83 protein-coding genes and 2 riboswitches are annotated in these 115,343 nt (G+C 39.1%); of the genes, 36 read left to right on the top strand and 47 right to left on the bottom strand.

The window, feature by feature from the left end; translation table 11 throughout:
• Positions 1-32 precede the first annotated feature (32 nt).
• Positions 33-1,706: a hypothetical protein gene (locus tag WAE64_RS17090; protein WP_340238656.1), complete on the top strand. Its 1,674-nt coding sequence runs from the start codon at positions 33-35 to the stop codon at positions 1,704-1,706.
• Between the two features lie 10 nt (positions 1,707-1,716).
• On the opposite strand, the gene WAE64_RS17085 is transcribed toward WAE64_RS17090, so the two are convergent.
• Both WAE64_RS17085 and WAE64_RS17080 read right to left on the bottom strand, forming a co-directional pair.
• Complete coding sequence (locus tag WAE64_RS17085; RefSeq protein WP_340238654.1) at positions 1,717-2,166, bottom strand: hypothetical protein; 450 nt, start codon at positions 2,164-2,166, stop codon at positions 1,717-1,719.
• Positions 2,167-2,170: 4 nt separating this feature from the next.
• The gene (locus WAE64_RS17080) at positions 2,171-2,530 is read right to left on the bottom strand and encodes a hypothetical protein (protein WP_340238652.1); all 360 of its coding nucleotides are present in this window, start codon (positions 2,528-2,530) and stop codon (positions 2,171-2,173) included.
• 128 nt (positions 2,531-2,658) lie between these two features.
• Here WAE64_RS17080 and WAE64_RS17075 point away from each other — a divergent pair, with 128 nt between their 5' ends.
• Positions 2,659-3,123: a DUF3299 domain-containing protein gene (locus tag WAE64_RS17075; RefSeq protein WP_340238650.1), complete on the top strand. Its 465-nt coding sequence runs from the start codon at positions 2,659-2,661 to the stop codon at positions 3,121-3,123.
• 65 nt (positions 3,124-3,188) lie between these two features.
• Here the strand turns inward: WAE64_RS17075 and WAE64_RS17070 are convergent, their stop codons facing one another.
• The 3 genes from WAE64_RS17070 to WAE64_RS17060 form a co-directional block, all read right to left on the bottom strand.
• Entirely contained in the window at positions 3,189-4,436 is a 1,248-nt protein-coding gene (locus WAE64_RS17070) for a DEAD/DEAH box helicase (RefSeq protein ID WP_340238649.1), read from the bottom strand.
• A 130-nt stretch (positions 4,437-4,566) separates the two neighbouring features.
• Complete coding sequence (locus WAE64_RS17065; RefSeq protein ID WP_340238647.1) at positions 4,567-5,628, bottom strand: DUF5074 domain-containing protein; 1,062 nt, start codon at positions 5,626-5,628, stop codon at positions 4,567-4,569.
• 4 nt (positions 5,629-5,632) lie between these two features.
• Positions 5,633-7,489 (bottom strand): TonB-dependent receptor plug domain-containing protein, encoded by a 1,857-nt coding sequence (locus WAE64_RS17060; protein ID WP_340238646.1) that lies wholly within the window; start codon positions 7,487-7,489, stop codon positions 5,633-5,635.
• A 137-nt stretch (positions 7,490-7,626) separates the two neighbouring features.
• Positions 7,627-7,824: riboswitch (cobalamin riboswitch) on the bottom strand.
• A gap of 144 nt (positions 7,825-7,968) precedes the next feature.
• Here WAE64_RS17060 and WAE64_RS17055 point away from each other — a divergent pair.
• Genes WAE64_RS17055 through WAE64_RS17040 form a run of 4 tightly spaced genes read left to right on the top strand, consistent with a single transcriptional unit; the run spans position 7,969 to position 11,255 of the window.
• A complete protein-coding gene (locus WAE64_RS17055; RefSeq protein ID WP_340238645.1) occupies positions 7,969-8,508 on the top strand; it encodes a 5' nucleotidase, NT5C type in 540 nt (179 codons plus the stop codon).
• 25 nt (positions 8,509-8,533) lie between these two features.
• Complete coding sequence (locus tag WAE64_RS17050) at positions 8,534-9,679, top strand: M28 family metallopeptidase (RefSeq protein ID WP_340238644.1); 1,146 nt, start codon at positions 8,534-8,536, stop codon at positions 9,677-9,679.
• Between the two features lie 11 nt (positions 9,680-9,690).
• On the top strand, positions 9,691-10,344 hold the full coding sequence (locus tag WAE64_RS17045) for a lysoplasmalogenase (protein WP_340238642.1): 654 nt from the start codon (positions 9,691-9,693) through the stop codon (positions 10,342-10,344).
• A gap of 59 nt (positions 10,345-10,403) precedes the next feature.
• Complete coding sequence (locus WAE64_RS17040; protein WP_340238640.1) at positions 10,404-11,255, top strand: DUF4846 domain-containing protein; 852 nt, start codon at positions 10,404-10,406, stop codon at positions 11,253-11,255.
• Positions 11,256-11,261: 6 nt separating this feature from the next.
• Here WAE64_RS17040 and WAE64_RS17035 read toward each other — a convergent pair whose 3' ends face one another.
• Positions 11,262-11,711 carry a DUF2721 domain-containing protein gene (locus WAE64_RS17035; protein WP_340238639.1) on the bottom strand — a complete coding sequence of 150 codons (450 nt, stop codon included), beginning with the start codon at positions 11,709-11,711 and terminating at the stop codon, positions 11,262-11,264.
• Between the two features lie 67 nt (positions 11,712-11,778).
• On the bottom strand, positions 11,779-12,216 hold the full coding sequence (locus WAE64_RS17030; RefSeq protein WP_340238637.1) for a CBS domain-containing protein: 438 nt from the start codon (positions 12,214-12,216) through the stop codon (positions 11,779-11,781).
• Between the two features lie 179 nt (positions 12,217-12,395).
• Between WAE64_RS17030 and rplU the strand changes: the two genes are divergently transcribed.
• The 3 genes from rplU (at position 12,396) to WAE64_RS17015 (ending at position 13,916) form a co-directional block, all read left to right on the top strand.
• Positions 12,396-12,707: a 50S ribosomal protein L21 gene (rplU, locus tag WAE64_RS17025; protein ID WP_340238635.1), complete on the top strand. Its 312-nt coding sequence runs from the start codon at positions 12,396-12,398 to the stop codon at positions 12,705-12,707.
• A 66-nt stretch (positions 12,708-12,773) separates the two neighbouring features.
• Complete coding sequence (gene rpmA, locus WAE64_RS17020; protein WP_340238633.1) at positions 12,774-13,031, top strand: 50S ribosomal protein L27; 258 nt, start codon at positions 12,774-12,776, stop codon at positions 13,029-13,031.
• A 288-nt stretch (positions 13,032-13,319) separates the two neighbouring features.
• A complete protein-coding gene (locus WAE64_RS17015) occupies positions 13,320-13,916 on the top strand; it encodes a NifU family protein (RefSeq protein ID WP_340238631.1) in 597 nt (198 codons plus the stop codon).
• A gap of 77 nt (positions 13,917-13,993) precedes the next feature.
• Here the strand turns inward: WAE64_RS17015 and WAE64_RS17010 are convergent, their stop codons facing one another.
• From WAE64_RS17010 to WAE64_RS17000, 3 genes are all read right to left on the bottom strand, one after another.
• Complete coding sequence (locus WAE64_RS17010) at positions 13,994-16,660, bottom strand: MGH1-like glycoside hydrolase domain-containing protein (RefSeq protein ID WP_340238629.1); 2,667 nt, start codon at positions 16,658-16,660, stop codon at positions 13,994-13,996.
• A 54-nt stretch (positions 16,661-16,714) separates the two neighbouring features.
• Complete coding sequence (locus WAE64_RS17005; RefSeq protein ID WP_340238627.1) at positions 16,715-17,521, bottom strand: SDR family oxidoreductase; 807 nt, start codon at positions 17,519-17,521, stop codon at positions 16,715-16,717.
• Between the two features lie 194 nt (positions 17,522-17,715).
• The gene (locus WAE64_RS17000; protein ID WP_340238625.1) at positions 17,716-18,639 is read right to left on the bottom strand and encodes a Ppx/GppA phosphatase family protein; all 924 of its coding nucleotides are present in this window, start codon (positions 18,637-18,639) and stop codon (positions 17,716-17,718) included.
• Positions 18,640-18,801: 162 nt separating this feature from the next.
• On the opposite strand from WAE64_RS17000, the gene rpsU reads away from it, so the two are divergent.
• The 3 genes from rpsU (at position 18,802) to WAE64_RS16985 (ending at position 20,977) form a co-directional block, all read left to right on the top strand.
• Positions 18,802-18,996, top strand: coding sequence for a 30S ribosomal protein S21 (gene rpsU / locus WAE64_RS16995; RefSeq protein WP_130023557.1), 195 nt, complete (start codon positions 18,802-18,804; stop codon positions 18,994-18,996).
• 109 nt (positions 18,997-19,105) lie between these two features.
• Complete coding sequence (locus tag WAE64_RS16990) at positions 19,106-19,999, top strand: tyrosine-type recombinase/integrase (RefSeq protein ID WP_340238624.1); 894 nt, start codon at positions 19,106-19,108, stop codon at positions 19,997-19,999.
• 57 nt (positions 20,000-20,056) lie between these two features.
• Positions 20,057-20,977 (top strand): bile acid:sodium symporter family protein, encoded by a 921-nt coding sequence (locus tag WAE64_RS16985; RefSeq protein ID WP_340238623.1) that lies wholly within the window; start codon positions 20,057-20,059, stop codon positions 20,975-20,977.
• 63 nt (positions 20,978-21,040) lie between these two features.
• On the opposite strand, the gene rfbB is transcribed toward WAE64_RS16985, so the two are convergent.
• The gene (gene rfbB, locus WAE64_RS16980; protein ID WP_340238621.1) at positions 21,041-22,105 is read right to left on the bottom strand and encodes a dTDP-glucose 4,6-dehydratase; all 1,065 of its coding nucleotides are present in this window, start codon (positions 22,103-22,105) and stop codon (positions 21,041-21,043) included.
• Positions 22,106-22,182: 77 nt separating this feature from the next.
• Positions 22,183-23,202, bottom strand: coding sequence for a UDP-glucose 4-epimerase GalE (gene galE / locus WAE64_RS16975; RefSeq protein ID WP_340238618.1), 1,020 nt, complete (start codon positions 23,200-23,202; stop codon positions 22,183-22,185).
• A 185-nt stretch (positions 23,203-23,387) separates the two neighbouring features.
• Between galE and WAE64_RS16970 the strand changes: the two genes are divergently transcribed.
• On the top strand, positions 23,388-24,224 hold the full coding sequence (locus WAE64_RS16970) for a transglutaminase-like domain-containing protein (RefSeq protein ID WP_340238616.1): 837 nt from the start codon (positions 23,388-23,390) through the stop codon (positions 24,222-24,224).
• A 6-nt stretch (positions 24,225-24,230) separates the two neighbouring features.
• On the opposite strand, the gene WAE64_RS16965 is transcribed toward WAE64_RS16970, so the two are convergent.
• Positions 24,231-24,863, bottom strand: coding sequence for a 4'-phosphopantetheinyl transferase family protein (locus tag WAE64_RS16965; RefSeq protein WP_340238614.1), 633 nt, complete (start codon positions 24,861-24,863; stop codon positions 24,231-24,233).
• A gap of 151 nt (positions 24,864-25,014) precedes the next feature.
• Here WAE64_RS16965 and WAE64_RS16960 point away from each other — a divergent pair, with 151 nt between their 5' ends.
• The 3 genes from WAE64_RS16960 (at position 25,015) to WAE64_RS16950 (ending at position 30,373) form a co-directional block, all read left to right on the top strand.
• Entirely contained in the window at positions 25,015-25,485 is a 471-nt protein-coding gene (locus tag WAE64_RS16960; protein WP_340238613.1) for an SRPBCC domain-containing protein, read from the top strand.
• Positions 25,486-25,885: 400 nt separating this feature from the next.
• Positions 25,886-28,963 carry a SusC/RagA family TonB-linked outer membrane protein gene (locus tag WAE64_RS16955; RefSeq protein ID WP_340238612.1) on the top strand — a complete coding sequence of 1,026 codons (3,078 nt, stop codon included), beginning with the start codon at positions 25,886-25,888 and terminating at the stop codon, positions 28,961-28,963.
• A 66-nt stretch (positions 28,964-29,029) separates the two neighbouring features.
• Positions 29,030-30,373: a RagB/SusD family nutrient uptake outer membrane protein gene (locus tag WAE64_RS16950; RefSeq protein ID WP_340238611.1), complete on the top strand. Its 1,344-nt coding sequence runs from the start codon at positions 29,030-29,032 to the stop codon at positions 30,371-30,373.
• 71 nt (positions 30,374-30,444) lie between these two features.
• On the opposite strand, the gene WAE64_RS16945 is transcribed toward WAE64_RS16950, so the two are convergent.
• Positions 30,445-31,296 carry an SMP-30/gluconolactonase/LRE family protein gene (locus tag WAE64_RS16945; RefSeq protein ID WP_340238610.1) on the bottom strand — a complete coding sequence of 284 codons (852 nt, stop codon included), beginning with the start codon at positions 31,294-31,296 and terminating at the stop codon, positions 30,445-30,447.
• A gap of 327 nt (positions 31,297-31,623) precedes the next feature.
• Between WAE64_RS16945 and WAE64_RS16940 the strand changes: the two genes are divergently transcribed.
• A complete protein-coding gene (locus tag WAE64_RS16940) occupies positions 31,624-32,163 on the top strand; it encodes a YciE/YciF ferroxidase family protein (RefSeq protein WP_340238608.1) in 540 nt (179 codons plus the stop codon).
• Between the two features lie 75 nt (positions 32,164-32,238).
• Here the strand turns inward: WAE64_RS16940 and WAE64_RS16935 are convergent, their stop codons facing one another.
• The 3 genes from WAE64_RS16935 to WAE64_RS16925 are packed head-to-tail and all read right to left on the bottom strand — an operon-like array spanning position 32,239 to position 36,611.
• Complete coding sequence (locus WAE64_RS16935) at positions 32,239-34,383, bottom strand: catalase (protein ID WP_340238606.1); 2,145 nt, start codon at positions 34,381-34,383, stop codon at positions 32,239-32,241.
• Positions 34,384-34,422: 39 nt separating this feature from the next.
• Entirely contained in the window at positions 34,423-35,610 is a 1,188-nt protein-coding gene (locus WAE64_RS16930) for a DUF748 domain-containing protein (protein WP_340238604.1), read from the bottom strand.
• A 29-nt stretch (positions 35,611-35,639) separates the two neighbouring features.
• The gene (locus WAE64_RS16925; protein WP_340238602.1) at positions 35,640-36,611 is read right to left on the bottom strand and encodes a YihY/virulence factor BrkB family protein; all 972 of its coding nucleotides are present in this window, start codon (positions 36,609-36,611) and stop codon (positions 35,640-35,642) included.
• 384 nt (positions 36,612-36,995) lie between these two features.
• Between WAE64_RS16925 and WAE64_RS16920 the strand changes: the two genes are divergently transcribed.
• From WAE64_RS16920 to WAE64_RS16905, 4 genes are all read left to right on the top strand, one after another.
• A complete protein-coding gene (locus WAE64_RS16920; protein ID WP_340238600.1) occupies positions 36,996-38,504 on the top strand; it encodes an alpha-amylase in 1,509 nt (502 codons plus the stop codon).
• A 39-nt stretch (positions 38,505-38,543) separates the two neighbouring features.
• Positions 38,544-39,389: an SDR family oxidoreductase gene (locus WAE64_RS16915; RefSeq protein WP_340238598.1), complete on the top strand. Its 846-nt coding sequence runs from the start codon at positions 38,544-38,546 to the stop codon at positions 39,387-39,389.
• Positions 39,390-39,420: 31 nt separating this feature from the next.
• Positions 39,421-40,920, top strand: coding sequence for an MFS transporter (locus WAE64_RS16910; RefSeq protein ID WP_340238596.1), 1,500 nt, complete (start codon positions 39,421-39,423; stop codon positions 40,918-40,920).
• A gap of 75 nt (positions 40,921-40,995) precedes the next feature.
• A complete protein-coding gene (locus tag WAE64_RS16905) occupies positions 40,996-41,511 on the top strand; it encodes a DUF421 domain-containing protein (protein ID WP_340238594.1) in 516 nt (171 codons plus the stop codon).
• A gap of 3 nt (positions 41,512-41,514) precedes the next feature.
• Here WAE64_RS16905 and WAE64_RS16900 read toward each other — a convergent pair whose 3' ends face one another.
• Positions 41,515-42,012: a CinA family protein gene (locus WAE64_RS16900; RefSeq protein WP_340238592.1), complete on the bottom strand. Its 498-nt coding sequence runs from the start codon at positions 42,010-42,012 to the stop codon at positions 41,515-41,517.
• A 336-nt stretch (positions 42,013-42,348) separates the two neighbouring features.
• Between WAE64_RS16900 and mog the strand changes: the two genes are divergently transcribed.
• Positions 42,349-42,873 carry a molybdopterin adenylyltransferase gene (gene mog / locus WAE64_RS16895; protein ID WP_340238591.1) on the top strand — a complete coding sequence of 175 codons (525 nt, stop codon included), beginning with the start codon at positions 42,349-42,351 and terminating at the stop codon, positions 42,871-42,873.
• Between the two features lie 57 nt (positions 42,874-42,930).
• Here mog and WAE64_RS16890 read toward each other — a convergent pair whose 3' ends face one another.
• Entirely contained in the window at positions 42,931-43,473 is a 543-nt protein-coding gene (locus tag WAE64_RS16890; protein WP_340238590.1) for a hypothetical protein, read from the bottom strand.
• Between the two features lie 123 nt (positions 43,474-43,596).
• On the opposite strand from WAE64_RS16890, the gene WAE64_RS16885 reads away from it, so the two are divergent.
• Positions 43,597-44,796: a carboxypeptidase-like regulatory domain-containing protein gene (locus WAE64_RS16885; protein WP_340238588.1), complete on the top strand. Its 1,200-nt coding sequence runs from the start codon at positions 43,597-43,599 to the stop codon at positions 44,794-44,796.
• Between the two features lie 58 nt (positions 44,797-44,854).
• Here the strand turns inward: WAE64_RS16885 and ychF are convergent, their stop codons facing one another.
• Entirely contained in the window at positions 44,855-45,958 is a 1,104-nt protein-coding gene (gene ychF, locus WAE64_RS16880; RefSeq protein WP_340238587.1) for a redox-regulated ATPase YchF, read from the bottom strand.
• 145 nt (positions 45,959-46,103) lie between these two features.
• Here ychF and WAE64_RS16875 point away from each other — a divergent pair, with 145 nt between their 5' ends.
• Positions 46,104-46,643, top strand: coding sequence for a hypothetical protein (locus WAE64_RS16875; RefSeq protein WP_340238585.1), 540 nt, complete (start codon positions 46,104-46,106; stop codon positions 46,641-46,643).
• A gap of 159 nt (positions 46,644-46,802) precedes the next feature.
• Here WAE64_RS16875 and WAE64_RS16870 read toward each other — a convergent pair whose 3' ends face one another.
• Entirely contained in the window at positions 46,803-47,153 is a 351-nt protein-coding gene (locus WAE64_RS16870) for a DUF3276 family protein (protein ID WP_340238583.1), read from the bottom strand.
• A 230-nt stretch (positions 47,154-47,383) separates the two neighbouring features.
• On the opposite strand from WAE64_RS16870, the gene WAE64_RS16865 reads away from it, so the two are divergent.
• The 3 genes from WAE64_RS16865 to WAE64_RS16855 are packed head-to-tail and all read left to right on the top strand — an operon-like array spanning position 47,384 to position 50,884.
• Positions 47,384-48,031, top strand: coding sequence for a septal ring lytic transglycosylase RlpA family protein (locus WAE64_RS16865; RefSeq protein WP_340238582.1), 648 nt, complete (start codon positions 47,384-47,386; stop codon positions 48,029-48,031).
• 10 nt (positions 48,032-48,041) lie between these two features.
• Positions 48,042-48,944 carry a DUF58 domain-containing protein gene (locus WAE64_RS16860; protein ID WP_340238580.1) on the top strand — a complete coding sequence of 301 codons (903 nt, stop codon included), beginning with the start codon at positions 48,042-48,044 and terminating at the stop codon, positions 48,942-48,944.
• Positions 48,945-48,976: 32 nt separating this feature from the next.
• Positions 48,977-50,884, top strand: a complete 1,908-nt coding sequence (locus tag WAE64_RS16855; protein WP_340238578.1) for a hypothetical protein — start codon at positions 48,977-48,979, stop codon at positions 50,882-50,884.
• Between the two features lie 162 nt (positions 50,885-51,046).
• Here WAE64_RS16855 and WAE64_RS16850 read toward each other — a convergent pair whose 3' ends face one another.
• The 11 genes from WAE64_RS16850 to WAE64_RS16800 all read right to left on the bottom strand — a co-directional run bounded on the left by WAE64_RS16850 (position 51,047) and on the right by WAE64_RS16800 (position 72,934).
• Complete coding sequence (locus tag WAE64_RS16850) at positions 51,047-53,047, bottom strand: T9SS type A sorting domain-containing protein (protein WP_340238576.1); 2,001 nt, start codon at positions 53,045-53,047, stop codon at positions 51,047-51,049.
• Between the two features lie 167 nt (positions 53,048-53,214).
• Positions 53,215-56,637 (bottom strand): Ig-like domain-containing protein, encoded by a 3,423-nt coding sequence (locus WAE64_RS16845; protein WP_340238575.1) that lies wholly within the window; start codon positions 56,635-56,637, stop codon positions 53,215-53,217.
• Positions 56,638-56,782: 145 nt separating this feature from the next.
• Entirely contained in the window at positions 56,783-64,885 is an 8,103-nt protein-coding gene (locus tag WAE64_RS16840; protein ID WP_340238574.1) for an Ig-like domain-containing protein, read from the bottom strand.
• 256 nt (positions 64,886-65,141) lie between these two features.
• Complete coding sequence (porQ, locus tag WAE64_RS16835) at positions 65,142-66,251, bottom strand: type IX secretion system protein PorQ (RefSeq protein WP_340238573.1); 1,110 nt, start codon at positions 66,249-66,251, stop codon at positions 65,142-65,144.
• Positions 66,154-66,861, bottom strand: coding sequence for a hypothetical protein (locus tag WAE64_RS16830; protein WP_340238572.1), 708 nt, complete (start codon positions 66,859-66,861; stop codon positions 66,154-66,156). The genes porQ and WAE64_RS16830 overlap by 98 nt, the downstream gene beginning before the upstream one ends.
• Positions 66,858-67,607 carry an LVIVD repeat-containing protein gene (locus tag WAE64_RS16825; protein WP_340238570.1) on the bottom strand — a complete coding sequence of 250 codons (750 nt, stop codon included), beginning with the start codon at positions 67,605-67,607 and terminating at the stop codon, positions 66,858-66,860. The genes WAE64_RS16830 and WAE64_RS16825 overlap by 4 nt, the downstream gene beginning before the upstream one ends.
• 12 nt (positions 67,608-67,619) lie before the next feature.
• On the bottom strand, positions 67,620-68,138 hold the full coding sequence (locus WAE64_RS16820) for an LVIVD repeat-containing protein (RefSeq protein WP_340238568.1): 519 nt from the start codon (positions 68,136-68,138) through the stop codon (positions 67,620-67,622).
• A gap of 77 nt (positions 68,139-68,215) precedes the next feature.
• A complete protein-coding gene (locus WAE64_RS16815; RefSeq protein ID WP_340238566.1) occupies positions 68,216-69,748 on the bottom strand; it encodes a bifunctional metallophosphatase/5'-nucleotidase in 1,533 nt (510 codons plus the stop codon).
• A gap of 118 nt (positions 69,749-69,866) precedes the next feature.
• Positions 69,867-71,192 (bottom strand): ABC1 kinase family protein, encoded by a 1,326-nt coding sequence (locus WAE64_RS16810; protein WP_340238564.1) that lies wholly within the window; start codon positions 71,190-71,192, stop codon positions 69,867-69,869.
• A gap of 31 nt (positions 71,193-71,223) precedes the next feature.
• Positions 71,224-71,868, bottom strand: coding sequence for a TetR/AcrR family transcriptional regulator (locus tag WAE64_RS16805; RefSeq protein WP_340238562.1), 645 nt, complete (start codon positions 71,866-71,868; stop codon positions 71,224-71,226).
• Between the two features lie 31 nt (positions 71,869-71,899).
• A complete protein-coding gene (locus WAE64_RS16800; RefSeq protein WP_340238560.1) occupies positions 71,900-72,934 on the bottom strand; it encodes an oxygenase MpaB family protein in 1,035 nt (344 codons plus the stop codon).
• A gap of 211 nt (positions 72,935-73,145) precedes the next feature.
• Here WAE64_RS16800 and WAE64_RS16795 point away from each other — a divergent pair, with 211 nt between their 5' ends.
• From WAE64_RS16795 to WAE64_RS16780, 4 genes are all read left to right on the top strand, one after another.
• The gene (locus WAE64_RS16795; RefSeq protein WP_340238558.1) at positions 73,146-73,886 is read left to right on the top strand and encodes a hypothetical protein; all 741 of its coding nucleotides are present in this window, start codon (positions 73,146-73,148) and stop codon (positions 73,884-73,886) included.
• 149 nt (positions 73,887-74,035) lie between these two features.
• On the top strand, positions 74,036-75,685 hold the full coding sequence (locus tag WAE64_RS16790) for a CTP synthase (RefSeq protein ID WP_340238557.1): 1,650 nt from the start codon (positions 74,036-74,038) through the stop codon (positions 75,683-75,685).
• Between the two features lie 133 nt (positions 75,686-75,818).
• On the top strand, positions 75,819-77,702 hold the full coding sequence (gene yidC, locus WAE64_RS16785; RefSeq protein ID WP_340238555.1) for a membrane protein insertase YidC: 1,884 nt from the start codon (positions 75,819-75,821) through the stop codon (positions 77,700-77,702).
• 64 nt (positions 77,703-77,766) lie between these two features.
• A complete protein-coding gene (locus tag WAE64_RS16780) occupies positions 77,767-79,446 on the top strand; it encodes a hypothetical protein (protein ID WP_340238553.1) in 1,680 nt (559 codons plus the stop codon).
• Between the two features lie 185 nt (positions 79,447-79,631).
• On the opposite strand, the gene metK is transcribed toward WAE64_RS16780, so the two are convergent.
• Positions 79,632-80,927 (bottom strand): methionine adenosyltransferase, encoded by a 1,296-nt coding sequence (gene metK / locus WAE64_RS16775; RefSeq protein ID WP_340238551.1) that lies wholly within the window; start codon positions 80,925-80,927, stop codon positions 79,632-79,634.
• A 62-nt stretch (positions 80,928-80,989) separates the two neighbouring features.
• Positions 80,990-81,105: riboswitch (SAM-I-IV-variant riboswitch) on the bottom strand.
• Positions 81,106-81,367: 262 nt separating this feature from the next.
• On the bottom strand, positions 81,368-81,898 hold the full coding sequence (locus tag WAE64_RS16770) for a C40 family peptidase (protein ID WP_340238549.1): 531 nt from the start codon (positions 81,896-81,898) through the stop codon (positions 81,368-81,370).
• Positions 81,899-82,250: 352 nt separating this feature from the next.
• Here WAE64_RS16770 and WAE64_RS16765 point away from each other — a divergent pair, with 352 nt between their 5' ends.
• Together WAE64_RS16765 and WAE64_RS16760 are read left to right on the top strand one after the other, a co-directional pair.
• Positions 82,251-85,067, top strand: coding sequence for an outer membrane beta-barrel protein (locus WAE64_RS16765; protein WP_340238547.1), 2,817 nt, complete (start codon positions 82,251-82,253; stop codon positions 85,065-85,067).
• A 32-nt stretch (positions 85,068-85,099) separates the two neighbouring features.
• Positions 85,100-85,858, top strand: coding sequence for a GLPGLI family protein (locus WAE64_RS16760; RefSeq protein WP_340238545.1), 759 nt, complete (start codon positions 85,100-85,102; stop codon positions 85,856-85,858).
• Between the two features lie 73 nt (positions 85,859-85,931).
• Here the strand turns inward: WAE64_RS16760 and WAE64_RS16755 are convergent, their stop codons facing one another.
• From WAE64_RS16755 to WAE64_RS16735, 5 genes are all read right to left on the bottom strand, one after another.
• The gene (locus tag WAE64_RS16755; protein WP_340238543.1) at positions 85,932-86,903 is read right to left on the bottom strand and encodes an AAA family ATPase; all 972 of its coding nucleotides are present in this window, start codon (positions 86,901-86,903) and stop codon (positions 85,932-85,934) included.
• 35 nt (positions 86,904-86,938) lie between these two features.
• Positions 86,939-88,273, bottom strand: a complete 1,335-nt coding sequence (locus tag WAE64_RS16750; protein ID WP_340238542.1) for a peptidylprolyl isomerase — start codon at positions 88,271-88,273, stop codon at positions 86,939-86,941.
• Positions 88,274-88,317: 44 nt separating this feature from the next.
• Positions 88,318-90,702 (bottom strand): peptidylprolyl isomerase, encoded by a 2,385-nt coding sequence (locus WAE64_RS16745; RefSeq protein ID WP_340238541.1) that lies wholly within the window; start codon positions 90,700-90,702, stop codon positions 88,318-88,320.
• A 188-nt stretch (positions 90,703-90,890) separates the two neighbouring features.
• Positions 90,891-91,235 (bottom strand): avidin-fold protein, encoded by a 345-nt coding sequence (locus tag WAE64_RS16740; protein WP_340238540.1) that lies wholly within the window; start codon positions 91,233-91,235, stop codon positions 90,891-90,893.
• Between the two features lie 10 nt (positions 91,236-91,245).
• Entirely contained in the window at positions 91,246-92,292 is a 1,047-nt protein-coding gene (locus tag WAE64_RS16735; RefSeq protein ID WP_340238538.1) for an agmatine deiminase family protein, read from the bottom strand.
• Positions 92,293-92,563: 271 nt separating this feature from the next.
• On the opposite strand from WAE64_RS16735, the gene WAE64_RS16730 reads away from it, so the two are divergent.
• Positions 92,564-93,142 (top strand): RNA polymerase sigma factor, encoded by a 579-nt coding sequence (locus WAE64_RS16730; RefSeq protein ID WP_340238536.1) that lies wholly within the window; start codon positions 92,564-92,566, stop codon positions 93,140-93,142.
• Between the two features lie 78 nt (positions 93,143-93,220).
• The gene (locus tag WAE64_RS16725; RefSeq protein ID WP_340238534.1) at positions 93,221-94,054 is read left to right on the top strand and encodes an anti-sigma factor; all 834 of its coding nucleotides are present in this window, start codon (positions 93,221-93,223) and stop codon (positions 94,052-94,054) included.
• Positions 94,055-94,122: 68 nt separating this feature from the next.
• Here WAE64_RS16725 and WAE64_RS16720 read toward each other — a convergent pair whose 3' ends face one another.
• From WAE64_RS16720 to WAE64_RS16700, 5 genes are read right to left on the bottom strand one after another with little or no spacing between them, the layout of a single operon-like run.
• Positions 94,123-94,893 carry a hypothetical protein gene (locus WAE64_RS16720; protein WP_340238532.1) on the bottom strand — a complete coding sequence of 257 codons (771 nt, stop codon included), beginning with the start codon at positions 94,891-94,893 and terminating at the stop codon, positions 94,123-94,125.
• A 29-nt stretch (positions 94,894-94,922) separates the two neighbouring features.
• Positions 94,923-95,636 (bottom strand): FkbM family methyltransferase, encoded by a 714-nt coding sequence (locus WAE64_RS16715; protein WP_340238530.1) that lies wholly within the window; start codon positions 95,634-95,636, stop codon positions 94,923-94,925.
• 6 nt (positions 95,637-95,642) lie between these two features.
• The gene (locus WAE64_RS16710) at positions 95,643-96,215 is read right to left on the bottom strand and encodes a DUF4082 domain-containing protein (protein WP_340238528.1); all 573 of its coding nucleotides are present in this window, start codon (positions 96,213-96,215) and stop codon (positions 95,643-95,645) included.
• A gap of 19 nt (positions 96,216-96,234) precedes the next feature.
• Positions 96,235-97,224, bottom strand: coding sequence for a glycosyltransferase family 2 protein (locus WAE64_RS16705; RefSeq protein ID WP_340238527.1), 990 nt, complete (start codon positions 97,222-97,224; stop codon positions 96,235-96,237).
• 48 nt (positions 97,225-97,272) lie between these two features.
• Entirely contained in the window at positions 97,273-99,750 is a 2,478-nt protein-coding gene (locus WAE64_RS16700) for a YfhO family protein (protein WP_340238526.1), read from the bottom strand.
• Positions 99,751-99,891: 141 nt separating this feature from the next.
• On the opposite strand from WAE64_RS16700, the gene WAE64_RS16695 reads away from it, so the two are divergent.
• Positions 99,892-100,197: a DUF4286 family protein gene (locus tag WAE64_RS16695; protein ID WP_340238525.1), complete on the top strand. Its 306-nt coding sequence runs from the start codon at positions 99,892-99,894 to the stop codon at positions 100,195-100,197.
• 4 nt (positions 100,198-100,201) lie between these two features.
• On the opposite strand, the gene WAE64_RS16690 is transcribed toward WAE64_RS16695, so the two are convergent.
• The 3 genes from WAE64_RS16690 to WAE64_RS16680 all read right to left on the bottom strand — a co-directional run bounded on the left by WAE64_RS16690 (position 100,202) and on the right by WAE64_RS16680 (position 115,207).
• Positions 100,202-101,116 (bottom strand): RluA family pseudouridine synthase, encoded by a 915-nt coding sequence (locus tag WAE64_RS16690; protein WP_340238523.1) that lies wholly within the window; start codon positions 101,114-101,116, stop codon positions 100,202-100,204.
• 103 nt (positions 101,117-101,219) lie between these two features.
• The gene (locus tag WAE64_RS24790; RefSeq protein ID WP_422706512.1) at positions 101,220-101,792 is read right to left on the bottom strand and encodes an OmpA family protein; all 573 of its coding nucleotides are present in this window, start codon (positions 101,790-101,792) and stop codon (positions 101,220-101,222) included.
• A gap of 2,318 nt (positions 101,793-104,110) precedes the next feature.
• Positions 104,111-115,207 (bottom strand): T9SS type B sorting domain-containing protein, encoded by an 11,097-nt coding sequence (locus WAE64_RS16680; protein ID WP_340238519.1) that lies wholly within the window; start codon positions 115,205-115,207, stop codon positions 104,111-104,113.
• Positions 115,208-115,343 lie beyond the last annotated feature (136 nt).

Here is a 115,343-nt window from a genome sequence, read left to right as displayed (position 1 = left end):
TAGCTTATTCGGCAAACAGTTATATAATATCGATGACATTTTTAATACAAATACTATCTATTTTTCAATCAAACTGGCTACTTTATGCGTGTTTGGGTGTAGTACTCATAATACAACTATGGCTATTGCTAAAAGACAAATCTCTTACCCGAAAACGCCTTTGGATACGCACAGGCTTAAATATTTTTGTATGGATACTGCTTATTCTGTTTGCTTTTCAGCCCGAATGGAAATATACCAGTGATACCAATAAGATATTATTGACCGATAATAATGTACCGAAAACCTATATACAAAAACTACAAGATAGCCTTCATATCAGCGAATCATTCAGCAATGCTGATTTCAACCGATTAATTACTAAAAACCCGCATTTGATTGATAAACTTGGTAATATTTATCTCTTAGGGCAAAATTTTAGTGCTAAAACTATCAGCCAATTGAGCCAGAAAAATTTAGTTTGGCTACCTTATTTTGGCAATAATCAACTACAGAATTTACAATGGAAAAGCATTGTGCGCCAAGGAGAAATGCAAGAAGTGAGTGGTAAAATAAGCGTTGATGAACCCCAGACACTTAACTTAAAATATGCTAACAAAACCCTTGATAGCCTGCAATTGCAAAAAGGCTTAAACGCCTTTCGTCTTAGTTTTCCGGCTTTTTCTGTCGGCCGTACCGAGGCAGTGCTTACATTGGCAAACGAACCTTTGCATGATATACATTTCTATAGCCGTGCACCACAAAGCTTTAATGTACTGTTTATACTAGAAAACCCTGATTTTGAGAGTAAAAACCTCTCAGAATGGCTTGGAAAAAATGGCCATAAGGTCGAAATCATCACTACCATTGCCAAAGATGCACAAAGCAAAATTTCTATCAATAAAAGTACCCAGGCAAAAGGCTTTATTGCCGATATAGTAATAAGTGACCCTAGCAATGCCAACCATGCTTTAGTAAAAAAGGCTGTGGCAGACGGTAAAAGTGTATTGTTTATCAATAGTGCTGCGCCTGAGCAAGACATTAAGAATATTAATCAGGCATTAGGAACAAACTGGCGTGTGAAAAAGACTTCAAATGAGCAATCGGTGTCTGTCAGTGACAACCTCACTGCTTTACCTTATAGTTTTGAAGAAAATATTAATCAGAAATCGCTTGGCTCTTACCCAATCGCAATTCAGAAAAAAGTCGGGAAGGTAGGTTTAAGCCTACTCAACGAAACCTTTCCACTCAAACTTAGTGGCGATAGTCTGGGCTATTCCCGTATCTGGGCTAATGTGTTTCAGCAATTAAACCCACCATCGCAAGACAACGTCATTGTACAAGCACCTGTTTTTGCAAATACCCAAACTCCGATTGTATTGAATAATCTTTCTACGGTTGCCAATACACTTACAATAGCCAACGATACTACACAGCTTTTGCAATCGGCGGTTAACCCGCTTTCTTTTTCGGCCAGCTATATTTTCAGAAAAACAGGCTGGCAATCTTTTCAGGATTCTCTCTCTATTTTTATAGAAGAAAAAAATAGCACCCTTCAACAAAGCGAAACAATACAAGAAACACTAAGGGCACATCAGCGTTTCGAGGCCGTCAGTACCCTTAGCACCGCCCAAACAATAAGCGCTACCCTACCTGATTGGCTATGGTTTGCACTCATCATATTGGGTTTAATAGCTCTTTGGTTAGAGCCCAAACTCAATTTTTAAAATCTGCTAGCTATTTCAAAGCCTCTTGTATTTGCGCTAACAAGTTATTTAGCCGAGCTTCAATACTTTCAATATTGGCTTTAATTTCTTTCTGCACTTCCAGCATTTTATCGGCAGGTAATTCGGGCGCAGGTGTATGGTCATGATTATGGTGTTCGTGCCCTTCTTCGTGGGTATGCTCAAAACCGGGCACTGCAAAGAAATTTTTCTCCCAGTCCTCAAAATCGGCATTTAGTTTACTTAAATCATTTACCAACGAATCAGCCTTTGCTGTTTTTCTTACTGCTAATAAATTCTTTAAACTATCAATCTTCTCAATTTCAGGTTCTATTTTCTCTTGTATGGCTTCTGCTTCCAAATGTACCTGATTAGCTTCTACCAACACCGGATTATCTTTTGGTGTTTTCGACGAACAAGCCATTACAGCAATCCCGGCGGCTAGCATTCGTATTTTCTTCATGATTTTAACGGGTTTTATGTTTAAAAAAGCGTTCCATTTGAGCCTGCTTCAATTGAGTTTCTTCTGATTTAAACCAGTGAACAGGTGGGTAAAAGAATAGGGCTATAGATACTACTGAAATAACCCAGAATACCGCACGTTGCTTTCTGATACCTTTCTTTAGCCCAATAGCAGGCTTATACAATTGGTAAAAAGTGAGTCCAAAAACTATGAGTTGAACCACAAAAAGCACAGGTGTATAGGCTTGTATAGCCATAAAAACACCTAAACCACCGCCTATGCTAATCAATAAAGGCAACCCACAACAGAGCAAATGAATGAGAGAAGACGTAAAGACTTGAAATCCTAACAATACTTTGGTCATAATACAATCAATTAAGTACGAAGCAGATTTTACAGCGCTACAAAGTTTATAGATTTTTTACGCAACTATGATGCAAAAATAAAATTCAATAATTAAATTTGCAACATTGTTGCATAAATATATTTATCATGAAGCCATCAATCTATATCCGTTCGTTTAGTATCAGCCTTATAATTCTTTGCAGTTGCCTAAGTTTCTCGTGGCAAGTAACGCCTCATAAAATCGTCTGGAACGATTTAAAAGATGTGAAGTTTAAGAAACGATTCAATAAACAAGTGAGTATGTATGTGCTTTATCCTGAGTTTGGCGATAAGGTAAAAGCTTTAGAAAGCAAAGAGGTAGAAATAAGAGGCTACATGATTCCGGTTGACCCGGCAGAGAACGTTTTTGTTTTATCGGCGTACCCTATGGCCGCTTGCTTTTTTTGTGGCGGCTCAGGGCCGGAGTCGATTATTCAGCTTAAAATGAAGAAACCTCGCAGATTTGCGACCGACGAAGTATGGACAGTAAAAGGCACTTTGAAACTAAATGCCGATAATATTGAAGAACTAAACTATATTTTGCAGGATACTGAGCCTGTAAGAAAACACTGATTAACAGAAACTAAAACAAGCACAGCCATACAGGCTTTGTATGGCTATGCTTAAGGTCTCTTTATTTAACCTTCGGAAGGTTTACGGGCAGGCCGAAAATTCCTACGCTTCGATTTATTTTTGTTATTCGAAGGTTTCTTAAACCTTGTTTTTGGGCTACTCACTTTATATTCAGGTGCTGGGCCTAGTCCGAGGCTTTCGGTAATATTTTGTTTTTCTACCTCTTTCTCCAATAGTCTCTCTATATTAGCAATGCGGTATTGATCTTTTTCATTAATAAAAGTTATGGCAGTACCTGTGGTTTCAGCCCTCGCTGTGCGTCCGATTCGATGAATATAATCTTCGGCGTCGCGTGGTACATCAAAATTAATTACGTGGCTCAGGTTATTTATATCAATACCTCTCGAAAGTACATCGGTAGCTACCAGAATCTTGTATTGCTTGTTTTTAAAATCACGTAATACATTCTCTCGCTCTTGCTGTGTACTGTCTGATGATATTCCTCTGGCATCCCACTTCAATTTTGTCAGTGCTCTTATGATTTTATCAATCATCATTTTCTGTGACGAAAATATAATCACCGACTCCACATTCGTATCTTTTAGCAGATGTGCCAGCAACGGAACTTTTTGCATGTCGTTGGCCAGATAAAACTGTTGGTCTATTCCCTCAGCAGGTTTAGAAGTTGCCAGCTTTACCTCCTCAGGATTACGAAGAATTTTATTAGCAAAATCTCTTATTTTTTTAGGCATTGTAGCCGAAAACATCAAGTTTTGGCGTTTGGCGGGCAAATGCTTCAATATAAAAAGAATATCATCGGCAAAACCCATGTCAAGCATTTTATCGGCTTCGTCAAGCACAAGGCATTTAATTTGGTCAAACTTCACTTCTCCCGATTTCATGTGTGCCATCAAGCGCCCCGGTGTAGCGATGATTATATCGGCTCCCTGAACCAGTGCTTTACGCTGTTGATCCCAATCTTCCCCTTTACCCCCACCATAGATAGCAATGCTTGTAGCATCAACAAAATAGCTGAATCCCTCAATTTGTTCATCAATCTGCTTGGCAAGCTCACGTGTAGGCACAAGCACCAAGGCAGATGTATGGTTGCTTTTAGTACGAATTACCTGATCGAGTAATGGAATAAGATAAGCAGCTGTTTTGCCTGTGCCGGTTTGTGCAGAGGCGATAAGGTCTTTGCCTGCAAGAATAATAGGAATGGTTAATTCTTGTACAGGAGACGTCTGGATAAAATTCATGGCATCTACGCCGGCCAATAGGTTTTCGTGTAGATTAAGTTCGTTAAATTGCAAGTTTAGCTAAGATTACAGTTTGATAAAATGTAAATATAGCGTTTAGAAACGAAAAATGTATAGAATAGCCTATATTTCAGCTATTCTATACATTTTTATTTGCTTTAGCAACTCGCTAAGAAGTATATTTTTACTTAAATAAAAACTTACTAGGCGCAAGTTCAACTTTTACCGAATCTATTAATTCGCCTGTTGGTTTATATCTGAAAGCATAACCTGCCTGGTTATATGATGGCGAAATACCAGCATAAATTACATTTGCTTTAGGATCGAATCCTAAACCAGTAACTGTACGTTTAATTATAGGTGTTGTTGTTGAAATGGTAGCATCACTTATATTGAAGCTATATACTTCACCACCTGTTGCCCAATGTGCATAATCAAAATAAATAGTTGTTTTGTTAGCATTTAGTACTAGTTTGCCTGGCGTTTTCTCAGTGGCAGTTTCAGTGCTTATTGTGGCTTCTACGGCTTTAGTAGTAGGATTAATACGCAAGAAATCTTTACCTGTTGTACACCAGATTTTGTTATTAGCATCAAGAACAAGGTTTGAAGCCGGGCCTTTTATATTAATCTTACTTGTTACCTCATCTTTAGTTATATCAATTACTGAAATTTCTTTTTTATCAACGTATGGATTATTCCCTACAAAAGCCTCGTTGCCTACCACTACAATGCCCTCGGCTCCGTTTTGTAAAGTAATTTTCTTCGTTACCTTATTAATTAATAAATCAATTACTAATATATATCCAGGATTATAAGTGTAGTCGGGATTAAGAATATCCCAGCACACAACATAAGCCTTATTAGCTGCAACTTTAATGGCATTACGTGGATTTTCTACTTCTTTAATACTTGCTATAGATTTAAACGTACGGGCATTTACAATCTCAATTGCATCTTGTCCGTCAGTAGAGTTATCTACCAGAATAATCCCTTTATCATCTACCTCTGCATAACCATTAATTATTCCGATAAGTGGACGAGAATTTTCTTTTTGAAATACGTCTGTTATAGCTGTTTTAGAATCTGGCTGTATAAAAGAAATAGAGCCATTATTTTGCAAGAAATTCCCTTCGTTAACCACAAAAACTCCTGAATCATAAGGTTGTGCGGGTTCTGTTTCTTTGGTTTCGCAAGAGAAAAGCGCTACTGAAACAAAACTAAGTAGTACTAATTTTTTGTAATTCATTTTATTATTTATTTATGTTTAAAACTAAGTTGATTGCGTAGTTTCGGCCCGGCATAGCATTGCGCTTGGAGCTCAGGTATAGTTCATCGAAAATATTATTGACCTGAAAAAACACTTTCCCTTCAAGGTGTTTCCAACGTAAGCCGTTTTCAATTATCAGATTGAAAATCTGCTGCCCGTCAAACCATTTGGAGTTATCAAAAGCGGTGTATCGTCTGCTATTGGCTTGCCATTGGAGCGTAGCACGGAATGGCATTCCGTGTTCTTTCAATAGCCCGTTTTTGCCAAATGATAGCGTTTGGAAGAAAAGATTAGCCGTAAAATTATGCTTGGGTATGTAAATCAATTGTTTGCCTATTACATCAACCGAATAAATGTCGTAAGCCTTTTGCTGTGATGAATGAGTAAATGAATAATTTGCCATTAAACCTGACGAAATTTGCTTATGCTGATAAGCTACTTTCTGCGAAAACTCAATGCCTTTGGCCAATACTTGTTGCAGATTCTGCACCTTGTAGTTTACCTCAGGATTCCAGTAAACCCAGTTATTGATCAGGTTATGATAGGCATTTAAAGAAGAACTCAAACTGAAATCATTTTTGGTATGATTCCAGTTTATACCTAGTTCTTTGTTGAAGCCATCTTCTGGTTTTAGATTAGGGTCGCCTAATTCAGACCAGTAACGCTCGTTCATTGTGGGGATTCGGTAGCTTCGGGAAATGTTACCTGTTAATCTGACAGATTTAGCGACTTGGTATTCAAGTCCTAATGCTGGTGCCAGCGGAGGGTCGAAGCTCTTAACAAATGCCTGACGGGCGTTGAGTGTGGCCAGTAATCTTGCCGAAAACTGATACCTCAGCCAAGCGAAAACATCAAGCCTGTTTTCTGTAATTTTGCTTCCACCATAACCATCTACGTGGGCTATTACGTGTGCAGCCTCTGTACCGATGTGCGCCGTAAGTTTAGAAAACTGCCATTCATGCTCGGCCCGTATCAGAAAACGGTCGATAGCTGTACGGCTGGGTTTATCAAAATTACCTCTACCAAAATTGGTTATATCTTGCACATACCCTCCTCTAAGTGTCAGTTTTTTTATCTGATAGGTATTCAATACCCTGATTGATTGCGTCTGCAAAACTTCTCTTGTGTGAATTGACTGAGGCGCAATCACGGCGTTATTGTCTGATAACCACACATTGAGCGAAATCTGGTTTTGTTTTTTTGTGAGATAAAATAAATCCTGAATAAAGCCTTTCGAGTCGGTAGTTGAGCGCTCAACAGGATAATAATTCCGCTCGGTATATGGATAATTGTTATTGAGAACGCCTTTATAAAAAACAGTTTTAGAAGAAAAACGCTTACCCGACAAACGAGCGCTGAGTTGTGTTTGCCAGTTATCAAAACTTGCTATTCGTTGCCCAAAACTCAACTCTGCTTTTTTCTCCCATGTGGGTTTCGAATCAAGTAGAATACTCCCCCCTATTGCATCAGAACCTACCACGCACGAAGAAGAACCATATTGAATAGCCAACAAATCGAAACCTGCTGTTGGTAGTGTCGAGAAATCGCTCTGCCCTGTACTTGGTGAGTTTATATTAATCCCATTCCAGAGCACTGCCGTATGGTTGCTAGATGTACCACGAAGCCCAATGCTTGTCAACTGCCCGTTACCATAAGGGCGAAAATTAACCGGTGCCTGAAAAGACAAGAAGTCGGCGAGTGTCTGAAACTTTGCTTGTTGTAGAGTAACCGAATCAATAGACTGAATTTTCAGCCCTGCCATGAATCGTGCCGGAGCAAAAGTTTTTACCGTAACTTCGTCGAGCGCTCTGCTTGAATCGGTCTGGGCAAAAACATGCATTGACGACAGTAAAAACCACGCCAAAACCAAAGGGTATCCCTTTGACAACAAGCATCTAACTGAAATGCTCAAATAATATAAACCTAAATGATGAATGATAAACTGCCGCTCATTTGTCTTCATCCGCCGTAAAGTACAAATAAGAATAGCCTTAGGCAGGTCTCCTGACTTGTTTCAACATTTCAGGCCTTCCCGTATAACAGTGACCATGCAGACGAAATGTATTGATGAAACTTACAGTTGCGGGGACAGTTCCCGATTTAAACGGGATTCCCTTTTAAGCCTTGAAATAATTATCGGAAATCATATAAGGCACCTATGAACTGCTGCAAAGGTAAGGAACGATTTTAAAATAATAGCAATTTCATCAAAAAATAGTAGTTTACGGGCTTTCGATAGTAATTATGAAAACAGATTAATTAGTTCTAAAATCTTGCGAAATCTATGTTTATATTCGCACAAACAAAACCCAGATACTTATGACCAAGAAAAGAATTGCCATTGATATGGACGACGTAATGGCCGCTACCGGAAAAAAAATCCTGAAAACTTATAACCATATTATTGGTACTGCTTTCACCGAGCAACATTTTGAAAATAAAACCTACTTTGAGATTTTCGACGAAAAAAATTACCACAAGATAAGAGAAGAGATATTTAAGCCAGGTTTCTTCCGAGATGTAGAAGTAATGGCCGATGCAGTAGAAGTAGTACAGAAATTACACGAAAACTACGAGGTATTTATCGTTTCAGCAGCTACAGAATTCCCGAACTCATTGAAAGATAAAATGGATTGGCTGGAAGAGCACTTCCCGTTTATTTCGTGGAAAAATATTGTACTTTGCGGAGATAAAAGCATTGTAGCAGCCGACTACATGATTGACGACCACGAGAAAAACCTGAAAACTTTTAAAGGTAAAACCTTGATGTTCAGTGCTATTCATAACCAGAAAGTAAACGGCTATCAACGCTTCCGCTCTTGGAAAGAGATTGAGGCGTTTTTTGAAAATGAAGTCTGAGAAATTAAAACCTGCAACAACACCAATGACCCCAAAACAAATTGTAGAAAAACTGGCATCTTTTCCGAACAGAGGTGTAGCAACGCCTAACGAAATACCCGTGCTTGAGTATCTGAGCAGTTTGTTTCCAGCGCAAGAGGTAATACAAGAGTCGTTCAAAACCCCAAAAACTTATATTGCTATTGTCTGGTGGCTCATTGGTGGCTTGGTGGTAGGTTTATTAGCCCTCAACTTCTACCCTATTTTCGGGCTTTTTATTACGCTTATTTTCGTAACATTGGCCATGTTGTATTTCAACTGGTACGCTTCACCTGTTGCCAGCTTTCCGCCCTTAGTTACTTCTCATAATCTTGTTATCAAGCAGAAAAAGGCAGAAAAACCTAAGCCTAAAAAGCTTATCTTGATGGCCCACTGGGACACAGCCCCTATTTCGGTGCTTTACATGCCTCAAATGGTAGGTAATTTCAGACAATCACTAAAAATCAGTTTAATGTTGATGGTCGTTGCCCAATTTGTGGCTATCTCGCAGTTTTTAGTGCCCAACAATTTCATTATGCTTGTAGGTAACATTCTAGCCTTTTACTTTTTGTTGCAAGCTATAATAGGTACAATAGATTATTTCCGTTTAGGCTATTCGAATGGTGCTTCTGACAATGCCACCGGAGTAGCAGCAGCTATTGAAACTGCACACAAATTATGGGGTAAAAATCTGCCTAATCTTGAAATTGAACTTGTGCTGACAGGTGCCGAAGAAGTAGGCATGATTGGCTCAAGAGCTTACATGAAAAAACACTACACCGAGTTTAATAAAGAAACTTATCTGCTTAACTTTGATACACTAGGTAAAGGGAATCTGAAAATTATTACACAAACAGGCAGTTGGTCGAATATTGTTTACGATAACCACCTGATACAAGTGGCCAAACAAGCTGTTACGGAATTACCAACTTTAAAAAATGTAACCACAGGTGCCTGGCATACAGCCGATTTCGACTCGGTTTGGTTTCAGCGGGCGGGCGTTCCGGCGGTAACTTTGGCGGCACTTGATGCTCACGGACGTATGCCAAATATTCATAGGCCAACCGACATTCTATCGAACGTAGATTTTTTACCTATGGAAAAGGCTATTATATTAGCAGAGAAAATCGGAGAAAATCTGAATCACACTTAACCTTCCTCTCTATGAACCGTAACCAGACTATCATTTTTTTCACACTCTCCTGTATAAATATCATTTCAGGGCTTATCAATATTGAGTGGCTGGGCTATATCTCAAAACCGCTGTTGATGATTACCCTCGCATTTTTTTACTTTCATCATACCCGCTCTACATTCAATAACAGAGACAAGATTGTGATACTCGGCTTATTGTTTTCTTGTTTTGGCGATACTTTCCTGATGTTTCAGAAGCAAGACCATATATTTTTCTTATTAGGCTTGGGTTCGTTTTTATTGGCACAAGTTTGTTATATCGTTTTATTTCAACAAGAGGGCAAATCATTACATTTCCGTTGGTTGCCATTTATCTCTTACTCCTGTTTGTTGCTATTTTTTCTGCTCAATAAAATTCCGGCCGACTTTAAAATTCCAATCATTATCTACGCAATTGTTATTACGCTAATGGGCATTAGAGCCAGCGAAAGACAGGTAAATGAGAAAAGCAAATCTTACGAATTAGTGCTGATTGGTGCTGTTTTGTTTATTATTTCCGATTCTCTTATTGCGCTTAGCAAATTTGTAGTAAATATTCCCCTTTCTGGCCTCTGGATTATGAGTACTTATGTAGTAGCACAATACCTCATTATTCATGGATTATTAATTAGTCGCCGTACTTAAAATACATAACTAAGTTTTTCGTTTTAGAAGAAATGTTCTAATTTTAAACTTCTTGTTCAATGAAAAACTTAGCTAAAATTGGCTACATAGGCTTATTCTTATCAGCCTTTATCTGTTGCATACCACCTGCAAACACACTTATTGATGAAACCGATAAGTCTTTGATTAATGTCGCTGGAGAAAACATTTATTCAAGATTTAATACGCCTATTGGCTTTGAAAGAAGCCCTGTTCAACAAAACTCCTTTGCTGAATACTTGCGGAATCTCCCACTTAAAGCAGCAGGTACAAAGGTGCGGTATTATGATGGCAGCCTCAAACATAAAGAGGTATATGATGCCGTAGTAGACCTAGATATTGATAATAAGAACCTGCAACAATGTGCCGATGCCATTATACGTTTGCGAGCCGAACATTTTTATGCGCAAAATGCCTACAATAAAATTTCGTTTTCACTTACCAATGGCTTTCGTACAGATTATTCGGAATGGATGAAAGGAAACAGAGTTGTAGTAAAAGGCAACACAACTTATTGGCAAAAATCAGCGAATGCCTCTAACACTTACAAAGACTTCCGTAATTATCTGAACTTTGTTTTTGCTTATGCCGGTACGCTCTCGCTCGATAAATCATTATTCAATAAACCAATAAAAGACTTATCGATTGGTGATGTCTTTATTATTGGCGGCTCGCCGGGCCATGCCGTAATTGTAGTTGATGTAGCACAAAACCCAAAAGGTGAAAAAGTATTTCTGCTAGCGCAAAGTTATATGCCCGCACAAGAAATTCAGATTCTGAAAAATCCTAACAACAGGCAGCTAAGCCCGTGGTACTCAGCCAATATTACTGATGAACTAATAACACCTGAATGGACATTTAAAGCGAATCATTTGAAGGGTTGGGAGAGGTGATTTGTATTAAGCTTTTGTATGCGATTCCCCTTTCTTCCGCTTCCTATGCGAAGCAGGCGAAATCAACTCTGCCATATCACTTAATTCAAGTTTCAGGGCATTCATTGAGAGGGTTATTTCACGAACCGATAGTGTGAGGGCTATAATCTGTAATAGCAATGCACCACCAAAAAACCATTTAGCAGCTAATTCCCGCTCCACAAAAATCAGTAACATACATACGGCACTAAGCAACAGGCTCGAGATGGCAATAATCTGAATATTACGTACGATTCTGATGCGGCGTTGTAAGCCTATAATTTGGGCAACGATATTCTCTTTTTCTTCTTCGGTTTTGTATTTCACGTGCAAATCACGTATCAGACTCGCCAAAGCCAGAAAACGGTTAGTAAAAGCAATCATCAGTAATGAAACTGTAGAGAAAAGAAGTGCCGGAGTACTAATAGTAAGTTCCATTATATATGATTAAGCGAGGCTTGCGGCCTCGCTAGTATCTGTTAATATCGTTGTCGTAAAACTATTCTTATGCGTAATTACCCGAAATATAACCTTGTAATGACGCAATCTGTGATTTTTGTTCATTAATAATTGTAGATACCACATCGTTGATAGAAATAATACCTACCAGTTCTTTGCCGTCCATTACGGGTAAGTGTCTGATATGTTTATCTGACATAATTTGCATGGCATCTTCCAATTTGTGTTCCAGGTCTATCGTAATCACCTTAGCTGTCATTACATCTTTTACCAATGTGGCATCAGAGTGCAAGCCTTTCAGCACAATTTTACGTGCATAATCACGCTCAGAGAAGATTCCCGAAAGGTTTCCATCATCTATCACTAAAACTGCTCCGATATTTTTATCTGCCATTTCTACAAGGGCATTGTATACGGTTGTATCCGATGAAACCGAGAAAAGAGCATTGATTTTCTTTTTTTGCAATATCTGACGAATTTTCATAGGTATATTAATTAAAGGTGATAAAACAATTACAATTTTATAAAAAAAATCAAACAATGCAATAGTTTGAAAAACAAAATTAAATTATTAAATTTGCACCCCTAATTAGTAGATATGCTTTGCAAAAACTGCTGATTAGCAATAAAAAATATATTCATTTTAAATTTACCATTTAAAAAATGTACGCAATCGTAGAAATCGCAGGTCAGCAATTTAAAGTTGAAAAGGGTCGTACGCTCTATACTCACAGATTAGAAGGCGAAGCGAACGCTGAACTTGTATTCGACAAGGTTCTTCTTGTTGATAACGGCGGAGTTATTTCAGTAGGTGCTCCAACCGTTGAAGGTGCTTCAGTAAAAGCAACTATTATCGAACACCTTAAAGGCGAAAAAGTAATCGTTTTCAAGAAAAAACGCCGTAAAGGATACGTTAAGAAAAACGGTCACCGTCAGTATTTGACTAAAATCCAAATCGACGAAATCGCTGCGTAAAACATTTGGTTGATTAATCAACCGCAAAAAAATTATTGAAACTCAAAATTTAAAGAGAATAAGGTCATGGCACACAAAAAAGGTGTAGGTTCGTCGAAAAACGGTCGCGAATCAGAAAGTAAACGTTTAGGCGTTAAATTGTTTGGCGGCCAAACGGCTATCGCCGGAAACATTATCGTTCGTCAACGTGGTACCAGACACAATCCAGGTATCAATGTAGGTGTTGGTAGAGACCATACACTTTTCGCATTAACTGACGGTATCGTAGAATTTAAAAAAGGACGTGACGGAAAATCTTTCGTTAACGTTGTTGCAGAAGCTTAAACCTCTGACAAGACTTTTTAGAACCTGCCCCTATGGGCAGGTTTTTTTGTGCCCTATCAAACTAATTTTTGAGGAATAGTGTTCTGAAAACAATAAAGTTGTTTAGAATTGTTTCTTTCTTTTAAAAATACGTTGTTTTGGCTGCGCCTTCATCAAATAATTTCAACAATAGCTCTGCTATTCTTTCATTATTTGATTTGTCTCGCTCAAAACACCAAATTTTTAAATTGAAATTAAAATTCCAAACAACTTCAAACACACTATTCATTTAATATATATTCGATTGTCATGCTTAAACGCCAAGTAATGATTTACACCGAGCTAAGTCCCAATCCAAATTCAATGAAATTTGTATTGAACTTTGAGTTGGCTCCAGAAGGCTTATCGTTCGATTACCCAACAATTGCATCTACTGCCGAAGAAGGCAAAGCTTCGCCTTTGGCTTCCGATTTATATCAATTTCCGTTTGTGAGAAGAATTTTCATCGCAGCCAACTTCATTACCATGACCAAAGATGAAGATACTGAATGGGAAGATGTAGTATATGATGTAAAACAATTTTTGAAGATATATTTCGACCAGGAAAATCCTGTTTTTGCACAAAAAACAATTGATAAAAATACCTTGATTATTGATGCCAACGACTCAGCAGTTGTTGCCAAAATCAAATCAACGCTTGACCAATATGTACGCCCTGCGGTGGAGTCGGATGGAGGCGCTATTAACTTTGCTTCGTTTGACGAAATAACCGGCCAGGTAAAGGTTTATCTGCAAGGTTCATGCAGTGGTTGCCCGTCATCAACAGTTACGCTTCGTGATGGTATTCAACGTTTGTTAACAACCATGGTGCCAGAGGTTAAAGAAGTTGTTGCTGAAGGTGTATAATACGCTTATAATTGCATAAAATACAGAGAGCAGGGTTATTGCCCTGCTCTTGTTATATAGAGTAAATACGTTTTATATTACGTTTCTTTCTCCCAAACTGCCTGATTAATTAACTCTGCTATTACAGCTGTCCAGCCTGTTTGGTGCGATGCCCCTACCCCACGTGCCGAGTCTCCATCAAAATATTCGTAAAATAATAATAAATCTTTGTTGCCTGGCCTCTTATAGAACTCCTGATAAGCACCATGCACAGGTCGCTCACCAGCTTCATTCCTTTCAAAAATACTTACCAGTCTGTTAGCTAAAGCCCCCGAGACCTCATTCAGATTCATCAATTTACCCGAACCTGTCGGAAATTCCACCTTGAAATCATCACCATAAAACTGATGATATTTCTTCAATGCTTTTATTATGAGATAATTAATCGGCATCCAGACGGGTCCTCGCCAATTAGAATTTCCGCCAAACATACCCGAATCAGAATCTCCCGATACATAGTTTATTGTATGATCAATACCTTGTACATTAACAGAATATGGATTTTGCTTATAATATCTCGACAAAGCCCTAATACCTCCTGCTGATAGAAACTCGTCTTCATTGAGCATTACCTGCAACAGTTTTGTGAGCATAGCTCGGTTTACTAAGGTAAGCAAGATGTTGCCATCGTCGGCCATTTGCTCACTTGGCAAAAACTTATTGGCTTTTATTCTATAATCTCTTATGTATCTTATACGCTTTTTAAAATCGGGCAGATTGGAAATTTTCTTCTGGTCGATAATCGAAACGGCAAATAAAACACTAAGCCCTACAATTGAGCGCACTTGCATAGGTGTAATTTTGCCCCCTTGTGTATAAAGTAAATCATAAAAGAAATTATCGTCTACATCCCACAGCCCTTCGTTAAGTGACTCAGCAATTAGCACAAAATGCTCATAGAATTTTGTGGCAGTATCTTCAAAACTAGGGTCGTGCTGTGCAATTTCTAAGGCAATATCCATCATATTGAGGGCATACATGGCCATCCAGGCCGTGGCATCTACCTGCTCTAAATGCGAGTTAAGCGGTAGGTTATCACGGTCTATCACTGCAATATTGTCTAAACCCAGAAAACCTCCGGTAAAGATATTATTGCCATTTTCGTCTTCACGATTAGCCCACCAAGTAAAATTGATAAGTAGTTTCTGAAATATCCGTTTCAGAAAGTTTACATCTCCCCGGCCACGAAGTGTGCACTCAATGTGGTAAATAGACAAGGCCGACCAAGCATGCACAGGAGGATTGACATCAGAAAAATTCCACTCATAGGCCGGTATTTGTCCATTTGGGCTCATATACCATTCTCTGGTAATCAGAATCAGTTGATTTTTGGCAAAGGTGGGGTCGAGCATTGCCATAGGTATGCAATGAAAGGCCAAGTCCCAAGCGGCATACCAAGGATACTCCCATTTATCAGGCATCGAAATCACATCCTGATTTTTCAGATGTATCCACTCGGCATTTCTGCCTACAAAACGCTCATTAGGCGGAGAAATCTGATTGGGGTCACCCTCGAGCCAACGCTCAATATCGTAGTTGTAATATTGCTTACTCCACAAAAGCCCGGCAAAGGCTTGTCGCTGGATATTTGTTAAATCAACTAATTTGGCATTAGTTGATTGGTCGAGTTCTGTTGTTGCGTTGTGTGCGTTTTGCGGCACAAATTGCTGATAGAACTCTTGAGCTTCTTGGCGTCTATCTGAAAATATCTGGCTAAAGCTATGATTAAAAGGGTCAACATTTTCGGTACTTGTTAAGCGGAGAACTATCTTTTCAGAAGAATGGCTCTCAATATTTAATTCGTAAACGGGTGCAAATTTTGTTCCTTGCTTATTACTTTTTAATAACTCATAAAGCTCGGTATTATTCTGGCAGATAGCCTCGTGAAAAGCATCTTTTACAAAAGGGCTACTATTAGCAGCTCCGAATACCCGCTCTAAGTTTGTTTCATTTTCAGTAAACAGCGTATTTTTGGCCGGTTGAAAATATAAAAAATAATCGCCCAGGGTTTCGTGGCTTGCCCGTACACAAGCATCAGTATGGGTTTGTATAATTGGCTTTGTCTGCAAATCTCCGTAAGCCCACCTGTTCCGAAACCATAACGTTGGCAGAACCCAGAATTTTGCGTTTTCGTTCCCTCTATTAACTACCTCTATCTGAATACAAATATCGTCCGAATTGTTTTTGGCATATTCTACAAAAACATCAAAATACTTATTGTTGTCAAAAACACCAGTATCTAGTAGTTCATATTCTGGTTGTTTACGGCCTCTATTCCTATTTTCTTCGATTAGTTTTTCATACGGAAAAGCCTCTTGCGGATACTGATAAAGATACTTCATGTAATAATGCGTCGGCACATTATCCAGATAATAGTAGAGTTCCTTAACATCTTCACCATGATTCCCCTCGCCATTGGTTAAGCCAAAAAGACGTTCTTTCAGAATACTGTCTTTACCATTCCAGAGTGCCAATGCAAAACACAGGTTTTGTCTTGAATCAGATATACCACCAAGGCCATCCTCTCCCCAACGATACACACGTGAGCGAGCATGGTCGTGCGGGAAATAATTCCATGCATCGCCATTTATACTATAATCTTCCCTTACGGTTGCCCATTGTCTTTCAGACAGATAAGGCCCCCATTTTTCTAAGGGAACTTCTTTTTGTGCATTTATGTCTAATCTTTCCTGCTCCGAAGTCATACCATCACTAGCTTAGTTTTTTTGGATTTAGATGAATTATTGATTATTTACTCATCAACCACCATCAACAAAACTTTCTAACACAGCCATTCCGCCATCAATCAAGATACTTGCACCTGTAATATAGTCTGAATCGTCTGAAGCCAGAAAAACAGCTAGTTTGCCTACATCGCTGGGTTGCCCTATTCTATTATAAGGTATCAAACTCATAAGGCTGTTCAGTGCCTGTGGTGTTTCCCAAGCGGCTTTGTTAATGGGAGTCTGAATAGCACCCGGACATATATTATTGACACGTATTTGTCTATCGCCATACTCTTGTGCCAAGCTCTGCATAAACATCTTGATAGCCCCTTTAGAAGCAGCATAGTTGATATGCCCTGCCCACGGAATTTGCTCATGAACCGAACTCATGCAAATGATTTTTCCGGTAGCCAATGAGCGTTCGGGCACAGGGCCACGGCGCAGAAACTCTCTGATGGCTTCTCGGGCACATAAAAACTGGCCTGTAAGGTTAATATCTATTACCGTTTGCCATTGTTCGAGCGTCATTTCATCAAATTTTGCATCTTTTTGTAAACCAGCATTATTTACCAGAATATCAATTGTGCCAAACTCTTCAATCGCTTGTTTAAACATGGCCTGCACCGCCTCTTCTTTACTCACATTGGCTTGTATAGCAATGGCTTTACTGCCAAAAGCCTTTATTTTTTCGACTACCTCGTTGGCAGTATCGGCATTAGAATTATAATTTACTATTACGTTAGCACCGGCTTCGCCTAATGCCAGAGCTATTCCCTCGCCAATACCCGAACTTGCGCCCGTAACAAGCGCAGTTTGCCCTGCTAGTTTTTTTTCTGCCATAATGGATTCTATTAAAATTAAGAAAATTGTGAACTTCAGATAAGCCCCAAAAGTGGCTTATTATCTTAACCAAAATGCGTGGCATCTTGTTGAGACAAATTACGAGTAGAAAAATGAAAAGCTTATTGAAGAGGTATTAAAGCTTGGTTAAAATAAATAAAGCGCAAAATTGAGTTTGCGCTTTATAAAAAGTTTCACAGCTTATTATCTGCCATAATCTTAGCCAGAATCCCTTCTTTCAGTGAATAATTTGATACACGGATGTGCTTGATTTCAAAAGCTTGTATAATGTATTTAATCAGGCAAACGGCTACCACTATCATATCAACCCTTAGCTCTATCATGCCGGGAATTGCCATTCGCTCTTCGTGGTTTTTAAAGATTAGTTCGTCATAAGCATGATAAAACTCGGGGAGTGAGTATTCAAACCCAACTTCTGTAGCTGGCGGCAGCATACCTTTTTCTTTCATAAAAAACATATCTATGAGCGTATCAAACGAGCCCGATGAGCCAACCAGGGTTTCGGGTGCATATTGGTGGCAGGCGTTAGCTAATGGCAATAGTTGTTCACGGAAGAAATCATCCATTTGCTGCACCGAACGCATCGAAATAGGGTCGCTTTTCATAAATTTGTCCATCAAGCGTTGGCCTCCTATCTCAAAACTTTGTTTCCAGAAAATCTTATCCTGATTACAGATGATAAACTCTACACTCCCGCCACCGATATCCATTATCATCGATGTTTCGTTAATCTGAACCGCCTCTCTTACACCATAATAAATCAGTTCAGCCTCTTTATCGCCCGAAATCTCCTTTATAGTTATTCCTGTTTCCTCTGCTACCCTTTCAATAAATTCGTCTTTGTTACCTGCATTCCTGATGGCACTCGTGCCAATGGCAAAAATATGTTTATCACTTACTTGCTGGGTATCTATTATACTTTTGAAGTGTTTCAATACGGCTAAGGCCCTTTGAATACCCTCTTCTGAAATAATGCCCTGGCTTATGCCGCCTTTGCCAATTTTAGCCGGAATCGACTCTTTATAAAGTGTATGTTTTTTATCAACTATTAATAAATGAAAAGTATTGGTACCTAAATCAATAACGGCGGTTTTCATGAAGAAGCGTTTAAAATGACTAACGAATGATGCAAAGCTACATTATTTCAGAAAATACCGAAGGTTATAGGCAATTTAATTTCCTGAAAAACAAATAATTGTTTGAAAAAAACAATTATTCTTTCTAATTTTGCAACCCCAAACAAAAGGAGGTGTATTTATATGTTAGTAGTAAATGTAAAAGAAAACGAGTCTATTGATAAAGCGTTGAAACGTTTTAAAAAGAAATTTGAAAAAACGGGTGTATTGCGCCAATTGCGTAAACGTCAGGCTTTTGAAAAACCTTCTGTAGCTCGTCGTAACGAAATCATTCATGCTCGTTACGTTGGTCAATTAAGAAGCAACGAAGATATCTAGTCAAAATCAATTAACACAGCACGATAAATTTCGTACAGTTAATTGTTTCCTGATATATTTTAAACCATATTAGCAGTTTCATTTGCCACGCAAATTGTTTACTGTTAGTATGGTTTCTTATTTTTTACAGCATATCCAATTCGAAAAACGGCTTAGCCATCATACGATTACTGCTTATGAGAGCGACATGAAGCAGTTTTCGCTCTATCTCCAATTTCAGTATGAGTTAAAAATGCCCGAAAAGGCCGACTCACAGATGATAAGGTCGTGGATTGCAAGTATGGCTGAGGAAAAAATGGACAACCGGAGCATTAACCGTAAAATTGCTACGCTCCGCAGCTACTATAATTTTTTGCTGCGCCATAAGGCTATTGAGGCCGACCCTATGCTCAAAATCAAGGCGCTTAAAACTGATAAAAGTCTGCCCAGGTTTGTAGAAGAAAAACCCATGCAAACCATGCTCGATGATGTGGAGTTCTCAAACGATTTTGTGGGCTTGCGTGATAAACTGGTGCTAGAATTACTCTATGGCACAGGTATGCGCCTCGCCGAATTGATTGGCTTGAAAATAGGCGATATTAACCTATATAATAATACCCTGACAGTGCTAGGTAAAAGAAACAAGCATCGGGTAATTCCTATTAATAAAAGTCTTGTTGAGGCCATTAATACTTATTTGAAATACCGTGAAGAAGTAGTGCTTGAAAATGAAGAGAACAGAGATAACCACTACCTGATATTGACTGACAATGGCACACAGGCTTACCCCATGTTTATACAACGCCTTGTAAAAAGGTACTTATCTTTAGTTACCTCACTCGAGCAACGAAGCCCCCATATATTAAGACATACCTTTGCCACACACCTACTAAACCGAGGCGCCGACCTTAACGCTATTAAAGATTTATTAGGCCATTCAAGCCTTGCCGCCACGCAGGTTTATACCCATAATACCATTGAAAAATTAAAGAAGGTTTATCAGAAAGCCCACCCTAAGGCTTGATTTTCTTAAACCCTGCCACGCACACCTATAACATTCAACCTAAAACTATATTTATTAATGAAAAACTATGCCTATACGCTCTGCCTGATAGCGGCGGTATCTATTGCTTATTTTTTTCCTCAATACTTTATCGAAATCAATGGTTTTCAACTCAAAGAATTAATCATTCCGCTTTTACAGATTATTATGTTTGGCATGGGCACTACCATGACGTTTGAAGATTTTATAGGAGTAGTTAAAATGCCAAAGGCTGTTATCATTGGCCTGGTATGCCAGTTTACCATTATGCCATTTCTGGGTTTTGCACTGGCTAATACATTCTCGTTTCCACCCGAAATTGCCGCAGGTATTATTCTGGTAGGTTGCTCGCCAAGTGGGTTAGCTTCTAATGTTATTTCTTATATTTCTAAGGCAAATGTAGCTCTTTCTATCACAATTACTTCGCTGGCTACTATTCTTGCCCCATTCCTGACTCCATTTCTGATGAAAATTTTAGGTGGTCAGTTTATTGCGATAGATTTCTGGGCCATGACGCTTGATATTGTTAAAATGATTATAGTACCAATTGCTATAGGCTTTGTTGTTAACAAAGTACTGAAAGAACGTAATACGTGGCTGCAAAAAATATTACCCCTTATCTCAATGGGCGGCATTACTGTTATTTTGGTTGTTATTACAGCAGCAGGCCAAAAATCGTTACAAACTGTTGGTTTAGCCTTGGTTTTTGCTACCATAATACACAATATAGGTGGATTCATACTCGGATATTGGAGTGCACGCCTATTCAAATTATCTGAGCAAGATTGCCGCACTGTTGCCATTGAAGTAGGCCTGCAAAATGCAGGTTTAGCGTCAGGATTAGCCAAAGCTATGGGTAAGCTAGCTACAGTTGGAATCGCCCCGGCTTTATTTGGCCCAGTTATGAACATCAATGGGTCGTTATTAGCCAGTTTTTGGAGTAAAAAATCAGTAGACTAAACTACTATTAAAAGAGCTGCACAAGTAAACTCGTGCAGCTCTTAAAAATATATTCACAGAATACTATCTGTTAGTGTACATACCATCGTAATATTTCAGGTAATCGCCGCTGGTTACGTTTTGAAGCCAGGTGGTATTTGCCAGATACCATTCTACTGTATTGGTTAAACCCTCTTCAAACTGAAGTGAAGGTTCCCAGCCTAGTTCATTCATTAATTTAGTGGCATCAATAGCATATCTTAAATCATGCCCGGCACGGTCTTGCACATAGGTAATCAGTTTAACTGATGTTCCTTCAGGACGCTCCAGTTTCTCATCCATGATTTTGCACAATAAATGCACTAAATCAATGTTTTTCCACTCATTAAAGCCTCCGATATTATAAGTTTCGCCGTTTACACCATTGTGGTAAATCACATCAATGGCACGGGCGTGGTCTTTTACATAAAGCCAGTCTCTCACGTTTTCACCTTTACCATATACCGGCAGAGGATAATTGTGAATGATGTTGTTAATCATTAAAGGTATCAGCTTCTCAGGGAAATGGTTCGGGCCATAGTTGTTTGAGCAGTTAGATACCACAACAGGCAATTTATAAGTGTTATGATAGGCTCTCACGAAATGGTCAGACGAAGCCTTTGATGCCGAATAAGGTGAGCGAGGGTCGTAGCTTGTAGTTTCAAGGAAGAACTCTTTAGGGTCGTGTAGTTCTCCATAAACTTCATCAGTTGATACATGGTAGAAACGCTTGCCTTCGTAATTGCTTTCTTTCCAAGCTTCACGGGCAGCATTCAACAAGTTTACTGTACCAATCACGTTGGTCATTACGAATGCCATCGGGTCAGTAATTGATCTGTCAACGTGTGACTCTGCCGCTAAGTGAATTACACCATCAAAATTATATTTTGTAAACAATGCTTTTATGAAGTCAGCATCTACTATATCTCCTTTTTCAAAGATATAGTTTGGGAAGTCTTCTATGTCTTTTAAGTTTTCAAGATTGCCGGCGTATGTAAGTTTATCCAGGTTAACTATCTGATAATCTGGATATTTATTAACAAACAAACGAACTACATGTGAACCTATAAAACCTGCTCCACCAGTTATTAAAATGTGTTTTGACTGCATTGGATATTCTTCGATTTTTAAATTTATATATTTTTCTTTCATAAAATATGTGTCTCATAAAACCAAGACCTTATATTCTATTTTTTATTTTCAGCAATTTTCTGTTCCCATCTCCAGGCATCAGCTACACTATCTTCCAGAGTCTTTTCGGTTTTCCAACCCATTATTGTTGCCGATTTCTCTACACTACCATATATTTTCTCAACGTCGCCCGCGCGGCGTGGGCCTATTTCATAATTCAGCTTCAAGTCATTTACTTTCTCAAATGCTTCAATGATTTCGAGCACGGTGTTTCCTCTGCCTGTACCCACATTAAACACATCATAATACTTATCTTGCTGATTAGCAAGCAATTTTAGTGCCGAAACGTGAGCTTTTGCCAAGTCAACCACATGAATAAAGTCTCTTACATTAGTACCATCGGGCGTGTTATAATCATTACCAAAAACCGTCAGCTTCTGTCTGATTCCAATAGCTGTTTGGGTAATAAAAGGCACCAGGTTACTAGGTACACCTCTTGGTAACTCACCAATATGCGCCGACGGATGCGCACCTATCGGGTTAAAATAACGTAGTGCAATAATTTTAAGCGGATTCCCTGCCGTAATGGTATCGCGCAGAATATCTTCACATATAGTTTTGGTATTGCCATAAGGCGAGGCCGCCGGTTTACGTGGCGTATCTTCTGTAACGGGAATCTCGTCTGGCTGCCCATAAACAGTACACGAAGACGAAAAAACAAGGTTTTTAATACCCAGTTTCAGCATTACTTCTAGTACTTTCAGAGTCGAACCGATATTATTTTCATAATATTTCAAAGGTTTCTCAACCGACTCCCCTACTGCCTTATACGCAGCAAAATGTATGATTCCTTCTATATTTTCGTCTTTACAGATTTGTTCTAATGCTTCTGCATCATTACAATCTTTTTCGTAACATTTGATAGTTCTCTGCAAAATTTTCTGCAATCCATCTAGCACACTCTTTTCAGAGTTATCAAAGTTATCTATAATTACGGGTTCGTAACCTGCATTCACTAATTCTACTACTGTATGTGAGCCAATAAAGCCAGCCCCGCCTGTAACTAAAATTTTCATATGCTAGAATATACTTAAAATGTTTTTGAAAAAGTTTTTTACCAAAACCGTTTGTTTTTTTAACAAAAGTATGAATTTAGAGGTGTAATTAGAAAAAATTGAGCTTTGAAGTTTTAATTTGTCAGCAAACACATATTTAATTCACTGACAATCAACAACTTAATAATACAGAAAGAGGGATAGCTATGAAAGAGTCCGAAATAAAAGCATTAGTTACACTGCTCGATGACGATGACATTGAGGTGGTACAACACGTAGAAAAGCAACTGCGAACCATAGGTGGGTCGGTTATTCCGTTATTAGAAGACCATTGGCAAGAAAACGGGTTAAACCCGATATTGCAAAAAAAGATAGAAGACCTTATCCATGATTTACAATACAATTTGTTAATTACTCGCCTTGTAGAATGGAAAAATAATGGACATCAGGATTTGCTAGAGGGTATGTGGCTGGTAACAACTTATCAGTACCCGGATTTGAGTCTGGAAAAACTTCGACAAAGTATCAATGACATTTACTTTGATGTATGGTTGGAGTTCAGAGACGATTTACACCCGCACGACCAGGTAAGAATCTTGAATCAGGTATTTTTTGAAAAATATAAGTTTGTATCAAACACCAAGAATTTTCACTCCCCTGCCAACTCAATGCTTAATCAGGTTTTTGAGCAAAGAAAAGGTAACCCCATTTCGCTTTGTGTAATTTATATGCTCATTGCCAAGCGCCTTGGTATGCCTGTGAGCGGTGTGAATTTGCCGAGCTTGTTTGTGCTAACATATAAAAATCCGCAAATACAGTTTTATATCAATGTATTTAACCGTGGGTTGATTTTTTCGAAGGCTGATATAAGCAATTATATCAAACAAATGCATTTGTTACCACAAGATAGTTTTTACCAGCCCTGTACAAATCTTGACATTATCAGCAGGGTATTTCGTAACCTGATAGTATCGTTCGAGAAAGTATCTGACCTAGAACGTGTGCAAGAAGTTGAAAAAATCTTAAAGATTCTTACTGAATAGAATCCTCTAGCAAACCGAAACAAGGTAATATTTATCTATCTTTTCAACAATCATGGCATATTGCTCGTCAATATCGTTGATTTTGAGACGTCCGTTAATAACCTGTTGGTCTTTCTGAAATGGAGTAATCAACAGGTTATCAATAAAAATAACTTTTCGTTTACCATATAATTTATACAAAGCTTCTTTGGCCGACCAATAGATACAAAGTTTATCTAAATCACTATCGGCATCAGTTCTCTCTGTTTCTGACAAAAATTTTCGTGCAATTCGTAAAAGTTTTTCACTAGGTTGTTCCATATCTATACCCAAAGACTGGCTTTCGTGCATTACTACCGCTATGTATCCGGCAGTATGCGTGAGCGAAAACTGCCATTCAGAACCAACTAAGTAGGGTTTACCGTTTTCGTCTTTTCTTATACCCAGATATTTAATACCCAATTTGTTTGCAAGATGCCTGATTGTAAGCCTGCTACAAAAAAACTCTATTTGTTTTTGTGGGTGGCTGATACCGGCTAATTCAGCATCTGTCAGAATTTCAGACGGTAAAAGTGCCTGTAATTCATCATGCGACTCTGTGATTTGCCACACAGCTAAATGAGAATTATTCTTATATTGTTTTTCTATAATAACGGGCATAGCTTATTAAACAACTCTTTTGTATTTGTACTCTATTCATAAGATTTCGGCCGTAAATAAAAGATAATATACTGTAACCTGAAATCTGATTCAGATATTTTTTTATATTTGTTTGAATGACGAATCACCTATTGTTTTATTAATCCTGCCTATGAACACTACGCAAGAAGCCCTTGCTGAAACAGCTCCCGAAATTGTTTCTACCCGTGTTTTCAATGTTTCAAGAGAATTACTGTTTCGAGCCTATACCGACCCTGAGATTCTGCAAAAATGGTGGGGACCAAAAGGCTTTACCAATACTTTTCATGAGTTTAATTTACAAGCAGAAGGAGAGTGGAATTTTACGATGCATGGCCCTGACGGTGTAGATTATAAAAACAAAATTGTTTTTATAGAGATAGTACCTCATGAAAAGATTATATTCCACCATGTAAGTGGGCCAAAATACCGAGGCTGTATAACATTTACTAATACTTCTGAAACAGCACACACACACTTAACATATAGCATGACTCTCCAATTACCAAAGGTTTATAGCAAACTTAAAGATTTAATAATTGTAGCAAATGAAGAAAACTTTGACCGTTTAGAAGAAGTTTTCAGAAAAATTAAGAAAAAATAAAAAAATGTGGTTTAAAATAGCAGCATATTATTTTATTTTTTCGTCTTTTGTCTGAATGCTTTGCTTTTTTGTATCTATTTTTTTGGCATACATCTAAAATTTATGGATATTTGAAAACAGCATTTCATAAAAAACTAAACTATAATACTTTATTCTTATGATTATTGAATTTAATCTGAATAGACTTAACTAGGCTATTATTCTAAAAATTTATCTACCATTTTTTAAGAGTTTCAACAATTCTGATTATTTATTTTTTTTGAATTATTACAAGTTTCTCTTGCATATATAGCATTTTCTTAATATTTGTCGATTAATCCGGCTTCTATATGTGTGGTAATTATTTATTTTTAATTTATTTTTATTTTCTTTAATTAATCCTATAACAAACTAAACGCGAATGAACAAACTTTTACGAGTTTCATTAGGTTGTCTATTCCTCTTTATTTCTTTTTGGGGAAATGCACAAGATGTTGACGTAACAGGGAAAGTTACCTCAACTGAAGACGGTAGCCCGCTACCGGGTGTTTCAATTACAGTAAAAGGCACATCAAAAGGTACAACTACAAATGTAGACGGAACCTATAAAATCAGTGTTCCGGCTAATGGTATTCTTCAAGCCAGCTTTATTGGTTTTACTACTTTAGAACAAGCCGTAAATAACCGTAGTATAGTAGACTTTTCACTTGTATCGGCCACTCAAACCCTAAACGAAGTGGTTGTAACAGGTTATGGTTCACAAATCAAACGTGATTTAACGGGTAACATCGTTAAAATCAAAGGTTCTGATGTGGCCGATATGCCTGTTACTACTTTTGAGCAGAGTATCCAAGGTAAAGCAGCCGGTGTGCAAATTAACCAAGGTACTGGTAAATTGGCACAAGGTATTCAGATACGTGTGCGTGGTCAGTCGTCAGTTTCTGCTTCTAACGAGCCTCTTTATGTAATAGATGGTATACCAATGACACAAGGAGACCTTTCTATTTCAGGAGGTAAAACAAACCCATTAGTAGATATTAACCCACAAGACATTGAATCTATTGAGATTTTGAAAGATGCTTCGGCAGGGTCTATCTATGGTGCACGTGCTGCCAATGGTGTAGTGTTAATCACAACCAAGAAAGGGAAAACCGGTAAAACTAATGTTACTTTTGGTATGCAATATGGTAAAAGCAAGCCAAGTAATATCTTACAGTTTTTGAATACTAAGCAATATATGGACTTCTACCGTCAGGCGGCAGCTAACTCTGACGCCCTTGATGGTTATGACCCAAGCGATCCTGATTCGTATACTTCATATATGGAGAGCTTCTTCGCAACACAAAGTTTAGGAACTCTAGGTACTGCACAACAAGCCGATACTAAGTGGTCTGACTTGGCTTACCAAGATGCACCATCTCAACAATACGATTTAAGTGTAAGCGGTGGGTCAGAAAAAACTACCATCTTTGTATCAGGCCAGTTCTTAGACCAACAAGGTATTCTGGCAGGTAATGCTTTCAATCGTATGTCGGGTCGTTTGAACCTTACCCACAAAGTTACTGATAAATTAACAGTAGGGATGAATATGGGCCTTACTCGCTCGTTTAACCAACGTGTGTCGGGCGACCGTCAGTTCGACAACCCGCAACAGTTGGTGGCTCTTCCTCCGATGACACCTTCAACTGACCCTGAAACAGGATTACCTGTAGGTATGCCTCCGGGAGACATTTCGATTCCTGTTTATTACAATGCCTTAATCAACATTGGTAATGCTTACTATAATACTACTGTTCACCGTAATATTGGTAATGTATTTGGCGAATACAAGTTCTTTAAAGGTCTTAGATTCCGCTCTGAACTAGCCGTAGATTTATTAAATCAACAAGAAGAGCAATATTATAACAGCAAAACACAACGCAACTTTGGCGCACCTCAAGGCTACGGTTACAACCGTTTTGTGAGAGTAGAAAACTACAACACCAACAACTATTTTGTATACGATAATACAATTGGTGTACACTCGTTTGATGCTACTGTGGGTATGTCGTTTCAGAACTCAATTTCGAAGTCAGTTGCTGCTGAAGCAAGAGATTTTCCTTCCGATTCTTACCGTATGCTAGCCAGTGCAGCTACTAAAACAGATGCAACCTCGGCAGAGTCTCGTTACAACTTCCTTTCTTATTTTGCTCGTGTAAACTATAAGTTCAACGAAAAATATCTAGTAGGTTTAAGTGCACGTACTGATGCTTCGTCTCGTTTTGGTAGAGACAACCGTTATGGTTTCTTCCCTGCGGTATCAGCTGGCTGGATTCTTTCAGAAGAAAACTTCCTTAAAAACATTGAGGCTATCAGTTTCTTGAAACTTCGTGCAAGCTGGGGTTTAACAGGTAATGCTGAGATTCCGAATGCTGCACACTTAGGATTGTTCTCTGGCGATGCAAGATACGGCGGGCTTCCTGGTCAGCGTCCTTCGCAGTTAGCTAACCCTAATTTACAATGGGAAACTACCAAACAAGTTGACGTTGGTCTTGACTTCGGGTTGTTAAAAAACAGAATCAACGGAGAGATTGACTATTACGAAAAAAATACAACTGGTTTATTATTGAACGTAAACGTACCAGGTACTTCAGGTTTTGCAACACAATTCAGAAATGCAGGTTCATTGACCAACAAAGGATTTGAATTTGTATTAAATACCGATAACCTTGTAGGCCAGTTTAAATGGAAAACCAGCTTAAATGCTTCTACAAACACCAACAAAATTACTAACCTGCAAGGACAAGTAATTGAAGGAGGTTTGAATAACATGAGCCGTGCCGTTGAAGGCCAACCACTAGGTGTATTCTATACAGTAGAATATGCAGGTGTTGACCCAGCAAATGGAGATGCATTGTTCTACAAAAATACACCAAACCCTGATGGCTCGTTGAGCAGAGAAACAACGAATGTTTACTCGCAGGCACAACGTGTAGTAGTAGGTAGCCCGCTTCCTAAATGGATTGGTGGTGTTACTAATACTTTCAGCTATAAAGGAATTGAATTGAGCGTATTCTTTAACGGTGTATTCGGTAACAAACTTAACTTCTATGGTGTAGGCCGTTTCTCTTCTGCTAATGGTCGTTATGAAGATAATCAGACAGTAAATCAATTAGCTGCCTGGACTCCTGAAAACCCTAATACTAATGTACCACAAGCACGTTTATTCTTTAATAATGGTGCTCAACCATCAAGCCGTTTTATTGAAGATGGTTCATTTGTACGCTTACGTAATGTAACGCTTGCTTATAACCTTCCGAAATCGGTTATCAGCAAGGTGAAATTAAGCAATGTAAGATTGTATGTAACTGGTCAAAACTTATTGACATTTACTAAATATTCTGGATGGGATCCTGAAGTAAATGCCGATGATATTGTATCAAATATTGCAATAGGTTATGATTTTTATACTACACCACAAGCAAGAGTTATTATGGGTGGTTTAAATATCAGTTTCTAATTTCTTTTTCGATAAAGAACAGAAAGCAGTATTATTTGATTTAATTATTTAAAGTAATCAGACAAAATGAATAAAAATATAAAACATTGGTTATTTATTGGTGCAACCGTGGCCTTTATGACAAGCTGCGACAACCAGCTAGATGTAAAACCAACGGCATCTATCGATGAATCAGAAGCGCTTGCAAACTCGCAAGCTGTAGAAGTAACTCTGGTTGGTGCTTACGATGCCCTTAGTAGCTCTAACCTTTACGGAGGAGCGATTCAGTATTCGGGCGATTTATTAGGCGATGACGCTGAGGTAAGATTTGCCGGAACCTTTACGACACTAGATGAATTATGGCGTAAAACTTTTACTACCACTAATGCCCAAACGCAGGCAACTTGGTTACAAGCTTATACCACTATAAACATTGCGAACAACGTATTATCAGCACTTGATAAAGTTGATGCCTCTAGAAAAAATACATTAGAAGGCGAAGCACGCTTTATTCGTGGTTTGGTTTATTTTGATTTGGTAAGATTATGGGCTAAAACATGGGGAGATGGCGACCCTAATACAAATCTGGGTGTACCTTTGGTTATTACGCCAACACGTGGCATTACTGATGCTGATTATCTTCCGAGAGCAACTGTAGCAGCTATTTATGCACAAGTAATTGAAGACCTTACTAAAGCAGAATCGCTTTTAGGTAACCCGTCAGACACAGGTTTTGCTTCAAAAACTGCAGCACAAGCTATTTTGGCTAGAGTGTACTTACAACAAGGTAAATATACTGAGGCTCGTGACGCTGCCAATAGAGTAATTACCGGTAACCAATTCTCTTTGACAGAAAGTTTTGCATCAGCATTCTCTGATGCGACAAATGATAGTGAGATAATTTTCAAAATTATTGTAAATGAGCAAGATGGTGCAAACAATATGAACCTGTATTATGCTCCTGCAACATATCAAGGTCGTGGTGATATTCGTGTACAAAACAAACACCTTAACTTGTATAGCAGTTCTGATTCTCGTGGAACGTTCTTTGTAAGAGCATCTGGTAACGTTTACACTTCTAAATACTTAGATCAGTTTGGCGATGTACCTGTGGTTCGTTTAGCTGAAATGTATCTAGTTCGTGCCGAAGCTAACCTTCGTTTAGGAACAAGTATAGGAGCTACGCCGCTGGCCGATGTTAACCGCATAAGAAACAGAGCTGGAGCAGCAGAACTGACTACCGTAACAGTAGACAACGTAATGGCAGAACGCAAATTAGAGTTGGCTTTTGAAGGAGAGCAAATTCATGATGCCAAACGCCTTAAAAGAAACGTAGGTACTTTGCCTTTCAGCGATAATAAATTGGTTATTCCGATTCCACAACGTGAGATTGACACAAACAAATCTCTTGTTCAGAACCCAGGATATTAATTTACAAATGCTTTAAAACAGAAATGGGGTATTGCCGTCGGCAGTACCCCATTTCGTTTATCAGAATACTATCATTTTACTCCTTTTACTTTCATAGGCAAAATAAATACTGATTCGGATGCCGTAATAAAAAGCATATCAAGGTTTTTGCCACCAAAACAAACATTGGCTGTCCATTTAGCAGGAATATCAATCTGCTCAATCTTTTTTCCCTCAGGATTATATACAATCACCCCTTTACCTGATAGATACACGTTCCCTTGGTTATCGATTGTCATACCATCAGAAAGGTCTTCGGCAAATTTCTTCTTATTGCTCAACGAGCCATCTGCATTAATATCATACCTTACAATAGCCTTATTACCCATATCAGATACATACAAATACTTATTGTCAGGTGTACCAATCAAGCCATTGGGTTTCTTGATTTCAGGGTCTACCAAAATTGCTTCCTTTTTTCCTTTTGGCAAATAATAGAGTTTTTCTCCTTTCATTTCAGGGTCGGGGCTTTTTCTTTCCCAATAATCTCTCTGATAATATGGGTCGGTAAAATACATTCCTCCTTTTTTGTCAATCCATAAATCGTTAGGCCCATTAAACTGGTGTCCATTATAATTTTTCAACAAAACTTTTACTTTCTTATCAGGGCTGATAGACCATAGCTCGTTATGCTCGTCGGCACAGGTAATCAGGTTACCTTTTTTATCAAAATACATTCCGTTCGAGCGTCCGGCTTTATCCAAAAAAACAGATAATTGTCCATCGGTATCGTACTTCCATATTTTGTTATTGGGTTGGTCTGTAAAAAATACATTCCCATTTTTATCAACGGCTGGCCCTTCTGTAAAAGAAAACTGGTTTGAGATAAGTTGTGGTTTTGCACCATCGGCTATAATACCCGATTGTTGGCTTCGTACTGTCATAGTTATGCTCATTAGTGTTATGAGTATAACTCCCACTCGTTTTGTATTGTTTTTCATTATCATGATTTAGAATATTTGAATAGATACCGTAAAAATATAAATAAGTACTTAGAGTAAAAGAGATATGCTTAAATTTTAAGTATTAGATTAATCTCTGTTTTACCGTGGGTTTTGTTGCCAGAGTGCAGAAATAATCCTACAACTCATCAACAGTAAGCTATAATATCGAGGAAAAAATAGCTGATTCTACCCCTTTATGCGTATGGTATAGTTTTTTAGCCTTTATTTAAAACCTTTCTCTTTTTATAATTTTAATTAAAACAGACCATGAAAAACAACAGCAAAAATTTTGGTTCGAGCGATACCGAACAAGAAGGCAATGAATTAAGAAAATTATTTTTAGACGGAATAAGAGACCTCTATTGGGCTGAAACAAGATTAACAAAGTCGCTGCCGACTATGGCACAAGCTGCTACTTCAAGAGGGCTGACGAAAGCTTTTGAAACTCACCTGAGCGAAACAGAAGAACACGTAGTTCGCTTAGAAAGAGTTTTCAAATTGCTTGACGAAACAGCTCAGGGCAAAAAGTGCCAAGCTATGATAGGCTTAGTAGAAGAGGCCGATGAAATAATTAAATCAACTAAAGATGGCTCTCTTGTAAGAGATTGTGGGCTAATTCTTGCCGCACAAAAAGTTGAGCACTACGAAATAGCCTCATACGGAACGCTAAGAACACTAGCTGAAATACTTGGCTACGAAGAAGTGGCTGATATTTTGCAAACAACATTGAATGAAGAAGAAGAGGCCGATAGTAAGCTGACCCAATTGGCACAGTCTCATATAAATGTAGCTGCGGCGCAAGAATAAAATGAGCAATAATAGTTCAGTCATCATAAAAAGAGCCTTGCTAAAAAACAAGGCTCTTTTTATGCATATTAAACACTATTTTAAATGCTTATCCCTCTTCTCTCTTTCCCAAAAACGATGTTGTGCAATTGCACTCACAAATTCTGCAGCAGATTTATCGACCAATATACCTAATAGTGGGTGAGTTTCTTTAACCAATTCTTTATTGATTCTACTAGAAGCCTTAAATAACTCTACCCCTTCGGCTTGTGCAGCAATGGGCTTACAATGTTTAAAGGCCTCATCAACAAACTCTACTGCGTTGGGTTCGTCCAGAAGTGCCTCTACACTCTTGCTACCTCCAGCCACAAACACAGCATCAAAAAGCACCGATGCGGCTGTCAGAAAACTCTGGTCTACTTTCATTTCGTTACCTGCTTCGCTTTTAACCGTTCCAAGTTTTGGTGCAACAATAATAAGCATAGCACCCTCTTTCTCTAATTCCTTTTTAACTTTATTGAGCGTTTTATCATCAAAACCATCGGCTACCAATGCAGCTATCTGCCTTGTTTTAATGGTATCTTTACTTGTGTGATTCATGCTTAAGGCGTCTGACTTCTTTACAGCTGATTTGGCTTGAATCGGCTGATAATCATCAGGATTTGCGTCGGCAGCAAAAGAATGGTTCATGGGTTGCTCTGGTGTTTCAGGCACTATAAGCCCTAAAGCATCAGCTACATTCTGAGCCAGATTTTTATTAACCTGCGCCAACAAACCTACCATGCGTTGTCTTATTGCCTCGGTCTCAACCTTTCCTAGTTCAAATCTTAAAGCATCTGTTAAATGTTGCTTCTCCGCTTCCGTTTGGCTTTCATAAAATAACGTAGCCTGACTAAAGTGGTCGAAAAAACTTTTGCTACGTGCTCGTACCTTTTTGCTATCTAGTCTTTCGGTATGGCTTACAAAGCCTCCTTCCATAGCTTTCGCCTGAAAAGGGCAACCGCCACCTAAGCTATTAGGTTGGTAGCTTACACTTCCTTTGTTAATTGTCTGGCGCATATAGCCATCTCGTTGATTATTATGAACAGGTGCAACTGAACGGTTTATCGGAATCTCATGAAAATTAGGCCCGCCTAAACGTATTAACTGCGTATCGGTATAAGAAAATAAGCGGCCTTGTAGTAGAGGATCGTTGGTAAAATCTATACCCGACACTATATGACCAGGGTGAAAAGCTACCTGCTCGGTTTCGGCAAAGAAATTGTCAGGGTTTCGGTTCAATACCATTTTACCAATTCTTTTTACCGGCACCAACTCTTCAGGAATAAGCTTAGTGGGGTCTAGTAAGTCGAATTCAAACTTAAATTCGTCGTCTTCAGGCACAATCTGCACACCTAGCTCCCATTCAGGAAAAGCCCCTTTTTCTATCGCTTCCCATAAATCTCTTCGGTGAAAATCAGGGTCTTTGCCCGAGATTTTCTGTGCCTCGTCCCAGCAAACAGAATGAACCCCTAACAGTGGTTTCCAGTGGAATTTCACAAAATGAGATTTCCCTTCGGCATTAATAAAACGGAAGGTATGCACGCCAAAACCCTCCATCATCCGATAGCTTCTCGGAATCGCCCTGTCGCTCATTGTCCACATAATCATGTGCATACTTTCAGGCATAAGAGAGATAAAATCCCAGAAAGTATCATGTGCCGAGGCAGCTTGTGGAATCTCGTTGTGAGGTTCTGGTTTTACAGCATGAATCAAATCAGGAAACTTAATAGCATCTTGTATAAAAAAGACCGGCATATTGTTACCTACAAGATCATATACACCTTGTTCGGTATAAAACTTTACGGAAAAGCCTCTCACATCTCTTGCCAAATCGGTAGAACCACGTGAGCCCGCAACCGTTGAGAATCTGACAAAAACAGGTGTTATTAAACTTGGGTCTTGCAGAAAATGCGCCTTCGTATATTTCTCCATCGATTCATAAACCTGAAAGTACCCATGCGCAGCGGCTCCTCTGGCATGAACAATCCGCTCTGGTATTCGTTCATGGTCAAAATGCGTAATTTTTTCTCTCAGAATAAAGTCTTCTAATAATGTACCGCCACGTTCTCCTGTTTTCAATGAATTCTGGTCATCATTGATCGGCAGACCATGATTGGTAGTGAGCCGTTGGCCATCGGCATTTTCGGCATTAAAACTCAAATCTTCAGTTTTTTGGTTTACCAAGTCTGTTTGTTTCATTGCTATTAGTATTAAATTGTTGGAAATAACTGCCAGATTTTACTTTTTCTTATCTTTTTTCCCTCCGAATACTTTTTCTAAGAAAGTTTCTTTTTCGGGTTCTGCCTGTACATTTCCTATATTGATTGTGTTATCGACCGATGGTTTTAAGGCATTCACAAAAGCATTACGTAATACATAACTGATGGCAGTCCACAAACTAGAATCAGGGTTTTCAAACTTACCCTTAATGGGCAATTTAGTAGCCAATTGGTCTTTACGCTGATTTGTAAAAATTTCTGCTACTGTTCCTATCAATGCTTCCCAAAGTATTTGGCCTACATTTCCTTCTTCTTTCTTAAACTCTACCACATCCAGGTCTTTGATTAATGGTTTTACATAGCCATTAAAAGCACCATCTTTTGCTGCAAATTCGGTGTACAAACCAAAGTTGCCTTTGTTTACATCAAAATTGCCATAAGCCCTGAAAAAATCGTTGAGTAAAACCATGTTCACATTCGTAACTCTGGCATTCATATCAAAAGTAGGTTGTTTTTCAAGTGGATTCAGGTTAACGTTCAGCTCAAATTTGCCTTCATAAACATCTCCTGTGGCACGTAGTTTGCCGGGCAACAATTTCGTACTGTCATTCACATTAGTAAGATTTTCGGCCACAGCATATATGCTATTCATTGATACATCAACCTGCGGAGTAACATTTTTATCAATGTAATGAATCTGTCCATTATTAATTTCAAAGTGGTTTACCTGCAAAGGCATAAGGTCTCTTATTAAATCCCTGAAATCAGAAGTATCAGCTTTAATATTCTCTCCTGTATGTTTACCTTTCACAAAATTCAGCACAGGTTTTTCAACATATATTTCTCCTACTACTGCCCCTTTAAAAATAGCTTTCCATTGAACCGACAAATCTATTTCAGGGCTTTTAAAAAACGGGATTGTATCACGTTGCTTACTGTCGGTGTTTATCTTTTCTATTTTTATATCATTAATTATGTAAGCCCCTCGTATCAAGGCAATATCAATGTCTTCTACGTGCCCATGATATTGTTCCATTTCTGACAATGTCTTGTTCACATATTTCAGCACAATGTATGGTAGTGCTAAGCGCAGGGCAATTAAAAGCACTACAACACTGCCGAGTATTATAAATAGTTTCCGTCTTTTGGGCGACTTACCCAAAACACTATTCTCTTTATCTGATATTATAGTTGTGTTCTTTTTCATACCTCTGCAAAATTTTATATTGCTCTTTATCAAGCCTTTTCAGCTTTTTCTCGTTTTTTTATGGTTTTATCAACCAATAATTCCTGCTCCTCCGATAATTCGACAAGAATGGCATCTTTGCTTGGCACTATACCTTTGCCATAGTGTGTGGCAAATTGCTTGGTAAACTCAGCACCAAAAAACACTATCATACATGAATATGATACCCATAGCATCACCAGAATAATTGAACCTGCTGCACCATAGGTAGAGCCCGGCTCTGCCTTTCCGAAGTAGATACCAAGAGCAAATTTACCTAGTATAAAAAGCAAGGTAGTAACCATAGCCCCTACCCATACATCTTTCAGTTTGATGCGGGCATCGGGCAATATTTTGTACATCAGGGCAAATAATACACTAATAATCACAAACGAGATAAGGAAATTAATAAACTGAAATAAAAACAACATGAAGTCGGGCAAGTGGGCCTGTATCCAACCACTAAAAGCAGCCAGAGCGGTAGTAAGCACCAAAGAAATCAGTAACAAGAAACCAATAGATACAATAAGCCCGAAAGAAAACAAGCGGTCTTTTACAAGCTTCAGCCATTTCTCTTTTCCTTTCAGCTCTGGTTTTACTTTTACTTCCCATATCTGATTCAGCGAGGTTTGTAACTGTAGAAACACCCCCATTGCACCAAAAATAAGAGACACAATACCGATAATAGTTGCTATTATTGATTTTTTCTGTTCGCCTGCTTTTGCAATAATTTCTTCTATCTGTTTGGCAGTATCAGCACCTAAAGCAGAACTAATCTGGTTAGATATTTCGCCTTGAACGGCTTCTTTACCAAAAGCTAAACCAGCTAAAGCAATAATAATAACTAATAAAGAAGGTATAGAGAAAATTGCATAATAGGCAATAATTGCACTTTGGCGGAATGGGTCGGCGGCGTTCCAAGCTTCAAACGATTTCTTGGTAATGAGCCACAGGTTTTTTGGACTTAGTTTTGACTTACTCATAATAGTAAACTTAAAAACGGTTCAACATAAATTTATCAGCATGCTACTACTATACGTATTCTATTGCTAAAATCTTAGTCCATAGCCCTTTTGTGGAATTCCTTGCGCATATTTATAGATAAGTGCTATCTCAAACGTAAAAAACTCTACAGGGCTAAAAAAATAATTTCACCCAGTAAAAACGTGCCTATCAACATAGTTTTTTAACCCATTTTCAACTAAAACAGGGCTTTTTAATAAAAATCATCATTAAGCTTCTCTAGTGTTCTTAATGCTTCGCATAGTTTTTTGGCACTATATAATAGTCCACCGCTCATTTTAGCTTCTTTGGCTGTTAACAGCCTTTAGAGTTAATTATTTATTTCAAACAAAAAGCAATAATCTATGCTAAAAAATGAGAAATCAATTAAAGCATCGAATGAGGTAATGATTCAGTTTTTCGAATGGTACTATCCTGCTGATGGTAGTCTTTGGAAAGAAGTAAGCCAAGAGGCTAAACAACTAAAAAAATCAGGCATTACGGCCGTTTGGCTTCCCCCGGCTTATAAGGGTTGTAGCGGCAAAAACTCACAAGGATATGATGTATATGACCTCTACGATTTAGGAGAATTTGACCAGAAAGGCACTATAAGAACCAAGTATGGCACAAAAGAAGAATATATTGCCGCAATTAATGCACTTCATCAACAAGAAATCCATGTCTATGTCGACATCGTTCTGAACCATAAAGGTGGTGCCGATGATACAGAAAAAGTAATGGTAAGAAAGGTAGACCCCGAAAACCGCAACGAGTTCATCAGCGCTCCTTTTGAAATTGAAGCCAACACAAAGTTTAATTTCCCGAACCGGAAAAATAAATACTCAGATTTTGTGTGGGACTACAATTGCTTTACAGGAGTTGATTGTGCCAAAGGTATTCAGGAAAAGTGTATTTATAGTATTATTAATGACTATGGCGATGGTTGGGAAGAGGTAGTAGGAGAAGAAAAAGGAAACTACGATTACCTGATGTTTTCGGATATAGAATTCAGAAATCCGGCCGTGCGTGAAGAATTAAAACAATGGGGAAAATGGTACCATGAAACCACAGGTTTTGATGGTGTAAGGCTTGATGCACTCAAACATATATCGCCTGATTTTTTTAATGAATGGCTAGATTATATGCGTGCCAATGTTAAGCCTGGCTTGGTAGCTATTGGCGAATATTGGTCTAATACCGACTTACATCTGCTTGAAGCGTACGTTGAAGCCACACAAGGCCGTGTACAGTTATTTGACGTGCCGCTGCATTATAATCTACATAGCGCGTCTAATGCAGGGAAAGACTATGACCTGAGAACTATTTTTGATAATTCGCTTGTAAGCATACACCCTGATTTGGCGGTTACGTTTGTGGATAACCATGATACGCAGCCTTTTCAGAGTTTAGAATCGGTGGTAGATACCTGGTTTAAGCCCCTGGCCTATGCCTTGATTTTGCTCCGCCAAAATGGCTTCCCATGTGTTTTTTATTGTGACTTATACGGCACTTGTTATACCGAAAAAAAACACGATGGAACAGACAATCACGTAACACTTCCTAAAATATCGGCGCTTGAAAAGCTTTTGCTAGCTCGTCAGCAATATGCATGGGGTACTCAGCACGACTATTTCGACGAGCCTAATTGTATAGGCTGGGTACGAGAAGGCGACAATGAACATAGCGGTTGTGCCGTGCTAGTATCAAATGGTGAAGATGCTGAAAAAGCTATGAATGTAGGCCCTCAGTATGCAGGTAAATGCTTTATAGATTATTTAGACGAGACACATACAGAAATCTGGATAGACAAAGAAGGTATTGGTAGTTTTCATGTAAATGCCAGTTCTGTAGCTATTTGGGTACTTAAAGATTGATTGACTAAAATAAGTGTAACTATTAAAATTCCATACAACATGAAATCTTCAAAAAAACAAATTGATAGTGCCGAGTCGGCAGAAAGCAGCATGGAACAAAAACCTGTTTTTGAAAGAGCTTATGACCGGCAAGAGAAAAAACTTGAAGGCAAAGTAGCGATTGTTACAGGCGGCGACAGCGGCATAGGCAGAGCTATATGCGTGGCTTTTGCCCGTGAAGGTGCCAATGTAGCTATTGTTTACCGAAAGGAAAGCTCAGATGCTAAAGAAACCAAAAAACTTGTAGAAGAAAAAGGTGCTAAGGGTCTTATTGTAAGTGCCGACATAAGTATTGAAAACAACTGCCGTAAATTAGTAGATAAAGTAATTAAAGCATGGGGCAGACTTGATATACTTGTAAATAATGCAGCAGTGCAGTATCCGCAGACAGAGATAGAGAACATCAAAGAAAAACAACTCATTCAGACCTTCAGAACCAATATATTCTCTCAGTTTTTTCTGGTTCAGGCAGCATTGCCACACCTGAAAGAAGGCAGTTCTATTATCAATACAACCTCTGTAACGGCCTATAGAGGGAATCCCTACTTGTTAGATTATTCAGCTACTAAAGGTGCTATTGTGTCTTTTACCCGTTCGTTATCAGGCATACTAAACGGAAGAAAAATAAGAGTTAATGCCGTAGCACCCGGGCCTATCTGGACACCTCTGATTACAACCACATTTCCTGATGAATCGTTGGATACTTTCGGAAAAGATACGCCTATGCAACGTGCAGGACAACCCGCAGAAGTTGCTCCGGCTTATGTTTTTCTGGCCTCTGAAGATGCCAGTTATATAACCGGGCAAGTGATTCACGTAAATGGCGGTGAAATTGTAAACGGATAGCCTGAATTGCTGTTAATAAATTAATACCCACATGATTAGTTTGCAACCAAAGGAAATATTAAGCGAAGAGGATATAAACTGTGGCATGCGTCTAGGCATAAAAGAGGGCATGGCTACCGAGACTATGACGGTGCTAACCAGTGGGGCATTTCTTACTGCCCTGAGTTTACTACTGGGAGCATCAAACTTGCAAATCGGCTTAATAGCGGCATTACCTGCGTTTTCTAATATTTCTCAGTTATTGACAATCTGGCTAGTGAAACGCTATAATAATCGGCGAGCCATTAGTGTGCTGTTTTCTATACTTGCTCGTATTCCGATAGTGGTTATTGGCATAATAGCCATGTTTTTTCCGAGAAGCATCTCAATGCAGTTCATTATTATGTTTCTCTTTTTCAACTTTTTCTTTGCCTCTATGGCAGGGCTAAGCTGGAATGCCTGGATGAAAGACCTAATACCCGAAAAAGTAATGGGTACGTATTTTTCAAGAAGAAGCAGTTATTTGCAAACACTTAATGTTTGTATGAGTTTAATTACAGCATTTGGTATTGATTACATAAAAGATCAATATCCAAAACTTGAATTGGATGCTTACGGCGGAATGTTTATAATAGGTGGGCTGATGGGTATATTAGGTGTATTTCTATTATCCAGAATTCCAGAGCCTAAGTCTTTTTTGGGTAACGATAGCATATTAAAACTATTTGTTTTGCCATTAAAAGACAATAACTTTTTACGCTTGCTTATTTTTAATTCGTTCTGGGTATTTTCGTTGAGTATTGCTACGCCGTTTTTCACGGTATTTCTGATGCGGCACATGAATTTTTCGATTTCTTATATTATTACGCTCACCATCATCAGCCAGTTGTGTAGCATAGCTACTATACGTAGCTGGGGTATTTTTGCCGACCGATATAGTAATAAAACCATACTTTCTATTTGTGCGCCTATTTATATCATTTGTATAGGTGCATGGTCTTTTGTGGGTATATATACACAGTTTTATTCAAACTTTGCCTTGTTGGTTGTTATTTATGCCTTAATGGGTGCTGCTACGGCAGGCATCAATCTTTCGCTGACAAATATTGGTTTAAAACTTGCACCCAGAAAAGAAGCTATTGCTTATCTATCGGTAAAAAATACAATTACGGCTATTTTCTCTTTTATTGGCCCGTTGATTGGAGGTTTTTTAGCCGACTACTTTACAAGCCGACATCTGAACATACGTATAGAATGGATAGGCCCTGGAATAGATAAAGTATTCAGGCTTTTATCGCTTCATCAATGGAATTTCCTTTTTATAATAGGTGCTGTGCTAGCTCTGATTTCGCTTGAGTTTTTAGTAAGAGTGAAAGAAGTAGGCGAAGTTGAGAAAAATCTTGTGGTGAAAATCATGCGAAGCAGTATAAGAAACAACCTGAAAGATTATTTTGTACTTGGCAGTATGCTTAACTGGCACAATCATCTGTTGGCTGTTATACGCAAAAAAAAGCCGGAGATTGCACAAGAAGAACTCCCCAAACAGGTCTAAACCTTTCGGGGAGTTTGATTTTAAGCTGGCACAGAAATAGTGTGTATCGCACTACATTTAACACCAATTAAAGCAATGGAAACGTTAAAGGAAATATTCAGCTATGAAACCGAACTGACTGCATTAGAAATGGCCAGCAGAGCTGCGGCAGTTTTTATCATAGCTTTTGCCTTAATCAGAATAGCCGGACGGCGTTCTTTTGGTCTCCGTACGCCTATCGACAACATTATTGTTATCTTACTGGGGGCTATCCTGAGCCGTGCAGTAGTAGGTTCGTCGCCTTTTATTCCTACAATATTCGCCAGCCTTGTTTTATGTATTTTACATAGAGTTTTCGGGTGGCTTTTTACACGTTATAATGACTTTGGAAGAATAGTAGAGGGTGAAAAAATAGTCTTATACGAGAAGGGTAAATTTTTAGAAAGTAACATGAGAAGAGGGCTGGTACGTAAAGAAGATATTATGCTCGGCCTCAGAAAAGCTACATTCTCTGACAGCATAGAAGAAATAGACAAAATATATCTTGAACATGATGGAGAAATAAGCATTATTAAGCGAGTTGCCATAAAAGATACCAACCCCAGAAGTTGACCATCATTTATGAATATTAAGTATACAATCGCTTAAATCGGCAAGTACCTTGTTGGTATAAAACAGTTGAATCTTAATAGAATCGTCTTTCTGTGCTGATATTTTTCTGGCTAAAATTATTTTGTTCTTATGTGCTATAGCATAATAGGCATATAGTTCATTATCAGATTCGGGTACGGGTGCAGCATAGCCTGTAATACCGATACCCCAGTTACTATGAAACAGGTCGCATACATGTAAGGCCATATCTTGGGCTATTTTCTCCGAAACACAATTACATTTTAAAGCATGAATGGGTTCGATACGGAGATGGCGGTATTTTTGGCCAAGATTATAAGCTGTGATACCTCCCTGATAAAACTGAGATGCTTCTTCAGCCATAGAAAAAGCCGCTTGAATAAAACCGGAAGTTACACTTTCGGCTACAGCAATAGTTTCCTGATTTACTAGTAAAAATTTTCTAATAATTTCGAGAGCCTTTTTATCAAACAAGTTTTTCATGGATTTGTTGTAGCTTAAGTATTCTACTTTAGAGCATGTTTAAAAATTATTGTTCGACCTACGAAGGCATCTTTTTCAGCTATACTTCGTTGCGTTTTTTCGACGTAGCTGCTGGCTACGTCTGCAAAACACGCCTCGTCTAGCTAAAAAATCTGTCCTTCTTGGTCAGAAAAACAAAATTTAAACATGCTCTTACTATGAATATATAGCAAGAATAAAAAATAATAGACCATCAAAAACTGAGGAACTAATTACACAAACTTTTTCAAGCTGTTTTACCAACTAATAACTTATCTTTAAGCCATTTTTTATGGTATTTGTTTTAAACCTCTTCTTATGATAAAAATAGGTGTAATCAACGTTTCAGACCGGGCTAGTGCAGGTATTTATGAAGATATTCCCGGCAAAGCCGTAGTAGAAACTTTAAAAGAATATCTAGTTTCTGAATTTGAGACCGTATATCGGGTAATACCTGACGAACAGGAGCTTATCTCTCAGACTTTAATTGAGATGGCAGATGTACACAATTGCTGCCTGATAGTTACTACAGGCGGTACAGGCCCGGCTTTGAGAGATGTAACACCAGAAGCAACAGAAGCTGTATGCCAGAAAATGATGCCCGGTTTTGGCGAATTAATGCGTATGGAAAGCCTGAAATATGTCCCAACCGCTATACTTTCACGGCAAACGGCAGGTATTCGTAATCATAGCTTAATTATCAATCTGCCGGGTAAACCAAAGGCCATCAGGCAATGCCTCGATGCCGTTTTTCCGGCCGTACCCTATTGCATAGACTTAATCGAAGGCCCATATCTGGTTTGTAACCAAGATGTAATGAAGGAGTTCAGACCTAAAAGCTAAATAAGAAGCCTCAACCCTTAGCAGAGTTGAGGCTTCTTAAATATCTCTATCGCAATATTATATCTTGCCGTCGGCTTTCAAATACGTTTTGTTACCATTAGAGTTAATGTAGTACTGCCCGCCACGAGGCCCTTCATAAATAGTACGGCCTTTTTCGTCTTTACCGATTTGTTTATCTGTTCCAGCTACTTTTTTACGAGTGCTACCATCAGCTTCTTTTCCATCATCTTTTACCGAAGGTTTCGGCGCAGGCTTAACTGTATTGTCTTTATCTGTTGCTTTTTTCTCTTTAGTAGTAGCTTTGTCGGCTACTGCTTTTTCTTTTTTCTCAGGTTTCTCTTTCTTTTCGGCAGTTTCCTTTTTTTCTGTTTTTTCTTTTTTCTCAGGCTTTTCTTTCTTTTCAGCAGCTTCTTTTTTCTCTACCTTTTCTTTTTTCTCAGGTTTTTCTTTCTTTTCGGCAACTTCCTTTTTTTCTGGCTTTTCTTTTTTCTCTGTTTTTTCTTTTGCCTTACCTTTGCTCTTCACTTCTGTTTGAGCAGTTAAATCAAGCACCGAAAAACTTAAAATACCCATAAATAATAGTACCAATAATTTTTTCATTTTTTTTAGAGAGTTTTGGTTTAAAACTACATCAAATGTATGCAAACTATAAAAAAAAATGCAAGTGTTTTAAGTAAAATTTAATGTGCGTCGTTATATAGAATAAATTCTTAAATCAAATCTATGAGAATTAACTCCTTTTTAATTTTATTACTATTGCCTACTATTGTTTTTTCGCAAGGCTATGTTTCTATTTCAGGTAAAATCGTTGATAAAACTACCCAACAAGCCCTTACAAGTGCCTACCTTAGTATTCCGAGCAAAGGCTTTTCTAGCCAGACCAATGCCGTAGGCGAGTTTAAGTTTTTTTTCCCAAGAATCGACCTTGACTCTATACTTACAGTTTCTGCTATCGGGTACAAAACCATCAAAAAAAAGGCATCGTCGTACGACTCAACCAGTGTAATTGAATTAGAAAAAGCCGAAACGCTGGCTTCGGTACAAGGCGGAGACCCAAGAACCTTGTTGAGAGAAGCATTTAATCTTGTAAAACAAAATAATCCGTCGTACCCTACTTATCAGATTGGCTTTTATCTTGAAACTATAGAAATGGCCAAGTTGGGATTCGTAAAAATAACTGAGGGGATTTTGCGTGTTGAACGCCCACATACAGCCAAAGCCATAGGTGTTGAAAAAACTAAAATGCTGAAAGGCCGTACTTACAACTGGGCAGGCCAAACAGCCAAAGTTGATGGCTGGGGCTTTATAAATGGTGCGGCTTTTGTAACTCGCTCGCTAGAGGGAGGAATACCTGACTATCTCGACAAAGGCAATATCAATGATTATGACTTTAAGATTGACTCATTAATGACTTATTTTAACGATAGCCTTGTTTACTCGATGAGTTTTAAACCCGTAAGCAAACGTGTAAGAGCCGCACGTAACGGCAAAATATACATAGATGTAAACAATCAGGCCATTGTCAGGATTGAATATGAAATGACTCCCGAAGGAGTAAAAGATGTAATCGGCAGAAGTTTTGTAGATAATACCCAAAAAGTTGGCAAGCAAGTGAAAGGCCATACACAGTTTTTGCCATTTAATGGCAGATGGCACCTGCAAGACAGCAAATTGACCTTTGTTGCTGACTTTGAAGATAAACTCGAAAAGAAGTTTAACACAGAAGCAACCATGACTGTGCAGTTTATGGCCAACGAAAGCCTTAGGATGGGGCGAAGTTCAATAAAATTTGATGAAGAATTAGTAAGTACTAATAATTTTCCGAAAGGTGGCAAGTACGAAGAGAAATTCTGGGTGCAGAGCAATCACCTGCTTCCAACACCTGCAATGCTTGAGATGATGGATAAGATGGTGAAGAAGTAAATAGCTTATAAAAACCAAAAGAGCCATAAAATTTATGGCTCTTTTGGTTTTATGATTTCTATACATTAAATCTGAAGTGCATTACGTCTCCGTCGGCTACTACATATTCTTTTCCTTCTATGCGTAGGCGTCCGGCTTCACGGCAAGCCGCCTCAGAGCCATATTTTACATAATCATTGTAAGCTATTACCTCAGCCTTAATGAATCCTTTTTCAAAATCGGTGTGAATTACCCCTGCTGCCTGTGGCGCTTTCCAACCTTCCTGAATCGTCCATGCTCTTACTTCTTGTACACCTGCTGTAAAGTAAGTACGTAAGGTTAATAATTTATAAGCTGCTCTAATCAAACGATTCAAACCTGCTTCTTTCAAACCGTATTCGTCCAGAAACATGGCTTTATCGTCAAGGTCTTCCATTTCAGTAATCTGCGCTTCAATAGAGTTGTTTAGCACTATCATTTGCGCACCTTCTTCGTCAGCTACTTTCTGTAATATTTCAGAATACTTGTTACCTGTATGCATTGATGCCTCATCAACATTAGCCACATAAAGCACAGGTTTGATAGACAACAAAAACAAATCAGCTATTGCCGGTAATTCTTCTTTAGCCAGACCCAAGCCACGTATGTTTTTGCCTTGTAGCAACCAATCCTGGCAACGTTTCAATACATCAAATTCAGCCTTTGCTTTGGCATCGCCTCCTACTCTGGCTTGTTTTTCTATTTTCTGAATCTTCTTTTCAACGCTTTCAAGGTCTTTCAACTGTAACTCAGTATCGATAATCTCTTTATCGCCTACCGGGTTTATCGCACCTTCGTCACGAAGAATGTTTTCGTCTTCAAAACATCTGATAACGTGTATAATCGCATCTACTTCTCTGATATTACCTAAAAATTTGTTTCCTAACCCTTCTCCACGGCTGGCACCTCTTACCAATCCGGCAATATCTACAATCTCAATCTGGGTTGGTACTACTCTGTTAGGTTTTACTAACTCGGTCAGTTTATCTAGTCTTTCGTCTGGTACGTCTACTAGGCCCACGTTAGGGTCAATAGTACAGAAACGATAATTGCTTGCCTGTGCTTTAGCACTATTCGATACGGCATTAAAAAGCGTTGATTTTCCAACATTGGGTAATCCTACAATTCCGGCTTGTAAAGGCATATAATCTAGTAATCTATTAAGTCTGAATGAAAATTTGCGCAAAATTACGCTAAAAGCAGGAGAAAGGCAAAGTAAATAAAATTGTACCTAGTAATAAGTCATATTAAAAAGCGTTTATTACATAAAAGCGTGACTATACTATTCTATGAGACCCCTATTCTTTCTGACAACCGGCCTTTTATTGCTTATATACATCAATGTTCAAGCCCAATACAAGAAATCTTTTCAAAGCCGCTACAATGTAGGCGCAAGTCTGGAACTTTTAGGTATAAGCCCTTTAGGCTCGGGTAATATTGAGTTTATGGCCTTTAAGCGTGCTAAAAGCTTTGTAAATGTGCAATTGGGTATTGGTATTATTTCTTTGCCTAGAGATGTTTTTTCGTTCTCGCAGGCTATTACGTATAACTATTGGCTGAATCAGGGAAAAAATCAGCGAAGAAAAGATTGCAGGCCCGAAAGAAAAGAAAGAAGAATTGAATATTTTATCGAGTTGGGCGTGGCTAACTTTATACTGGCAGGAATAAGACCAGGCCAGCAGCTTGACTATATTTTTCCGGTTTCGGGTTTGCGGTTGCATTTCCCTGTTAACAGGAAATCAGTAATTTTTGCAAAATTACGCTATATGCCCTTGTCCAATTATGCACAACAATCAAATTTTGGTATTGCACTCGGCACAAGCTTATAATACTAAAGCCTTTGAGAATCTCCCAAAGGCTAAATGTCTTTTCACTCCCTTACTCAACAACAATTTTTAATCAATAAAGGGTTTTTACGGATTCCAGGTTAAAGAAGACCTCACAGAATCAGCAGCAAAAATTGATAATTAATACGTTGTTGGTAAGAACTACTCCCACTTTAAATCAGAACCGCCACCTGATGCGTAGTCTTCAGTGTCATCACCTGCAACAGGAACTTGTTCGTTTTTGTACTGGTCAAAATCGAATTCAGGCATCAATTCAGTTTTGATGTGTCCAATTGTTTCTTGAAGAGCTTCAAGGAATTTGTTAAAATCTTCTTTGTACACAAACATCTTGCTCTTCTCGAATACAAATCCTCCATCTTTCTGAAAACGACGGCTCTCGGTGATAGTTAGGTAGTAATCATTTGAACGGGTGCTTCTTACATCGAAAAAATAAGTACGCTTACCCGCTCTTACACGTTTAGAGTAAATTTTGTCTCTGTCTTCTCTTTCCACAATCCTTTTAAGTTTTAGAGGTTTAGAATGATTTTCAAATATAGGTTTTTATTGCTTTATCCAAAATATTTTATTAGGATTTTCTAACAAAAATAATGTTATTTTCATTTCAAATCAGAAATTTTCAACATAATTATTTTAAATCTGATTTCTACACAAAATTTTTGATTGTTTTTGCACTTGGCAAAATTTTCGTATCTATGCAATTCGAAATCAAATATTAACCTTGAATGACACTAAAAACAGTACCTTTTTTATGTTTACTCATTCTATTTAAACCTACGCTAGCAACCTGTCAATCATCACTTATCGGAGTCGAACTGTTTGGAAAAGCATCTTATTACGAAAACAAATTTTATGGTAAAAAAACGGCTAGTGGCGAAATTCTGAAAAAAAATGTGCTTACCTGTGCCCACCCAACTTTGCCTTTTGGTACAATGATTGAAGTAACCAACCTTGCAAACAATAAATGGTGTATTGTTAGGGTTAATGATAGAGGGCCTTTTTCGAAGGGGCGTATCCTTGATGTATCTCATGCGGCAGCCAAACAATTGAATATGTTTAACCATGGGGTAGTAAAGGTAAAAATGACAGTAGTGGGTGAGAATGACACAATTTATATTGAAAGGCCCGACTCTATGATAAAAAGTGCGGCCGATTTAATACTAGACGAACCTCAGGAAGAAGAAGAGGTAGCAATACCTTTGAAACCCAAGCCTAAAACCGTAAAACGGAAACCCTCTAAAGCATTAACTAAAAAAAGAGCAAACAGAAAAAAACCGGCATCGTCGGCCAACAAAACTAAGCCCAAAACAGTAGTTAATAAACAGGGCAGTACTAAAGCAACAAGCAAGCAATCAACAGTAAAAAAGACATAGGCTCTATATTATGTTAGATTTAGTAAAAATACGGGAATACGGAAATATTGAGTTTCTGGCCAAACAATTAGTAGAAGGGTTTATTACGGGCTTGCATAAGTCGCCATTTCATGGATTTTCGGTTGAGTTTGCCGAGCACCGTTTATACAACACAGGTGAGAGCACCCGCTACATTGACTGGAAAGTATTTGCTAAAACTGACCGCCTATATGTAAAGCGTTACGAAGAAGAAACCAATCTGCGTTGCCACCTGCTTATCGATACGTCGTCGTCGATGTATTATCCCGAAAAATCTAATGGTAAAATAACCTTTAGTATTATGGCGGCAGGAGCACTGGCTTATACACTACAAAAACAACGTGATGCCGTAAGCCTCACTACTTTTTCGGAAGGCATTGAAATACAAACACCGATTAAATCGACACCATCGCACATACATAAGATATTTTTAGATTTAGACTCTCTTTTGCATAAACCAAAGCCGAATAAAAAAACATCGGTAGTTCAGACTTTACACGAGATTGCCGAGAAGATTCATAAACGCTCGTTGGTAGTTATTTTTAGTGATATGTTTGACGATATTACTAATACCGAACCTCTTTTTACGGCTATGCAACACTTGCGCCATAATTTACACGAGGTATTGCTATTTCATGTTACCGATAAAAATACCGAAGAAGAATTTAACTTTGAAGAACGCCCTTATGAGTTTATTGATTTAGAAACGGGCGAAAAAGTAAAAGTGCAACCATCTCAGGTAAAAAGCCATTATCAGGCGGCAATCAAAGAGTTTTACCACGATTTACGCTTAAAATGTGGCCAATACAAAATTGACTTTGTTGAGGCAGATATTTCTCAGGGATTCGACCAGATTCTTTCGGCTTTCTTAGTAAAGAGAGGGAAGATGAGGTAAAATCTCTCAATTTGAATCCATAAACTTACAATATGATGAATACAAGCAGACGTTTCTTTCTGGGCACTTCTGTGGCAGGCTTTATGTATTGGCTTTATAGAAGCGTATTCGGAGGTGAGCCTGTTAAACCCTCTCTCAGCATTGATGAACTAGCCGATGTATCGGTGCCACCTGTTCCAAACGAAATCATTCCCAATGGGACATTTACTGAATTTGAAACCAAGACGCTTCCTTCGTTGGTAAGTGGACTTAATGATATACCCACTAAAAATACGCTGGGCTTTGAGGTTTTTCCGAATGTAAACGGCCGCCCTACTGCAAAATTCAATAGCCGTTTCTTATGGGGTAATGGTGTAGAGTTCATGAATCACAGCGGCGACACCCCTCCTATCGCCCTGTCTAAAGGTTTAGCCACAGGGTTTGATAATTCTTTTCTGAATACATTAAAGGGCGTACCCGGCGAACATAGATATAAGTGGACGCTTTTTAACGATTTTTTGTTCTGGCAAAAAAATCATGAAGAACTAGAAAAACAGGGAGCCGAAAACTACGTAGCCATCAAATATCAGTCGATGGATTCAACAGGGCAACGGGTGCCTTTTGCTTATACGATGCTTGATATTGAAGGCGGTGTAACCGATTTTTCGAAAATCAGCTCTTTTTTAAAAGGTTATTATAATGCCGCCAAGCAAGATAACCCTAAACACGTTGTAATTCTTTATAGCTATGCACCCAACAAGGGCTTTACATACTGGCATAGCGGTTATTATTACGATGGTGACAATGTGCCACTAGACGAGAAGTTCTTCCCTTTCAACAAGCACTCTTATAATGAGTCTAAAGCAAAGGTAAGCAGTGGTGTTATCAACAATTATTTCAGAGGAAAAGATTTAATGTATAATGTGCTGGTGAGCTATCCGAAGGTTAATCTTCCCATTAGCACACCTATGTACCAGAAAGATGCTAATGGCCGATTTATGGTTGATGGCTATGGTAACAGAGTATTAAGAAACGATACTTTTCAGGAGAATCAACGAGGCGAAATTATTAATTTTTCGGCAGCAGGAGATAGGAAAGATATTTCGCAGTCAGAAGGGCATAATTATGGTGAATACCGCCTGAAATCTGAATTATATCATGGAATCAACCAGTTCGGAGGGTATTATTCTGAAATTTTCTTCCGTTTGCAGATGTTGGCTAAAGATTGTGGTTTAAAAACCGACTTTCAGAATATTCATGCCATTAACAATCCTTATCAGACCATCGGTATTTTACGGCACGATTTAGAGTCTAATCCGTTTACGAATCTTTATCGTCCCATAGACCGTGTAACGTCCGAATGGCATGCTACGCTGGTTTATACTTTATTGAATAATGTACTTATCTGGTCGAATGTAACCGGAGGAAACGTGGGCTTAACCATGCGTGGCGCATGGCTGAATGGGAACTTCATACCAGATTTGCATGTATCAACTCAAGAAGGTACACCTTTCGGTGCAGATTATTTCGGCGATGGAGCCGGACAACCAAAACGAGAAGGGCATTTGGGTAATTATCGCCAATGGGCAGCTAAAATGTATCAGATGCAAGCCGAAAACAGGGTATATGGGCTTTGGCAAAAGACCGACAAAATACTTGCCTTTGCTCACCCCGAGCAAATCATCAACGGGCAGTTTCCGGCTGTTGGCAGGCTACAAGGTAATATTCTGAAACTGAGTGCGGTAGAGTCAAAACTTGAAATCGGCGAGAGTTTTCAGATTACCATTAAAAACAAAAAGAACAATGCCGCTTTTATCAAAACTATGTCGGCCAAAACGGTACTTAACGAGATAATAACGCTACCTGCTGGCCAGTACAACGCCCAGGATATTTATCTCGAATACACCAATCCGGTAAAAGGTGGTTTACAAAGGGTTAACGGCATAGGAGAAAAAGTTTAGAAACAATAAAAAACAGGAGATACAAGTGTACTCCTGTTTCGATTAAGTTTAGCTATTATTGTATAAAACTTTCCTTTTTCGGGGCTAGTTCATACAATAATCAGCCGTCAAATTAACCGGATTTAAATTACTCAATACATAGGCAATTGCCAGAAAAATCTTCTAATTGTGTAATACTATAAACTTGTTACTCACCAGCCTTTTACCATTAACAATTACCTGAAATACATACGTACCAGCCATCCAGTCGGCAGTGTTTACTTTTATCTTTGAATCAGTATTTTCCAGATTATAGGTACCTACAATAGTGCCCGACAGATTGAAGAATACCAACTTTGCCGAAGGCAGGTTTGCAGGCAGGTTATAATCAAAATTCACTTCATTATCAGCAGGGTTCGGGTACAATGCCGAAATACTTACCTCGCTCAGGTCATCGTTGGGTTGCATGGTAGCACTTTCGCATTTACATACTTTGGTGCTAAACATATCTTCTTCCGAGTCTCGTACCTCTGTCATTTTCAGTTCTCTCTTTTCGCTTACTACTCTGGTTCTTCTATCGCGTGCTGCTACATAAAATATTCCTGCTTTTTTAGGTGTAAATTCTAGTCCGGTGGCAATAGGTTTTTCAGCCTGTTCGTCGTCATACCAGAGTACTTCTGTGCCTTTAGCTGTATTTGTAACACTAAAAGCAGGCATAGGCGAGCCCGGTGAAAAAGTTTCAGACTGATTCAGCACCAGAGGAATCTGTACCGCAGGCAATTCACAATTAGGTGCATTGACTATTTTGCTGGTAGTACAATTGCCTGTAATATCAACAGAAGTCAACGAAACATTTGGCATAAAGGCCGGAATATTCTCAACCGTGTAGAAACCATCATTATTAGCAACCACATAGCCCGCACTCGATTGTAACGGCAGTTTATTGAGGCGTTTCAAGTAATCGTACGAAGTAGGCATACCGATGTTTGAAGTAGCGGCATATATCTGCTGAACAAGTGCCCAGTCATCTCCCTCTAGTTTTACTCTTATACTATAGCTATCTATTTTCTGGTTACAATAGATTGAGTCTATTACAATTTTAGGACCTGTACACCCTTCAACCAGAATCGGGCAGCAACTTGTAATATTACAAGTACCCGAAGCCTTAGAGAAAGTGTATTCGCCGCCCCTTACAATATTCAACGAGCTATCTTTATTGATTACCGCAATATTCGGCGATGTATCTTTGGTAATTTCTTCATAAAACCCCGAGGCTACGTTTTTGTAATACCATTTCACACCACTATATTTTTTAAGCGTAACCCGATAAGTCTCATCTTTTTTCAAAGAAATAGGCACACTCACACAACTTACACCATAATCGCTCTCATCGGTTTTCACTGAAAGAGTCTTTGTATCTTTTTCTTTCCCATTCTGTCGCCAGATATAAGAAGTACAATAAGCCAAACCCGGTTGCGTTACTTTTGCTTTTATGATTAGTTTCAGCGTTTCGCCACCGTTAACATTCCCGACACCCCATGAACCACCAATAGACTCAAAAATCCCTTTATCGGCATAAAAATAGACAACTTTCAAACTGCTGCTTAACAAGTTCTGTACAGTTACCCCAGTAGCGGCTTTATTACCTCTGTTTATAATGAGTGTAGTAAAAGTTACAACCTCATCGAGCTGAGGGGTATGTATATCTACGGCCTGAATCAATTCCAGTTTACTGTAATCAGTAAGGGTAGCAAAGTTTACGTGTTCTAAAACAATATTCTGGTCTATATAGCAAGTTTCGGTGTTATACACTCTTACTGTATAAGTCTTTATAGTAGCCGGATTTGGCAGATTCTTGATTTCAATTTCTTTTTTGCCGATATTAATCAGAATTGATTTTGAATAGTCGATTCCGGCAGCACCGTTTTCAGAAATAGCGTAGCGTGTAGCATTGTCTATGTTTGAGATGATAATTCTGGCATCGTTAGTACCGGCTTTTGTTACATCAACGCTACGAAGTGTAAATGTTGGCGGAAAACATCTGCTCTGCACAACTTCTTCCTCTTTCAGAAATCGGTTTGAATCACCTTCGTTAAAGCCTAGTAGTATAAAAGCAAAAAACAGCAAGCCCACCCTGAAAAAGCCGGAAAACGTATTCTTTGACAAACTTAGAAAGTTCTTCATCGTAGTTTCAATAGCTAAAATCACTCGATAACAATGTCAGTTTTTAGTGTTGAATCTTTTGAATAGCTGAACTGATATTGCTACAAAATGGCTGATATAACCAGCCAAATCCTGTAAGATGTTAAACCTTACAGGACTTAGCCAATTAGAACTCTTATACTATGTTATTATTTTGCTCTCTTCTGCTCAATAGTTGCAGGTTCGCAATAGCCACCAGGGCAACCGCAATCTTTGAATGTAATAACCTCGGTTTTGTCGGCTGTACATTCAAATCTATTCTGAACTCTTACAGTGTATGCCTGATCTACAGTTGGGTTCGGTAAAGTACTTGCAAATATTCCGCCTGCGCCATCTGGGATAGTTGCAAATGGTGTTGCAGTAGCAGGGTTATATGTAGTTCCTGGGCTGTAAGACACTTTATCAGAATCACGATAGCGGGTCAGAATTAATTGTGCATTAGATTGCGGAGTAGAACCCACGCAAAGTGCATTTACCGCAATAAGCTCTGCAATCGGTTTCGGATTTACTGTTACAGGAATAGTTGCCCAACCTGACTCACAACCTGTACCCGGAATCACTTGTAATACATAATAATTTGTTAGGCCTGCAGTTTCTGTATTAACAGGTGGTGGAGTGGCAGATGTACCGCCTCCGATAATCCATAGAATAGTATTGCTTCCTTCTGCTGTTGCTTCTAGTTTGTTTGGCGTTTCACCTTCACAATAGGTATTTTTATTATTTGCTATTACTGGTAAGCTAGGAGTAGGATTCACTTCAACCTTTATCGTATCACGGTCTGATATACAACCAGTTGAAGTTTCTGTCTGACTCACATAGTAAAAAGTTGTACCCGCTTGCTGAGTTGAAGGCGTTGGTGCTGTTGGCTCACTTACTACACCAGTTGCTTCGTTTTTGAACCATAAAACCGTGTGCCCCTGATCAGGATTAAAGACAAGTGTAGCTGCTGATACTGCTTGGCAATAAACCACATCATCAACTTTTGGTGTAGTAGGTTTGCGATGTACCCGTACTACTAAAGTCGCTTTAGGTGATTCACAACCAGTAACATCATCTTTTTGGGTTACAAAAAAGTCGGTTGTACCTGTTGATTTAGTTACTTCAGGACCAGGAGTATACGGGTCTGGATATGCATCTTTTGCTGTTGCTGTTGCCTCTGTATACCATAATAAAGTATGGTTAGGTAGTTTAGGAGCATCCAGAGGTACAGGTGTATCACCAGGGCAATATGTCTTCTCTGTCACAGTAGGTGCGTCTGGTAATTTATTAACTGTTACTGAAGTAGTTGCAGAAGCCGAACATGATTCTCCATTAGTTACAGTTACCGAATATAAACCGGCATCAGCTGATGAAGCATTTAACTTTTCAGGACCAGCTAATGTTGAAGCAAAACCATTCTGCCCTGTCCAAGAATATGTATCTGTTGGAGATGCGCCCTGAACTGCTAAAATGATGGTATCTTTAGCACAAACTGTGACTGGATTGATTGTTAAGACAGGAATCGCTTTAATGGTAACTTCTATCGAAGAACGGTCAGATTCACAAGTAGTTACATTATCTTTCTTACTTAGGTAATAAATTGTTTTCCCTATGTCAGCAGTTGGCGCTATGGTAGCTGTTGTTGAAGCTGTACCACCCGTGGCAGCTTTATCATACCATAGAATTGTATAGCCTGTTGTATTTTCAGCAACGGCTAGTGTAACAGGGGCAGAATCTTTACAAGCTGATACTGGGTTTGCAACTGGAGCATCTGGTTTAGGATTAACAATTACCTGTAATGCTGCACGATGCGATTCACAACCTGTTGCATCATTTTTCTGGCTTACGTAGTAATAAACGGTGTCAGTTTCAACAGGATTATAGTTCGGCACTACTAATGATGCCGTGCCACCCGTTGAGTAATTACCATACCATTGTGTAGTATAGCCCGTACCTGAATTGGTTGCCACTAAATCTACTGCTGCATCCTTTTCACAGAAAACTTTATTTGTTACAACTGGTTCACCAGGCAATTCATTAATTACTACTAGTGTTGTAGCTGTTGCAGAGCAAGATTGACCGTTAGTTACGGTTACAGTATATATTCCGGCATCTTTATCTTTATCAGCATTTAATTTTTCAGGATTAGCTATTGTCGAAGTAAATCCGCTAGCACTAGGCCCAGCCCAAGCAAAGGTAGCACCATCAACATTTCCTTCTAGTTTAAAACTGATTGTACTCTCTTCACACACATCAGGCACTTTTGTGATCGCTACAATTGGTAGTTCTCTAATTGTAAGTGTGAATGTAATAGAGTCAGCACAGTTTTTATGGTCTTGGTCATATACTTTCAGCTTATATTTGTACACACCAATTTCGGTGGGTTTTGCTGTAAAGTCAGCAGTAGTTTGTCCTGCTATAATTGCTGTACCTGCGTTGTTGGCTCCGTTGTCGTTATACCACTCATAAATAACAGTCCCTCTTGGGTTCTGAGTAAGGGTAGCTTTTATATCTGTGAAACTAGCCTGATAACAAATGCTTTGTCCAAGGTCAGTTGTAGCCAATTTTGGAGGAATACCTGCTTCAATTTTAATCGGACAACAACCACCTGTTGGACAGTTAGTAGCTCCATCTTTCACAATTGTGTAAGAGTACTCTCCTTCACTTTTTATAATCAAAGGGCCATTTGCCTGAAATATTACACCCAAGCTAGCAGCATTATCTGCTGTAATTACCACGTCGCCTTTTTTCCATACCACCCCTGTATAATTTGCTAAAGTAATTTTATACTCATCATCATTACAATAATCAAACGGTGTAGAAATACAAGCCTGGCTATAATCATCTTCTCCAGGAACATTTGTAGTAGCATCTGCATCTGCTTTAGAATCTGCATCTTTAATTCCATTAGATTCATCAGCTTTCGTCAAGTTAGCTGTTACTACTCTTATACCTCTACTTGTAACTGTTCCTGTCAACGTTAAAGTAGCTGTCCCTGTCCCGGCGGCAAGTGTTGGAACAGTCCACACTCCGTTTGTATAAGTAGTACCTGCAGGAACATTAGCCGCTGTTACATTCGAAAGACCTTCCGGAATCTCTAGTTTAAATTCCAACCCATTAGCGGCTGCGGTTCCTATGTTTCGGGCAACTATTGTAACTGTAACCTGGCTCCCAAGTGCCACAAAAGTTCCGCCGTTGTGAGTTACATTTACATCAACATCGGTGTACAACGGTTTTGTATTAAAATTTACCCGCTCTAAAATAAACGTATGGTCATAATAACACGTAGTATCTGGTGCGAAAACACGAACGATGTATTTTGTTCCTGCAGCAGTGGTTGGATTCTGCAGATTTCTTGCCAGATATGAGGAATCAGCCTGTAGAATAGAGAATTTGTTTGCTTCTGCAAAAGCCGGCCCCGTGTAGGTATCTCCGACAGAATACCCTACCCTGTATTCGCCACTTGGTAAACCGGTCAGGCGTATTTTAGCATTGTTGGCTGTTGGTCCTGTAGCATCCACTCCTACCAGATTAACAGGAATAGGACTTGTACAAGGCACGGGCACTCTTTGGGCAAAGGCGCTTTGGCTCATAAATAATAGGAGGATACCTATAATCGATAGAAAAAACCATGGTTTGGTTCGTCTAAGGCAAGATTGTAAGGTAATTTTGGGTACACTGTTTTCCATTTGACAAACTGTTAAATTTGGATGTATAAAGCTTAATTTAAATAGGTACTTATCTTGATGCGCTTATGATGGCAGGCGGGCAATAATCTTGCACACACCCATCACATTGTTTGGTTAATATTACTGTTCTATCGATGGTACACCCATCAGCATTTTTTATTCTAACAGTGTAAGCTTGGCTGTTTCCTGTGGGATTTGGTAAACTGGATGCTGGTACTAATCCACCCGTTGGTATTGTTACAAAAGCTGAGGCCATGGCACTATCATACGCTTCGCCAATATTATATGAATACTGGTCATTGTTTCTATATTTATTTAGCAAAAGTCTGGCGTCATTTCGTGGATTACTTGCAATACAAGTAGAGTTTACAGGAATAAGCTCAGCATTTGGTGCAGAGTTGATTCTTGCTAAACCCGCTGTACGAGAAGGGCTTGAACAGTTATTAGTGAAGCACGAGGCAAAGTAAAATGTACTTTGTGTCAGTGTAGTTGTAGCAAAAGTTATGCCAGTTCCGAGCATATTTCCGCCTATTTGGGCATCATACCATTGAATTACACCTCCGGCACAGCCATCGGCACGAAGTGTTAACGAACCAGCATCACAACGGCTTGCTCCTGTAACAGTTGGCGCTTGTGGCAAATCATAAATTACTACATTAACTGTAGCAGTAACATTACAGCCAATTGCGTTGCTTACCGTAACGGTATAGATACCAGCGGCAACTGAAGTTACTTTATCAATACCAGAGTTCTGGCTTTGAGAAGAATAGCCATTTGGCCCTTTCCACGAATAATTTGTACTACCCGAAGCAGTAAGAGTCAATGTTTGTCCTACACAAACAGGGCTGTTTGAATTGGCCGTAGCTACTAAAGCATCTGGCTGCGTAATATTAATGGTAGCAGTAGCTATACAGTTTTTAGCATCGGTTACAGTAACCGTATAAACCCTTGCTGTAAGGTTATTTGCAGTAGCTGATGTGCCTACATTATTCGACCATTGATAGGTGTAGGGTGATGTGCCACCACTTGGCGTTACTGTGGCACTTCCGTTATTGCCTCCATTACAATTTACATTGGTGCCAACAATAGTAGAGGTTAAGACTGGTGGCTGCGTAATATTAATTGTAGCAGTAGCTGTACAACCTTTAGAATCAGTTATGGTAACAGTATAAATTCTTGCCGAAAGATTATTGGCAGTAGCCGATGTACCTGCATTATTCGACCATTGATAAGCATAAGGTGCTGTGCCACCACTTGGCGTTACTGTGGCACTTCCGTTATTGCCTCCATTACAATTTACATTGGTGCCAACAATAGTAGAGGTTAAGACTGGTGGCTGCGTAATATTGATGGTAGCTGTAGCAGTACAATTTTTAGAGTCAGTTACAGTAACCGTATAAACCCTTGCCGTAAGGTTATTTGCAGTAGCTGATGTACCTGCATTATTTGACCATTGATACGTATAAGGTGCTGTGCCACCACTTGGCATTACTGTGGCATTTCCATTATTGCCTCCATTGCAATTTACGTTAGTGCCTGTTATTGCTGCAGTTAAAGCATTGGGTTGTTGTATTATTATTGATGCTGTTGCTGTGCAGCTATTAGCATTTGTTACTGTTACAATGTATGTACCTGAATGAATTGAACTAGCACTTGAGATACTCGGATTTGGCAAAGAAGATGCAAATCCATTTGGCCCTGTCCATGAATACGTTGTTCCACCTGTAGCAGTAAACGTCAAGGTTTGTCCTGCACACACAGGGCTATTAGAAGTAATAGTAATTTCTGGCAGAGCATTAATTACTACGTTAGTGGTAGCTGTTGCAGTACAGCCACTTGCATTCGTAACTGTTACAGTATAAATTCCGGCATGAGTAGAAATTGTTGCATTATTAATGCTTGCGGTAGCGCCTGATAAAGAAAACCCATTTGGCCCTGACCACTGATACGTAGTTCCACCAGAGGCTGTTAAACTAATAGTTTTTCCTACACATACAGGGCTATTTGAAACTGCCGTCGCATTTGGTTTTGAATTGACCGTTACAGTTACTTGTTTAGTTGCTGCACAAACTTTAGCCCCACCAATTATCCATTCAGCAAAGTTGAGGGTAGTTTCTCCGCTACTTGTATTAGCACCATTCAAAAATATATATCTAACTTCATCGCCTAGCACATTTGGTACAGGGCTGGCGCTTATTATACTATTGCCTGCGCCATTTACCACACTACTTTGGTAAACCATTGAGCCGTTTTTCCATACCTGCATTACTCCTCCTTTAGCTCTATCGGTGCAACAATCATTTCTGGCATCAAGACTCAGTGAGGTAATCAGATATTCACTTCCTAGTTTATAGCCAATTCCCCAATCCTGACCATTGGTTTTTCTGGTTGCATGAAATGTATCAGCGTTTAAATTATCAATACCATCAAACAAGCTCTGTGGGCCTGCATAAGATGCAGTAGAATTAATGTAAGAAAAATTAGCAGCGTTAAAAATCGTCTGTCCTGTTACCAAGTTAGCATAGCTACTATTACTTGTATAAGCTGTTAATGTATAAGTAGTACTTGTGGTTGGGTTAACATTAATACTTGTGGTAGTTTCGCCTGTACTCCATAAATAGCTATTGCCTCCTGTGGCTGTTAGCGTAGTTGATTGTCCTTCGCAAATACTTGTAGTGCCTGAAATATTAGGCGTAGGAGCCGGATTAACCGTAACACTAGCGGTAGCAGTAGCTGAACAACCCTCAGCAGAAATAACGGTAACCGTGTAAATTCCGGCCATAGCATTAGTGGCATTAGCTATGGCTGGATTTTGAACCGAAGAACGGAAACCAGCAGGACCAGTCCAATCATAAGTATTGCCACCGCTTGCTGATAAGTTAATAGTACTACCTGCACATTGTACATCTCCGCCCGCTGTTGCATTAGGTATATCGTTTATTGTAGCTACTACTGGCGTGCGAGATGCACTCACACAGCCATTTACAGTACAGTTTACATAATAGGTAGTGCTTACGCTGATGCTTGGGGTAGTATAATTGGCTCCGGTTGCTACAATTGAAGTACCTGTTTCTGAGGCATACCAGTTTACAGTACCACTACAACCTGTTGCTCCTAACTCAACCGTTCCGGCTCCACATTTACTAGCGTTTACAGCAGTTGGTGCATTGGGTAAGGGTGTTACTACTACCCTGGCACTTGCTGTAGCCGAACAAGAGTTAGCATCTCTTGCAGTTACAGTATAAGTAGTTGAAGAAGAAACCGTAACAGTCTTAGAAGCACCAGTTCCTAAGCTGTTGCTCCATGTATAAGTATATGGGCTGTTTCCGCCAGATGCGCTTGCAGTAAGGGTGGTACTTCCACTCGCACAAATACTTAGGTTACCTGAAATATTAATACTAATCGTCGGAACTGTAAGCGTTGTTTCGTTCCCATTGAAAGAACAAGAAGAATTATTCAGATTAGCAGTAGAAGTCCCTACCACAATTCTGTATTTTCTGCCATTCATGGCGGCAGTAATAGTAGGCAGTGTAAGCGTAACAGTATAAGTAGAATTTGCCCCAAATGTACCTACGGTGCTATTTGTTAAATCTGTCCAACTTATTCCGCCATCAGCACTTTCCTGCCATTTGTAATAGGTATATTGTTTATTAGCATCTGTTACAATAGCCGAAATCGTTGGGCCTGCTGCGCCGATACATCTGGTAATATTTGCACTTTGGGCAATGGTTGGTAAACATTGAATGATTGATATATCATCAATAGCCCAGTCGTTACCATTGCCCCCTGTAGCGTTATTTCTTATACTGAATGTTGAGGTTGTGGTGTTTCCTGTAGTAAAAGTAAAACCTACCTGCTGCCAGCCTGCGGCGGTAATATCGCCGGTAGTATATTTACCAACACCATCAATCAAAAAAGTCAGGTTTGGCTTAATCGTACAACCTGCCTGGTCTGCCGCCGGACAAATATTATATATCCATAAACTATATTCATATCTTGTGTTCGGACATAAGTTTGTAACCGTTCTCTCAATTACAATATCAGGATTATAAGACGCATTCACAATCATCATATAACCATTTACATCTCCGGGTGTGTGGTCTTGTCTCAGTACATCCCAGGTAGTAAATACCTTACGCCCCGCACCATTACAATCTGTTGTATTGGTAATTGTATAATTACCATCGTTCGGCGAATCACAGTTCATAGGCGCAAAACTGTACTGCGTTTCTCCGGGGGTTAAAGGAGGCCCCATTGTAGTATTGCCTGAGCCAAAATCCCCACCGGGAAATAAATTCGTACTCTTTGCTTGTGTACAAAGCCCCGGCGGACAAGCCGTTCCACTATTTTTTACTTCTATTTTTCTTTCACTATAGCAAAGTGGGTTATTTCCTCTGCTTACAACTACATAATAATCGCCCGGAGCTAGATTTGAAATCGTATTGCTAGGCGATAGAGACGAAACCTTTACAAAGTTTCGGCTGGTTGATGAAATCCAGGAAACATTGTCAGTACCTGTAACACCCTCCAATTTGATACTACCGTTGGTAGCAGCACAGTCGGTAGCCGGGGTTGGAGTTCCGGCTGTAAAATAAGAACTATTAGCAGAAGTAAGCGTAATAGCTATTGTGCGACATATAATTTTTGAGGTTTTGTCGCGAATAAATACTGTATAATACCCAACAGACAAACCTGAATAAGTTTTTTCGGAATCAAACCAGTTTATCCCGTCAAGGCTGTTCTGATAATAGGGTCCTGCCGAATACTCTGTTACAAAAATATATCCGTTTGTTGAGTTAGTTCCGGTACAGGCCGAAGGGTTGTTTGGCGTTACTGCAATAGGCGTAGGGCATGCAGAATTACAATTATTATTGATAACAAGGTTGGTAGTAGCTGTGGCTGTACAGCCATTGGCAGCCGTAACTGTAAGCGTATATATACCACCCATAGCAGGAAGTGCTCCATACACTATCGGAGATTGTTCACTACTGCTAAATCCATTCGGGCCACTCCATGAGTAACTTTCGGCGTTTGTTCCACCTCCTAAAAGCTTAAAAGTAGTTCCCACACAATGCTGGCCAGTATTCGAGGCCGTTGCAGTAGGAAGCCTTTTAATGGTTACAACCAACGGCGTGCGGGTTGTACTTCTGCAACCATCTACATTACAACCTGCATAATAAGTTTTCGTATTTGCTTGCGATGTCGAGTTAGTTGCAGGCGCTGCAAGACTCGAGGTTATATAGTTCCCTATGCCTATTGACAAGCCTCCTGACGCAGCTTCATACCACTCAACAATACCCGCGCAACCATCTGCTGTAAGCGTAACCGGGCCTGTACCGCAACGCTCAATAGCATTTGTTGTAGGTGCATCAGGCACAGGCGTAATGATTGCTTTTATTGCATTTCGAGTGCTACTTTCACAGCTATTCTGCGTACAGCTAACAAAATAAGTAGCATCAACCGAAAGGGTTGGCGTAGTGTAGGTATCTCCTGTTACCAAAATAGTTGACGTAGTGCTATTAACATACCATCTATAAACTCCTCCGGTACAGCCTGTCGCTTTCAGTAGAACGGTACCGGGTCCGCAACGAGATACATCAACAACTGCTGGAGCCTCAGGAATAGGATTAATTACCACACGTGCCGTAGCAGTAGCTGTACAACCCTTTGCATCGGTTACAGTAACTGTATAAATCCCGGCTCTATCGGCTGTTGCAGCAGGAATTGTAGGTTTCTGTGCCGATGAAACAAAGTTTTTAGGCCCAACCCATGAGTACAACCCACCGCCTGAAGCCTCTAAAGTGATAGCAGTGCCTTCACATTCAGTATCTCCAATCGCACCTGCTGATGGAGTTGGGTTTATTGTAGCTTTAACCTCTGTTCTGGTACTTGGGCAACCGAAATTACACTCAACATAATAACTCGTTGTAGTGGAAATACTTGGTGTATTAAAAGTGCCCCCTGCGCCTATCGACGAGCCTCCTGTAGCTGTGGTGTACCAATTATATGTACCTGAGCACCCACTGGCGGTTAATCTTACCGAACCTGTTCCGCAGCGCTCACCACTTACAACACTAGGTGCACCAGGTGTACTTGTAATAATAGCTTTTATTGGCGTTCGGGTAGTACTTGTACATGCATTAAGTGTACAAGCTACATAGTAGGTAGTGCTAGGAGCAGACAAACTTTGAGTAGTATAAGTTGCTCCCGTTGCCAGACTATTGGCAGTAGTAGGGCTGTTGTACCAACTGTAAACCCCATTACTACACCCCGTAGCAGTTAAAGTAACTGTTCCGTTACCACAACGGGCTACGTCTGCACCGATAGGCACAGGAATCGGATTCACTACTACATTCGCAATTGCGGTATCAGTACAACCTGACGACGTATTGGTTACGGTTACTGTATATGCCCCTGACATGGCAGGTGTTGCGCCCGAAATACTCGGGCTTTGTAAATTTGAAGAAAACCCATTCGGCCCCGCCCATGAATATGCATTGCCTCCTCCAGCACTTAAATTAATGGTAGAACCTTCGCATTCAGTATCTCCGGTAGCCGATGCACTTACCGCAGTTTTAACAGTGGCAGTAGCTGCTGTTCTTGTACTGATACAAGAGCCTACTTTACATTCTACATAATAAGTAGTTGTAGCCACAATACTTGGCGTATTGAAATCACTGCCAGAACCTAAAAAGGTACCACCTGTTTGAGCTGAGTACCAATTATAAGTGCCAGAACAACCATCTGCCGAGAGTGTTACTGTACCCGCACCACAACGGCTATCACTGGTAGTACTTGGGGCATTGGCACTTGAAACAGTAACCGAAGTAGTAGATGTAACTGTAGCAGCACAAGCACTAAATGTTACGGTTAAAGTATAAATACCACTCATATCAGTAGTTGCACTGCCTCTATTAGGATTTTGTGTTGAAGAAGTGAAGCCATTCGTTCCAGGCCCAGGCCCTACCCACCTATAACTAGATGCTGTCTGTGATACTGTAGCTGTCAGGCTAAGGGTTTGGCCTACACAAACAGGCCCATTGTTATTTGCGGTTGCACTAGGTGTAGTATTTGCTAAAGTGATGTTGCTGGTAGCTGTGGCTCCATATACATCTTGAATAGTAACTGTATAAGTACCTGCTGCCAAACCACTAAATACATTACTATTCTGAAATGTACCGTTCCCAATTTTGTACTGGTATGTTGGCGTAGTTAATCCGGCCGAAGTATAAGGCCTGATAGCATCTGCAGGTATAACTTCAGAAGGAACAGTTGTTGACTCTCCTGGTTTTGCCCAGCCTACTGATACATGGTCATCTCCTCCACCCTCTTTATAAATAGCCTCTATGTAATAAATCTTACCGGCCTGCAGACTAATAGCTGCCGATTTTTGTGAGGGGAACTTATTCCATTCCTGAAAACCTGTATAGCTTGTATGAGAAGCGATTCGGGTTTTATTAGCAGCACTCTCATTTGTACTTAGCCAGAGTTCACCGTTATCATCTGAGGCAATCCAAAAATAATAAGTTCCTGTAATTTCAGGAGCCAAATAACCAATTATACGGCCACCAAAATTATCCGTTATATTTACCGGAGCTTCCATAGAAGTCAATGCGGTATTATATGAGGGGCTATTCGGATAATTGCTATTACTTGTCAGATTTGAGACTGCAGTTCCACTAATACCCAGCCAAGCCTGACCTGTAATAGAGCGCATTCCGAGCACACCTCCCTTTCCTGTTACGGTAATACTTCCGTTTGAACCACCACAGGTAGGGTCTGTCTTCGATAAAGTCAAACTAAGCGGTAAATTTGCCACCACTTTATTTGTTTTTATTTCAAAACCCGGGTTTGTATTATTACTTAAATACTTATTACTTTCAGTATAAACATTTCTATCTATTGCTGCTTTATTTTCTAACGATGCTACTGTTTGGCCTGATAACTCGAAATTACTATTAGCAGAAAGAAGCGTATGATTTGTGTTTGATAGCAGTGTATTTTGCGCAAAAACAGAAGAAACAAAACTCAGAAAGATATATACGTATAAACCTATGGCTCGCTTATAATTAACATAAGTCGGCCAAAAGAGGCTTCTCTTTAAATTATTAAATTCAGGAGAGCAATAGGTATTTTCTATTACACAGGGCACCTAATTTTTTATTGTCCGTTTGAGTTGGGTATATTGAGAGGCTAAAACGCTTGATTTGGCTCAATAATGCTTGTCATGCAAACCTCATGCCATTTCAAAAACGTATATTCAACGGATACATAAAAAAACTAAGTCCCTGATAATCAATATTCCTAAACATTGATTATTTAGAATAATTTGAAGGAAATATGAAAGAACAAATTGGTAGATAATTACTAGAAGCACTCTACTAATCACAATGTATATACGGAAGTAATTATTTTCTGTTTAAATTCCAGTTGGCGCTAAATGCGAAATACCCTTTGCCGGTAGTAAGTGTAGAACGGGAAAACGAAAAGCCAAATTGTTTTAGGCGGATGTCGGCTCCAAAAGAAAAGCCCCCTGCTCCTCCTAACGAACTTACAGTTAATTCCCGATTTCGCAAGTGATTATAGCCTGCTAAAAGATGGAAGTTTCGGTGAATGAGTATCTCGGCACCAAGCACAAAATGCCGAAGTACCTTATCAGCAACAGAAACTTTCTCAGGCACTTTATTCCCCTGATTATCAAAGGTATAATGCAGCGCTGGGTCATGGTAGGCTATATCAAAAACATATAAATGATGTGCCGTAATTGAAAACCTAACGGGCATGTGGGCAGGCTTAAAAGAAGTACCCAACTGCAAATCAAAAGGGATATCTGGCTGTAAATTCCCATAGCGCTTAATAATAAAACCTATGTTTTTAGCTACAATTCCGAAATTCAAATCATATTCCGGATGCTTGAATGTACCTCCCCAGTCGGTTAATAAGGCCATTGAATTGTAATTTTCCAGAAAAGACCCCACCAGTTTTGCTGTGATTCCGAAAGTAATGTTATTAATTCGGCGGGCGTGTGTTACACCTAAAGAAAAATCATTGGCTGTAAATTCATTAGTAGGGTTCCCTAGTGCATCGGTTCCTTGAAAAGTACCATAGTTCAGATTCTGTAAACTAATGCCCCATTGCGCATTTTTGCTAGCGTTTCGGAATCTTGGTGCGTAATTGAGTGTAAAAAAATTACTCTGCGCCAGATACGGTGCATAGTTTATGCCTAATTGCCTCTGCTGAGACGTATCTAACAAAGCCGGGTTTGCGGTATGCAAATTAACGTCTTTATCAAATAAAGATACATTTACACCGCCCAGGGCATTCAGGCGTGCATTATTAGGAATCGTTAAAAACGAAAAGCTGTTTTGTGCCGTAGTTGTTAAACCAACAAACACAAGAAAAATTAACAGTAAATATGGTTTAGAGAATAATGTACCCAAGCTTAATGCCCAACGATATTTGGGGTATGTTGTAGTTTCTGTCTGCGTATCCAAGCCCTGAATTACTAAATAAACCATATCTATAATCTATATAATCGTTTGAGGAAGCTGATTCGCTGGGGTCCTGATGATTTATCATTACTCTTCGCAGTCCGCCACCTACATAGAAATCAAACACAAAGTTGGTGTTTTTTTTCAATTCATTACGTATTCTTATCTGATATCCGATTTTTGCTGATATGCCTATTACATATTTGTTTATAGGATAATTAAGCATCTCATAATAATTACACATGCCACTCTCGCATTCTCTCCCTACACTTCTATCAGCTCTATCGTTAATCTGTTTGTAAAGTAACTCATAAGCTACGTATCGCCCTGTAAAAGCCTGTTTATATTTTCTAGCTTCTATTTTTACCCGAAAATTCTCTCTGAATCTACTATTACTGTTATCAAATGTATTGCCCCAGAAATTGGCAGCGCCAGTGCCATAGCCAAACTCTTCTGATAAAGTCCATCTATTACCTTTCAGCCGATGTTCTACTGCCAGCTGAAAAGTATTATCTATATCTAATAAAGCCAAAGGGGCTATTTTGATAGCAAGCTTTTTTCTTAAAAGCGTATCTTGCCCTAAAGACTGTTGAACAAAGAACGTAAAGAAAAGCAAAGTAAGTATGGTATATCTCATGATTTAATAGGGATTATACTCAATAATTTCAGCTCATTCTGCGCATTGTAGCTATACTGATAAATGCCCTGTTTTCCGGTTATAATGAGCACATTTGAATCAGGAATAACATCAAAAGCTGTAAAGTCATTAAAAGTTTTTATTAATTTTAAATCATTCGGATTTGATTTATCAAATACTTTCAGCCCGAAATCTCCCTCTGTTACAAACAACAGGTTTCCATCAACACCCAAGCCATGAGGGCTTTGCATAGGGTAGCTTTTTACTAGTTGCGGGCTTCTCATGTCTTTTATGTCAAGCACATCAAGCACATTTACCCCACGGTTACAATTAGTACCACTACGCAAGGTTACATAGGCATAATTGCCATCGGCCACCACAGGGTCGCAGGATACTACGTGCGAATACACCGAAACTCTTGTAGGGTTTTCGGGGTTGCTGATACTAAAAATAAACATACCTGTTTGCGTACCCACAAGCAGGTGGTCTTGAAAAGGAAAAATTGTTTCAACTACTGTATTGAGAGATACACGCTTGGTATAAACAGGATTATCAGGCGCGCTGATTCTGAATACCTTCAATGACTGATTATCTACAATATATAAATAGTCTTTGACAATGGTAAAACGGGCAGTAGAGCCGCCTCGCCCAACGCCGCTGTCAGGGTTATTACTGGCTTTCATGTCATCGCCTTTGCAGGCGTACAAACATGCCACTGCAGCAAGAATACAGATAAGTTTTTTCATAGTTTTCATAGTTTATCTGAAACATTTCGGGTTCGTTAACTCAACATATTCCCATGATTTTACATAGCCCTTACTTGGGTCGACACATTCAAAATAGCCTCTCTCATTCGGATAGCTCGGGTATGGAAATGCCTTTTCGACACGTTTCAGAACTTTTATGCTGTTAACATCCGATATATCAATCGTAACAAGGTCATCTCCGTTATCGGCATAAAGTATATTATCTTTAATAGAAATGTCTTTATTGACCGGAATAGATAGAAAGGCAAGTGGTTTGGGATTAGCTTTATCAGTATTATCAAAAATATGAATACCATCACCTGACTCGTTGATGTATAGATATTTACCCTTGATGTAGATTTTTCCGGGGCTGGTAAGTCCTCGGGCTTTTTGTAGTTCTATTTTGCGGATACTCTCGTAGTCGGTATAAATGGGTTTGTAACCCATTATCTTTTTGTTGGCTACTTTTTCTTCTTCGGTTGTGCAGCCAATAAAAAGGGCAACAATTGCCAAAAAGTATATTTTTTTCATGCTAATTTGGTTTAAATAATCCAATTAACCTCACTATATACTATGACAATTGTTGCCCAATAAGGGTTGTAAAAAATTTAGTTTTTTTTCAGGTAAGCAATTACTGCTTTTCTGATGTCGTTTCGCACGTCTCCGTCAGGGAATGAATCTGAAATACTGATAATATCAGGGTTTGTTTTAACAAAAAAATCCAGATTGCGCTCTTTGCCTGTCAGCAGAAAATCGCTCGTTACTACTTTATACTCTTTATTTACATCAAGTAATTCACCGTTAATTTTCCATTCTTTTTTTGCTTCATCGTATGTAATTCTATCCCATTGCAGATAGCCGCCACTTCCTTTGTTTTGTAAACCTGCTTCAAGGATTCGTTCTAGCAAACGGCCACGCATTTTTACTTCAATTACTTTTCCGCCAAATGGTAAAATTCTGAGCACATCGAGTTGTGTAATTTTGCCCGAAACAACATCATCAATTCTGATTGACCCACCGTTAAAAAAAGTACAATCGGTAGCATCAGGCGTGGCACTTGTCATAGCCTTGGCTATCATGCTACCCATAGGTGCTTGTAGGTTTCTTACAGTGCCTTCGTGCCCGTCTAATGGTTCTTTCAAATCGGCAATAACTTCGTTTTTATTGATACCAATAGCCTTAAAGCTGGCGTCAGCAATATCTTCCCATTTTTTTACAACAACAGCCGCCTTTGGCTCGTCAGGTATGCTATTATCAATTTTCCTTAGTTCAGATTTCACTGTTGCTTTATGTGAGGCTTTGTTATACACAATTCTATGGATATAGGCTGTTTTGGCATTAGCATCGGCTTTAGCCATAGTTACATTTCCTATTTTTTCTATCATATTCTCGTGGTCGTGGCCACCCATCAATAGTTTTACTTCGGGCAGCATACCTGCCAGTTTAAGATCATCTACCTTATTGATGTGCGTAATACCCACTACAAAATCGCATTGAGGTTTTAGTTGTTCATAGGCTTTTTTGGCTGATTCGAAGAAATCATCGTACCATACATAATCTTTCGGGTTTGAGGGCAAAACTATACCGAACATTCCCATTTTTATGTCTTCGCCTTTGGCATTTTTAAATGTAATAATTTGGGTTTTCGGAAACGGTACTTTCGCACCATTCAGTACTTTGCCAAAAGGCACTAGTTTACCATCTATTTTCTCTAAGGCATTGGTATTTAACCAATTAAACTTTGATTCGTTGATACGTTCCTGTAAATCTTTTTCGTCTAAATCAAACTCATGGTTGCCAAAACATACCCAGTCTACACCTATGGCGTTCATTACGTCAACCATTTGTCGGCCTTTTATTGTTTTGCCTTCATACTTTAAAGTACCTGTTACCGATGGGCTCAGGAAATCGCCGGAAAGTACAGTAATCGTATTCGGATTTTCTTTCAATAGTTCCTGGCGAACGGTGGACACACGAGCCATCCCTCCTACTTTACCGTTATCTAGCGGAGATATTTCATATACATCGTTCAGATGCAAAAATGTAACGGCTACTTCGTCTTGCGTGGTTTTACTGGTTTTAGCTGTGCGACAGCCGCTGAATACAAGCGTAACAGCCAACAAAAGGATAATTCTTTTCATGGTTTTATTATTTATGGATAATTATAATAGGTTTTACCAACGAAAAACGCTTATAAAGTTTGAAACTCTATAAGCGTTCTAACGGACAAATGTATTGAAAAAGCCTTATTTACACTAATTAAGCCTTCAAATGCTTTGGTGTTACCCAATCTGGCTTAGTGGTCCGGATATTGGCTTTTAAATCGTTAAGAATAGTATAAAGCCCAAAATATGTTCGGTTTACATACAAACCATGTTGAGAGCCACGGGCCGAGTTACTATTTTTCAATTCAGGCATATTAGCAATATAATCTAAGAATTTATATATCTCGTCTACATAGCCCTCTGCGCCAAAATCAAACGTGTGGCTATCGAATGGGCGGCCAAGCAAACGAATCATTTGCTTGAATATATCAGAGAAAAAGGCCTGTTCTTTAGCCGAATCTTCTTTCAGTAAAAAATCTAAATCCCAGAAAATCTTCTGAATCCTGGCATCGTCTTCAAGTGTATCAGGATTCATCAAGGCAAAATAGTTCTGGTAATAATCATCAGGTATTACTTTTATACAACCAAAATCTAATATCCCTAGTCGGCCATCGTTGGTCATCAGAAAATTACCCGGGTGTGGGTCGGCATGTATCATGCGCAAAGTATGCATCTGGTAATCGTAGAAATCCCATAATGCCTGCCCTATTTTATTACGCACTTCCTGCGACGGATTAGTGGCAAGAAACTCTTTCAGATGTAAGCCCTCGAGCCAGTCCATCGTAAGAATACGGTTTGAAGAATATTCAGGATAATATTTCGGGAAGAACAAATCAGGAATATGCGCACAGGCATTGGTAATCTCGATAGAGCGTTTCAGTTCTAAATCATAGTTCGACTCTTCCAATAATCGCTCTTCTACTTCTTTGAAATACCGGTCTATTTCAGCATCGTTCAGCTTGAGCAATTGCACAGCCAAAGGGCGAGCCATTTTCAAATCAGAACTGATGCTCTCGGCTACGCCGGGGTATTGTATCTTAACAGCCAGCTTTTTGCCATCTTTATGTGCCATGTGTACCTGCCCGATAGACGCTGCGTTTTCAGCTTTCAAATCAAACTTATCAAACATTTCAGACGGCGATTTGCCAAAATATTGCCTGAAAGTTTTAATAACCAATGGCGACGACAAAGGCGGTGCCGAGTATTGCGACATCGCAAATTTATCGGTATATGCCCTTGGCAAAAGGTTTTTATCCATACTCATCATTTGCGCTACCTTTAGGGCACTGCCTTTTAGGTTGCTCAAAGTCTCATATACATCGGCGGCGTTGTCTTTGTGGAGTTCGTCTTTGCTTAACGATGGGTCTAGTATTTTTTTACTATAATGTTTTATATAGTTGCCCCCTACTTTCACTCCGGCTTTCACAAATTGTGTGGCTCTGGCTACTTTAGAGGTAGGTATTTTATCTTGTGAGTTCATTTATTTCTAACAAATTAACAATAGAGATACATTAAGCCCTCCTATTCTGAAACAAAAACTTGCCTAAATCTAATAAAGAATCAAGCGGAGAATGCCCTAATAAATCGAAAGCCGTATTAACCGATTTCTCAATCATGGTATCAGTTTTTTCAAAAGACTTGCTGGTATCATTAATCCAGAAATCAAGTATAAACAAGGTTTTAGCCCAGAATAAATCAGGATAACGTTGCATTAACTGCGGAATAGGGCGTTGCTCTATTTCTTTAGTTTCTCGGGCTTCAAGTACCAATTCGTTGATATAATCGTAGAAAGCTATTTTAAATTCAGATAACTGTACATTGCGTTTGGCATAAATAGGTTTCTGAAAACCTTCGTATGCTTTCAAGATATAGCTTCGGTTTTGTTTCAACACTTCTACCCAGGTATAAAAGAAAGCGAGTAGTTTTTCACGCACCGAATAGGTGCCATAAACTTCTTCGTTTTGTGCCGATGTAATGGTGTCGAGAAAGTATTCTTTCCAGACTTCGCTTTCTATTTGCGGAAACGATGTGTATTCTTCATAAAAGGCTGCCTCTTTTATTTTCAGTTTTTTGCAAAAAGCATAGATTGATTCGGGCTGAGTGCCTTTTTCGAGAATATACTCAACGTAGGCCTGTTTTATTTTATCTTTAGTCATTGATTTTGAATTAAAATTGTCGGTACTAGTTTCAGAAGAATCTTGCTAATACAACTGACGTAAGGTTATACACTTTCAACAAATTGGCAGGAATATTTGTTTCTTTTACGCCCAGCATTTCTGCATATTTTTCACCCAGCAAAAACCTTGACTGTGCCTGCAACAAATTCGCTGTCAATTCATTAGGGCTTATGTTCCTGATAGCCTTCATTAAAGAATCTGTCAATGCCTGACTTTCAGCCGATTGCCTGAATTGCCGGGCAGCAATCAGCCGCTCCACTCCTATGGCATCTTGTTCGTTGGCAAGTAAAATAGCTTTATCGACACCTAATAAAAAACCTATCGCATTCCAGGTATGCAGATACGCCCTTTGGTAAGCATTATCAATGCTGTATCCCAGTTTTCGCATTCCTTTTAAAACCACCAACGAAAAAGCCAGGTTTGTTCCGAGCATATCTTCCTGATTAATGGGGTATCCCCACGCCATGTCCCATTGTTGGCTATGCAAAGTAAAATACCTGATTGCTGCGTGCATGAGCCTCACTTTGGTACAAATAGCAAATATCCGCTGGCTCGTCCAGTTATCGTAGTTCATCACTGCTTTCAGAAAACTACCTGTTTCTATTAATCTATTGTAGGTGTCTTTCCGTATCCGCTCTGATAGATATAAGACCCTTGCACCATCAGCCCCGAGATAACAATATGGCAACGCATAAAGCCCTAAAATTAGCCCTATCGTTTGTTGGTTCTGCCTGTAAAAATCTGTAGCACGAATCAACTCCTTCTTATTAAATAAATCAGGGTAAGTAGAGTTTTGCCTGAGAAAACCTTGCAGTAATTGAGGTTGGCCAGAGAAATCAAGCTTTTTGAAATCAGCCAGAAAAGGCATCAGAGAGCGTAAGAAACTAATCCCTTCTTGTGCCACCAATTGCTCAATAAGCGTATCAGCACTTAAATCTCCTATCGTTCTGTAATATGTCAGTTGCTTATCTGTCAACATAACTTTGTTTGTTGCTGTAATCTTCTCAATACTCAACAAGTTGTTAAGTAAAATGGTTTGACCCATTTGTGTACAATTCCTTTTTCATGTCTTCTTATGCAACAGATATAGCCCAACTTTACAATGTATTCACCACTTCTATTTATATTCTGGTTTTTCTGCATGATATTTGCCCTATTAATTGTCTGATTAATATTGTTTATTACACATGCCCAAATATAAATCTTTATACATTTTACTACTGTGTAGCCCTCTGCTGCACGCTTGCAATGATATAGTGACCTTAGCTAGTAAAGGCACGCCACAAGTTGTAAAGGAGTGTATGCTCAAAAACGCCAATCATGGGCACGGAATCATTTATAATCTTGATTACAATACACAAAAACTACCCACCTCACTTGCTGGTTTTTCTGATTTTGATAGAATTACTTATGAAAACAACCTTCCGGTTAAGGCTGAAAGCTCTAGAGATAAAAGCTATGCTATCATGTTTGATTATGATGCCAAAGGAAATTTATCTCACATTAATTTTGTAGGAAAAGACGGCGAAGGAAAAACTTTTGAGAACAAGAGTAATGTAATTGTAAACGCTAACAAACAAGTCGAGCAAATAGACCTATCTCTGCCTACTTTTAATGCTATTATCCAGACTACTATCGCCTATGATAAAAACGGGAATATTACAAAAATAAGTATTCTGAAAGATGGTAAACAAACAACCATTCTGGAAAACCTGGGTTTCGACGATAAAAAATCACCCTATTTGGATTCTTCTCTGTCTAATATAATGGTCTATTTTGTAGTGTTTTCGGCACGTATAGGCGCCGAAAACACCACTTACTTTATAAATAAAAACAATGTAACGGCTGCCAGAATTTACTCTATTAATGGTGATATTGATTTTACTTACCAATATGAATACAACGACGGTAACTACCCTGCAAAAACCAATATTACCCGCAAACAAAATGGGAAAGAAGATAAATATCAGGAGAGTTTTTCTTATATGTGTGAGTAATCAGAAAACATCTTTAAATTTAACACCCTTGCCAAGCTACTGATAGTCAACAACTTACAATAAAACTTAAAAACTTATCAAATTTTACCCGAAAGAGTTCGACAAAAAATCGTACCTTTGTATCCCGTAATCAAAGATATTTAGACCACATGTCAATGAACGGGCAACCCCGAAATCCGAAGTATATTTTCGTTACGGGCGGCGTAACTTCATCACTTGGAAAAGGCATTATTGCCTCTTCTTTAGCCAAACTCCTCCAATCAAGAGGCTTATCAGTAACGATTCAAAAGTTTGACCCCTACATCAATGTAGACCCGGGCACACTAAACCCCTACGAACATGGCGAGTGCTACGTAACCGACGACGGTGCGGAAACAGACCTAGACTTAGGCCACTACGAGCGTTTTCTGAATGTTCCTACTTCTCAAGCCAATAATGTAACAACCGGACGCATCTATTACAATGTGATAATGAAAGAGCGTAAAGGTAATTACTTAGGCAAAACTGTGCAGGTAATCCCTCATATCACCGACGAAATCAAAAGAAACATTCTTCAATTAGGAGAAACCGGCGATTATGATATTATCATTACTGAGCTGGGTGGTTGTGTGGGCGACATCGAATCGCTTCCATTTGTAGAGGCTGTTCGCCAGTTGAAATGGGATTTAGGAGCCGATAACCTACTTGTAATTCATCTTACGCTTGTGCCTTATTTGCAGTCGGCGGGTGAGCTGAAAACTAAACCGACTCAACACTCGGTTAAAATGCTACAAGAGTCAGGCGTTCAGCCAGATATTATTGTTTGCCGTACAGAGCACCCTCTTCCACAGGATATCCGTAGGAAAATCGCTCTTTTCTGTAATGTTGAGCAAAGTTCTGTTATTGAAGCAATAGATGCTGAAACGATTTACGATGTGCCTTTGTTGATGCAGAAAGAGAAGCTCGACCAAAGAGTATTGTACACGCTCGATATCTACAACGACAAGGATGCAGATATGGACGCATGGAAAAAGTTTTTGGGCAGATTTAAAAACCCGATTGAGCACGTTACTATTGGCCTTATTGGCAAATATGTTGAGTTGAAAGATGCCTATAAGTCAATTGCAGAATCGTTTATTCATGCCGGAGCAGCCAACGAATGTAAAGTAAGTATTGAATGGATTCATTCTGAAAGCCTTACTCCTGAAAATATCGCCGAGAAATTCAGCGGTTTAGATGGTGTTCTGGTAGCACCGGGCTTTGGAGAAAGAGGCATTGAAGGTAAAATTGCTGCCGTACGTTATGTAAGAGAAAACAATATTCCATTCTTTGGCATTTGTTTAGGTATGCAAATGGCTTGTATTGAATTTGCCAGAAATGTAATTGGTATGCCAGAAGCGCATTCTACCGAAATGGCACCAGAAACACAGTTTCCGGTAATTGACCTGATGGAAGAGCAGAAAAACGTAACCGATAAAGGCGGCACCATGCGTTTAGGAGCCTATGCTTGTAAACTAAAAGACAAGACATTGGCCAAGAAAATTTATGGCAAAACCAACATTAAAGAGCGTCATCGTCATCGTTGGGAGTTCAACAACAAGTATCTGAAAGAATACGAAGCGGCAGGTATGGTTATTTCGGGTGTTAATCCTGATAGCGGGCTGGTAGAAATTGTAGAACTACCAAACCATCCATATTTTATTGGTGTGCAGTTTCACCCTGAATTAAAAAGTACAGTAATGAACCCTCATCCACTGTTTGTTAATTTCGTGAAAGCAGCTATCCAAAATGCGGCAAGTAAGAAATCAGCATCAAAGTAAGCAGTGTTTTAGTAAATCTTTGAATAGCAAGCTCTTACAGAAGCCTGATAATTAGGATTTATTGTGAATCTTTGCGAATTTTGTAGGCAATTTTAATTTGCGAAGTGTATTTTTTACGAATTATAAATTTTTAATGGAAAAATTAATCGACAAAAACCAAATAATTGGTATTGTATTGTTGTTGGCAATGTGGGCTGGATATATGTATTTTATGCCTTCAACTCCCCCTCAAGAGCAAAAACCAGCGATTCCGGCAGATGCAACAAAAGTAGTACCTAAAACTACTCCGGCTACAGATACAACTGCTATAAAAGCAGCATTTGGTGACTTTGCATCGGCAGCTATCGGAACTGCACAAGATATCGTAATCGAAAACCAAGATGCTAAATATATATTCAGCACCGAGGGTGGAAACATAAAAGAAGTTATTCTTAAAAACTATTCGGCTTACGACGATTTCAAAGCAGGCAATAAGACACCTCTAACCCTTTTTGATGACAAGAGTTCTAAAATGAATCTTGAAATTCAGACAAACAAAGGGAAAGTTGACCTTAAAAAACTTTTTTATACCTCCTCTACCCAATCGACTGTACTAAAAGCAGGCGATTCAACAAAATTAGTTTTCAAATTAGCACTAGCCGATAATCAGTATGTAGAGCAAATATATACCATTCGTGGTTCAGGCTTTACTGTTGATTACGATATCAATCTGGCTGGTTTAGATGCTATTGTACAAAACCAGCCTGCTCGTTTATACTGGTTAGATAACCTGAAAGTGCTAGAGCACGATATTAACGAAAACCGTAAGGCGGCTCAAATCAACTATTGGGATGCCAAAGAAGATGATTTTGATGATATTGGCTCTAACAAAGTAGATAACGAAGACATAACGCTAGTTGACCCTGTACAGTGGTTTTCGTTTAAGCAAAAATATTTTATTACTGGTATTGTAGCGAAAAATCAGCCGATGACAAATCCAAGATTTAAGCTTACCACGCCGGAAACAAACCCAAATGTTGTAAAAATAGCTGAGGTAGAAGCAAATCTTCCGATTGCTGACCTGAAAACAGGAAAAGGTAATTACCGTTTCTATTTCGGACCGAATGATTACAGCGAGGTAAAAACTGTTGCTACAGGTTTTCATAGAAACGTATATCTAGGTTACGACTTCGTGAAGCCTATTAACCGCTATATTTTTGTACCATTATTTAACATGGTTGAAAACCTTGTTAGCAATTATGGGTTATTAATTATTATAGTTGTATTGATAATTAAACTGGTACTTACACCGCTTATTTACAGATCTTATGTGAGCTCGGCAAAAATGCGTATTCTGGCTCCTGAGCTAAACGAGATTAGAGCAAAAGTAGGCGACGACCAGGTAAAAATGCAACAAGAACAAATGAAGCTATACCAGCAGGTAGGTGTTAACCCCCTAAGTGGTTGTGTACCTATGTTGTTACAGATGCCTATTCTGATGTCGGTATTCTTCTTGTTCCCGAATATGATTATGTTCCGTCAGAAAAACTTCTTGTGGGCTTCTGACCTTTCAACATACGATTATCCGATTAGCTGGGCAACTAATCTGCCTATTATTGGTAACCACATCAGTTTGTTTGTAGTATTAATGACAGTTTCAAGTTTGGCATTTACCTACTACAACAACCAGATTACACCAGACCAGCCGGGGCCAATCGACATGAAGAAAATGAGCTATGTGTTTCCGCTGGTTTTCTTCTTTGTCTTAAACAGTTTCCCTGCTGCTTTGAGTTTTTATTACCTTGTTTCGAACGTTATCACCATTGCGCAACAACAAATCGTGCGTCGCTTCGTTGATGAAGATAAAATTCGGGAGATTCTGATGAACAACAAAGTGAAATATCAGGCTAATCCGCAAGGTGCTAAAAAAGGCAAATTCGCTCAGTTTATGGAAAACCAAGTAAAACTAGCCGAAGAAAGCCGCAAACAACAAGAGGAGCTGAAAAAGAAACAGCAGAATCAGAATAAAAAGAAATAATTTTTTTTGAGTGTGAGTTATAGTTACTCACACTCACTTCATATAAATCCCTCAAATCAATACTATGAGAAGAACAAAAAATTTATTCATTTTTTTATTCCTATCATATTCTACCATTGCGCAACAACAGCAAGCTAGTCTTAGTGATAACGATTATTTGTTGCGTTACAAAAAAGCTGTGCAATTATATGCCGACCAAAAGTATTTTGAAGCAAAAGAAATACTCTTACCTCTTACAGGCAAAAAATACACAAACACCGTTTCGCCTTATGTGCATTATTATTATGCTTTGTCAGCCTTTAAGCTGAACAAGTTTTATGATGCCCGCACCACGCTGAAACAACTTTTTGAGCGTTTTCCGGACTGGAGAAAAATGGAAGATGCCACTTACTTATACGCTAATATTGCCTTTGCCGAAAATAAACCCGACGAAGCCTTACAATATCTTAATCGGATTGCATCTAAAGCATGGAGAGCCGATATTGAAAACATGCAGTATACGTATCTGAGCAAAATTAAAGAATTAAGCCAGCTTAAAAATCTTTACCAGAAATCGCCAGATAATCCTGTTCTTGCTCAGTTAATTGTTGACAATATTCAGAATAGTAAGAATGCTAGCCGAGCAGACTTGGAACTGTCAGACCAACTGACAAATCAGTTCAATCTGGGTGGTGATGCTTCAGGGAAATCGAAAAAAAATAAATCCAAAGAAAACGACAACATTATTAATGTAGCAGTTATGCTACCCTTCCGTTTGTTTGAGTTTGACCCAAACAGAACTACTCGTGCCAATCAGTATGTGTATGATATGTTTGCAGGCATGAAACTGGCACAGGAAAAACTGGCATCGGAGCAAATAAATCTGAACCTATACGCTTTTGATATAGAGCGTGATGTAAAGCATACAAATAATATAGTAACTAACCGTGCCTTTGATAAAGTAGACTTAATTATTGGCCCACTTTATCCCGAAGTAAACAAAGTTACCACCTCATTCATAAAATCGAGCGATGCTATACAGGTTCATCCATTATCAAACAACCTGCAATTGGTTAGCAACGAGAAATCAGTTTTCTTAGCCTCTCCTTCTTACGAAGCACAGGCAGCAAAGGCTCTGGAGTATATTACTAATGAGAAATCGGCACGTTCGGTAGCCATTTACTATGGTAGTACCCGTAAAGATTCGACCTTTGCTTATATTTATCGTGATAAAGCCTTAGAAAAAGGTATAAATGTATTGGCTATTAAAAAATATAATGGCTCTGAAGATATTGATGTGAAACGCAAACCTGACCATATTTTTATCTCGGGTAGTGAACAAAACTTAGGAGCTAAAATTATCAGCTCATTAGATAAGAAAAGAATTAACGCCCCTATTGTAGCAGCTTCGGCAGCTTTTGATTTTGAAGGTGCTTCACTCAACGTTTTCAACAGAGATTTGTATTTAATACAGCTCGATTATATGGACCGTGAGAAAGAAGAGGTAAAAAATTTCAGAAGTGCTTACATCAATAGCCAGAATATTACGCCTTCTTATTATAGCTATTGGGGATATGATATGGTACTGTTTTATGGAAGAATGTTAAAATCAGGCCCAAATAAACTTAGAAATAACCTCGATTCAATTGAATATACGCAAGGCTATACGCTTGATGGCTTTGATTATACAGGCAAATCGAACGAAAATAAAATTGTTCCGATTATCAGATACCAGGATGGCAAATTCATTGAAGTAGCCAGATAAACAAAATACTAATACTCATATAGAAAAAAGACGTGCTATTTGGCACGTCTTTTTTCTATTATAGACTTCGAAATCTCAAATATATATATTTCATAAATTTCAAAATATACTGAATTTTCAGTATATTAAAAACAAAAAATAAGGAGAGCAAGCCCTCCTTATCAAGTATTGTATTATAGCCAGCATCAGATACCAAAGGTTTCTTTTACTGTATCAACATAATCTAGTTTTTCCCAAGTAAATAATTCAACATCAACAGTTTTCTCAGTTCCGTCAGGCCCTTTAAATACTTTTCTAACCCACTCCGACTCTCTACCCATGTGTCCATAAGCTGCTGTTTCAGAATATATTGGGTTACGTAGTTTCAAACGTTGCTCAATTGCATAAGGGCGCATATCAAATATTTTTTCTACAACACGTGCAATCTCACCATCTGACAATTTCTTACCGTTTTCGCCTTTTACTTTAGCAGTACCATAAGTATTTACAAAAATACCACAAGGTTTTGCTACACCGATAGCATACGATACTTGAACCAATACTTCGTCACATACACCAGCAGCTACAAGGTTTTTAGCAATGTGGCGAGTAGCATAAGCAGCCGAACGGTCAACTTTTGATGGGTCTTTACCAGAGAAAGCACCACCACCATGAGCACCTTTACCGCCATAAGTATCAACAATAATCTTACGGCCAGTAAGACCGGTATCACCATGTGGGCCACCAATCACAAATTTACCGGTTGGGTTAATGTAATAGGTTATCTCATCATTAAACAATTTACGTAACGATGGTTTCAATTTTGCTTTCACACGAGGAATCACATAGTTAATAACATCTCTACGGATAGTTGCCAACATATCTTCGTCAGTACCAAAATCATCGTGTTGTGTTGAAACTACAATTGTATCTATCCTGATAGGTTTGTTATTATCAGCATATTCTATTGTTACCTGCGACTTTGCATCAGGGCGTAGGTATTTAATACGTTTGTTTTCACGACGAATAGCCGAAAGTTCTTGTAGAATCTTATGAGCTAAGTCTAAAGCCAAAGGCATATAGTTATCGGTCTCACGAGTAGCATAGCCAAACATCATTCCCTGGTCACCTGCACCTTGTGATTCAGCTTTTTCTTCAAAGTTTCTCTCGTCGGCTGTGCGGTCAACACCACGGTTAATATCATCAGACTGGTCATGGATAGCCGACAGAATACCGCAAGAGTTTGCCTCAAACATATATTCCGATTTAGTATAGCCAATCTTCGAGATTACATTACGTGCAATCGTTTGTACATCAAGGTATGTTTTAGTTTTTACTTCCCCTGCCAAAACTACTTGACCTGTTGTTACTAGGGTTTCACACGCAACTTTTGAAGACGGGTCAAACGCCAAAAAATTATCAATCAGAGCGTCAGAAATCTGGTCAGCAACTTTGTCCGGGTGTCCTTCCGATACAGATTCGGAAGTAAATAGGTACGCCATAAATCTTATTTAGTTTTAAATGATTTTCTAAAAGTGTATGCTAAAATACTCTGTGCAGAAGAAAAAGAAACTTTTTTTGACAAGCAAGAAATAGGAATCTTGTTGCCCGCATCTTTTTACCACCGTAGTGTTTCTACTCGGTTGGATTTCCGCAAAAGGGAATTTCTTGATACTCTCACAAAGTACGACAATTAGCAAAACAAAAGCAAAATTTAGTATGAAAATATATCTAAAATAGTTAAAATGATAGCCCAAATTATCTTTAAACAATTTTCACTTTGGAGATTTTATCTATAAATCAATAGTATCAACGATATTTTCACCTATCGCCATTGTTTCTTGGATACCTAGATACAAAAAAATAAAGAGTTGCTTTTGGTATATAGCAACTCTTTATTCTGAAAACCAACTATTTTGTGAATTAATATTTGGTAAAATTATTATTTACCTTCTTTCAGCCCATCGATTATACGACGGATACCTGCAAAGTGCGTAGTATAATATTTTTCTTTCAGATAACTGATACTCACCCCTGTTTTACAGGCAGAATGAATAAATTTCAAACCATTTTTATCTGACTCTAATATTATACCTACATGAGAAACCTCGTCTTTTCTGCTAGAGTTAATCTTGAAGAAAATAAGATCGCCGGGTAGTGCGTCTTCGAGGCTGGTATGAGACCCCATTTTAAATAGGTCGGAACTACGATGTACGAGATTCATACCAAATTTGGCAAATACGTAGTTTACGAAACCTGAACAATCAAATCCTTTGAGTGTTTTGCCGCTCCATTTGTAGCGGATGCCAATAAGTTTTCGGGCGAATCGTTGTAGGTCGTCGGTTAATTTTGAATAACTACTCTTTTCGTTTTCTTCTTTCGGTGAAGTTGTGCGGGATTTTGGAAGGTCATTAGCCTTTGAGGCTAACGATGAAACGACTAACAACGAACCCAATACATATTTTTTTAACATTATATATTGATTTGGTTCTGTTACAAAATTAGGCAAATACAATGCCTAAGTCCAAAAAAACGATATAAATAAGCAGATTATTGTTAATCAATCACAAAAAAATACAATTTTTATCAGTAAAAAAGCAGGAAAGTAGCTTTCTTAAAAGCAATTATTTGCTTGAAATATAGCTATAGGTTAGCTAATAGTTTAGTAAAAAAGTATTAAAATATGTAAAAAAAAACTCAGTGAAATTTTAAAGTTAAAAAAACTTAAAATATTCTTTCAAACAAAAAAATATTTTTACCTTCGCATCATAAACAACTAATTGTTTAGTTGTTTATATGTATTACTTTACCATTCTAAATACGTTATGAAAAAGCGCTTACTACTACTCGCTGTGCTTATGCATTCAGCATTTTTCTTATTTGCCCAAAATCCAACAAGGTTTTCGATTAAGGGCATTGCCATTGACTCAGGCAATGCGGTTATGCCTTTCGCTACCGTTATGCTACTTCAACCCAAAGATTCAACTTTGGTTAATTTCGGTCGTACCGACGAAAACGGTGCATTTGAGTTCAAAAATGTAAAAAAAGCCAATTACTTACTCAAAATCTCATTTGTAGGCTACATCCCTTTTCAAACAGATGTAAAGCCTGTAGATGGTGCTGTAAACGATTTGGGCAAGTTAAAACTGAAACCTATTGCCAACGAACTAATGGAGGTAGTAGTAAAAACGGCCCGAGCTCCTTTAAATATAAAGGGAGATACCATTGAGTATAATGCAGCCTCTTTTAAAGTGCCACCGGGGTCATCGGTCGAAGACCTCTTGCGAAAATTGCCCGGTGTACAGATAGACCAGGACGGTAACATAAAAGCCCAGGGACAAGATGTAAAAAAAGTAACTGTTGATGGTAAAAGCTTTTTTGGTAACGACCCTAAAGCTGCTACCAAAAACCTACCGGCCGAGGCCATTACAAAAGTTCAGATTTTCAATGATAAATCAGAACAGGCCAAAGCAACAGGGGTAGACGATGGTAAAAAAGAAAAAACTGTTAATCTTGAGTTGAAAGATGATTTCAAAAAAGGTGGATTCGGAAAAGTTACAGCAGGTATCGGTACACAAGAAAGAGCCGAACTAAAAGGAAACTATAACAGATTTGATTCTAAACAACAGTTTTCGGTTCTGGGTTTAGGAAACAATATTAATCAGACTGGTATATCAAGAGACGATTTTCAGGATTTCAGAGGTAGCCAGGCCAATAACTGGGGCGACGAAGCCGATTTTGGTTTCAGCAGCGGTGTAAGGTACTTTTATGATAACGATACCGAAGAAAGCATCACTATTCCGATTGGAGGTCGTAATTTCCAAGGTTTTTCTGAAAACTACGCCGCAGGTGCCAACTATAACTACGATACCAAAAAGACTAAATTCAGCTCGAATTATTATTTCAGCCAGACCCAACAATTGGTATCGAAAAAAATGGAAAGAGAGAATTTCCTTAATAATAATTCATCTTTTAAAAACTTCGAAAATAGCTATCAGAATCGCATAAGCCGCAATCACCGTGCAAGTTTACGTTTCGAAAAAACAATAGACTCGCTTAATACCTTGATATTGATTGGTAACGGTAGAATGGGCGATGGAACAACCAAGTTTAATAGCTTACAGGAGTTTTTCAGAAACGGCACTACGAAATCGAACGAAACAGCCATTAACAACTTTAATGATTTCAACTCAACTGCTGTTGCGCTTATTGGCTTGTATCGCCATAAGTTCATGAAAAAAGGCAGAAACTTTGCTGCCAGCTTAACTTACAATTATAATATTTCGGATGGTGAAGCCCGCCAGAACTCGATTAACCAGTTGTTTGACGCACCAGTTGGCTCTATTCCAACTAACATCAATCAGATTAACTTTACTAATAGCCCACGCCATCTGGTTAAATCGAGCTTACTTTTTGTTGAGCCACTATCGAAAAAATTCTTCTCTGAAACTTTCTATAATTTCAGTTTACGTCGTGAAGCAGTAGACAGAAATGTGCAAACAACCGACGGAAGCCGAATAGATTCTTTGAGCAACTACTACAACAACGATTTTATGTATAATCGTTTTGGTAGTAGTGTACGTTATAACCATAAAGGTATCAATATCTCGTTTGGTTTAGCGGCCCAACACTTCCAGTTTACAGGAAACTTTGCCCGTAGCAAAGATGCTACTAACTTCCAGAAAATCAACCGTGATGTATTTGCTTTGATACCTGCAGGTAGTGTAAGTATTGACCTTAAAAACAACCGCTATATATGGGCCGATTATAGCAAAGAAGTAAGCGAGCCTTCTATCAGAGACCTACAACCGATTATTGACAACAGCAATACCTTATTCTTGAGAGTTGGTAACCCAGACTTGTTGCCTATGAGTGCACACCGTGCATATATCGGTTATAACATGTTTAATCCGGCAAGTTTTACCAATATGTTTTTTAACATTAACTATAGTTATAACATCAATCAGGTTATTTACAACCAAATTGTTGACCCTGTAACTTTAGTAACTACAGCTAGACCTACAAACATATCAGGTGGGCAAAACTTTGGTTCATGGTTAGGTTTTGGCTTCCCAATCGTAAAAACCAAGAGTACTTTTAATATTAACGGGGGCGCAAACATATCTAAAAACCTGATTTATATTAACGACGTACTCAATACAACTAATAACGAAAACTATAATGTTGGTTTCCGCCTTGATTTAACACCGAGCGATAAATTCACATTATATACTAATGGTAATTTGGGTATTACAAACACTAAATATTCGCTTAATACAACGCAAAACCAGCAAATATTCAACCATAGCTTAGGTGCCGAAATGAACATTGCTTTACCTGCAAGTATATACTTCAGCTCAAACCTGAATTATAGATTCTATAAAAACGATCGCTTTGGTTTCAATCAGCATATTCCTATTTTGTATGCATCGCTTTACAAATTATTAGGTAAAGCCAAAAAAGCTGAGTTACGCCTTTCAGGATACGATTTGTTGAAGAAAAATATCGGTATCAACCAATATGCTTCTCAGAACTTCGTTTCACAAGAACAGACACAAACACTTTCGAGATATTTTATGTTGAGCTTTACTTACAACATGAGAGGTGTAAGTGCTAAAATGCGTCGCCAAGGCTGGTACTAACATAAACTCTAATACTATTAACACATAAATAAATGAAAGCTATCAAAAAATACGTATCCGGCTTGTTACTGTGCATGATGTTTGCTCCCATACTCGGTTTTTCACAAAAAACCGAGGGCATGGTAGTATATGAGCGCCAGGAATTCTGGTCGAAAATCATCGGCCAATTAACTTATCTGTCGAACGAAGAAAAAGACCGGGTAAAACAAACCTGGGGTAAAAACGACGAGGGCTGGAAATCTAAGACCAAGATGTTTTTCAATGCCAACGAAAGTTTATTAAGTAACCTGGAAGAAGCCAGCGAGTATGGCTGGTCTTCACGCACTGAAGATTACTACATTTATCGCAACTATGAAAAAGAAAAGAAAATTGAGTTGATAGAGATGATGGGTAAGAATTATGTTCTGGAAGATTCTCTGCGTGCACCAAGTTGGAAGGTTCTGAACCAGATTAAAGATGTAGCCGGCTATATATGCATGAAAGCAGTTACCGAAGATACAGTTAAGCATCAGAAAATCACAGCGTGGTTTACAGGAGATATTCCGGTGTCGGCAGGCCCTGAAAGATACTATGGGCTGCCTGGTTTAATTCTGGAACTAGAGATAAATGATGGTGATGTAGTTATTACAGCAAGCAAAGTTGAATTCAGAAAAGTAGAGCCGAAAGAATTGGCAATGCCTAAACTGAAAGGCAAAAAGATAAAAGACGCTGATTATGATAACCTGATAGCAAAGCATATCAAAGACAGTATCAAGTCTTACCGAAATCCCTACTGGGCTATAAAATACTAGTCCGAATTTGCTTACAACAAAAATGGAGATGTTTAAAGCATCTCCATTTTTGTTGTATCTATGTTCTGAACAATTATAACATACGCTTAATAATATCTTCTACTGAAACGTGTTCAGCCTCTGCTTTGAAGTTGCGTACTACACGATGGCGCAATACAGGCACCGCTACGGCTTTTACGTCTTCAATATCAGGTGAATACTTACCGTTAATCAATGCGTTGCACTTAGCTGCTAAAATCAGGTTCTGAGAAGCACGTGGCCCTGCACCCCAATCAAGATACTTATTGGTGTCGGCCGAAGCCATTTCTGTATTCGGGCGGGTTTTATGCACTAACGTTACTGCATACTCAACCACATTGTCGGCTACCGGAACACGGCGTACCAAGTGTTGAAAATAAAGTATCTCTGCACCTGTTACTACCTTTTTTACTGTTTTCTTGTTATCTGACGTAGTATTTTTTACAATATCAAGCTCTTGCTTGTAGGACGGATAATCAAGGTTAACCATAAACATGAAACGGTCTAGCTGGGCTTCTGGCAATGGATATGTACCTTCTTGCTCAATTGGGTTTTGTGTAGCTAGTACAAAAAACGGACGCTCAAGGCTATGTTTTTTTCCGGTTACTGTTACTGCATATTCTTGCATCGCTTCCAGAAGCGCCGATTGCGTTTTAGGCGGCGTACGGTTAATTTCATCGGCAAGAATAATATTGGCAAAAACGGGCCCTTTTATAAATCTGAAATTACGCTCGTTATCCAGAGTCTCTGAACCCAGAATATCAGAAGGCATTAAGTCAGGTGTAAACTGGATACGGTTAAAATCTAAATCTAATGCCGAAGCAATGGTCTGAATCAATAGAGTTTTTGCTAAACCCGGCACCCCTACCAACAGACAGTGCCCCTGGCAAAATATTGCTGTAAGTAATAAACGAACGGTTTCATCTTGCCCTACGATTACTTGTCCGATTTCATTTCTTAAATTGTTATAGGCAACTTTAAGGGCATCTGCTGCTTCTACGTCTGAATTAAATTGAACTTTGCTCATTAAATTACGGTATGGGTGAATTATTGATTTTGAATCTAGTTGTCGGTCCGGACCTGGCCGAAAATATTACAAGATTCATACTCAGGGTCAATCTTTATATAAACATCGGCTATTGCTTTCTTAAACCATGCTTCAATTTCTTTACTTCGCTTTTCCATTAAAGCAAACTCTTTTATTTTCTCAAAATCATCTTTCAGATTGGCAATATGCGGGGCATATTTAGCTTTGTAGTAGATAATTCTTGCACCTGTTTTACCATCTTCGCTTCTGTACGGCATTGGTACAGTAATCGTGCCAACTTTCATACTATCAATAGTGAAGTAAAGCGTAGGGTCCATTGATTGGTCAAGTGGCAATTTTGATGAACCCGTCTGTGGATCAGATAGCATTCCGCCTGCATCTTGTGTTTGTTTATCGTCTGAAAAATCTTTAGCTGCTTTTTCAAACTTGATACTATCGCGTACAATTTCTTTACGAAGACTATCCAAAAACTTAGTTGGTTCACCTAAATCTAAACGGTTATAGTCAGGACGCAGTAAAATATGGCGAGCATGGTACTCTTGGCCACGAATTTCAAGTGTCTGTATTAAGTGTAGCCCAAAGTCAGACTCTACAACGTCGGTCATTTCGTTAGGTTTCAACTTCATGGCAGCCGCTTCAAACTGAGGTACCATCTGCCCTCTTTTCGACCAACCTAAATCACCACCATACTGGCGAGAACCTGGGTCTTCTGAATATTCTTTGGCAAGGTCTTCAAATTTTTCGCCGGCCAGAATCCGGCGTTTATAATCAAGTAGCCGTTCGGATAGTTCATCTTTCTGAGCCCTTGTTACTTTAGCAAACCGCACTATATGCCCTATCTGCACTTCGGCTGGTATTTCCGGGATACTGTCTTTAGGAAACTGGTTAAAGAATTTCTTAACCTCGTTTGGCGTAACTTTTAGGTTTTTGGTAATCTCGCCCTGCATCTTCTGTGCCGTTAGCTGCTCTCTTACCTGCGTTCTTACCTCACTTTTAAGTGTTTCAAGAGATTTGCCAAACTGGTCAACAATGTTTTTTTCATTTCCATAAAGCTGAATCATCTGCTGCATACGAGCATTCAGTTGGTCGTCTACTGTTTTTTCGTCTACTGCCACAGAGTCTATTTCAGCCTTTGCTACCAATAATTTATTTACAACTAAACTCTCTAGTGCCTGGCATTTTGTAACAGGTTGTTGCTGCTGTGCCGAACGTAGATGCCATTGTTCTACTTCTGAACGAAGCACTATATAGTTATCTACTTTTGCTATAATCCTGTCAATATTAATGGGCTTATCTTGAGAAAACGCCAATATTGGTAGGCAAATGAATAAAACTAATTTCTTTAACATATAATTGGTTTGTACTTAATTCTTTGTTTTTATATTACTTAGGTCTATTGTTTTCGAACTTCTAAAGATTTGCTTATTTCCTCCTTGTTAACTATTGCAGGGTATTTCACAGCCAATTCATCATTCAATTGTTTTTCCAGTTGTTTCTGGTAGTCGGCTAATACCTGCCCACGTGCTTCACGTAAGGTTTTGAATCGTGCAGGCTCCACTTTCTCAATATTGAATTCAAAGTACTTACCTTCTTTTATTACCGACTGGCTTCCAACCTCCCATTTAAAGGCATCAACGTATTTATTATCGCCTTTTTTAAAATACCCGTCTTCAATAGATACAGTATTCTCTTCTTTACGATTAAATCGTTTCTCGACGTCTTTTTTAGAATTACTATAAAAAATGAAAGTTACTCTTTGGTTTTTAGTCCAGTCAAAGCGGTCGGCTGGTTTGGTTTTACCATAGTCGTTTTCAATAATCCGTTCTATAGGTAAACCATTTGTTACCAGAAAATTCTTTACTTTTTCAATACGCTCGGCCGAATTAGTACTATTTTCGTTCTGGTCGGCGTATCCTCCTATCTCTACCACATAGCCTTTATTGGTACCCATGATATCCAATAAACTCATCAAAGTTTTTTTATGATCGGGTGTTAGTTCACTTCCGAATTTCTCATAGTACAGCGGTGTACGCATTGTACTATTGAGCGGATACGGCGCACCTTTCTTAAATATATCTCGTACCTGTGCCAATGTTTTAGCATCTTTAGCTATTACCAGGCTACCCAATGCTCTTTCAGGCATCCGATACTTGTCTTTATTTCTTTCATAAAATGCTCTTTGCCCCAGTGTATCTGCCACAGATTTTTCAATAACCAAATCGTTCATCAACTGCACTTTCAAGAAACCTGTGGTATATTCCTGCATTAATAACCTGAATTCAGGATTAATCTCGGCTAAATGTGCTTCGGCGTACTCCTTCACATTTTTATCGACAAATTTCTTATAAAAACTACGCATCCACATTAAAGCACTATAGCCATTCGGTATACGCTCAACCAATTGTCTTTCCATCACGTATTCATAGAAAGCCTTGGTTTTAACCTCGTTTTTACCAATCGAGAATATAGTACTGTTTGTTAGCGGGCTATTGAGCACATAACCCCACTTTCTTTTTACAAGGTTTGTATCGGCCGTTTCAATAGCTCTTTTAGCTATATCAGCATTTTCAACAAACTGCATTTCTTTCTTTAAACGAGCCTGCGCATTTTCTTTAACAAGCTCACCTCTTGAATCAGTTACTACTTTTTCTTTCAATTTTGGCAATAGCTCTTCATAAGATTCAAGCGGGAGTTTCTTGGCTAGCCTGATGATATGCCACCCTGCTGAGGTACGCACAGGTTTAGAAACTTGTCCTTCTTTCAGCGCAAAGGCAGCTTGTTCAAAAGCTGTTTCCTCACGTGTACCTATACCAAATACAGGCAAATAGCCTTTGTTATTTCTGGTTTTATAATCGTCAGAATGCTTCTCACATAAAACCTCAAAAACAGCCCCTTTGGTTAAGGCTGTATATATAGAATCTATCTGTATTTTTGCTTTAGTAAATAGCGAGTCGTTTGAATTTAAAGGCACTGCCTTCAATATATGCTGTACCAATACTTTACCACTGTTTGGCCTACGCTCTAGTACCTTTACCAGATGGTAGCCTACTTTTGTTCTGACAGGCAAAGAAACCTGTCCAACAGCTACATTAAAAGCCGCTTTTTCAAGCGGATATACCAGTTGCAAAGCACTAAACCAACCTAATTCGCCACCTTTAGTGCTTGTTTTTTTATCCTGCGAAAACTGCTGCGCCAATACACCAAAATCTTCTCCTTCCTGCGCCCTTGTTCTGATATCCATCAATTTATTATAAATAGCAGCGGTATCGGCAGGATTAGCAAATTCGGGAAGTTGGTACATGATATGAGCAGCCCTCACTTCTTGCAACAGCCAGTCGTAGGTTTCTTTCAGAAGATACTTAATCGTGGTGCTATCTGTCAGATATGCCTCGGCTAAAATACTATTGTAGGTTTGCAGCTCTTCTTTGTATTCTTCTGAGTTATCATATCCTCTTCTTTTGGCCTCAGCTACTATTCTCTGGTCTTGAATCACCTGCTGAAGAGCCTCATCAGTTGAAACGGAGTCGTGTATCATCAGTTTCTCAATCTCCAGTTTCAGGTCTGATACTTTTAGTTCGTTAGACCCAATTGTCAGTCCTATCGGTTCTGTATTTACAGCATTTGTCTGGCTCGCTTTTGGCGAAGCTTGTGTATTGCTTGCCGTTTTGGGGCTTTCTTTTGTTTCTTTGGCAGTTGAAGCCGGTTTCTTTAAAACCTGACAAGCAATCTGTGAAAAGAGTAATAATATATATGGGAATACCTTGTAAAATCGCTTCATAACAATACTTCTATCAATCATCTGAATGGCAAAGCCATTTTGCTACAATAACTAAACTCTAAGCGTTTAAAAATTATTGTGATGAATATTAATTTTGTTTGGGTTAACAATATGCCGAAATCGCTATTTTTCGGCTATCAAAAAAATGAAGAACCAAAAATAGCAGATTTTTCTGCTTTTTACGAAGTTTAATTGATTATTTCTTCCACAACCGACTCCCCTGACGACAAGTCTCCGCTTGTCCATTGCCATTTTTCATGCAGGCGTATACGCCCATCAGGTAATAGTTCGGGTGTAGAGCAACACTTGCCCGTCATTATCTCTCCTGCTTTATTTATATGTTCGTATCTCATATCTAAAATACTATCTGCTAGCACTTTAGCTATCAAAAAACCTTTTACAATCATGCCTCCGGCATATTCGGCCCATACTATATCGCCATTTTGTGAATAGTGAAACAGAGTTTCCTCTCCTACTTCACCATTGGCGGTATTACTAAGCGACCTAAAGGTTTTTTTATGAAAATTTAACATTTTAAGCAATCTATATAATGGGTTCTTGTTGAGACAAACAATGGAAACTACCAAGCCCCCAGATAATTTCGGTGGCATCAATACCTACAATTTTTCTGTCGGGGAAACAACCTTGTATAATATCTAAGGCTACATCATCTTTATCACAACGATATGTTGGTACTATCACGTCTCCGTTTGTAATCAGGAAATTGGCATAAGATGCAGGCAAACGAATACCACTATCATAAACGGCCTTAGGCATCGGCAATTCTTTTATATTTAATTGCTTGCCATTCAACAAACGCATTTTTGATAAATCATCAAGATTTTGCTTCAACGGATGGTAATTATCATCGGTTTTATCATGTTCTATTACTGTTAAAACAGTATCTTCATTCACAAACCGAGTTGTGTCATCAATGTGCCCGTCGGTATCATCTCCTACAATTCCATCGGTTACCCACAGAACCTGGTCTACACCATAATAATCGTGCAGGTATTGCTCAATCTCAGATTGATTCAGGTGCGGGTTTCGGTTAGGGTTCAACAAGCAAGATTTGCTCGTAAGTACTGTACCTTTTCCGTTAAATTCTACCGAGCCTCCTTCCATAATAATACCCGGCACTACATAAGGTAAACCAAGGTAGTTGGCTATTTTTACGGGTATTTGGTCGTCGTCGTCAAATGGTGGATACTTACCACCCCAGGCATTATAGCCCCACTCCACAATCATTCGCTCTTTGGTTTCTGGGTTTATCAAGAAAGCCGGGCCGTGGTCGCGGCACCAAGAGTCGTTTGTGGCATGTATCGGAATTTCTATCTCACTTTGATCTATATCGTATTTTTCAAGAAGTTTAATAATCAAAGCTTTTTGTTGCTCGTCTGTTGCATTAATGCAAACCTTCTCACTTTCGGCAATAGCTTTGATAAATGCCATATAAGATGGGTATATCCGCTCTAATCTGTCACCATAATCCCACGAATCAGAACTCTGCGGAAAGCTTAACCATGTCGCCCGGTGTGGGTGCCATTCAGCAGGGAAGAAAAAGCCTTGTTGTTTGGGTGTGTTAGCCACTACTTATCTATTTTGGTTTTCAGTTATGAATTAGTATTAGAAAAATCTAAAGAAATGCAAAGTTACGGCTATTATTTAATAAAATAAATCCAAAACTTATGATATTCCGTAAATAGAATTAGAAGTGCAAAAACGAAGAAAACTTTGGGCTTAGTTAAAGAAAAAAAAATCATGCTAAAATGTGTAGTTTTTTTTAAGTTTTTTTGGAAAGATGTGAGATAAACAACATCTTTGAGAAAATTTACTAATTAAGCCCGAAAAAGAGAATCGTTTGGCACGTCGTATCAGCATATCAGAAGAAGAATTGGTGGCTTTGTTGAAAGACAAAGATCAGCGAGGCTTTAATATTCTGTATAATAATTATTCAAGTGCCCTATATGGAGTACTAAATAAGGTTATACAGTCGAATGACGATGCGAATGATTTACTTCAAGATACATTTCTTAAAATCTGGAAGAACATCGACAATTATGATTCATCAAAAGGAAGCATTTTTACCTGGATGATGAATATTGCCCGTAATCTGGCAATCGATAAGGTTCGTTCTGCCGATTTCAGAGATAGCAATTATAATGTATCAATAGAAGATAAAGTTTTGCATCAGATTGATGACGAATACCAGACAGCACAAGATGTTGATGGTATAGGTCTGCAAAAAATAGTAGATAAACTAAAGCCGGAATATAAGCAATTAATAGATTTAATATATTATAAAGGCTATACTCAAGCTGAAGTTTCTGAAGAATACGGTATTCCGCTGGGTACTGTTAAAACAAGAATTAAATCAGCAGTAAATACCTTAAGGGGCTTGCTGCAAGCTTTGGTACTTTTATTAATGAACTTTTTTTAAAATGCTATCAGCAATCAAATTAAAATATGCTTGATTTTTATCTTAACACATTAAAATGCAATCAAGCTAAAAATAAAAATGAATATTAATGCATACATAGCGTCAGGGATTTTAGAAAGCTACGTGCTTGGCTCAGCTACCTCAGAAGAGATAGCTGAAGTAGAGCAAATGGCGGTAAAATACCCCGAAATAAAGGAGGAGCTTCGGGCTATCGAAGACTCTCTGGAAAGCTATGCCTTTGAGAATGCATCAGAACCTCCGGTGCACTTAAAAGACCAAATCTGGAATACAATTGTTGCTGATGCTTTAAGTACTGGTACTCTAATAAAAGATACAAAAGTTATAGACTTTAATGGTTTCGAAAATGAAGAGCAGATAGCTCACATGCGTGCGAAACCAAGTGGTTTTTTCAGTAGTTATCTTCGAATTGCAGCTTCTTTAGCCCTGTTAGGCAGTGTACTGGCAAATGTTTATGTTCTGACACGCTGGAATGAGAGTAAAGAGAATTTAACACAAGCCATCAACCAGAATATACAATTACAAAAAGAGGCCAAGAGTAACGAGGGCATGATGAAGCCTAATGAAGTAAACCTTTTGATGAGTCCCGGCGTAAAAACATTTAAATTAATGGGCCAAAAGGTTTCGCCAAACTCAACGGTTATGCTTGCACTTGATATGTCAACGAACAAAGTATATCTGGTTCGTCCGAACTTACCTGCGCCTCCTGTTGGCATGCAATACCAATTATGGGCAATTGTTGATGATAAACCGCTAGATGCAGGTGTATTTGACATTATCAATAACACGCAGGAATTAAAGAAAGTACCTATGCCAAAAGCTTTTGCCGTAACGCTTGAAAAGAAAGGCGGAAGTGCAACACCCACATCAGATATTTTTGTATTAGGCATATAAAATACGATCAATAAACGACAAAAGCCAGATTTAAGTCTGGCTTTTGTCGTTTATTATCCCCCTCGAAATCAGTTAGGGCAAGGCACATATGTTTTTACAAAATCGCCCCAATCACTAATTGTAATTCTCCAACAATTACTACCTGGAGATTTCAGAATAATACCTCTGTTAAAATCTCTCACAAATATATCTCCATTATCTAACTGAACGTTACCATTGCTCAAGTGCAATTTTGATACGGGATAAGTTGTTCCGATTCCGACGTTGCCATAGGCGTCGATACGCATTCGTTCAGGAGTTATTCCATCATAACCTGCATAACCCGTTTGAAAGGTAATACCATCGTATGTACCATAGCCCGGTGTTGAACGTAAAATTAAACCAGATGAATTTCTTGAAATAATTGTACCTCTGTTAGCATATACACTATTCAGGTATCCGGTACCATATTCAGAGCTTGCAAATCCAATCTCTAACTTACCACCACTATAACCAGATATATATTCTTGTGTAGCATATCCACCTGGATTTAAGTTTTGAAAAATTGAGAAGACATTCGCATTGCCTTCTGGGTCATAGTTTCTTGTATCATCTAATACATAGATTTTCTTTGAAACACTTGAAGTTCCCAAACTAAGTTTGCCTCCTACAAAATGTGGTTTTCCCGAACTCAAAGGAGCGATTGTGTAAGACCCCTCAGAAACGCTAAAAGCTATGTTTGTAAGCTTAAGAGAGTCCTTAATAACAGGAGTTAATTCATCTTTTAAAGTCTGAGCAATTGCATTTTGTGTTAAAAGCCAAGCAGCAGTAAAAACTAATACGTAAACTTTGTTTTTCATATAGAATAAGTTGTTAAAAATTTGCAGTTCTATCTTGTGGTATCCAGAAAATAGCCATTCATTGTAGCAAAACTTACCAAAGTATATTTCTGAGTAATCAGATATTGATAAATTTCATTCTCCTCAATATTCGACAAATCAAATCCATGAATTTCAACTACTATCAACTTTGGCCTATACTTATTCAAGTCAATAGATTTTATTACATTAAAATCATTGCCTTCAACATCTACCGTTAATAAATCTATCTTTTGGTTTTCAGGTAAATATTTATCCAGAATCGAAGTCAGTGTTTGAGTGGTTAGCTTTCTTTCGCTTCTATAATTAAACTTTTGTTTCCACTCCTGTACCATCCCTTCGTCCATGGTATTTACCTCACTTTCTTTAAATTCATAAAAAGTAACCTCTTTCTCTTCATCAGAAATAGCCGCTACGAGTGGAATATCATTTTTACGTTTTCTTTTCCACTTTTCAATCAATGTTGGATTAGCATCAATAGCAATGCCATGCCATCCATTTAGATATAATTGAAAAGTATTAGAAATTTTGTATGGATGATGGCAACCAACATCTAAGTAAAACCCTTGTTTAATATCTTTTAATATCCATTGAATAACTATTTCTTCTCCTGTTTGCGAAAAGTTTATTTTACCAAATTTGAATATGTATCTTCTAACAAATATTAAAATATTTAGCCTGATAGCATCAAAGAGTGGTAATAATTTAAAGACAGTAGTGTACATATAATTTTAATTGGAAATAAATCCAAAATCTACAAATCCAGATATTGAATAATAATTATCTGTCATATTTGGAAATTTCGGAGGAGATGATGATGATGGCTGGCTTGTGTAAGCAAACCGCAACAGTTTAATGTTCCCTTTTTCAATCGGATATTCAATCGCTTTTCCTGTTTTCTGAAACGCATCATTCCAATTATTTGCTAATACAGAAATGAGGTATTCTTTATCTTTTATAATTGGTAGAAGCGAAATATTTACCCAATGTTGCTTATTAGCTTGTGTCTGATTAACTACTTTTTCTAATAATACCGTTTTTGATTTTGCATCCCAGATACTTACTCTATAGCTGCCTGCATTAGGTAATTTTGTACCAAGCTTGGCAATTTTACCATCTTTCAATACCTGAAATTTGAATCCAAACTCATAGTATGTTTGGTTATTAGTAGCTGTTACTTGTATGTTCATAGTACTATCCGCTAAAATACTTGTAAATCCCTCTTCTATAGGTACTGGAGTATTTTTGCAACTCAATAAAAAACTTGAATAGGCAATTAAAGTCACGGCAATTATTCTTTTCATTTCAATTTAAGAGAGGTTATTATTTTATAATATATTGCATCATCAAAAACAAATTCCTCAAACTCACTTCTACGAGTTTACTTTTAAAATATATTTTCAGCGCGCCTAACCCTAGCGATTTATTGCTTGTGCATACTTTTATCCAACGATGCATAAGAATATAGCGCAGTGCTTTGGTATCAAATCTTTTATTGATTTTGTTTTGGGTTTCAATGCGCTGTAACCAATCAGCAGCTTTTTCCAGAAATGCTAAATTCTCTGGTTTTCTGAATGCAATTGTATAGTGTAGGTTTACTTCTTCGTCACTTGGCAATATACCTAAACTCTCTAATTGTATCTTATGATTGAGTTTTACTGCAATCTCTGAGCGTTGCTGTTGCACTGAGCTTATATTACTTGTATGAATCCGGTAATCTACCAATGTTTTAGGTAGAATAGACACCGGATATTTGGCGGCAATACGCACCCAAAGTTCGTAATCTTCGGTTGGTGGAAACTCCGGCCGATAGTGCACATCAGGTAAAAAACTTCTCCGTAACATCACGCTCGACTGCACAAAATAGTTCACAAACAATAGCAGAGCCGACAGATATTCGTTTGGTATATACGATTTAATAAAATCACCTGTTGGTTTATCTTCTGCATCTATCAATCTAGCCCAACTGGCTACCATTGCGTGTTCTGTATGTTCTTCCAGAAACTGATATTCTTCTTCCAGCCTTGTAGGGTACGCAATATCATCGGCATCGAGCCATGCTATGTACACGCCTTTTGCTTCACTCAACAAACGATTTCTCGAAAAAGACAAACCCTTGTTCTGTTCGTTTTCTATATATCGGATGCGTGAATCCTGCACAGACAAGACGACCTCCTTACTTGAGTCAGTTGATGCATCGTTCAGAACAATTAACTCAAAATCTTTAAATGTCTGATTCAGAATGCTATCAATCGCCTCTTTAACATACCTTTCTGCATTAAATACAGGCATCAAAACTGAAACAGCAGGCATATAAATTCTATTAAATCAAACTTTCTTTTTATACTCTATCAGCACCAATCAGGCTTTTTTTGTTGTATCGGTTTCTTTTTTTCTATACTCCATCACTAAGCCTCCGACAATCAACAAAACAAATAAGATTGATGAAACAAGGTCAATTTTGGTACCCACTACTACCGATTTCGGTTGGAATTTGAACTCTATCTTATGTTTACCTGCCGGAATTACCATAGCACGCAATACATAGTCTGCTCTGAAATGAGGGGTTTCTTGGCCGTCTACATAAGACTTCCAGTCTTCGTTGCCTCTGTAATATACTTCCGAAAATACCGCTACCTGATTCGATGCCGAGTTTGACTCATACGTTAAGGCATTAGGTTTATATTCGGTCAGTTTAATACTAGCAGTAGTATCTTGTTTCAATGATTTTCCGTTCAGATAATTGTTATATCTCTGGTCTACAAATGCTACTGTGTGAGGGTTAAAATTATTAACCGATTTCAATTCTTCGTCTGCATTTTTCACCACTTTTATTTCGTTTACAAACCATGCATTTCCTAAAGCCTCAGGGTTGCGTTGTGCCATTGGCTGGCCATCTTGCCCCGGTGTAATAAAATACTTGGTGTTAAGCATATTCAGAATCGGCATGTTCAGTCTACCATCTTTTATCATGGCATTTTCGTACAACTCCTGCATACGTTTTAATTTAGCCCCATGATACCCCCCTATTGATTTATGGAAATAAGAGATACGAGCATCAGACCAGAAACTCTGGTTTGTGGCCAAATCAATTACTCTGAAATTCGGGTCTTTGTCTAACAAAATCTGTTCGTCAGCAGGTGAAGGCGTATATGATTGGCTGATAATAGACGATTTTGGCTGAAAATCAGCATTGTTCACATAACGTTTATCAACAAGAATCAAATCTAAAACCGTAAGTGTACCTATTATAATTACAAATACATTGGCTTTTAGCTTCTGAGTTGAGTAAGCCCATATTAATCCGGCTGCTGCTGCCAATAAGAAGAGCGAACGAAGAATATCGCCCATTACTGCCGATTGTCTGTCAGCTATAATAGAAGCCAACAACGAGTTGGCAAACTCTTGACCGTTTGCATCTGCTATACTCTTTACGAAACCCTCATCGTTTGGCGAGCGGAAGTCAAGCATAAAATAGCCTATGATTATGATGCCTAACAAACCACCCAAAGTATATATTAAAGGTTTCTTTAAATCTTTAAAAGTAAGATTATTATCTACAATTTGTTTGATACCAAGCATTGCACCTATTACCAGACACAAGTGCAGAAGTGTAAGAATCATCTTACTATCTCTGAACTTATTGAAATACGGGAAGTAGTCGAACATAAAGTAGTTAAACCCACTAAAATAACTACCCCAGGCTATAAACAGATAAATAACCGATGTAGCCAGTAACACATATTTGAAGCCATCTTTGACAATAAACAAAGATAACAGGAAGAAAAACAAGACCAGAATACCTGAGTAAAATGCCCCTGAGGTATAACCCTGCGGACCAAAATACAATGGTAGGTTAGAACTAAAATTAAGGGCAGTACTTTCGTCTATGCCCTTGCCTACCATCATTTTGTAGGTTTCTGAGCTAGCCCCCAAATTACCATTTGAAGACCCACCCACAAAGTTAGGTGCCAGAAAAGTAAGTGTTTCCAGTTGACTGAATGCATAGTTTTTCCCGAATGCATAGTCTTTATCTAAGCCGTCTGATGAGCGGTTAATGTTTCCTAAAGTCAATTCAGATTTGCCACGGGTGGTTTCTTTGGTATAAACCAGGGTGTTCCACAAATACATACCACGAGTACCAACACCAATAAGCGTACAAACCAGAATAATACCAAAAGCCTTTAGCAAGCCCGAAAAATTACCTTTCTTAACATGCAAATAGCTTTCAAAAACAACGTAAAACCCTAAAAGAAAGAATAGATAATAGGTTATCTGAGGGTGATTGGCGTAAATTTCAAACCCCATAAACAAGGTTGTGATGGCAGCCCCAAGCCAATACCTACCTCTGAAAACAGCTATAAACCCAGCTAATACACCCGGGGCAAACGCCAAAGCGATAATTTTTGAGATATGCCCTGCTTCCAGAAACAGAAAGGCACTTGTGCCAAAAGCATACGCAACCGAGCCAAAAAAGCTAAGCCATCTGTTTACGTTCAAAACCCTCATTAAAACATAGAAGCCTAACATCAAGGCTACCAGAACGTTGGCCGGAACAGGAAAGATATTCATAAAAGTAGCAGCTAACCAGCTCGACCAGCTATTAGGATAACCGCCAACAATCATATAACTGGGCATACCGCCAAACATAGAGTTTGTCCACCAGCCCCAATCACCTGTTTGTTTATGAAAATCGTTTAATTCTTTTGCAGCAGCCGATGCCATCTGAATATCGTGCAATCCGAGTCGTTTTCCTTGTAAAAGTGGAGAAGCATATAAGAAACTAATCACAACAAAGCCAACAATTGCAAGAATGGTAGGGATGAACTTTTTAAACATTTTTTAAAAGAATATGATGGAAATAAAATCTGTCAATGGTAGTTTTAACTACAAAGAACGCAAAGAAAAATTAAACTCGGTAAGAATAAGACCAAATTTCTTTCCGAAATTTGCAAATCTTTTATCTTAAATTCATAAGCAATGCTTCTTTTTAATATCACTTTCAATATCGAAACCCATATTCAGCAACAATGGCTAAAATGGATGAAAGCCAATTTTGTACCTGCCGTAATGCAAACCAAATTGCCTTATAAATCTACCATTTTAAAACTACTTACCGAGATTGAAAATGCAGGAAGCACCTACTCTTTCCAGTTTCATTTCAAAAAAATGGAAGATTTTCTGAGTTTTGAACTTAACCATAAAGAACAAATCCTTGATAGACACAATATGCTCTTCAGAGGTAAATTCGTTCAGTTTAGTACACTTTTAGAGGAGATTGAATAAGTAATCAGTCAAATAATCTCATAAACTTAGCCGGTACTTCTGTTTCAAAACGTAGGTTTTCGCCTGTAATTGGGTGCTTAAACGAAAGTACCCAAGCATGCAAACCCAAACGATTAATGGGGTTACTTGTAGCGCCATACTTTGCATCGCCTACAATGGGGTGTTTTATGTCTTTGGCATGCACCCGAATCTGATTTTTTCGGCCAGTTTCCAGATTAAACTTTACCAACGAATACTTGCTGCTTCTTCTGAGAACCTCATAATGAGTAACAGCCTTTTGCCCAGAATCAGGGTTTTGTGTTGAGTAAACAATCAGAGCTTTGCTTTCGACCAAGTATGAAACAATCGTACCTTCTTCTTTTTCAACAGCGCCTTCGGTTACGGCCAGGTAGGTACGTTCTTCAATCGTATCATTCCATGATTCCTGCAAAAGCTTCTGAATTCTTTCACTTTTGGCAAATATCATCAGGCCGGAGGTCTCACGGTCAAGTCTGTGTACTATAAAAATCCGGTTGCCGAGGCTCTGCTTTTTTACATAATTACTTAAAGTACTGTAAGCGTTATTATCTTTCTGCTTTTCGGTAGCAATTGATAAAACTCCCTCTTGTTTTTCAATAACAATCAAATATTGGTCTTCAAAAACAATCGATAATCCTCTTTGCTTTTGTTCCTCAGGGCCTTTTTTCCATTTTACCTCTACTACTTGGCCGGGTTTGAGTATATGATTAAACTGTGTAACAGCACGCCCTTCTACAAAAATGTGTTTATCTCGTAATAAAACCTTTACATCGTTACGGCTTTTATTGATTTTTTTAAGTAAAAACACCAGTAGTTCAGTCTCTTCTGTTACATTGAATTTTGTATCTGCCGGTTTATTGCTGCTCTTTTGTGCAAGACTTTCTCTATTGAAATTCCTCATATCTAAATATTATCCTAAATGCCTTATTCTTTATAGAACAGCACAAAGGTAACGACATTAGACCGTTATATGCACTTATCTATGATTTTTCCCTGCTATTATCTTATTTACGCTCAATCGAAAGAATCTTAAATTCGGTACGGCGGTTTCTCTGATGTTCGGCTTCGGTACATTGCACACCATCGCCACAGCCATTTACAGGTTCTTTCTCACCCATGCCTACCCCTTTCATACGAGCCTTGGCAACGCCATTTCTTGCCAGAAAGCTTACTACCTCATTAGCTCTTAATTGAGAAAGTGTCAGATTATCCTGTGCATTACCTCTGGTATCGGTATGCGAGCGTATTTCAATAATCATATTAGGGTTTTTCTGCATTGTTTGTACCAGTTTCTCTAGTTCTCTTGCAGCTTCACCCCTTATTTTATAACTATCCGAATCGTAATAGATATTATCTAATTGTACAACATCGCCAACTTTGTAAAGTTTTGTATCGAACAATGAGCCTACGTTGGCTTTGGTGGTTTTCTTCTTGAATATGTTTCCGATGCTTCTTTTCTCGGCTATTCTCTCCACTAGTTCAGAAGTACTGCCAAAGTTATCTTTGATGGCTTCGAGTATATAATCACAATTCAAATCACGCTTAAACTCATACGAGCCGTCGGCTCCGGTTAGCATCTCTTGTACCTGGTCTGTACATTTATTAATAAACCTGATTAATACACCTGCAATTGGCGTACTATCTCGCCCGGCAGTTACAACCCCTCTGAAAATAGTAGACACATTATTCTTGCCTCCCTTTGAAAGTACAATTTCGTTTGATGCATTAAGCGAATTATTTTCTTTAGGTTTATTCTTGCTATTATCAACAAGTACAACCTCACGTTTCAGATAAATATCAAATTTAGCTGCTTCATAATCAGAGGCATCTTTGTTTGAATAATTTACTGTTAATGGCTGATAACCATTTTGTTTGACAATAAAACTAAAGTCATTATCGGCCTCCAGACATAACTTAATAGTGCCCAGATTGTTAGTAATGGCACTTTCTTTAGAGTTAGCATCGCCTTTGGTTTGGTATTCAAACCTTATGCGGTCAAAAGGTTTCTTGCTTTCTTCATCAAAAATATTCACCACTACTTCTCTGCAACCATAAACAGTACCTAAACGTGTAAACTTATAAATATCATCGTCGTTGCCACCTCTTTTACGGTTACTGCTTAAAAAACCTGCTCTGCGTTCGCTATCTGTAATAATCCCGAAATCATCTTTGTTGGAATTAAGCGGAGCACCCAGATTCCGTGCTTTTGCCGATGGCATACCCGTAGCGGTATTCATGGGCATAAAGAAAATATCTAAATCACCTAAACCAGGGTGACCGTCGGACGAAAAATAGAGATTGCCACGCTCATCAACAAACGGGAACATTTCGTTTCCACGGGTATTTACACTTGCCCCAAGGTTCTCTGGTTTCGACCACTCGCCATTGTTATACCTCGTCATCCAGATGTCAGTACCACCATAACCACCGGGCATATCAGAAACAAAGTACAGAATCTTATCGTCGATAGTGATAGTCGGATGCCCACACGAATAATCATTGCTGTTAAATGGCAGTTCTTTAACTTTTCTCCATTCGTTTTCTTCATAATACGCCATGTAGAGTTTCAGTCGGGTAATGCCTGCATTCTTTTTCTGTCCGAAAATTCCGCCGCCTGTATTCTGGCTATTTCGGGTAAAAACAATCTTTGAACCATCATGAAAAAACGTACATGGCCCTTCGTGGTACTTAGAATTGAGTGTTTTGCTGAATTTTTGAGTAGGAATACTGGGTTCTTCTTCGTAATCTGAACCTTTGCTACCTGCTATATAATCACTACCTTTTCGGCCTACGGTCTTGCTGTCGTTCGAAGTAGGAGGTGTGTAATAATCATTCCCCAGTTTGCTTGAGGCAGGTGAAGGTTTACTTGTTGAGGAGTTACTTGTACCAATAGCAGAAGCGTTTGATTCTGTGTTAAGAACTTTCAGGTCTTCCAGATAAAACAAATCAAGAAAAGATGAGGCGTCCCAATTAAAGACCCTTTTGATATTGGCATTTCCGGTACGGCCTGATACAAACACTAGCCCTTTTTTATAATAAACAGGGCTAAAATCGGCACTACTTGAATTGATACCTATGTATTCGACCTGATAACTGCCTGCATTGCGTTCTAAAGCTCCCCGGTTACTATTAAGCTTGATAAACTCTTCGCCTCGCTTGTCTTGTTCTTGTAGTTCGCTGTATTTCTGCCAGTATTGATTAGCCTCATCGTATTTTCCGTTGCTGGTTAATACCTGAGCAAAATGAAGATAAGCTTTTATATCTGCGCCTTTTAGTGTAGGATTATTACCCAGTACCTCTCTGAAAACCCGTTCGGCGTTCTGAAAATCTTTTACTTGCCTATAACACAGCGCCAATTGCAGTTTTGCTTTCAGGGTTTCTTCGTCGGTTAAGCCCTTCGGTTTTTTCAAAGCAGTTTCATACAACTCTATTGCTTTTGCGTATGCCAAAGCCTCATACTGCGCATCCGCTTTCTGGATCGCCTTAGTAGAACCCTGAGCATGAACGACAAAAGCAGAAGTAGCAAAAAAGATAAAAATTATCAGTTTTCTCAATAGCATTGCCTGTAATAACTGCTTTCTAATAAACGAAAAATAAAGCAAAAATCATGCCTTAAATTGTGGCTTTTTATTCACTTTTTAGCTTGATTTAGCCCTCAATATACTACATATTTTCAGATTGAGACAGATATAATTCGATAATAAGTGCTTTATAAGCAGTTTTCTTACAGATTTCTCAATAGTTCGGTTTTATTGCTATCTAAGACCTGCCAAAGTATTAATGGTAAATATGTTGAGTATAAAACATACAGTCGGCTCATAAAACAAATGCCACCTTTCATCGGAATAAATCTTTTTGAAAGGCGGCACTGTTTACTTATTTATAGGGTTATGGTTTATCTTGCAAGCGTGATATAACCTACTTTATGTACTTTCTTGCCATTAACTTCGTAATCAATTGCATAGAAGTAAGTACCGTCAGGTAAGCCTTCACTACCAAATCTTACACCCTGATTTGATGTTCCGTCCCATCCTTTAGAGTTTTCACCTGCCAGAATGTTGTCTTTATCTTTGAAGACCAGATGACCCCAACGGTTATAGATACTACCCGATAGAAGTTTAGCCCCCGTTGGTACTTTCACCTTGAAGTAATCGTTGGCTCCGTCGTCATTTGGTGAGAATGCTCCAGGAATCATTACATCTTCTCCTACAGGTAATTCAAGTACAGTTGGTGAAGACTGGTTGGCTTTCACTTCCAATCCTTCATTCGACTTATCAGTTACCAATTGTCCGTTGCCGATTGCCTTCGCATAAACATTACTTTGGTAAGGACCTCTATGACCATTATGGAACACCTGAACAGTATAGAATATCGAATCTGTTTTGCTGACAGTCAACTGGCTGGTTGTATCGGCAATCAATAGATTAGCATCTTCTTTACCATTGAAATTAGGATTCAGTTTCAATGTAGAATTCAAGCCTGTTGTTGGTGTACCAATCATTACATAGCTTGCGCTATCGGCAAAAGTATTGTTCAAGCTGTCAGATACCTGTACGTTGGTTAGTTTAGCGTTTCCTACGTTTTTCACTAAAGCCATGTAAGTAACCGAGTAACTTGTTTCACCAAGGCGTGTAGAATCTACAATTGCAAGCGACACCCCAATAGCCGGCTGATTCGGATTAAGATCAATGATAACCTCAATTGGCGTTGGATCATTGTTATTGGTTGGGTCACCATCATTATCAGGATCTGGATCCACACCATCTGTTGATTCTTCTTTCTTCTCGCCATTCAGGCTTAGTTCTGCTTTATTGTAGAACTTATCTGAAGTAGCTTCGCTTACATCAACTCTTACATTGAAGCTTAGTTTCGAAGTTGCACCTTTCTTAATTGTGCTCAACGAATCAATCAACATATTTTTGTGCTGGCCACGACCTGTGTAATTAGGATTCACAACCAGACCTGAATCGGCAACAATTGAAACTGTATCGTTCAGAATCTTCGCACCATTGCCGAAGGCTTTCTCAAGGTCATCAACTACTTGTACGCCTGTTACATCTGCATTACCCATGTTTCTTACATAGATAGTAAACGGAATCGTATAAGTTTTTTCGCTGATTAGTACTGCCTCGCCTGATACTTTGCTCATACCCAACATAACCTCTTCATTAGCCGGATTGTTGATGGTGTATTCGCTAACATTGTTGGCAGTTGTGTTATCAACCTCATTGACTTTCGACAATTCAGCTTTGTTCACAATCTTACCACCTGCAACCACTTTTGTTTTGTAAGTGAATGTTACGCTATCACCTGCCAATAAGCTATCAAGTTTCAGATTCACAATGCCGTTGTTATACGTTGCATTAGCGCTGGCCGATACAAAGCTTAGTTTGTAAGGAAGTATGTCTCTTACTTCGATACCTGTTGCTTTCAATGTACCTACGTTTCTTACAGATACTTTATACTCAACCTCTTGGTTCATTTCAACTTTATCTGCCGAAGCTTTCTTGCTGATAGCTAAGTCTACTGTCGGAGTACCTGGCGTTACACCACCGTCGCATGTTGTAATACTTACTTTAATTACTGAACCTGCCGAGTAACAACCTGCTGATGTGCGCTCGAACACATAATATGTACCTGCACCTACTGCACCAGGATTAGTTACCAATGGTGAAGTTACCGAGTTAGTAGTATGGAATTCGAACTGACCTCCTACTGTCGAGATTTCAGTCAGAATTGCTGTGTTCAAGTCTGCTGTATTGAACGGACACACATTCTTGATTTCGGCAATTACTGTTGGTGCCGTTGCCGACTTACCTACGGTTACCGTTACCTCGTTCGAACGCTCACTTTCACACTTGCCACCTAATGATTGACATTTAGCCCAGTAAGTAGTGAATTCTTGCGTTGGTGTTACTGTTAACACTGCTCCTGTTGCACCTGTCGACCAAACTACCAAACCAGAACATCCGGTTGCTGATAGTGTTGTGCTTTCGCCTACACATATTTGTTTTTTGCAGTGAATGAATGGTTTGTTTGGTTTGCCGTAAGGAATCATTACTGGTTCGGTTACGCCACTTTCACATTCGCCCACTTTACATTTTGCTGTATATTTCACTGTGCTGTCAGGAACTAAAGTCAGGCTTTCTCCGGTTGCGCCTGTCGACCAGACAACCACACCTTCACAACCACTTGCTTTAATTGTTACTGACTCACCATCACATACAAAGTCTTTCAGACAAACCAGACTTGGTAATATTACTGAACTTACTTTCACTTGTACCTGATTCGACAACGCACTGCTACATACATTAGATTCTTTACAAACCGCTGTATAAAGTGTAGTGGCTGTTGGTTTCACAGTTATCGAGCTACCTGTTTGGCCTGTCGACCAGATAACTACTCCTGTGCTACAACCTGTAGCTGTTAAGTTTACATTTTCTGGTTTACAGATACTTGTTTTGTTAGTTGCAATAACCGGTGCCACAGTATTACATGTTCCACAATCTGTTTTAGTTGTGATAACAATGCTATTTGAAGCGCCGCTGCTGCCACAACCATTGATACAAGTTGCTGCGTATGTTCCGCCATTGCTTACAGTCAGGATTGTTCCGGTGCTACCGCCTGTCCAGGTAATAGTTCCGCTACAACCGCTTGCTGTCAGAATCGCTGTCTCATTAGCGCAGATACTTGTTTTATTTGCTGCAATGATTGGCGCTATTGGCATGCTTCCTTGCGTAATTGTTATTGTTTCAGATGCTGCGCTGGTTCCACATGCTGTTACACAGATTGCTGTGTATGTACCAGCTGTGCCTACTGTGATGTTGCTACCTGTTGAGCCGTTGCTCCAGTTTACAGTTCCACCACAGCCCGTTGCAGTCAAGGTTGCCGTTTCTGTACCACAGATGCTTGTTTTGTTACTTGCTACTGTTGGTGCACTTGGCGTTCCTCCTGTTGTGATTATCACCGCATTTGAGTTTCCGCTAGTGCCACAAGCTGTTGTACAAGTGGCTGTATATGTTCCAGCCGTACCTACTGTGATGCTTGTTCCTGTTGAACCGTTGCTCCACTTGATAGTGCCACCACAACCATTTGCTGTAAGTGTCGCTGTTTCGTTGCCACATAGACTCGTTTTATCACTTGCTATGGTTGGTGCACTTGGCGTTCCTCCTGTTGTGATTATCACCGCATTTGAATTACCACTTGTTCCACAAGCAGTTGTACATGTTGCTGTATATGTTCCAGCAGTACCTACTGTGATGCTGCTACCTGTTGAGCCATTGCTCCACTTGATAGTTCCACCACAACCCGTTGCTGTCAAGATAGCTGTTTCTGTACCGCAGATGCTTGGTTTGGTACTTGCAACTGTTGGTGCACTTGGCGTTCCTCCTGATGTGATTATCACTGCATTTGAGTTTCCACTAGTACCACAAGTCGTTGTACACGTTGCTGTGTATGTGCCAGCCGTACCTACTGTGATGCTTGTTCCTGTTGAACCGTTACTCCACTTGATAGTTCCACCACAACCATTTGCTGTAAGCGTCGCTGTTTCGTTGCCACACAGACTCGTTTTATTACTTGCTATGGTTGGTGCACTTGGTGTTCCTCCTGTTGTGATTATCACCGCATTTGAGTTTCCACTTGTTCCACAAGCTGTTGTACAGATTGCTGTGTATGTGCCTGCCGTACCTACTGTAATGATACTGCCTGTTGAGCCATTGCTCCACTTGATAGTGCCACCACAACCATTTGCTGTAAGTGTCGCTGTTTCTGTGCCACAGATACTTGTTTTATCACTTGCTATGGTTGGTGCACTTGGTGTTCCTCCTGTTGTGATTATCACCGCATTTGAGTTTCCACTAGTTCCGCAAGCTGTTGTACACGTTGCTGTGTATGTGCCAGCCGTACCTACTATGATGCTGCTACCTGTTGAACCATTACTCCACTTGATAGTGCCACCACAACCATTTGCTGTAAGTGTCGCTGTTTCATTTCCACATAGACTCGTTTTATCACTTGCTACTGTTGGTGCACTTGGCGTTCCATCTTTAGTGATTGTTATTGCACTACAATGACCGCTAGTACCACAAACGGTTGTACAAGTTGCTGTATATGTGCCAGCCGTGTTTACTGTGATGCTGCTGCCTGTTGAACCATTGCTCCAGGTTACAGTTCCACTACACCCATACGCTGTAAGTTTTGCTGTTTCTGTACCACACAAACTCGTTTTATCAGTTACTATCGTTGGAGGAGTTGGTATGCCTCCTGTTGTGATTACCACTGCATTTGAGTTTCCGCTAGTACCACAAGCTGTTGTACAGATTGCTGTATATGTGCCAGCCGTACCTACTGTGATGCTGCTGCCTGTTGAACCATTGCTCCACTTCACAGTGCCGCCACAAGCAGTTGCTGTTAAAGTGGCTTTCTCTTCACCACATAAGCTTGCTTTATCACTTGTTATCATTGGCGCACTTGGCGTTCCTCCTGTTGTGATTATCACCGCATTTGAGTTACCACTTGTGCCACAAGCCGTTGTACAAGTTGCTGTATATGTGCCAGCTGTACCTACCATGATGCTGCTGCCTGTTGAGCCGTTGCTCCACTTCACAGTTCCACCACAACCGCTGGCTGTCAAGGTTGCTTTTTCTACACCACACAAGCTCATTTTGTCTGCGCTTATGGTTGGTGCCGATGGCGTACCTCCTTTAGTTATTACCAATACATTTGAAGTTGCACTAGTACCACAAGCATTTACACAAACTGCTGTATATGTTCCTGCTGTGCTCACTGTGATACCTGGTGTTGTTGCATTTGTGCTCCATTTCAATGTACCTGTGCATCCTGTTGCTGTCAATGTTGCTGTTTCATTACCACACAGACTTAATTTATCTGCTGCAATCGTAGGAGCAGTTGGATTCACACCTGTTGTTATCACAAGTGGTGTAGAATTACCACTATTACCACAAGCATTCGTACAAGTTGCTGTGTATGTACCCGCTGTGCTTACTGTAATGCTGCTACTTGTTGAACCAGTGCTCCATTTCACAGTACCACCACAACCATTGGCTGTTAATGTTGCTGTTTCAGTACCACATAGACTTGTTTTGCTTGCAGTAACTGTTGGTGCTGATGGTGTAGCACCTGTAGTAATAATCACTGCATTTGAAGCAAGACTAGTACCACAACTACTTATACAAACTGCCGTAAATGTACCCGCTACACTTACTGTAATACTGCTACCCGTTGCTGTGTTACTCCATTTCACAGTGCCACCACAACCAGTTGCTGTTAGCGTAGCTGTTTCGTCACCACAAAGACTAGTTTTATTACTTGTTACAACCGGAGGTGTTGGTGTTGTATTCTTTTTGATTACAACGCCTGCACTTGGGTCGCTTTCGCTACAAGCGTTTATACACATTGCTGTATATGTTCCGCCCACACTTACCGAAATACTGCTTGTTGTAGCGCCTGTGCTCCATTTAATAGTTCCGTTACATCCGGTAGCTGTTAATGTTGCTTTTTCTGTTCCACAAATCACATTTGTATTGGTTGCTACTACAGGAACTGTTGGTGTAGGAGCTGAAGTAATTGTAATTGTATTACTTGCTACACTTTCACCACAACTTGACACGCACTTAGCTGAATAAGTACCCGCATTGCTCACAACTATCGAACTACCTGTCGAACCAGTGCTCCAACTTACAGTTCCTATACAACCAGTTGCTGTCAATCTTGCAGTTTCATTGCTACACACAGTTGTTTTGTCACTCACAATTGTTGGCGCGGCTGGTGCTGTACCCGTTTTGATAATCACCGCATTCGAGTTACCACTTGTGCCACAATTGTTAGTACATACTGCTGTATATGTACCTGCTGAACCTACAGTGATGCTGCTGCCCGTCGAACCATTGCTCCATTTCACTGTGCCTGAACAACCTGTCGCTGTTAAGGTCGCTACCTCTGTTCCACACAACTCTGTTTTGTTTGTCGCTACCTGTGGTGCGGTCGGTGAACCTCCGTCGAAAATCGTCAGAATGTTCGATGCCCCACTCACCCCACATGCATTCGTACAAGTTGCTGTATATGTGCCTGGGCTACTCACTACTCTTGTGCTGCCTGTGCCTCCAACATTCCACGTTATTGTTCCTGTACAACCTACTGCTGTCAACGTCGCTGTCTCTGTTCCACACAATTTCTGTTTGTCTGTACTGATAATCGGTGCTGTTGGCTTGCTCAAAGTGTTAATCACTACTTCGTTTGACTGTGCACTACCACAAGTGTTTTCACAACTTGCACTGTATGTGCCTGCTACACTTACCGTGATTGTACTTGTCGTTGCTCCGGTGCTCCATTTCAGACTACCTACACAACCTGTGGCTGTTAAAGTTGAAGTCTCATTTGGACACAAGCTAGGTTTGCTAGCCGATACTTGTGGTGCCACTGGTGCTGTACCCGTTTTAATGATTACCGCATTTGAGTTACCACTTGTGCCACAATTGTTAGTACATACTGCTGTATATGTACCTGCTGAACCTACAGTGATGCTGCTGCCCGTCGAACCATTGCTCCATTTCACTGTGCCTGAACAACCTGTCGCTGTTAAGGTCGCTACCTCTGTTCCACACAACTCTGTTTTGTTTGTCGCTACCTGTGGTGCGGTCGGTGAACCTCCGTCGAAAATCGTCAGAATGTTCGATGCCCCACTCACCCCACATGCATTCGTACAAGTTGCTGTATATGTGCCTGGGCTACTCACTACTCTTGTGCTGCCTGTGCCTCCAACATTCCACGTTATTGTTCCTGTACAACCTACTGCTGTCAACGTCGCTGTCTCTGTTCCACACAATTTCTGTTTGTCTGTACTGATAATCGGTGCTGTTGGCTTGCTCAAAGTGTTAATCACTACTTCGTTTGACTGTGCACTACCACAAGTGTTTTCACAACTTGCACTGTATGTGCCTGCTACACTTACCGTGATTGTACTTGTCGTTGCTCCGGTGCTCCATTTCAGACTACCTACACAACCTGTGGCTGTTAAAGTTGAAGTCTCATTTGGACACAAGCTAGGTTTGCTAGCCGATACTTGTGGTGCCACTGGTGCTGTACCCGTTTTAATGATTACCGCATTTGAGTTACCACTTGTGCCACAAGTATTACTACATGTTGCACTGTATGTACCTGCTGTGCTTACTACGATGCTACTACCTGTTGAACCATTGCTCCACTTGATAGTTGTAGTACAACCTGTCGCTGTTAAGGTCGCTGTTTCATTGTTACACAACTCATTGTCTGTCGTGGCAATTATTGGTGCATCCGGTGTTTTGTCTTTGGTGATGCTTATCACATTCGATGCTACACTTGTGCCACAAGTATTACTACATGTTGCACTGTATGTGCCTGCTGTGCTTACTACAATGCTGCTGCCCGTTGAACCATTGCTCCATTTGATAGTTGTAGTACAACCTGTCGCTGTTAAGGTCGCTGTTTCATTGTTACACAACTCATTGTCTGTCGTGGCAATTATTGGTGCATCCGGTGTTTTGTCTTTGGTGATGCTTATCACATTCGATGCTACACTTGTGCCACAAGTATTACTACATGTTGCACTGTATGTGCCTGCTGTGCTTACTACAATGCTGCTGCCCGTTGAACCATTGCTCCATTTGATAGTTGTAGTACAACCTGTCGCTGTTAAGGTCGCTGTTTCATTGTTACACAACTCAGTGTCTGTCGTGGCAATCGTTGGTGCATCCGGTGTTTTGTCTTTGGTGATGCTTATCACATTAGATGCTACACTTGTACCGCAAGTATTACTACATGTTGCACTGTATGTGCCTGCTGTGCTTACCACAATGCTGCTTCCTGTTGAACCGTTGCTCCATTTGATGTTTGCATTACAGCCAGTCGCCGTTAAGATCGCTGTCTCATTGTTACACAACTCATTGTCTGTCGTGGCAATCGTCGGTGCATCCGGTGTTTTATCTTTGGTGATGCTTATCACATTAGATGCTACACTTGTGCCGCAAGTATTACTACATGTTGCACTGTATGTGCCTGCTGTGCTTACTACGATACTGCTTCCTGTTGAACCGTTGCTCCATTTGATGTTTGCATTACAGCCAGTCGCCGTTAAGATCGCTGTCTCATTGTTACACAACTCATTGTCTGTCGTGGCAATCGTCGGTGCATCCGGTGTTTTATCTTTGGTGATGCTTATCACATTAGATGCTACACTTGTGCCGCAAGTATTACTACATGTTGCACTGTATGTGCCTGCTGTGCTTACTACGATACTGCTTCCTGTTGAACCGTTGCTCCATTTGATGTTTGCATTACAGCCAGTCGCCGTTAAGATCGCTGTCTCATTGTTACACAACTCATTGTCTGTCGTTGCAATTGTTGGTGCATCTGGCGTTTTGTCTTTGGTGATGCTTATCACATTCGACGCTACACTTGTACCACAAGTATTACTACATGTTGCTGTGTATGTGCCTGCTATGCTTACTACAATGCTGCTTCCTGTTGAACCGTTGCTCCACTTGATGTTTGCGTTACAACCAGTCGCTGTTAAGGTCGCTGTCTCATTGTTACACAACTCATTGTCTGTTGTTGCAATTGTTGGTGCATCTGGTTTCTTAGTTACTGTAATAGTTACTGCATTTGAAGCTTCACTTGTACCACAACTTGTTACACATTTTGCAGTATAAGTACCAGCTTCACTAACTACAATACTCGCACCTGTTGTTGTATTGCTCCATACAACTGTTCCCAAACAACCACTTGCTGTCAATGTTGAGCTTGCTCCCTCACAAATGTTTGAAGGTAATGCTAATACAGTTGGTGTAGTTGGTGTAATACCTTTAGTTATAACTATTGGATTCGACACTTCACTCTCTCCACAAGCGTTGAAACAGATTGCTGTATAAGTACCTGCTACACTTACAGTAATACTGCTTGTAGTTGCTTGCGTACTCCATTTAATTGTCCCTGTACAATTGCTAGCTGTTAATGTAGCTGTTGCATCTCCACACAATTCTGGCTTATCTGTTGTAGCAATTTTTGGTGCATCTGGTTTTTTAATTGAAGTAATAGTCGCCACATTAGACGCTACACTCTCTCCACAAGCTGTTGTACAAGTCGCACTGTAAGTTCCTGTTGTACTTACTAACAAGCTACTGCCTGTCGATCCATTGCTCCACGTAATCGTTCCGCCTGTACAACCACTCGCTGTCAAGGTCACTGTCTGACCCTCACATAAAGTACTTGTCAATGGACTCAACACTGGCGCTTCTGGCTTGTCCCCTTTCTTGATCTCTATCACATTCGAGGCTGGACTCTCTGCACAAATCGTCTTACAGGTCGCACTGTATGTCCCTACTGTGCTCACTTCGATGCTTGTACCCGTCATTCCATTGCTCCAGATTACTTCTCCGTTACAATTACTTGCTGTCAACTTCGCTTTCTCTGGTCCACAAATCTTCGTTACATTAGCCTCTATCAATGGCGTCTTCGGACTCTCCCCTGTGCGAATCACAACTGGCTCTGTACTCTCTGCTGTTCCACAACTTGTCGTACAGCTTACACTATAGGTACCTGAAGTTGATACTTCTATCGAACTAGTCGTTTCTTCAGTGCTCCATTTCAATGTACCATTACAGCCTATTGCTGTCAAGGTTGCTTTCTCTCCATCACAACAGATTTTCTTACTTGCATCAATCACTGGAACTTTTGGTTGTTCGCCTGCCTTGATCTCTATCGTTGCACTACTTGTTCCACAACTTGTCGTACAGATTGCTGTGTAACTACCCACGCCTACTTTGATTATCGTACTCGTTCCTAAAGCTGTTGGTTCCCAACTGATACTACCATTACAACCGCTCACTGTCAACTCTGCTTTTTCATCTCCACACAATGTAAGTTTGTCGCTTGTCAAAGTAGGTTTGGCTGGTGCGTCACCTTTATTTATAGTTACTACATTCGATACATCACTTGTGCCACAGATAGTAATACAGAAAGCACTGTAAGTTCCTGTTGTACTTACTACCAAGATACTGCCCGTTGAGCCATTGCTCCAGGTAATGGTGCCTCCCGTACAGCCACTCGCTGTCAAAGTCACTGTCTGATCCTCACACAAAGTACTCGTCAATGGATCCAACACTGGTGCTGCTGGCTTGTCCCCTTTCTTGATCTCTATTACATTAGATGCTGGACTGTCTGCACAAATCGTTCTACAAATAGCACTATAGGTACCTACTGTTCCCACTTCGATGCTTGTACCCGTCATGCCATTGCTCCAGATTACTTCTCCGTTACAATTACTTGCTGTCAACTTCGCTTTCTCTGGTCCACAAATCTTCGTTACATTAGCCTCTATCAATGGTGTCTTTGGACTCTCCCCTGTGCGAATCACAACTGGCTCTGTACTCTCTGCTGTTCCACAACTTGTCGTACAGCTTACACTATAGGTACCTGAAGTTGATACTTCTATCGAACTAGTCGTTTCTTCAGTGCTCCATTTCAATGTACCATTACAGCCTATTGCTGTCAAGGTTGCTTTCTCTCCATCACAACAGATTTTCTTACTTGCATCAATCACTGGAACTTTTGGTTGTTCGCCTGCCTTGATCTCTATCGTTGCACTACTTGTTCCACAACTTGTCGTACAGATTGCTGTGTAACTACCCACGCCTACTTTGATTATCGTACTCGTTCCTAAAGCTGTTGGTTCCCAACTGATACTACCGTTACAACCGCTCACTGTCAACTCCGCTTTTTCATCTCCACACAATGTAAGTTTGTCGCTTGTCAATGTAGGTTTAGCTGGTGCATCACCTTTGTTTATAGTTACTACATTCGATACATCACTCGTGCCACAGATAGTAATACAGAACGCACTGTAAGTTCCTGTTGTACTTACTACCAAGCTACTGCCCGTCGAGCCATTGCTCCAGGTAATGGTGCCTCCCGTACAGCCACTCGCTGTCAAGGTCACTGTCTGCCCCTCACACAAAGTACTCGTCAATGGATCCAACACTGGTGCTGCTGGTTTATCACCCGGCTTGATTTCTATTACATTAGATGCTGGACTGTCTGCACAAATCGTTCTACAAATAGCACTATAGGTACCT

It is taken from the genome of Emticicia soli, from assembly GCF_037860775.1.
Lineage (GTDB): Bacteria > Bacteroidota > Bacteroidia > Cytophagales > Spirosomataceae > Emticicia > Emticicia soli.
This window is presented reverse-complemented; position numbering and strand designations above follow the sequence as displayed.

What these genes read in the sequence shown, in the direction of transcription:
- WAE64_RS16855 (WP_340238578.1), top strand. Translation starts at nt 48,977, where the DNA reads ATGATGAATACAAGCAGACGTTTCTTTCTGGGCACTTCTGTGGCAGGC.
- WAE64_RS17040 (WP_340238640.1), top strand. Translation starts at nt 10,404, where the DNA reads ATGAAAAACTTAGCTAAAATTGGCTACATAGGCTTATTCTTATCAGCC.
- WAE64_RS16905 (WP_340238594.1), top strand. Translation starts at nt 40,996, where the DNA reads ATGGAAACGTTAAAGGAAATATTCAGCTATGAAACCGAACTGACTGCA.
- WAE64_RS16755 (WP_340238543.1), bottom strand. Translation starts at nt 86,903, where the DNA reads ATGAGCAAAGTTCAATTTAATTCAGACGTAGAAGCAGCAGATGCCCTT.
- metK (WP_340238551.1), bottom strand. Translation starts at nt 80,927, where the DNA reads ATGGCGTACCTATTTACTTCCGAATCTGTATCGGAAGGACACCCGGAC.
- WAE64_RS16865 (WP_340238582.1), top strand. Translation starts at nt 47,384, where the DNA reads ATGACACTAAAAACAGTACCTTTTTTATGTTTACTCATTCTATTTAAA.
- WAE64_RS17055 (WP_340238645.1), top strand. Translation starts at nt 7,969, where the DNA reads ATGACCAAGAAAAGAATTGCCATTGATATGGACGACGTAATGGCCGCT.
- WAE64_RS16705 (WP_340238527.1), bottom strand. Translation starts at nt 97,224, where the DNA reads ATGCCTGCTGTTTCAGTTTTGATGCCTGTATTTAATGCAGAAAGGTAT.
- WAE64_RS17065 (WP_340238647.1), bottom strand. Translation starts at nt 5,628, where the DNA reads ATGAATTACAAAAAATTAGTACTACTTAGTTTTGTTTCAGTAGCGCTT.
- yidC (WP_340238555.1), top strand. Translation starts at nt 75,819, where the DNA reads ATGGAAAAATTAATCGACAAAAACCAAATAATTGGTATTGTATTGTTG.
- rfbB (WP_340238621.1), bottom strand. Translation starts at nt 22,105, where the DNA reads ATGCAGTCAAAACACATTTTAATAACTGGTGGAGCAGGTTTTATAGGT.
- WAE64_RS16715 (WP_340238530.1), bottom strand. Translation starts at nt 95,636, where the DNA reads ATGTACACTACTGTCTTTAAATTATTACCACTCTTTGATGCTATCAGG.
- WAE64_RS16770 (WP_340238549.1), bottom strand. Translation starts at nt 81,898, where the DNA reads ATGTTAAAAAAATATGTATTGGGTTCGTTGTTAGTCGTTTCATCGTTA.
- ychF (WP_340238587.1), bottom strand. Translation starts at nt 45,958, where the DNA reads ATGCCTTTACAAGCCGGAATTGTAGGATTACCCAATGTTGGAAAATCA.
- rplU (WP_340238635.1), top strand. Translation starts at nt 12,396, where the DNA reads ATGTACGCAATCGTAGAAATCGCAGGTCAGCAATTTAAAGTTGAAAAG.
- WAE64_RS16985 (WP_340238623.1), top strand. Translation starts at nt 20,057, where the DNA reads ATGAAAAACTATGCCTATACGCTCTGCCTGATAGCGGCGGTATCTATT.
- WAE64_RS16890 (WP_340238590.1), bottom strand. Translation starts at nt 43,473, where the DNA reads ATGAAAAAATTATTGGTACTATTATTTATGGGTATTTTAAGTTTTTCG.
- WAE64_RS17075 (WP_340238650.1), top strand. Translation starts at nt 2,659, where the DNA reads ATGAAGCCATCAATCTATATCCGTTCGTTTAGTATCAGCCTTATAATT.
- WAE64_RS16845 (WP_340238575.1), bottom strand. Translation starts at nt 56,637, where the DNA reads ATGAGCCAAAGCGCCTTTGCCCAAAGAGTGCCCGTGCCTTGTACAAGT.
- WAE64_RS17000 (WP_340238625.1), bottom strand. Translation starts at nt 18,639, where the DNA reads ATGAAAACCGCCGTTATTGATTTAGGTACCAATACTTTTCATTTATTA.
- WAE64_RS16875 (WP_340238585.1), top strand. Translation starts at nt 46,104, where the DNA reads ATGAGACCCCTATTCTTTCTGACAACCGGCCTTTTATTGCTTATATAC.
- WAE64_RS16750 (WP_340238542.1), bottom strand. Translation starts at nt 88,273, where the DNA reads ATGTTAAAGAAATTAGTTTTATTCATTTGCCTACCAATATTGGCGTTT.
- WAE64_RS16930 (WP_340238604.1), bottom strand. Translation starts at nt 35,610, where the DNA reads ATGAAAAAGAACACAACTATAATATCAGATAAAGAGAATAGTGTTTTG.
- WAE64_RS16920 (WP_340238600.1), top strand. Translation starts at nt 36,996, where the DNA reads ATGCTAAAAAATGAGAAATCAATTAAAGCATCGAATGAGGTAATGATT.
- WAE64_RS16990 (WP_340238624.1), top strand. Translation starts at nt 19,106, where the DNA reads ATGGTTTCTTATTTTTTACAGCATATCCAATTCGAAAAACGGCTTAGC.
- WAE64_RS16925 (WP_340238602.1), bottom strand. Translation starts at nt 36,611, where the DNA reads ATGAGTAAGTCAAAACTAAGTCCAAAAAACCTGTGGCTCATTACCAAG.
- WAE64_RS17045 (WP_340238642.1), top strand. Translation starts at nt 9,691, where the DNA reads ATGAACCGTAACCAGACTATCATTTTTTTCACACTCTCCTGTATAAAT.
- WAE64_RS17010 (WP_340238629.1), bottom strand. Translation starts at nt 16,660, where the DNA reads ATGACTTCGGAGCAGGAAAGATTAGACATAAATGCACAAAAAGAAGTT.
- WAE64_RS16825 (WP_340238570.1), bottom strand. Translation starts at nt 67,607, where the DNA reads ATGAAAAAACTTATCTGTATTCTTGCTGCAGTGGCATGTTTGTACGCC.
- WAE64_RS16790 (WP_340238557.1), top strand. Translation starts at nt 74,036, where the DNA reads ATGTCAATGAACGGGCAACCCCGAAATCCGAAGTATATTTTCGTTACG.
- WAE64_RS24790 (WP_422706512.1), bottom strand. Translation starts at nt 101,792, where the DNA reads ATGCTAACCGGAGCCGACGGCTCGTATGAGTTTAAGCGTGATTTGAAT.
- WAE64_RS16725 (WP_340238534.1), top strand. Translation starts at nt 93,221, where the DNA reads ATGAATATTAATGCATACATAGCGTCAGGGATTTTAGAAAGCTACGTG.
- WAE64_RS16805 (WP_340238562.1), bottom strand. Translation starts at nt 71,868, where the DNA reads ATGACTAAAGATAAAATAAAACAGGCCTACGTTGAGTATATTCTCGAA.
- WAE64_RS16960 (WP_340238613.1), top strand. Translation starts at nt 25,015, where the DNA reads ATGAACACTACGCAAGAAGCCCTTGCTGAAACAGCTCCCGAAATTGTT.
- porQ (WP_340238573.1), bottom strand. Translation starts at nt 66,251, where the DNA reads ATGGTTTATTTAGTAATTCAGGGCTTGGATACGCAGACAGAAACTACA.
- WAE64_RS16940 (WP_340238608.1), top strand. Translation starts at nt 31,624, where the DNA reads ATGAAAAACAACAGCAAAAATTTTGGTTCGAGCGATACCGAACAAGAA.
- WAE64_RS16965 (WP_340238614.1), bottom strand. Translation starts at nt 24,863, where the DNA reads ATGCCCGTTATTATAGAAAAACAATATAAGAATAATTCTCATTTAGCT.
- rpmA (WP_340238633.1), top strand. Translation starts at nt 12,774, where the DNA reads ATGGCACACAAAAAAGGTGTAGGTTCGTCGAAAAACGGTCGCGAATCA.
- WAE64_RS16970 (WP_340238616.1), top strand. Translation starts at nt 23,388, where the DNA reads ATGAAAGAGTCCGAAATAAAAGCATTAGTTACACTGCTCGATGACGAT.
- WAE64_RS16885 (WP_340238588.1), top strand. Translation starts at nt 43,597, where the DNA reads ATGAGAATTAACTCCTTTTTAATTTTATTACTATTGCCTACTATTGTT.
- WAE64_RS16935 (WP_340238606.1), bottom strand. Translation starts at nt 34,383, where the DNA reads ATGAAACAAACAGACTTGGTAAACCAAAAAACTGAAGATTTGAGTTTT.
- WAE64_RS16695 (WP_340238525.1), top strand. Translation starts at nt 99,892, where the DNA reads ATGCTTCTTTTTAATATCACTTTCAATATCGAAACCCATATTCAGCAA.
- WAE64_RS16690 (WP_340238523.1), bottom strand. Translation starts at nt 101,116, where the DNA reads ATGAGGAATTTCAATAGAGAAAGTCTTGCACAAAAGAGCAGCAATAAA.
- WAE64_RS16810 (WP_340238564.1), bottom strand. Translation starts at nt 71,192, where the DNA reads ATGAACTCACAAGATAAAATACCTACCTCTAAAGTAGCCAGAGCCACA.
- WAE64_RS16710 (WP_340238528.1), bottom strand. Translation starts at nt 96,215, where the DNA reads ATGAAAAGAATAATTGCCGTGACTTTAATTGCCTATTCAAGTTTTTTA.
- WAE64_RS16830 (WP_340238572.1), bottom strand. Translation starts at nt 66,861, where the DNA reads ATGAGATATACCATACTTACTTTGCTTTTCTTTACGTTCTTTGTTCAA.
- WAE64_RS17085 (WP_340238654.1), bottom strand. Translation starts at nt 2,166, where the DNA reads ATGAAGAAAATACGAATGCTAGCCGCCGGGATTGCTGTAATGGCTTGT.
- WAE64_RS17050 (WP_340238644.1), top strand. Translation starts at nt 8,534, where the DNA reads ATGACCCCAAAACAAATTGTAGAAAAACTGGCATCTTTTCCGAACAGA.
- WAE64_RS16900 (WP_340238592.1), bottom strand. Translation starts at nt 42,012, where the DNA reads ATGAAAAACTTGTTTGATAAAAAGGCTCTCGAAATTATTAGAAAATTT.
- WAE64_RS16945 (WP_340238610.1), bottom strand. Translation starts at nt 31,296, where the DNA reads ATGACAGTACGAAGCCAACAATCGGGTATTATAGCCGATGGTGCAAAA.
- WAE64_RS17080 (WP_340238652.1), bottom strand. Translation starts at nt 2,530, where the DNA reads ATGACCAAAGTATTGTTAGGATTTCAAGTCTTTACGTCTTCTCTCATT.
- WAE64_RS16910 (WP_340238596.1), top strand. Translation starts at nt 39,421, where the DNA reads ATGATTAGTTTGCAACCAAAGGAAATATTAAGCGAAGAGGATATAAAC.
- WAE64_RS16860 (WP_340238580.1), top strand. Translation starts at nt 48,042, where the DNA reads ATGTTAGATTTAGTAAAAATACGGGAATACGGAAATATTGAGTTTCTG.
- WAE64_RS16955 (WP_340238612.1), top strand. Translation starts at nt 25,886, where the DNA reads ATGAACAAACTTTTACGAGTTTCATTAGGTTGTCTATTCCTCTTTATT.
- mog (WP_340238591.1), top strand. Translation starts at nt 42,349, where the DNA reads ATGATAAAAATAGGTGTAATCAACGTTTCAGACCGGGCTAGTGCAGGT.
- WAE64_RS16720 (WP_340238532.1), bottom strand. Translation starts at nt 94,893, where the DNA reads ATGAAAAACAAAGTTTACGTATTAGTTTTTACTGCTGCTTGGCTTTTA.
- WAE64_RS16745 (WP_340238541.1), bottom strand. Translation starts at nt 90,702, where the DNA reads ATGAAGCGATTTTACAAGGTATTCCCATATATATTATTACTCTTTTCA.
- WAE64_RS16700 (WP_340238526.1), bottom strand. Translation starts at nt 99,750, where the DNA reads ATGTTTAAAAAGTTCATCCCTACCATTCTTGCAATTGTTGGCTTTGTT.
- WAE64_RS16780 (WP_340238553.1), top strand. Translation starts at nt 77,767, where the DNA reads ATGAGAAGAACAAAAAATTTATTCATTTTTTTATTCCTATCATATTCT.
- WAE64_RS16800 (WP_340238560.1), bottom strand. Translation starts at nt 72,934, where the DNA reads ATGGGTCAAACCATTTTACTTAACAACTTGTTGAGTATTGAGAAGATT.
- WAE64_RS16850 (WP_340238576.1), bottom strand. Translation starts at nt 53,047, where the DNA reads ATGAAGAACTTTCTAAGTTTGTCAAAGAATACGTTTTCCGGCTTTTTC.
- WAE64_RS16740 (WP_340238540.1), bottom strand. Translation starts at nt 91,235, where the DNA reads ATGTTAAATTTTCATAAAAAAACCTTTAGGTCGCTTAGTAATACCGCC.
- WAE64_RS16815 (WP_340238566.1), bottom strand. Translation starts at nt 69,748, where the DNA reads ATGAAAAGAATTATCCTTTTGTTGGCTGTTACGCTTGTATTCAGCGGC.
- WAE64_RS17005 (WP_340238627.1), bottom strand. Translation starts at nt 17,521, where the DNA reads ATGGCAGAAAAAAAACTAGCAGGGCAAACTGCGCTTGTTACGGGCGCA.
- WAE64_RS16915 (WP_340238598.1), top strand. Translation starts at nt 38,544, where the DNA reads ATGAAATCTTCAAAAAAACAAATTGATAGTGCCGAGTCGGCAGAAAGC.
- WAE64_RS17030 (WP_340238637.1), bottom strand. Translation starts at nt 12,216, where the DNA reads ATGAAAATTCGTCAGATATTGCAAAAAAAGAAAATCAATGCTCTTTTC.
- WAE64_RS17060 (WP_340238646.1), bottom strand. Translation starts at nt 7,489, where the DNA reads ATGCATGTTTTTGCCCAGACCGATTCAAGCAGAGCGCTCGACGAAGTT.
- rpsU (WP_130023557.1), top strand. Translation starts at nt 18,802, where the DNA reads ATGTTAGTAGTAAATGTAAAAGAAAACGAGTCTATTGATAAAGCGTTG.
- WAE64_RS17090 (WP_340238656.1), top strand. Translation starts at nt 33, where the DNA reads ATGACATTTTTAATACAAATACTATCTATTTTTCAATCAAACTGGCTA.
- WAE64_RS16820 (WP_340238568.1), bottom strand. Translation starts at nt 68,138, where the DNA reads ATGAAAAAAATATACTTTTTGGCAATTGTTGCCCTTTTTATTGGCTGC.
- WAE64_RS16760 (WP_340238545.1), top strand. Translation starts at nt 85,100, where the DNA reads ATGAAAGCTATCAAAAAATACGTATCCGGCTTGTTACTGTGCATGATG.
- WAE64_RS16765 (WP_340238547.1), top strand. Translation starts at nt 82,251, where the DNA reads ATGAAAAAGCGCTTACTACTACTCGCTGTGCTTATGCATTCAGCATTT.
- WAE64_RS17035 (WP_340238639.1), bottom strand. Translation starts at nt 11,711, where the DNA reads ATGGAACTTACTATTAGTACTCCGGCACTTCTTTTCTCTACAGTTTCA.
- galE (WP_340238618.1), bottom strand. Translation starts at nt 23,202, where the DNA reads ATGAAAATTTTAGTTACAGGCGGGGCTGGCTTTATTGGCTCACATACA.
- WAE64_RS16950 (WP_340238611.1), top strand. Translation starts at nt 29,030, where the DNA reads ATGAATAAAAATATAAAACATTGGTTATTTATTGGTGCAACCGTGGCC.
- WAE64_RS17015 (WP_340238631.1), top strand. Translation starts at nt 13,320, where the DNA reads ATGCTTAAACGCCAAGTAATGATTTACACCGAGCTAAGTCCCAATCCA.